This window comes from Comamonas sp. BIGb0152 (genome assembly GCF_024809975.1).
GTDB lineage: Bacteria > Pseudomonadota > Gammaproteobacteria > Burkholderiales > Burkholderiaceae_C > Comamonas.
The window spans coordinates 450,628-565,970 of record NZ_JANUDY010000002.1 but is presented as its reverse complement, the minus strand read 5'-3'; the positions used below and the strand labels follow the sequence as shown (position 1 = coordinate 565,970).

At 60.5% G+C, this 115,343-nt stretch carries 90 protein-coding genes, 3 tRNA genes and 1 riboswitch (2 of these 94 only partly in view); of the genes, 62 read left to right on the top strand and 31 right to left on the bottom strand.

The window, feature by feature from the left end; translation table 11 throughout:
- The 4 genes from M2375_RS06035 to M2375_RS06020 form a co-directional block, all read left to right on the top strand.
- Window positions 1-490 carry the 3' portion of a tripartite tricarboxylate transporter substrate binding protein gene (locus tag M2375_RS06035; protein WP_259164567.1) on the top strand. Its footprint begins 503 nt before the window's first position, so only the last 490 of its 993 coding nucleotides appear in the window; its start codon lies off the left edge, out of view; it ends in the stop codon at window positions 488-490.
- Window positions 491-636: 146 nt separating this feature from the next.
- Window positions 637-1,617 (top strand): tripartite tricarboxylate transporter substrate binding protein, encoded by a 981-nt coding sequence (locus tag M2375_RS06030; RefSeq protein WP_310473163.1) that lies wholly within the window; start codon window positions 637-639, stop codon window positions 1,615-1,617.
- Window positions 1,618-1,879: 262 nt separating this feature from the next.
- A complete protein-coding gene (locus tag M2375_RS06025; RefSeq protein ID WP_259164566.1) occupies window positions 1,880-3,208 on the top strand; it encodes a putative DNA modification/repair radical SAM protein in 1,329 nt (442 codons plus the stop codon).
- A gap of 3 nt (window positions 3,209-3,211) precedes the next feature.
- Entirely contained in the window at window positions 3,212-4,087 is an 876-nt protein-coding gene (locus M2375_RS06020; protein ID WP_259164564.1) for a TIGR03915 family putative DNA repair protein, read from the top strand.
- A 31-nt stretch (window positions 4,088-4,118) separates the two neighbouring features.
- Here M2375_RS06020 and M2375_RS06015 read toward each other — a convergent pair whose 3' ends face one another.
- Window positions 4,119-5,072: a bile acid:sodium symporter family protein gene (locus tag M2375_RS06015; protein ID WP_259164563.1), complete on the bottom strand. Its 954-nt coding sequence runs from the start codon at window positions 5,070-5,072 to the stop codon at window positions 4,119-4,121.
- Between the two features lie 761 nt (window positions 5,073-5,833).
- On the opposite strand from M2375_RS06015, the gene M2375_RS06010 reads away from it, so the two are divergent.
- The 3 genes from M2375_RS06010 (at window position 5,834) to M2375_RS06000 (ending at window position 9,118) form a co-directional block, all read left to right on the top strand.
- Window positions 5,834-7,141: a cation:proton antiporter gene (locus M2375_RS06010; protein WP_259164562.1), complete on the top strand. Its 1,308-nt coding sequence runs from the start codon at window positions 5,834-5,836 to the stop codon at window positions 7,139-7,141.
- Window positions 7,131-8,243 (top strand): YbdK family carboxylate-amine ligase, encoded by a 1,113-nt coding sequence (locus M2375_RS06005; RefSeq protein ID WP_259164561.1) that lies wholly within the window; start codon window positions 7,131-7,133, stop codon window positions 8,241-8,243. Before M2375_RS06010 ends, M2375_RS06005 begins: the two co-directional genes overlap by 11 nt.
- 98 nt (window positions 8,244-8,341) lie before the next feature.
- Window positions 8,342-9,118, top strand: coding sequence for a glutamine amidotransferase (locus M2375_RS06000; protein WP_259164560.1), 777 nt, complete (start codon window positions 8,342-8,344; stop codon window positions 9,116-9,118).
- Here M2375_RS06000 and M2375_RS05995 read toward each other — a convergent pair.
- Both M2375_RS05995 and M2375_RS05990 read right to left on the bottom strand, forming a co-directional pair.
- Window positions 9,091-9,405, bottom strand: coding sequence for a DUF2322 family protein (locus M2375_RS05995; protein ID WP_259164559.1), 315 nt, complete (start codon window positions 9,403-9,405; stop codon window positions 9,091-9,093). The genes M2375_RS06000 and M2375_RS05995 overlap by 28 nt on opposite strands.
- A gap of 135 nt (window positions 9,406-9,540) precedes the next feature.
- Entirely contained in the window at window positions 9,541-10,023 is a 483-nt protein-coding gene (locus M2375_RS05990) for an EVE domain-containing protein (RefSeq protein ID WP_259164557.1), read from the bottom strand.
- Between the two features lie 476 nt (window positions 10,024-10,499).
- Here M2375_RS05990 and infA point away from each other — a divergent pair, with 476 nt between their 5' ends.
- The 10 genes from infA to M2375_RS05940 all read left to right on the top strand — a co-directional run bounded on the left by infA (window position 10,500) and on the right by M2375_RS05940 (window position 22,253).
- Window positions 10,500-10,748: a translation initiation factor IF-1 gene (gene infA, locus M2375_RS05985; RefSeq protein WP_182322929.1), complete on the top strand. Its 249-nt coding sequence runs from the start codon at window positions 10,500-10,502 to the stop codon at window positions 10,746-10,748.
- 109 nt (window positions 10,749-10,857) lie between these two features.
- Window positions 10,858-10,934, top strand: a tRNA-Pro gene (locus M2375_RS05980).
- 233 nt (window positions 10,935-11,167) lie between these two features.
- Window positions 11,168-11,244 (top strand) — tRNA-Pro (locus M2375_RS05975).
- A 553-nt stretch (window positions 11,245-11,797) separates the two neighbouring features.
- Window positions 11,798-14,059, top strand: a complete 2,262-nt coding sequence (gene nrdA / locus M2375_RS05970) for a class 1a ribonucleoside-diphosphate reductase subunit alpha (protein ID WP_404979278.1) — start codon at window positions 11,798-11,800, stop codon at window positions 14,057-14,059.
- A 14-nt stretch (window positions 14,060-14,073) separates the two neighbouring features.
- Entirely contained in the window at window positions 14,074-15,207 is a 1,134-nt protein-coding gene (nrdB, locus tag M2375_RS05965; RefSeq protein WP_259164555.1) for a class Ia ribonucleoside-diphosphate reductase subunit beta, read from the top strand.
- Window positions 15,204-15,506 carry a class I ribonucleotide reductase maintenance protein YfaE gene (gene yfaE / locus M2375_RS05960; protein WP_259164554.1) on the top strand — a complete coding sequence of 101 codons (303 nt, stop codon included), beginning with the start codon at window positions 15,204-15,206 and terminating at the stop codon, window positions 15,504-15,506. Before nrdB ends, yfaE begins: the two co-directional genes overlap by 4 nt.
- 404 nt (window positions 15,507-15,910) lie before the next feature.
- Window positions 15,911-18,013 carry a hydantoinase/oxoprolinase family protein gene (locus tag M2375_RS05955; RefSeq protein ID WP_259164553.1) on the top strand — a complete coding sequence of 701 codons (2,103 nt, stop codon included), beginning with the start codon at window positions 15,911-15,913 and terminating at the stop codon, window positions 18,011-18,013.
- Between the two features lie 2 nt (window positions 18,014-18,015).
- Window positions 18,016-19,692 (top strand): hydantoinase B/oxoprolinase family protein, encoded by a 1,677-nt coding sequence (locus M2375_RS05950; RefSeq protein WP_259164551.1) that lies wholly within the window; start codon window positions 18,016-18,018, stop codon window positions 19,690-19,692.
- A 79-nt stretch (window positions 19,693-19,771) separates the two neighbouring features.
- Window positions 19,772-21,154: an MFS transporter gene (locus tag M2375_RS05945; protein WP_259164550.1), complete on the top strand. Its 1,383-nt coding sequence runs from the start codon at window positions 19,772-19,774 to the stop codon at window positions 21,152-21,154.
- 154 nt (window positions 21,155-21,308) lie between these two features.
- Complete coding sequence (locus M2375_RS05940) at window positions 21,309-22,253, top strand: LysR substrate-binding domain-containing protein (protein ID WP_259164549.1); 945 nt, start codon at window positions 21,309-21,311, stop codon at window positions 22,251-22,253.
- Between the two features lie 191 nt (window positions 22,254-22,444).
- Here M2375_RS05940 and M2375_RS05935 read toward each other — a convergent pair whose 3' ends face one another.
- Window positions 22,445-24,445: an acyltransferase family protein gene (locus tag M2375_RS05935; RefSeq protein WP_259164548.1), complete on the bottom strand. Its 2,001-nt coding sequence runs from the start codon at window positions 24,443-24,445 to the stop codon at window positions 22,445-22,447.
- A 724-nt stretch (window positions 24,446-25,169) separates the two neighbouring features.
- Window positions 25,170-25,446: riboswitch (cobalamin riboswitch) on the top strand.
- 204 nt (window positions 25,447-25,650) lie between these two features.
- On the opposite strand from M2375_RS05935, the gene M2375_RS05930 reads away from it, so the two are divergent.
- Genes M2375_RS05930 through M2375_RS05910 form a run of 5 tightly spaced genes read left to right on the top strand, consistent with a single transcriptional unit; the run spans window position 25,651 to window position 31,521 of the window.
- Window positions 25,651-27,723 (top strand): TonB-dependent siderophore receptor, encoded by a 2,073-nt coding sequence (locus M2375_RS05930; protein WP_259164547.1) that lies wholly within the window; start codon window positions 25,651-25,653, stop codon window positions 27,721-27,723.
- A gap of 13 nt (window positions 27,724-27,736) precedes the next feature.
- Window positions 27,737-28,858 carry an ABC transporter substrate-binding protein gene (locus M2375_RS05925; protein WP_259164546.1) on the top strand — a complete coding sequence of 374 codons (1,122 nt, stop codon included), beginning with the start codon at window positions 27,737-27,739 and terminating at the stop codon, window positions 28,856-28,858.
- On the top strand, window positions 28,855-29,961 hold the full coding sequence (locus M2375_RS05920; protein ID WP_259164545.1) for an iron ABC transporter permease: 1,107 nt from the start codon (window positions 28,855-28,857) through the stop codon (window positions 29,959-29,961). Before M2375_RS05925 ends, M2375_RS05920 begins: the two co-directional genes overlap by 4 nt.
- Window positions 29,961-30,749, top strand: a complete 789-nt coding sequence (locus tag M2375_RS05915; RefSeq protein WP_259164543.1) for an ABC transporter ATP-binding protein — start codon at window positions 29,961-29,963, stop codon at window positions 30,747-30,749. The genes M2375_RS05920 and M2375_RS05915 overlap by 1 nt, the downstream gene beginning before the upstream one ends.
- On the top strand, window positions 30,742-31,521 hold the full coding sequence (locus M2375_RS05910) for a (2Fe-2S) ferredoxin domain-containing protein (RefSeq protein WP_259164542.1): 780 nt from the start codon (window positions 30,742-30,744) through the stop codon (window positions 31,519-31,521). Before M2375_RS05915 ends, M2375_RS05910 begins: the two co-directional genes overlap by 8 nt.
- 13 nt (window positions 31,522-31,534) lie before the next feature.
- Here M2375_RS05910 and M2375_RS05905 read toward each other — a convergent pair whose 3' ends face one another.
- Window positions 31,535-32,449 (bottom strand): LysR family transcriptional regulator, encoded by a 915-nt coding sequence (locus M2375_RS05905; protein ID WP_259164541.1) that lies wholly within the window; start codon window positions 32,447-32,449, stop codon window positions 31,535-31,537.
- 170 nt (window positions 32,450-32,619) lie between these two features.
- Between M2375_RS05905 and M2375_RS05900 the strand changes: the two genes are divergently transcribed.
- From M2375_RS05900 to M2375_RS05885, 4 genes are all read left to right on the top strand, one after another.
- Complete coding sequence (locus M2375_RS05900) at window positions 32,620-33,471, top strand: alpha/beta hydrolase (RefSeq protein WP_259164540.1); 852 nt, start codon at window positions 32,620-32,622, stop codon at window positions 33,469-33,471.
- 212 nt (window positions 33,472-33,683) lie between these two features.
- The gene (locus M2375_RS05895; RefSeq protein ID WP_404979277.1) at window positions 33,684-34,940 is read left to right on the top strand and encodes an efflux RND transporter periplasmic adaptor subunit; all 1,257 of its coding nucleotides are present in this window, start codon (window positions 33,684-33,686) and stop codon (window positions 34,938-34,940) included.
- A gap of 24 nt (window positions 34,941-34,964) precedes the next feature.
- On the top strand, window positions 34,965-38,210 hold the full coding sequence (locus tag M2375_RS05890; protein ID WP_259164538.1) for an efflux RND transporter permease subunit: 3,246 nt from the start codon (window positions 34,965-34,967) through the stop codon (window positions 38,208-38,210).
- A gap of 12 nt (window positions 38,211-38,222) precedes the next feature.
- The gene (locus M2375_RS05885) at window positions 38,223-39,725 is read left to right on the top strand and encodes an efflux transporter outer membrane subunit (RefSeq protein WP_259164537.1); all 1,503 of its coding nucleotides are present in this window, start codon (window positions 38,223-38,225) and stop codon (window positions 39,723-39,725) included.
- A gap of 87 nt (window positions 39,726-39,812) precedes the next feature.
- Here M2375_RS05885 and M2375_RS05880 read toward each other — a convergent pair whose 3' ends face one another.
- The 3 genes from M2375_RS05880 to tssA are packed head-to-tail and all read right to left on the bottom strand — an operon-like array spanning window position 39,813 to window position 43,759.
- Window positions 39,813-40,610, bottom strand: coding sequence for a PP2C family serine/threonine-protein phosphatase (locus M2375_RS05880; RefSeq protein WP_259164534.1), 798 nt, complete (start codon window positions 40,608-40,610; stop codon window positions 39,813-39,815).
- A complete protein-coding gene (gene tagH, locus M2375_RS05875) occupies window positions 40,607-42,709 on the bottom strand; it encodes a type VI secretion system-associated FHA domain protein TagH (RefSeq protein WP_259164533.1) in 2,103 nt (700 codons plus the stop codon). Before tagH ends, M2375_RS05880 begins: the two co-directional genes overlap by 4 nt.
- Window positions 42,710-42,739: 30 nt before the next feature.
- Entirely contained in the window at window positions 42,740-43,759 is a 1,020-nt protein-coding gene (gene tssA / locus M2375_RS05870) for a type VI secretion system protein TssA (RefSeq protein WP_259164532.1), read from the bottom strand.
- Window positions 43,760-43,984: 225 nt separating this feature from the next.
- Between tssA and tssH the strand changes: the two genes are divergently transcribed.
- On the top strand, window positions 43,985-46,747 hold the full coding sequence (gene tssH / locus M2375_RS05865; RefSeq protein ID WP_259164531.1) for a type VI secretion system ATPase TssH: 2,763 nt from the start codon (window positions 43,985-43,987) through the stop codon (window positions 46,745-46,747).
- Window positions 46,748-46,875: 128 nt separating this feature from the next.
- Here tssH and tssG read toward each other — a convergent pair whose 3' ends face one another.
- The 7 genes from tssG to tssB form a co-directional block, all read right to left on the bottom strand.
- Window positions 46,876-47,949, bottom strand: coding sequence for a type VI secretion system baseplate subunit TssG (tssG, locus tag M2375_RS05860; protein ID WP_259164530.1), 1,074 nt, complete (start codon window positions 47,947-47,949; stop codon window positions 46,876-46,878).
- 25 nt (window positions 47,950-47,974) lie between these two features.
- Entirely contained in the window at window positions 47,975-49,843 is a 1,869-nt protein-coding gene (tssF, locus tag M2375_RS05855; RefSeq protein WP_259164529.1) for a type VI secretion system baseplate subunit TssF, read from the bottom strand.
- On the bottom strand, window positions 49,843-50,376 hold the full coding sequence (tssE, locus tag M2375_RS05850; RefSeq protein WP_259164528.1) for a type VI secretion system baseplate subunit TssE: 534 nt from the start codon (window positions 50,374-50,376) through the stop codon (window positions 49,843-49,845). The genes tssF and tssE overlap by 1 nt, the downstream gene beginning before the upstream one ends.
- Before the next feature lie 8 nt (window positions 50,377-50,384).
- Window positions 50,385-51,185 (bottom strand): type VI secretion system accessory protein TagJ, encoded by an 801-nt coding sequence (locus tag M2375_RS05845; protein ID WP_259164527.1) that lies wholly within the window; start codon window positions 51,183-51,185, stop codon window positions 50,385-50,387.
- Between the two features lie 77 nt (window positions 51,186-51,262).
- Entirely contained in the window at window positions 51,263-51,802 is a 540-nt protein-coding gene (locus tag M2375_RS05840; protein ID WP_259164526.1) for a type VI secretion system tube protein Hcp, read from the bottom strand.
- Between the two features lie 40 nt (window positions 51,803-51,842).
- Entirely contained in the window at window positions 51,843-53,342 is a 1,500-nt protein-coding gene (tssC, locus tag M2375_RS05835; RefSeq protein ID WP_259164524.1) for a type VI secretion system contractile sheath large subunit, read from the bottom strand.
- Between the two features lie 41 nt (window positions 53,343-53,383).
- Window positions 53,384-53,938, bottom strand: a complete 555-nt coding sequence (tssB, locus tag M2375_RS05830) for a type VI secretion system contractile sheath small subunit (protein WP_259164523.1) — start codon at window positions 53,936-53,938, stop codon at window positions 53,384-53,386.
- A gap of 222 nt (window positions 53,939-54,160) precedes the next feature.
- On the opposite strand from tssB, the gene M2375_RS05825 reads away from it, so the two are divergent.
- The 20 genes from M2375_RS05825 to M2375_RS05730 all read left to right on the top strand — a co-directional run bounded on the left by M2375_RS05825 (window position 54,161) and on the right by M2375_RS05730 (window position 78,848).
- Window positions 54,161-56,311, top strand: a complete 2,151-nt coding sequence (locus M2375_RS05825; RefSeq protein WP_259164522.1) for a type VI secretion system Vgr family protein — start codon at window positions 54,161-54,163, stop codon at window positions 56,309-56,311.
- Window positions 56,312-56,327: 16 nt separating this feature from the next.
- Window positions 56,328-56,579, top strand: coding sequence for a hypothetical protein (locus M2375_RS05820; protein WP_259164521.1), 252 nt, complete (start codon window positions 56,328-56,330; stop codon window positions 56,577-56,579).
- Window positions 56,580-56,668: 89 nt separating this feature from the next.
- On the top strand, window positions 56,669-61,600 hold the full coding sequence (locus M2375_RS05815; protein WP_259164520.1) for an RHS repeat-associated core domain-containing protein: 4,932 nt from the start codon (window positions 56,669-56,671) through the stop codon (window positions 61,598-61,600).
- The gene (locus M2375_RS05810) at window positions 61,548-62,114 is read left to right on the top strand and encodes a hypothetical protein (RefSeq protein ID WP_259164519.1); all 567 of its coding nucleotides are present in this window, start codon (window positions 61,548-61,550) and stop codon (window positions 62,112-62,114) included. Before M2375_RS05815 ends, M2375_RS05810 begins: the two co-directional genes overlap by 53 nt.
- Before the next feature lie 302 nt (window positions 62,115-62,416).
- Window positions 62,417-63,154 carry an RHS repeat-associated core domain-containing protein gene (locus tag M2375_RS05805; protein WP_259164518.1) on the top strand — a complete coding sequence of 246 codons (738 nt, stop codon included), beginning with the start codon at window positions 62,417-62,419 and terminating at the stop codon, window positions 63,152-63,154.
- Window positions 63,151-63,717: a hypothetical protein gene (locus tag M2375_RS05800; protein ID WP_259164517.1), complete on the top strand. Its 567-nt coding sequence runs from the start codon at window positions 63,151-63,153 to the stop codon at window positions 63,715-63,717. The genes M2375_RS05805 and M2375_RS05800 overlap by 4 nt, the downstream gene beginning before the upstream one ends.
- A gap of 102 nt (window positions 63,718-63,819) precedes the next feature.
- On the top strand, window positions 63,820-64,392 hold the full coding sequence (locus M2375_RS05795; RefSeq protein WP_259164516.1) for a hypothetical protein: 573 nt from the start codon (window positions 63,820-63,822) through the stop codon (window positions 64,390-64,392).
- An 85-nt stretch (window positions 64,393-64,477) separates the two neighbouring features.
- On the top strand, window positions 64,478-64,651 hold the full coding sequence (locus M2375_RS05790) for a hypothetical protein (protein WP_259164514.1): 174 nt from the start codon (window positions 64,478-64,480) through the stop codon (window positions 64,649-64,651).
- Window positions 64,652-65,105: 454 nt separating this feature from the next.
- A complete protein-coding gene (locus M2375_RS05785) occupies window positions 65,106-65,522 on the top strand; it encodes a hypothetical protein (RefSeq protein ID WP_259164513.1) in 417 nt (138 codons plus the stop codon).
- A 95-nt stretch (window positions 65,523-65,617) separates the two neighbouring features.
- A complete protein-coding gene (locus M2375_RS05780; RefSeq protein WP_259164512.1) occupies window positions 65,618-66,037 on the top strand; it encodes a hypothetical protein in 420 nt (139 codons plus the stop codon).
- A 1,197-nt stretch (window positions 66,038-67,234) separates the two neighbouring features.
- Complete coding sequence (gene tssJ, locus M2375_RS05775) at window positions 67,235-67,804, top strand: type VI secretion system lipoprotein TssJ (protein ID WP_259164511.1); 570 nt, start codon at window positions 67,235-67,237, stop codon at window positions 67,802-67,804.
- Between the two features lie 23 nt (window positions 67,805-67,827).
- Window positions 67,828-69,156 carry a type VI secretion system baseplate subunit TssK gene (gene tssK, locus M2375_RS05770; protein ID WP_259164510.1) on the top strand — a complete coding sequence of 443 codons (1,329 nt, stop codon included), beginning with the start codon at window positions 67,828-67,830 and terminating at the stop codon, window positions 69,154-69,156.
- Between the two features lie 197 nt (window positions 69,157-69,353).
- Complete coding sequence (locus tag M2375_RS05765; RefSeq protein ID WP_259164509.1) at window positions 69,354-70,655, top strand: DotU family type VI secretion system protein; 1,302 nt, start codon at window positions 69,354-69,356, stop codon at window positions 70,653-70,655.
- Entirely contained in the window at window positions 70,655-71,026 is a 372-nt protein-coding gene (locus tag M2375_RS05760; protein WP_259164508.1) for a hypothetical protein, read from the top strand. Before M2375_RS05765 ends, M2375_RS05760 begins: the two co-directional genes overlap by 1 nt.
- On the top strand, window positions 70,981-74,280 hold the full coding sequence (tssM, locus tag M2375_RS05755; protein WP_259164506.1) for a type VI secretion system membrane subunit TssM: 3,300 nt from the start codon (window positions 70,981-70,983) through the stop codon (window positions 74,278-74,280). Before M2375_RS05760 ends, tssM begins: the two co-directional genes overlap by 46 nt.
- 2 nt (window positions 74,281-74,282) lie before the next feature.
- Entirely contained in the window at window positions 74,283-75,071 is a 789-nt protein-coding gene (tagF, locus tag M2375_RS05750; RefSeq protein ID WP_259164505.1) for a type VI secretion system-associated protein TagF, read from the top strand.
- Between the two features lie 80 nt (window positions 75,072-75,151).
- Window positions 75,152-77,026, top strand: a complete 1,875-nt coding sequence (locus tag M2375_RS05745) for a serine/threonine protein kinase (RefSeq protein ID WP_259164504.1) — start codon at window positions 75,152-75,154, stop codon at window positions 77,024-77,026.
- 31 nt (window positions 77,027-77,057) lie between these two features.
- A complete protein-coding gene (locus tag M2375_RS05740; protein ID WP_259164503.1) occupies window positions 77,058-77,564 on the top strand; it encodes a TssQ family T6SS-associated lipoprotein in 507 nt (168 codons plus the stop codon).
- A 223-nt stretch (window positions 77,565-77,787) separates the two neighbouring features.
- A tRNA-Pro gene (locus M2375_RS05735) sits at window positions 77,788-77,864 on the top strand.
- A gap of 162 nt (window positions 77,865-78,026) precedes the next feature.
- Window positions 78,027-78,848: a DUF1624 domain-containing protein gene (locus M2375_RS05730; RefSeq protein ID WP_259164502.1), complete on the top strand. Its 822-nt coding sequence runs from the start codon at window positions 78,027-78,029 to the stop codon at window positions 78,846-78,848.
- Window positions 78,849-78,870: 22 nt separating this feature from the next.
- Here the strand turns inward: M2375_RS05730 and M2375_RS05725 are convergent, their stop codons facing one another.
- Window positions 78,871-79,938 (bottom strand): site-specific integrase, encoded by a 1,068-nt coding sequence (locus M2375_RS05725; protein ID WP_259164501.1) that lies wholly within the window; start codon window positions 79,936-79,938, stop codon window positions 78,871-78,873.
- A 157-nt stretch (window positions 79,939-80,095) separates the two neighbouring features.
- Here M2375_RS05725 and M2375_RS05720 point away from each other — a divergent pair, with 157 nt between their 5' ends.
- Window positions 80,096-81,199: a DNA-binding protein gene (locus M2375_RS05720; RefSeq protein ID WP_259164500.1), complete on the top strand. Its 1,104-nt coding sequence runs from the start codon at window positions 80,096-80,098 to the stop codon at window positions 81,197-81,199.
- 34 nt (window positions 81,200-81,233) lie between these two features.
- On the opposite strand, the gene M2375_RS05715 is transcribed toward M2375_RS05720, so the two are convergent.
- On the bottom strand, window positions 81,234-81,680 hold the full coding sequence (locus M2375_RS05715) for a ribonuclease HI family protein (protein ID WP_259164499.1): 447 nt from the start codon (window positions 81,678-81,680) through the stop codon (window positions 81,234-81,236).
- Window positions 81,681-81,934: 254 nt separating this feature from the next.
- Here M2375_RS05715 and M2375_RS05710 point away from each other — a divergent pair, with 254 nt between their 5' ends.
- From M2375_RS05710 to phnX, 5 genes are all read left to right on the top strand, one after another.
- Window positions 81,935-82,969 carry a putative 2-aminoethylphosphonate ABC transporter substrate-binding protein gene (locus M2375_RS05710; RefSeq protein WP_259164498.1) on the top strand — a complete coding sequence of 345 codons (1,035 nt, stop codon included), beginning with the start codon at window positions 81,935-81,937 and terminating at the stop codon, window positions 82,967-82,969.
- A gap of 101 nt (window positions 82,970-83,070) precedes the next feature.
- The gene (locus tag M2375_RS05705; RefSeq protein WP_259164787.1) at window positions 83,071-84,201 is read left to right on the top strand and encodes a putative 2-aminoethylphosphonate ABC transporter ATP-binding protein; all 1,131 of its coding nucleotides are present in this window, start codon (window positions 83,071-83,073) and stop codon (window positions 84,199-84,201) included.
- A gap of 75 nt (window positions 84,202-84,276) precedes the next feature.
- Window positions 84,277-85,998 (top strand): putative 2-aminoethylphosphonate ABC transporter permease subunit, encoded by a 1,722-nt coding sequence (locus M2375_RS05700; RefSeq protein ID WP_259164496.1) that lies wholly within the window; start codon window positions 84,277-84,279, stop codon window positions 85,996-85,998.
- A 44-nt stretch (window positions 85,999-86,042) separates the two neighbouring features.
- Window positions 86,043-87,176 carry a TIGR03364 family FAD-dependent oxidoreductase gene (locus M2375_RS05695; protein ID WP_259164495.1) on the top strand — a complete coding sequence of 378 codons (1,134 nt, stop codon included), beginning with the start codon at window positions 86,043-86,045 and terminating at the stop codon, window positions 87,174-87,176.
- An 85-nt stretch (window positions 87,177-87,261) separates the two neighbouring features.
- Entirely contained in the window at window positions 87,262-88,098 is an 837-nt protein-coding gene (phnX, locus tag M2375_RS05690) for a phosphonoacetaldehyde hydrolase (RefSeq protein ID WP_259164494.1), read from the top strand.
- Window positions 88,099-88,175: 77 nt separating this feature from the next.
- On the opposite strand, the gene ggt is transcribed toward phnX, so the two are convergent.
- The 5 genes from ggt to M2375_RS05665 form a co-directional block, all read right to left on the bottom strand.
- Window positions 88,176-90,176 (bottom strand): gamma-glutamyltransferase, encoded by a 2,001-nt coding sequence (gene ggt, locus M2375_RS05685; RefSeq protein WP_259164493.1) that lies wholly within the window; start codon window positions 90,174-90,176, stop codon window positions 88,176-88,178.
- 267 nt (window positions 90,177-90,443) lie between these two features.
- Complete coding sequence (locus M2375_RS05680; protein ID WP_259164492.1) at window positions 90,444-90,704, bottom strand: hypothetical protein; 261 nt, start codon at window positions 90,702-90,704, stop codon at window positions 90,444-90,446.
- Between the two features lie 79 nt (window positions 90,705-90,783).
- Complete coding sequence (locus M2375_RS05675; RefSeq protein ID WP_259164491.1) at window positions 90,784-91,308, bottom strand: hypothetical protein; 525 nt, start codon at window positions 91,306-91,308, stop codon at window positions 90,784-90,786.
- A 109-nt stretch (window positions 91,309-91,417) separates the two neighbouring features.
- Complete coding sequence (dkgB, locus tag M2375_RS05670; protein ID WP_259164489.1) at window positions 91,418-92,221, bottom strand: 2,5-didehydrogluconate reductase DkgB; 804 nt, start codon at window positions 92,219-92,221, stop codon at window positions 91,418-91,420.
- A gap of 267 nt (window positions 92,222-92,488) precedes the next feature.
- Window positions 92,489-93,667, bottom strand: coding sequence for an MFS transporter (locus tag M2375_RS05665; protein ID WP_259164488.1), 1,179 nt, complete (start codon window positions 93,665-93,667; stop codon window positions 92,489-92,491).
- Between the two features lie 74 nt (window positions 93,668-93,741).
- Between M2375_RS05665 and M2375_RS05660 the strand changes: the two genes are divergently transcribed.
- Entirely contained in the window at window positions 93,742-94,641 is a 900-nt protein-coding gene (locus M2375_RS05660) for a LysR substrate-binding domain-containing protein (protein WP_259164485.1), read from the top strand.
- A 54-nt stretch (window positions 94,642-94,695) separates the two neighbouring features.
- On the opposite strand, the gene M2375_RS05655 is transcribed toward M2375_RS05660, so the two are convergent.
- Entirely contained in the window at window positions 94,696-96,678 is a 1,983-nt protein-coding gene (locus M2375_RS05655; RefSeq protein ID WP_259164484.1) for an AI-2E family transporter, read from the bottom strand.
- A gap of 167 nt (window positions 96,679-96,845) precedes the next feature.
- The gene (locus tag M2375_RS05650; RefSeq protein WP_259164483.1) at window positions 96,846-99,239 is read right to left on the bottom strand and encodes a Tex family protein; all 2,394 of its coding nucleotides are present in this window, start codon (window positions 99,237-99,239) and stop codon (window positions 96,846-96,848) included.
- A gap of 213 nt (window positions 99,240-99,452) precedes the next feature.
- Between M2375_RS05650 and M2375_RS05645 the strand changes: the two genes are divergently transcribed.
- Both M2375_RS05645 and M2375_RS05640 read left to right on the top strand, forming a co-directional pair.
- A complete protein-coding gene (locus M2375_RS05645; protein ID WP_259164482.1) occupies window positions 99,453-100,568 on the top strand; it encodes a DUF72 domain-containing protein in 1,116 nt (371 codons plus the stop codon).
- Between the two features lie 199 nt (window positions 100,569-100,767).
- Entirely contained in the window at window positions 100,768-101,250 is a 483-nt protein-coding gene (locus tag M2375_RS05640) for a hypothetical protein (protein WP_259164481.1), read from the top strand.
- A gap of 55 nt (window positions 101,251-101,305) precedes the next feature.
- Here M2375_RS05640 and M2375_RS05635 read toward each other — a convergent pair whose 3' ends face one another.
- Window positions 101,306-102,313 carry a bile acid:sodium symporter family protein gene (locus M2375_RS05635; RefSeq protein WP_259164479.1) on the bottom strand — a complete coding sequence of 336 codons (1,008 nt, stop codon included), beginning with the start codon at window positions 102,311-102,313 and terminating at the stop codon, window positions 101,306-101,308.
- Window positions 102,314-102,411: 98 nt separating this feature from the next.
- On the opposite strand from M2375_RS05635, the gene M2375_RS05630 reads away from it, so the two are divergent.
- The 4 genes from M2375_RS05630 (at window position 102,412) to M2375_RS05615 (ending at window position 105,261) form a co-directional block, all read left to right on the top strand.
- The gene (locus M2375_RS05630) at window positions 102,412-103,332 is read left to right on the top strand and encodes a LysR family transcriptional regulator (protein ID WP_259164478.1); all 921 of its coding nucleotides are present in this window, start codon (window positions 102,412-102,414) and stop codon (window positions 103,330-103,332) included.
- Window positions 103,333-103,439: 107 nt separating this feature from the next.
- On the top strand, window positions 103,440-103,976 hold the full coding sequence (locus tag M2375_RS05625; RefSeq protein ID WP_259164477.1) for a superoxide dismutase family protein: 537 nt from the start codon (window positions 103,440-103,442) through the stop codon (window positions 103,974-103,976).
- A gap of 92 nt (window positions 103,977-104,068) precedes the next feature.
- Window positions 104,069-104,716 carry a pyridoxamine 5'-phosphate oxidase gene (pdxH, locus tag M2375_RS05620; protein WP_259164476.1) on the top strand — a complete coding sequence of 216 codons (648 nt, stop codon included), beginning with the start codon at window positions 104,069-104,071 and terminating at the stop codon, window positions 104,714-104,716.
- Window positions 104,713-105,261 (top strand): GNAT family N-acetyltransferase, encoded by a 549-nt coding sequence (locus M2375_RS05615; RefSeq protein WP_259164474.1) that lies wholly within the window; start codon window positions 104,713-104,715, stop codon window positions 105,259-105,261. The genes pdxH and M2375_RS05615 overlap by 4 nt, the downstream gene beginning before the upstream one ends.
- A 2-nt stretch (window positions 105,262-105,263) precedes the next feature.
- On the opposite strand, the gene M2375_RS05610 is transcribed toward M2375_RS05615, so the two are convergent.
- The 6 genes from M2375_RS05610 to M2375_RS05585 form a co-directional block, all read right to left on the bottom strand.
- Window positions 105,264-106,208: an AEC family transporter gene (locus M2375_RS05610; protein WP_404979276.1), complete on the bottom strand. Its 945-nt coding sequence runs from the start codon at window positions 106,206-106,208 to the stop codon at window positions 105,264-105,266.
- Between the two features lie 77 nt (window positions 106,209-106,285).
- Window positions 106,286-106,762, bottom strand: a complete 477-nt coding sequence (locus M2375_RS05605; RefSeq protein WP_259164472.1) for a GNAT family N-acetyltransferase — start codon at window positions 106,760-106,762, stop codon at window positions 106,286-106,288.
- A 24-nt stretch (window positions 106,763-106,786) separates the two neighbouring features.
- Window positions 106,787-107,923: an NAD(P)/FAD-dependent oxidoreductase gene (locus tag M2375_RS05600; RefSeq protein WP_259164471.1), complete on the bottom strand. Its 1,137-nt coding sequence runs from the start codon at window positions 107,921-107,923 to the stop codon at window positions 106,787-106,789.
- A 58-nt stretch (window positions 107,924-107,981) separates the two neighbouring features.
- Window positions 107,982-109,502 carry an efflux transporter outer membrane subunit gene (locus tag M2375_RS05595; protein WP_259164786.1) on the bottom strand — a complete coding sequence of 507 codons (1,521 nt, stop codon included), beginning with the start codon at window positions 109,500-109,502 and terminating at the stop codon, window positions 107,982-107,984.
- Between the two features lie 20 nt (window positions 109,503-109,522).
- Complete coding sequence (locus M2375_RS05590) at window positions 109,523-112,693, bottom strand: efflux RND transporter permease subunit (protein WP_259164469.1); 3,171 nt, start codon at window positions 112,691-112,693, stop codon at window positions 109,523-109,525.
- A 27-nt stretch (window positions 112,694-112,720) separates the two neighbouring features.
- Entirely contained in the window at window positions 112,721-113,929 is a 1,209-nt protein-coding gene (locus tag M2375_RS05585) for an efflux RND transporter periplasmic adaptor subunit (RefSeq protein WP_404979275.1), read from the bottom strand.
- Between the two features lie 328 nt (window positions 113,930-114,257).
- On the opposite strand from M2375_RS05585, the gene M2375_RS05580 reads away from it, so the two are divergent.
- Both M2375_RS05580 and M2375_RS05575 read left to right on the top strand, forming a co-directional pair.
- Window positions 114,258-114,668, top strand: coding sequence for a sirohydrochlorin chelatase (locus M2375_RS05580; RefSeq protein ID WP_259164467.1), 411 nt, complete (start codon window positions 114,258-114,260; stop codon window positions 114,666-114,668).
- A 125-nt stretch (window positions 114,669-114,793) separates the two neighbouring features.
- Window positions 114,794-115,343: the 5' portion of a CysB family HTH-type transcriptional regulator gene (locus tag M2375_RS05575; protein WP_259164465.1), read on the top strand. It continues 392 nt past the right edge of the window; the window shows 550 of its 942 coding nt (coding positions 1-550); the start codon lies at window positions 114,794-114,796; the stop codon falls past the right edge of the window.

Genomic DNA, 115,343 nt, shown 5'->3' with positions numbered 1-115,343 from the left:
GCATTTGAGCGCGGAGATGGTCAAGGCCCGCGCGGCGCTGCAGATTGAGCACATCCCCTACAAGGGCAGTGGCCCGGCCCAGGCAGATTTTCTGGGCAATCAGGTGCCCTTGATGGTCGACTCGGTCACTGCGGCGCTGGCCAATATCCAGGCGGGCAAGGCGGTGCCGCTGGGCGTGACCTCGGCCACCCGCTCCAGCCAGCTGCCCCAGGTGCCGACGATTGCCGAATCGGGCCTGGCCGAGTTCAAGGGCTTTGAGGCCGTGGGTTGGCTGGGACTGATGGCCCCGAAGGGCACGCCGCAATCGGTAGTCGACAGGCTCAACCAAGAAACCGTGGCGATCCTGAACAGCGCCGAGATGCAGAAGTTCATCCGCGACCGAGGCTCGGAGCCCGCGCCCACCAGTGCGGCAGAGATGGACCGCTTTGTGGCCAGTGAAATCGTGGAGTGGGGCAAGGCGGTCAAGCAGTCCGGAGCGACGGTCGACTAGGACACTGGCTGCCCAGCCCTCTGCCCCATCCAAGGGTCACCCGCAGAAGCCTTACGCCCTGCCGACCATGTCGCCCATGCGTCGCGGCGACTGGCTGCGCTTTTCTACACTGTTTGTCGCCTACAGACCGATATGGAGACAAAGAGATGGTGTTGACGCGCAGAAGCATGCTGCAAGCAGGGGCCGCCACGGCAGCCGGTGCATGGATGGGGGCTGGTGCCTCGCTGGCCCATGCCAGCAAGACTTTTCCGAGCCGGCCCATCAAGCTGGTGGTGGCTTTTCCGGCAGGGGGGCCCACTGATCTGACCATGCGCCAGTTGGCCGAGAACGCCGCCAAGGTGCTGGGCCAGCCGATTGTGGTGGAGAACCGGCCCGGCGCGGCAGGCTCGCTTCCCAGCGCCCAATTGCAAAACACCGCCGCTGATGGCTACACCATCGCCCAGTTGCCGATGAGTGTGATGCGTCTGCCCTTTACCACCGGCCTCAAATGGAACCCGGTAGAAGACCTGAGCTACATCATCAATGTCACCGGCTATGCGTTTTGCATGGTGGCCAGCACGCAGTCCGGGCTCAAGAGCTGGAAGGATGTGGTGGCCTGGGCCAAAGCCAATCCGGGCAAACTCACCCTGGGCAATACCGGCACCTACACCTCACCCCATGTGACCTCGGCCATCATTGCGCAGCAGCTGGGTCTGGATGTGGTGCATGTGCCCTACAAGGGCTCGTCCGAGCTGATGCGCGCGACGATGGCCGGTGAGGTGATGGTCGCCGCCGACACCAGCGCCGTCATTCCCTATGTGGACCAGGGCCGCATGGTGGCCTTGAATGTCTGGACTGAAAAACGCCTGCCGACCTTGCCCAATACTCCCACCTTGATCGAGTTGGGCCTGCCCACCACGCAGTACTCGCCCTTTGGCCTGGTGGGCCCCAAGGGCTTGCCGGCCGATGTGCAAACCACCTTGCACAAGGCCTTCAAGGAGGCCATGGAGATGGAAAGCTACCAGGCCATGCTGCAGCGCTTTGAGATGCTGCCGATCTATATGAACAGTGCCGACTACAAGAAGTTTGCCGCGGAATCCTCCGTCAAGGAAAAGGCCGTTCTGGCAAAGCTGGGGCCGCAGAGCTGACAGCGCTAGCACCTCCGTAGCGCCCTGGTTGCGCCTAGTTAGTAGATGCAAATGCCAATAGCTGTATTTATATACAGTTATTGGCATTGATGCATTCCTGGCTGAGGTGCTTGGCCAGTTCCCTCTGCACTTGCGGGTGCAGGCGTCTGCTGCAGAGGCTGAATCGGAAGCCTCGGGCTGCTGAGGGCTGCAAAGGGAGCAGCCAGCGCTGTGCAGCACCTTTCCATTTTGCTAGAATACTGTAATTACATACAGTTGTTCTATGCAAACCCTTGCCAAACTTCAGATCCTGGCCGATGCCGCCAAATACGATGCCAGCTGTGCATCGAGCGGTAGCAAGCCGCGCGATTCCTTGGGTGGCAAGGGGATGGGGTCGACAGAGGGCATGGGCATCTGCCACAGCTATACGCCGGACGGCCGCTGCGTCTCCTTGCTCAAGATTCTGCTCACCAACTTCTGCATCTACGATTGCCGCTACTGCATCAACCGCAAAAGCTCCAACGTGCAGCGCGCCCGGTTCAGCGCGGCTGAGGTGGTGGCGCTCACCCTCGATTTTTACCGCCGCAATTGCATCGAAGGCCTGTTTCTATCGAGCGGCATCATCCAGTCGTCTGACTACACGATGGAGCAGCTGGTGGAAGTCGCCCGCTGCCTGCGCGAAGACCATGATTTTCGCGGCTATATCCACCTCAAGACCATTCCCGATGCCTCTCCCGAGCTGCTGGCCCAGGCGGGGCGCTATGCCGATCGGCTCAGCATCAATGTAGAACTGCCCACCGAGCAAGGGCTGGCGCAGTTGGCCCCCGAGAAGAATGCCGCTGGCATTGCGTTGGCGATGCACCAGGTGGCGGAACACATCGAGGTGGCGCGGCAGCAGACGCAAGACCAGCAGAATGGGAAACTGGTGTCCATGCCGCGCCAGCGCCAGGCCGCAAGGGCTGCTGCACCGCGTTATGCGCCGGCAGGCCAAAGCACCCAAATGATTGTGGGCGCCGACAGCGCCAATGACGCGACCATTTTGCGCACCAGCAGCGGGCTCTACACTGGGCAGCGCCTGCGGCGGGTGTATTACTCCGCCTTCAGCCCCATCCCGGATGCCTCGGCTGATCTGCCTTTGCAGGCACCGCCGCTGATCCGCGAACACCGGCTTTACCAGGCTGATTGGCTGATGCGCTTTTACGGCTTCAGCCATGCAGAAATCACCGCGCCGGCGGCCGGCGGCATGCTGGATCTGGAGCTCGATCCCAAGCTGGCCTGGGCGCTGTCGCAGCGCCAGCATTTTCCGGTGGACCTCAACCGTGCCCCCAAACAGTGGCTGCTGCGCGTGCCCGGGCTGGGCGTGGGCAGCGTGCAGCGCCTGTTGGCCGCACGCATGGTGCGCAGGCTGCGCCTGGCTGATTTGCAGCAACTGCGGGTCGCCACCAGCAAGGTCTTGCCCTTTGTGGAGCTGGATGACTACCACCCGCCGCTGGGCATGCTCGATAGCACCTCGCTGCGTCAACAGTTGCTGGGCAAGATGCAACACGGCAGCACCCAGCGGCAGCACAGCGGCATGCAGCTGCCCGTGGTCGCGCAAATGGCGCTGTTCTAAAGCATGCAGGCACACACCGATTCCCTGGTGATTGCGCTGGACGGCCCGGATGATTTTGCCGGCTTTCGCCAGGCCGCCCGCGTGTTGCTGGCCCTCAACGCCGAGCCGCAGGCACTGCACTGGCGGTGGTCGGATGCCTTGAGTGACCAAAGCGTGGGCGACGACCTGTTTGCCGCCGATGCTGCTGGGAGCCTGGCAGGCAAAGCACTGACGCCGGACATGTTGGACCAGTTGCCTTGCCCGCCCGGGCAGCCGCTACGCCTCAAAGCCGCGCAGCTGGGCATGTTGCGCAACGCCTGCTGCCACAGCCACCCAGGGCGCTTTGCGCTGTGTTACCGCTGGCTGTGGCGGGTGCAGCAATGGCCTGGCCTGGCGGGCGATGCGCTGGATGGCGATTGGCGTGAGATTGAGCGCATGGCCAGGGCTGTTGGGCGCGACATCCACAAAATGCATGCCTTTGTACGCTTTCGGCCCAGCCGAGACGCACAAGGCCGGGATCTGCATATCGCCTGGTTCGAGCCCGACCATTTCTGCGTGCGGGAGGCCGCTGGCTTTTTCATGCGGCGCTTTACCAGCATGCGCTGGGCGATTTTGACGCCCCAGTGCAGCGTGCACTGGGATCTGGAACAGATGCAGTTTGCAGCCGGGGGCAGGGCGCAGGATGCACCCGGGCCCGATGCGGGTGAGGCGCTATGGCTGGCGTACTACCAATCCACCTTCAACCCCGCGCGCCTCAAGGAGCAGGCCATGCTGCGCGAGATGCCGCGCCGCTACTGGAAAAACCTGCCCGAGGCGCAACTCATCAGCGGCCTGGTAGCAGGCGCCCGCAGCCGAACCGGCCACATGTTGGGGGCTGATACGCTGGGCGGACACGCCTGAACGGATAGTGTCTGATGCGCAAGCCGCAGAGTCAGTGCAGCGAAACGTCTTCGCGGCGCACATGGTCGTTCGCCGTGCCGGTCGGGCGGCTGGACCAGTAACCGGCCAGCAGCGATCCCGAGATGTTGTGCCACACCGAGAAAATGGCGCCCGGCAGCGCGGCCATGGGGCTGAAAAACTTGGCACCCAGGCTGGCGGCCAGGCCCGAGTTCTGCATGCCCACCTCGATCGCCAAGGTGCGGCAGACCGATTTGTCAAAGCCCAGCAGGCGCCCGCCCCAGTAGCCGCCCAGGTAGCCAATCAGGTTATGCGCAATGACGCCCGCCACCACCACGCCGCCCACCGTGGCAATGCGGTCGCGGCTCAGGGCCACCACCGTGGAGAGCACCAGCAAAATCGCCAGCATCGACACCAGCGGCAGCAGGCCTTCAATGCGTTTGATCTGGGCATGCCAGAAATGGTTGAGCAGCAGGCCCAGGCCAATGGGCAGCAGCACGATCTGCGCAATCTCCATCAAGAGGGCGCTGACCGGCACATCGATGGATGCGGAGATATAGAGCCGCGCCAGCAGGGGCGTGGCCACAATGCCGACGAGGGTGGACAGCGCACTGATGGTGACCGACAGCGCCACATCGCCCTTGGACAAAAAGATCATCACATTCGACGAGGTGCCGCTGGCCACACTGCCCACCAGCACCATGCCTGCTGTCAGCTCGGGCGGCATGTCCAGGCCCTTGGCAATCAACCAGGCTGCCAGGGGCATGATGAGGTAATGCAGAAACAGGCCAGCCGCAATCGGGGCCGGGCGTTGCAGCACGCGGCTGAAATCGCTCAGCCTCAGGGTGACACCCATGGCGAACATGATCAGCATCAGCAACTGGGCGATATGGGGCTTGAAGCCCAGAAACGCCGAAGGCGCGCTGTAGGCAAGCAGGGCCATCACAGCCGCCCACACGGGGAAAAGACGGGTCAACAAGGCAAGCACAGAAGTATCCAGACCAAAACAGCGCCCCCAAGCACGCAATACGGACAAGGCCGATGCAGGGGGCAAAAAACGGTGGGTGGTGATGCGCAGGAGCGAATGTGCTGCCGCGCCAGGCCAGGGGTGGCGGCCTGGGGCGGCAAAGCGGCGATGAACGCGGGGCTACCGGGTGGTAGCGGGCAAGCGCTGGGGGCTTTTGGCTGGCCGCATCAGTGCCGCCATCATAAAGTTACGAATGCAACCTGTTGGGCGGGCGAACAGGAGGCAATGCAAAGTGCTCGGCTATTGGAGAGGCGACGAGGAGGCGACGAGGAGGCGACCGGGACGCGCCGTTTCGGCCAAGCAAGGGTCACTAAGGCAGGCCTGCGCCCATGGGTGTCTGGCATTTTTTGTACCCTAGTGTTGCTACGTTCTACATAGCAATAGCTGATGCCAGCAGCTGCCTTGATCGCCGGATGGCATTGCCCGAAATGGTGCATTGCAGAGCGGCAGGTGTTGTAGGACTGCAGGCTTTTTGTTCCCTGTTGCAGCAGGCCCGCGTTGCAATCTGGCGATCATCCAGTAGAGTCGTTGAGATTGGTTAACGATCTGATGCATTCCTGCTACAAGGTGCCTGGGCACTGATGTGGTGCATCTCATGGCCTGCAGTGGCCGCAGCCGGGCTTTTCAGACAGGGAAAGCGCCGCGCTGCCACGGCCGGTCCATCTCTAGCTTTGTGCCTGCATGCTTGCACGCGGGACACTATTTTTGAGGAGGGCGCCTTTATGCCACCCCATGCCGCATCCAATATGCCGCTGCCGCAAATAGGCGGCTGGCTTGAACACAGTGTCGGTCCGTTGATGAGTTGGTGCGTTCTGGTCGCGGCCGCAGCGCTGGCCGGGCACATGGTCTTCCGGCTCAGCGGTTTTCCGCGCATGCTGGGCTATACGGTCGTCGGCCTGCTGGCCGGCTGGCTCGGTTTTGGCGATCTGCCCTGGCCGCTGCAGGGCAATACCCAGGTGCTGCTGCACACAGCGGTGGGCACCAGCATGCTGATTGCAGCCTCGCAAATCTCGCTCAAATGGCTGCTGCGCCAGCCCTTTTTGCTGCTGCAAAGCCTGGTCGAATCCCTGGCTGCCCTGGTGCTGGTGACCGCCACCTTGCAGCTGCTGGGCATGGGCTGGGCGGTATCGCTGGGCGTGGGGGTGGTGGCCATGGCGGCCTCGCCTTCGGTGCTGCTGCGCATCTCGTCCGATCTGCGCTCCAGTGGCGCGGTCACTGACCGCAGCTTGCTGATGGCCACCCTGAGCTGCGTGTACGCCCTTGTGCTGGGCCTGGTGGTGACCGTGGCCTGGTCGCCCGTCGCCGGCACGGACACGCAATCGGGCCTGGAGCTGACCGCTGCCGGCATGGGCCATCTGCTGTGGAGCCTGGGGCTGACCTTGCTGTGGGCGCTGCTGACCACGGCGGCCCTGTGGCCGGTGCTGCGTTGGCAGTCCTCGCGCAGCGATTCCACCGCGCTGTACATGCTGGCTGTGCTGGTGGCTGCCAGCTTGCTGGCCGAGCGTTTGGGCGGCTCGGCAGCGCTGGGCTTTGTGTTGGCGGGGGTGATGCTGCGCAACCTGAGCCCCAAGCCCATGGTTTGGCCCTCGGCCTTCATGGCGGGCAACACCATGCTCAATTTGCTGATGTTTGTGCTGGTGGCCAGCATGGCCGGCCAGATTGCCCCCAGCGCGGCGCTGGTGAGCGTGGTGGCCGCTGCCAGCCTGGCGCGGCTGCTGGGCAAGATGGGCGGCGTGCTGCTCTTGGGCGCGGGTACCGGCATTGGCTGGCTGCGCCAGTGGCCGGTGGCCTGCGCGCAGTCGCCCAGCTCGGGCCTGGCGCTGCTGCTGGCCTCCGCCCAGGTGGCGCAATGGGCATCCATCAACCCCGAGGTGGCCATCAGCGTGTCTTCCATCGCGCTGCCAATGATTGTTCTGTGCGAGGTGATCGGCGTGCTGCTGGCCTCGTTGGCATTGTGGCGCAGCGGCGAGGCGCACCGCGGTATTGGCCTGTCTGCCCTCACCAGCAAGGAGAAACGCCATGACGCTTGAAGCTTTCCAACAGTCCGAGGCCCTAACCCTGGGGGTCGAGCTGGAGCTGCAGCTGGTCAACACCAACCACTATGACCTGACACCTTATGCGCCCGATATGCTGGCCCTGCTGAAAAACGCGCAGGTGCCGGGCTCCATCGTGCCCGAGGTGACCACCAGCATGATCGAGATATCGACGGGCATTTGCACCGATGCCCAGGATGCCTACCAGCAGCTGAGCGTAACGCGAGATGCACTGGTCAAGGCCGCGGATCGGCTCAATATTGCGCTGGCCGGCGGTGGCACCCATCCGTTCCAGCAGTGGCACCAGCAGCGTATCTACAACAAGCCGCGCTTCAAAGAGATCACCGCGCTGTACGGCTACCTCACCAAGCAGTTCACCATCTTTGGTCAGCATGTGCATGTGGGCTGCCCAGGGGCCGACGCGGCGCTGATGATGCTGCACCGCCTCTCACGCTATATCCCGCACTTTATTGCGCTGTCGGCCTCCAGCCCCTTTGTGCAGGGCCAGGACACGGCCTTCGATTCGGCGCGGCTCAACTCGGTGTTTGCATTTCCACTCTCGGGACGGGCCCCCTTTGCGCTGCACTGGGAGGACTTTGAGCGCTACTACGACAAGATGACCGCCACCGGGGTGATCCACAGCATGAAGGATTTTTACTGGGACATCCGGCCCAAGCCCGAGTTTGGCACGGTGGAGGTGCGGGTGTTTGACACGCCGCTGTCCATCGAGCGTGCCGTCGCGCTGGCCGCCTATGTACAGGCGCTGGGTGCCTGGTTCCTGGCCGAGGAGCCGTTTGAGCCCAGCGAGGACGACTACCTGGTCTACACCTACAACCGTTTCCAGGCCTGCCGCTTTGGTCTGGAAGGCGCCTATGTGGACCCGGCCAGCAGTGAATCCTTTGGTCTGCGTGAGCATATCCTGCTGACCTTGCAGCGCATCCAGTCCTATGTGCCGGAGAACAGCAAGGAGGCTTTGCAGCAGCTGCGCAAGACCGTCAATGAGGGCGTGAATGACGCCAGCCGCTTGCGTGAGGCCTATGCCCAGGCCCAGCAATTGCCAGAAGTGGTGCGCCAGTCGACCTTGCGCTTTCGCTACTGAGGAGCCGGGCATAGGCCGGTAAAAAAAGCGGGCGGAGGTCCTGCTGGGATCCCGCTTCCTTTACAGTGCAGGGGCCCTTCATTCTTATGCATTGCCCCGTGTCTGAAAAAACGCTGCTGCTTATCCAGGTCGGCACCCCGCCCGACGACATCCGTGCCCAGGTCGGCGATCTGCCGCTGTGGTTTTCCGCCGCGCTGGCGGCAGGGCCGGCCCTTCAGGTGGTGCGGGTCTTCGAGGGCGAGCCATTGCCGCCGCATGAGGCCCACAGCGCCGCCATCATCACCGGCTCCTGGGCCATGGTCACGGATTTGCTGCCCTGGAGTGAAGCGACGGCCCAATGGATACGCGAGGCGATGGCGCTGGAGTTTCCGCTGTTTGGCGTCTGCTATGGCCACCAGTTGATGGCCCATGCCTTGGGCGGCCGGGTGGACTACCACCCGCAGGGCCGCGAGATGGGTTGCCTGGATATCAACCTGCTGCCTGGCGCCGAGGACGAGGCCTTGCTCGCAGGCGCCGGCCCGCAGTTCAAGGCCAACCTGACCCATATGCAAACCGTGCTGGAGCTGCCGCCTGGCGCCCGGGTGCTGGCACGCTCGGCGCATGATCCGCACCAGGTCGTGCGCTATGGGCCCAAGGCCGTCTCGACCCAGTTCCACCCGGAGTTCAGCCAGGCGATTGCTGCCGCTTGCATCCAGTTGCGTGCGCAGGTGCTGCATTCAGAAGGGTTTGACCCCGATGCCATGCTGCGCCAATTGGCCCAGACGCCTGTGCCCCAGCAGATGCTGCAGCGCTTTGTCGCAGCCTATGCGCTGGAGAGCGCAGCGACAGCAGCAGAGCCCCGGGCCGTTCAGGCCGACACAAGCTTGACGGTATAGCCCTTGCCGGAGGCGATCACCTCCAGCAAGCGATCGATATTGGGGTGCGCGCCGGGGCGGGCCTTGGCGTCATCCGTGTGCTCGGCAAAGATCTGCAGGCCTTCTTCGGCCGCCGCTGCATTGATACCGCCATGCTTGGCGGCCAGAGCGTTGTACACCCGCACCGAGCCAGCCTTGCCTGGGGCATTGGGAATGCTGGCTGCCAGCTGTCCATCGGCATTGATGAGCTGCAGCTCAGCGATATGGTCGATAGCGGGCAGGGATTGGAGATTGTCAGCAAAAGCCATGGTGGTCTCGGGTGCGCAAGTGGTATCAAAAAAAATAGCAACCCTTGCTTGCTGCATGGGTAGCCGACGTATTTTTTGGAATTATGCAGCATCCCCTCAGCCTTCAACGCAGCGCTAAGCCCTCAAGCGCGCGCCTCAGCCCTGGGCATTGATGAGGTCCATGATGAAGCGCCAATGCGCCTCATCGACCGGCGTGATCGACAAGCGGTTGCCTTTTTGCAGCACCCGCATCTCTTGGAGCTCAGGATACTGGCGCAAGCGGGCCACGCTGATGGGCTGGATCTTGCGCAGTGCCTGCACATCCAGCGTCAGCCAACGGGGTTGTTCCGGCTGGGACTTGGGATCGTAGTACTTGGAATCGGGCTGGAACTGGCTGGCATCAGGCCGCAGCTTGCCGGCAATGCGGGCGATGCCATAAATGCCGGGCTCGGCGCAGCTGGAATGCCAGTACAGCACGCCATCGCCCACTTGCATGTCATCGCGCATGAAATTACGGGCCTGGTAATTGCGCACGCCATCCCAGGCAATGGTGGCATCGGGGGCGCTGAGCGCATGGTCTATCGCGTATTCATCGGGCTCATTTTTCATCAGCCAGTAGCGGGTGGCGGCAGCGTTCATGGTCGGGCGAGGAAGAGGGCGGAGCAGTGGACGGGCGATGCCAAGCAGGAGCGGCAGCGCGCTGCGGGCCATGCTAACCGATGCGCCAGCCAGGTGCCATGCCAGCGGCGGGGATTCCCTCAAGCGCCAGCAGGGCAACAAACGCAGGCACTACGCCGTTTTTGCGCGACAGCACCAAGCGTAAATGCCTCGTACATAGTACAATAGAGAGCTTTGCAAGCTTTTACAGCCAGGGAGCGCATGGTGCTTGGCACTGCGCGGCTTAGAGCGACGGGTACGCGCCGGATAGTTCAGGCCGTATCCGTATCGCAACCGGCCACTGGGTGAAAGCGCGCCATACCCCCGGGTATGACGGGTAAAAGTCCGCAAGGACACCCCCCCAAACCCTGGAAGGCCACCGCTGCTGGTGGCACACAGAACAGCATGGCGAACCTGTTTTCGTTCATGCACCACTAGACAAGGATTCGTCGACTTATATGGCTAAAGAAGAACTGATTGAGATGCAAGGCTCCGTGACCGAAGTGTTGCCTGATTCGCGTTTTCGCGTGAAGCTGGAAAACGGCCACGAGCTGATCGCTTACACGGGCGGCAAGATGCGCAAACACCACATCCGCATTCTGGCCGGTGACAAGGTGTCGCTGGAAATGTCGCCTTACGATCTGAGCAAGGGCCGTATCACTTTCCGTCACCTGCCTGGCCGTGGCCCAGCGCCATCCCAGCGCTAATGGCTAGGGCGCAGCAAGCGCTGCGCCTTGGTGCCAGCAGGGCAGTTGTAAAAAAATCGTCAAATACGAAAAACCACTGCCCAAACCCTGGTTAGAATAACGGCTTAGTCGGAGCGTAGCGCAGCCTGGTAGCGCATCTGCTTTGGGAGCAGAGGGTCGCGAGTTCGAATCCCGCCGCTCCGACCATTCCATTTAAAAACCTGTTGTACGCAAGTACAGCAGGTTTTTTGTTGTGGGCTTGGCGGATGAGGCAGCGCCTAGCGATGCAGTCGGGAGCGGTGGCACCAGCGCGGCACCCCAAGCGTGTGGCCCGACTGGCGGCATGCAGCGCCGCAGCCCAGCCCGGCACCATTTAAAGTTGCCAAAGTAATCATTTTTCCCGAACAGGGCCCTGGCAGGCTATACAATAGCGGCTTAGTCGGAGCGTAGCGCAGCCTGGTAGCGCATCTGCTTTGGGAGCAGAGGGTCGTGAGTTCGAATCCCACCGCTCCGACCATTCCTTTTGAAAACCTGTTGCATGCAAGTGCAGCAGGTTTTTCATTTGTGCAGCGTGCAAACATCGTTGCGCACCCCGTCTGCGATAACGCCGTCTACAAACGGTGTTGCCTAGCTTTAAAGCGCAGGCTGTAACGCGCTGATCAGCCAGTAATGCGGGCAGCCCACAAGGGTGCTGCCGATGGCGATCGCCACCCAGAATGCCAGTCCATTTCCCTCATCGGGGTGCGGTGATAGAAAGCAACTGGAAACATAAAATTATTCAGGCAATGCATGTTGATTTTCTTGCATTTCCTCTCTGGGCATCGCACTTCCTAACAGAAATTGGCGCCACATTTTTGCTACCGAGAACGCTACAGGTAGCGTACACTCAAGCCCATAGACACTATATGTAGTGTCCACCGCTTTCCCCCACTGGTTGTTGTCCCTGGTCTAGCTCCCGTCTTTACGCGCCTGCAATGTCAGGCGCGTTTTGGCGCGGGACAGGTGCGTCAGCCCGTGGCCCTGCGTCTTTTATCCCATTAGAAACATCGCAAATGAACCAGACAACCACTATGAGAGTCACCAAGCGTGACGGTCGCGTTGAACCCATCGACCTGGACAAAATCCACCGAGTGATTGACTGGGCCGCCAAGGACCTGCGCGATGTTTCCGTGTCGCAGATCGAGCTGCAATCGCATATCCAGTTTTATGACGGCATCCGCACCGATGCCATCCATGAAACCATCATCAAGTCCGCAGCGGACCTGATCTCCGAAGACGCGCCGGACTACCAGTACGTGGCTGCACGCCTGGCCATCTTCCATCTGCGCAAGATTGCCTTTGGCCAGTTTGAGCCACCGCATTTGTACGACCATGTGCAAAAGCTGACTGAGCTGAAGAAGTACGACCCGCACCTGCTGGCCGATTACAGCCGCGAAGAGTACGAAGAGATCAATGGTTTCATCGACCACTGGCGCGATATGGATTTCTCCTACGCAGCCGTGAAGCAGCTCGAAGGCAAGTACCTGGTGCAGAACCGGGTGACCAAGCGCATCTATGAGAGCCCGCAGATTCTGTACGTGCTGGTGGCAATGAGCCTGTTTGCCAAGTACCCGGCCGACCGCCGCCTGCAGTACATCAAGCGTTTCTATGATGCCGTCTCGCGCTTCAAGATTTCGCTGCCCACGCCCATCATGTCGGGTGTGCGCACGCCTTTGCGCCAGTTCAGCTCCTGCGTGCTGATCGAGTGCGATGACAGCCTGGACAGCATCAACGCCACCACCAGCGCCATCGTCAAGTACGTCTCGCAGCGCGCCGGCATCGGCATCAACGGCGGCCGCATCCGCGCGCTGGGCAGCGAGATCCGTGGCGGCGAAGCGCAGCACACCGGTTGCCTGCCTTTCTTCAAGATGTTCCAGTCGGCCGTCAAGTCCTGCTCGCAAGGGGGAGTGCGCGGCGGTGCAGCCACCTTGTTCTACCCACTGTGGCACCTGGAAGCCGAGTCGCTGCTGGTGCTGAAGAACAACCGCGGCGTCGAAGAAAACCGTATCCGCCACCTGGACTACGGCATCCAGATCAACCGCATGCTCTACCAGCGCCTGATCAAGGGCCAGAACATCAGCCTGTTCTCGCCCCACGATGTGCCTGGTATGTATGAGGCCTTCTTCGCCGACCAGAACAAGTTCGAAGAGCTGTATGTCAAGTACGAGAACGACGAATCCATCCGCAAGCGCACTTTGCCAGCGGTGGAGCTGTTCTCGCTGATGATGCAAGAGCGCGCCAGCACCGGCCGTATCTACATCCAGAACGTGGACCATTGCAACACCCACAGCCCCTTCAACCCGGCTGTGGCGCCGGTTCGCCAGTCGAACCTGTGCATGGAAATCCTGCTGCCCACCAGCCCGCTGGAAGACATCAAGGACGAGAACGGCGAAATCGCGCTCTGCACCTTGTCCGCTTTCAACCTGGGCGCGCTGGAATCCACCGACGAGCTCGAAGAGCTGGCCGACCTGATCGTGCGCGCGCTCGATGCCCTGCTGGAGTACCAAGACTACCCGGTGGCCGCTGCCCGCGTCGCGACTGAAAAGCGCCGCTCGCTGGGCGTGGGCGTCATCAACTACGCCTACTACCTGGCCAAGAACGGCGTGCGCTATTCCGATGGCTCGGCCAACGGCCTGACCCACCGCACCTTTGAGGCCATCCAGTACTACCTGCTGAAGGCATCGGTGCAGCTGTCGCGTGAATTTGGCCCTTGCACCGCCTTTGCCGAGACCAACTACGCGGCAGGCATCCTGCCCATCGATACCTACAAGAAGGACATCGACGCGCTGACCGACGAGCCCCTGCACCTCGATTGGGAAACCCTGCGCACCGAGATCAAGACCCATGGCCTGCGCAACTCCACCCTGACCGCACTGATGCCGTCCGAGACCTCCAGCCAGATCGCCAATGCGACCAATGGCATCGAGCCTCCACGTGGTTTTGTGTCGGTCAAGCAGTCCAAGGACGGCATCCTGCGCCAGGTGGTGCCAGAGATCGACCGTTTGAAGGGCCAGTACGAACTGCTCTGGCAAATGCCCAACAACGATGGTTACTTGAAGCTCGTGGGCCTGATGCAGAAGTTTGTCGACCAGTCCATCTCGGCCAACACCAACTACGACCCACAGCGCTTTGCCGACGGCAAGGTGCCCATGCAGCAATTGCTCAAGGACTTGCTGCAGGCCTACAAGTTTGGCGTCAAGACGCTGTACTACCACAACACCCGTGATGGTGCGGAAGACATGCAGAGCGCGGCGGCAGAAGACGACTGCGCCAGCGGCGCCTGCAAGATCTAAGCGCGGAGAAGGCCATGGCATACAGCACCTTTTCCAAGGTTGACAATGACCAGCTCAAGGAACCGATGTTCTTTGGCAATCCGGTCAACGTCGCCCGCTACGACCAGCAGAAGTACCCGATTTTCGAGAAGCTGATTGAAAAGCAGCTCTCGTTTTTCTGGCGCCCCGAGGAAGTGGACATCACGCAGGACCGCATCGACTACCAGAAGCTGCCCGACCACGAGAAGCACATCTTCATCAGCAACCTGAAGTACCAGACCTTGCTGGACTCCATCCAGGGGCGCAGCCCGAACATGGCGTTTTTGCCCCTGGTGTCGCTGCCGGAGCTGGAGACCTGGATTGAGACCTGGGCGTTCTCGGAGACCATCCATTCGCGCTCGTACACGCACATCCTGCGCAATATCGTCAATGATCCGTCGGTGATCTTTGACGACATCATGCGCAACGAGAACATCAAGCTGCGCGCCGGCGATATCTCCTCGTACTACGACGAGCTGATCCGCGATGCCATGCTGCACGCCCAATTGGGCGCCGGCAGCCACACCATCAATGGTGTGGTGCATGAGATCAATGTGTACCAGCTCAAGAAGAAGATGTACCTGTGCCTGATGAATGTGAACATTCTGGAGGCCATCCGCTTTTATGTGAGCTTTGCCTGCTCCTTCGCATTTGCTGAGCGCAAGCTGATGGAGGGCAATGCCAAGATCATTCGCCTGATTGCACGCGATGAGGCCTTGCACCTGACCGGCACGCAGCATTTGCTCAACATCATGCGCTCGGGCCAGGATGACCCGGACTTTGCCAAGATTGCCAAAGAGACCGAGCAGGAATGCTTTGAGATGTTCAAGACGGCGGCGATGCAGGAAAAGCAGTGGGCCGAGTACCTGTTCCGCGACGGCTCGATGATTGGCCTGAACAAGGACATCCTGAGCCAGTATGTAGAGTACATCACCAACATCCGCATGTCTGCGATCGGCCTCAAGCCCGCATTCGAGAACGCCAAGAGCAACCCGATCCCCTGGATCAACACCTGGCTATCGTCGGACACCGTGCAGGTGGCCCCGCAAGAGGTGGAGCTGAGCTCTTACCTGGTCGGCCAGATCAACGCCGAAGTCTCGCTGGATGACCTGAGCGGAATCGAGTTGTGACCACCGTTAGCACCACGGACAGGCTTATACGCGTACTGCCAGGGGAGACCCTGCTGGAGGCGTTGGAGCGCACTGGCCACGATGTGGAGTACCAGTGCCGTGGTGGCTATTGCGGCAGCTGCCGCATCACCTTGCTGGAGGGCGAGGTGGTCTACACCCAAGAGCCCCTGGCCTTTGTGGCGCCGAATGAAGTGGTTCCCTGCTGCTGCGTGGTCAAAACCCCCATCAAGGTGGAATGCAGCCTCAGGCCCGTGGAGGCCCGTGCCGAGGACAAGAGCCAGCTGGCTCTGGACCTGTAGGACGCTGCAGTTTTGCGCACAGGCCCCAAGCTTTGCTTGGGGCTTTTTTGTTGCGGCATTCGCTATGTGCGGGCGGCACAGCTTTGTCGCCTCGCGGCGCTTCAGCCTCCAATTTGCGCGCTGTTTTCAAGCTTTACACAAGCATGTTTTAGCGGACCTATAGCGCCTTTTCACCCTGATTGGTGCAGGACCGCGCAGGCCTGGTGCAGGCGCCATAAAAACCTGGCATTTTTGCACTGTCGCCGTGCATGCCCACCGGGTTAGCGCGTAATGGTTACTACCCGCGAAGCACAGCTTGCGCCCGCCCTCGAATTTCTTGTTTGCGCCGACTGGGCGATTACTTGATCATCGCTGCCAGATCAGAGCTTCTGATCCACACAGCTTGCATGATTCGGAGATACCAGATGGCAAAAAGCCAAGTCATACGCGCCGGGGCAGACATCGGCGGCACTTTCACAGATATCGCGCTCGAGGTCGATGGCGTCCTGTTCAGCGAGAAGGTCCTGACGGACTATGAAAAGCCCGAGCGCGCCATCGTCACCGGCCTCAAACAGGCAGCAGCCCAGGCAGGCATTGCGCCAGCGCAGATCGGCACGGTGATCCACGGCACGACCCTGGCCACCAACTCGCTGATCGAGCGGCGTGGCGCCAAGACCGCCTTCATCACCAGCGAAGGTTTTCGCGATGTGATCGAGATGCGCAACGAGGGCCGTTTTGAGCAGTACGACCTGGCCATCCAGCTGCCCGCGCCGCTGATTGCCCGCAACCACCGCTATACCGTGGCAGGCCGGCTCGATGCCAAGGGCCAGGAACTGCAGCCGCTAGACGAAGCACAGCTGCAGCAGGTGATTGCGCAGCTGCGCGAAGGCGGCTACCAAAGCGTGGCCGTGGGCCTCATGCACAGCTACAAGAACCCGGCCCATGAAAAGCGGGTGCGCGCGCTGATCGCCCAGGCGCTGCCCCAGCTGTCGGTGTCCATCTCCAGCGAAGTCTCGCCCCAGATCCGCGAGTTCGAGCGCTTCAACACCGTCTGCGCCAATGCCTATGTGAAGCCGCTGATGTCCTCCTACCTGCAGCGCCTGGCACAGGCTTTGGTAGAAGAGGGCATGCACTGCCCGCTCTACCTGATCCACTCGGGCGGCGGGCTGATGTCGCTGACGAATGCTGCTGAATTCCCGGTGCGCCTTTTGGAATCGGGCCCGGCAGGCGGCGCCATCTACGCCAGCGATTTTGCGGCCAAGTACGGCCAGGACAAGGTGGTGTCTTTTGACATGGGCGGCACCACGGCCAAGATCTGTCTGATTGACCAGCATGTGCCCAAGACCGCACGGGTGTTTGAAGTGGCGCGCAGCTACCGCTTTAAAAAGGGCAGCGGCATGCCCATCTCGATACCGGTCATCGAGATGATCGAAATCGGCGCGGGCGGCGGCTCCATTGCCCATGTGGACGATATGCGCCAGGTGCGGGTGGGCCCGGAGAGCGCAGGCTCGGAACCTGGCCCGGCCAGCTACGGCCGGGGCGGCGCCCGCCCCACGGTGACCGATGCCGATCTGCTGCTGCACAAGCTGGACCCGGCCCGGTTTGCCGGCGGCAGCATGCAGCTGAACATGCCCGCCGCGCAAGATGCGATGGCCACCCATGTCGGCCAGGCCCAAGGCCTGGACGCGGTGCGCGCTGCCTACGCCGTGGCCGAAGTGGTGGACGAGAACATGGCCAATGCCGCGCGCATGCATGCGGTGGAATCCGGCCAGGACCTGGAGGCCTACACGATGATCGCCTATGGCGGCGCTGCCCCGCTGCACGCGGTGCGGCTGTGCGAAAAGCTGGGCATCCAGCGCCTGCTGATCCCGACGGGCGCCGGCGTGGGCTCGGCCATCGGCTTCTTGCGCGCGCCTTTTGCCTATGAGTCGCTGCGCAGCTCGGTCATGCGCATGAGCCAGTTCGATGGCGATGCCGTCAACCAGATGCTGCGCGAGATGGAAGTCGAGGTCAGCGCCTTTTTGCACGACACCGGCTACGACGGCGAGACCGTCAAGGAGCTGCGCGCCTTTATGCGCTACTGCGGCCAGGGCTGGGAGATCCCCGTATCGGTGCCCGTGCAGCACTTTGGGCCGGACAGCGTGCCCGCGCTCAACGCGGCCTTTGTGCAGAACTATGTGGCCTTGTTTGGCCACGCGATCGACGGCCTCGATATCGAGGTGGTGAGTTGGGCACTGTCCTTGCGTTCCAAAACCGAGCCACCGGCCAAAGCCGCGCTGCAGCAAGGCGGTGTGCCCCAAAAGGGTGCCGGCACGGTGCTGGACCGCCGCGAGGTCTTCGACGGCAAGCTGGGGCAGTTTTATGCCTGCGATATCTATGAGCGCCTGGGGCTGCCAAGGGGGCAGGCCGTGCCCGGCCCGGTGGTGATTGTGGAGAAGGAAACCTCGACCTATGTCAGCCCAGGTTTCAAGGTGGTGCTGCAGTCGGACGACTGCATGCTCGTAGAACGCATGGACAGCGGAGTGTGATCATGGCAAACAATACAGACGTTCATTACCAAATCATGTGGAACCGCCTGATCTCGGTGGTCGAAGAGCAGGCGGTCACCTTGATCCGCACCGCTTTTTGCACCAGCGTGCGGGAGGCGGGCGATTTGTCGGCCGGCGTGTTTGACAAACAGGGCCGCATGATGGCCCAGGCCGTCACCGGCACCCCCGGACATGTGAACTCGATGGCCGAGTCAGTCGCGCATTTTGCCAAACGCTTTGAGCGCAGCACGCTGCAAGATGGCGATGTGCTGGTCACCAACGACCCCTGGCTGGGCACCGGCCACCTGCACGACATCACCGTCGTCACCCCGGTGTTCCATGGCCGCGACGGCAAGAGCGAGCACATCGGCTACTTTGCCGCCACCGCCCACGTGGTGGATATTGGCGGGCGCGGCTTTGGCCCGGACGGCAGCGATGTCTACGAGGAGGGCCTGTGCATACCGCCGATGAAGTTCTTCCGCGCCGGCGCGCTCAACGAGGACCTGATCGAGATCTTGCGCAACAACGTGCGCGAGCGCGACCAGGTGATTGGCGACTTCCATTCGCTGGCCGTCTGCAATGCCACCGGCATGCGCCGCCTCAAGGGCATGCTGGCCGAGTTTGAACTGCGTGACCTGGAAGACCTAGCCGGCTTTATCTTTGCCAACAGCCAGCGCGCCACCCGCGAGCGCATCGCCGCCTTGCCCGATGGCACGCAGCGCTACGCGATGACCGTCGATGGCTACGAGAAGCCCATTGAACTGGTAGTAGCCGTGGAGATTGCGGCTGACCAGCTGCGCGCCGACTTTGCCGGCACCTCCGACCCCAGCCGCTATGGCATCAATGTGCCGCTGACCTATACCAAGGCCTATGCTTCCTATGCGCTCAAGTGCGCGATTGCGCCGGAGATCCCCAACAACTGGGGCTCGCTGGAGCCCTTTGAGATCAGCGCGCCGGAGGACTGCATCCTCAATGCCCACCGCCCGCGCCCGGTCTCGGTGCGCCATGTCATCGGCCACCTGATCCCCGATGTGGTTCTGGGTGCGCTGCAGCCCATTTGCCAGGGTGAGATTCCGGCCGAAGGGGCCAGCTCGCTGTGGAACCTGCAGATGCGCTTCAAGGGCATCACCCAGGCCACACGCAACCAGCAGCACGAAATCCTGATGTTCAACACCGGCGGCACCGGCGCACGCCCCTCGAGCGACGGCCTCAGCGCCACCGCCTTCCCCAGCGGCGTGCAGGCCATGTCGGTCGAGGTGACCGAGAGCATCGGCCCCATCATCATCTGGCGCAAGGAGCTGCGCCCCAACTCGGGCGGCGCCGGCCGCTGGCGGGGCGGCCTGGGCCAGCGCATCGAGGTGGGCTCGGCAGAGGGCTTTGAGTTTGACCTGAACGCCATGTTTGACCGCGTGCATTTTGCAGCGCGCGGCCACAACGGCGGCCAAAGCGGGGCACTGGGCAAGGTGTCGCTGGACGACGGCACCGCCTTGCGCGGCAAGGGCAAGCAGCAGATCCCGGCCGGGCGCCGTTTGATTCTGGACTTGCCCGGCGGCGGCGGCAACGGCGATGCGGCCCAGCGCCCGCCAGCCTTGGTGCAGCGCGATGTGGACTACGGTTACATCAGCGCCGAGCAGGCAGAGGCGGACTATGCCCATGCCAAGCGGCTGACGCCGGTCTGATCGCATGACGATGGCCAGCGGCCCAGCCGCTGGCCCGTTCCCCACTTTTTCTCTCACTGCAGGACTTCAAGGTAGCTCGATGCGCACACACAATCCCATGGCAGATGGCTTTGCCGCCCCAAGTGCAAGCCTTTCGGACTGGTCGTCCCCCCAAGCGGCGGTGGCGCCGCGCGCGGTGCAGTCCAAGGAGCTCAACCGCGTGGTGCTGGCCTCGGTGGTGGGCAGCTTTGTCGAGTGGTTCGAGTTCTCGGTCTACGGCTACCTGGCAGCAGTGCTGGGCAAGGTGTTTTTTGCCACCAGCTCGCCGACGATGCAGATCACGGCATCCTGGGCGGCCTTTGCGATCGCCTTTTTTGCCCGGCCCATTGGCGGCATCTTCTTTGGCTCGCTGGGCGACAAGTACGGCAGAAAGCGGGTGCTGACCATCACCATCATCATGATGGCGATCTCCACCTTTTTGATCGGCGTGCTGCCCGGCTATGCGAGCATCGGCATTGCCGCGCCGCTGCTGCTGATCGTGCTGCGCCTGATGCAGGGGCTGTCGGCCGGGGGCGAGGCCAGTGGCGCGGCCATCTTTGTGGCCGAGTACTGCCGCGACCGCAACCGTACCTTGCTCACCAGCTGGGTCGAGGTGGGCTGCATGGCGGGCTTTTTCTTCGGCGCCTCGGTCTCGGCCATCCTGACGGTGTTTTTCAGTGCCGACCAGATCCTGGACTGGGCCTGGCGCATTCCGTTTCTGATTGCGCTGCCGCTGGGCGCCATTGGCCTCTATATCCGCAAGTACCTGGAAGAGACCCCCACCTTCCTGGCCATGAAGCAGCAGCATGACGCACTGGCCCAGGCGAGCTGGAAGGTGCTGTTCGCGACGCACAAGAAAGAGCTGTTCCAGTCGGCCGGCATCATTATCGTGACCAATGTCACCTTGTTCACCGTCGTCACCTATATCCCGACCTACTTTGTCAGCGCGCTGCATGTCGATGTGGCCACCGGCCTCAAACTCTCGCTGGGCCCGCAGCTCTTTTTGGTGGTGATGATCCCCATCATGGGCCTGCTGGCCGACAAGTTCAGCCGCAAGACCATGATGATCGCTGCGAGCCTGGCGATTGCGGTACTGGCCGTGCCTTGCTTTCACCTGCTGCTCGAAGGCAGCACCGCCGCCAAGATCTCGTCCTTGATGGTGCTCAACTTCTGTCTGGCCATGCTGCTGGGCAGCATCTACTCGATCATCCCTTCGATGTTCCACACCAGCGTGCGCTTCAAGGGCATGGCGCTCAGCTACAACGTGGCCGTGGCGATGTTTGCCGGCACCGCGCCGATGATCAACTCCTGGCTGATTGCCCAGACCGGCAATCCGGTCGTGCCCGCCTACTACCTGATTGGGGCGGCCGTCGTCGGGCTGATTGCGCTGCTGAGCAGCAAGGACCGCACCGGCATGCCCATGCGCGGGGATCCGGTGCAGTAACGCGGCCTAAGCACCTGGCAAAGCGCAACGCATCCGCACTGGGATGCGTTTTTCATGGGCTTGCAGGGCAGGGCGCCGACTGCGGTCAGTGCCAGGCTGCCACCTATAATCAGCGGCAGCCCGGGCCCTGCATCTCTTTGCCCGGCGCTCCTCCATGAAATACAAGCTCCCGCCCCTGCAGCCGCTGCGGGTGTTCGAATCCATCTACCGCCATGGCTCCATCCGCAAGGCCGCCGATGAACTGTGCCTGACCCCGCAGGCCGCCAGCCAGCAGCTCAAGCAGCTGGAGAGCGTGTTGGAGGTACAGCTGTTCGAGCGCGGCACCCGGGGTCTGCTGGCCAGTGCCGATGCGCAAACCCTGTACCACTATGTCGAGCAGGGGCTCGATGCACTCAGCCAGGGGCTGGAGGCAGTGCGGGCCAAGCAGCGCGATACCAAGTTCCATATCCAGGTCAGTCCCTACTTTGCCACCCAGTACCTGATCCGCTCGCTGCCCTCGTTCACCAAGGACTACCCCGCGCTCGATCTGCGCATCTCCATCGGCGTGGAATTGCCGTCGTTTGACGCCAGCGATTTGGATGCCGCCATTGTCTGGGGCTACGGCGGCGTCGACCACCTCGATGAAACCCCGCTGCTCGAAGACCTCAAGGTGATCGTGGCCACGCCCCAGCTGCTGGCCCAGCACCCGGTGGAAACCGCCCAGGATCTGCACCAGCACCGGCTGATCTCCCCGCTCAGCCACAACAGCTTGTGGCAGGACATCTATGCCATGCTGGGCTTGCAGCCGGGCGACAAGCATGTCAACCCCATGCTGCTGCACACCCACGATGCCATGCTGCAAGCGGTGCTCAGCGGGCAGGGCGTGGGCCTGCTGTCCTATGTCGATGCGCTCAGCTACCTCCACAGCGGCAAGCTGCTCGCGCCCTTTGGGCCCGAGTTGCTGCGCCAGCTGCCGATGGACAGAACGCCGAAGTTCCACCTCTACACGCGCCGGGGCGGTGGGCAGAGCCCCATCCAGGCCAGCTTCCGGCAATGGTTGCTGGGCCAGCTGCGCGGCGAGGACTTCATCGGCTACGAGTCGCGCCTGGCCCCGGCGTGATCCGCAGCGAGTAGCGGCACAGGAGCGGCTGGATTAATATATAGCCAAAGACGAATAGGTTGTGGTGGAAAGACTGGGCCTTGCCCAACATGCTTGCACTTATCTGGATTGTGACGCGGATGATTACCGTAGATAGGTGAAGAAAACTCTCACCCACGCCCAAGGTGCGCTGCATGTAATAAAGACAGTTGCTATTGGGTGTTTGGTTGAGGATTGCCCCATATCATTAACAAAACCTGTGTGAAAGAGGCTGTAAGGACGCGGTTGCCGTGACCGCTGAGATGATCCGAGTCGAAGAAGAGCGGTTTTTCATTGTCGAAGGCGGAACATATCTGCCCGGGACAAAGAAGCGGAATCGGATCCCAGACCGTAAGTTCAGGGTATTCTCGCTTTAATACATCCAACAGTTTCATTTGTGGATCACGCAGTCGCTCTATTGTTGCGCGATCAATTGTCAGACCGGGAGAGCAAACAGGGTTTTTCTTGTTGAACCAGTCAGAGCAGCGATTGGCAGGCGCCTTGAACAAGGGTTTGGGGGCATCAATGATGACCTGTACTTTTATAGCGCTTAGTCTATCGAGAACGGCCTTGGCAGAGGCTTTGGCTAAAGCATTGCTCTCCAATGTCTGCGCTGAAAAAATATCATCCAATACGGCATTTTCTCCGCGTGACCAATCCTTTCCTTTGAGTTCGGGCATTCTAAGGGATGCAAGAAAGACGATGTCACCCGGTTTTGCTCGCGCCTCAATCTCTTTGAAATTAGCTTCCCGACGTTCCGCGCAATGGGCCGGATCGGGACCGATGAGCGTCACAACTCCACAGCCACCCTGTTCAGATTCCAGTACCTGGATGCCAAGCTTCAGTCGAACAATGTTGAGCATGGTGCGATAAGCAGCAGCATGGGAGTCCCCAACGACAAAGAGTTGGCGCCCCTCTATCAATGGATCTTCAATCTTGCTGATCTCTTCGCGAGGATAGTGTTTATATGCATGCCATTCGTAGGTATCGCGTGTCTGACTCAGTGATAAGTGATAGGGATTATTAGAGACCCACAGTGCAGCCCACCAGAGCATGCCTACAGCCATCAGGCTAAAAGTGACTGTCGCCCAGGCATGATTTTGCTGAAGCGACTTGCCAACGCGAATAGGCGTTTCGATCCAGTGATAAGAGGCTGCAGCAAGTGCAATAACAAGGACAGGATAGGTGAGCTGAACGACCAGAAGCTCCAATCCCGTTGTCCACCTCAGGAAGACCAGCACAGGCCAGTGCCATAGATACAGCGAATAGGACAGGCGCCCGACATAGACCAACCACGGCGACTGCATCGCGCGCAGCAGCAGCGAGGGCGCGCCTTCATTCTGCAGCACCACGGCGGTGATCATCAACAGCGTTCCTACCACCGTTGGCAGAGCCCAAGGGAAGGGAAAGTGTTCACGTCCAGCAAAAAAGAAACCCACCATAACGAGTGCGAGGCCGCCAGGCAGCAGCAAACGCATAAGTGTCGTGTTCCGTGGCAAAAGACGTCTTGTACCAATGGTTTGGAAGAGCATTGCACCTGCTGCCAATTCCCAGAAACGGCTGGGCAAAAGATAAAATGCAGATGGCGGATCGAAATATGTCTGGCATGCACTTATACCTAGTGAAATCAATATGCAAAGAGGCAGTACATACCTGGCGAGTGTGAATCTATCCTTATAACGAAGCCATGCAAAATAAATTGCGGGAAACACCAGGTAAAATTGCTCCTCCACACCTAAAGACCAGGTATGCAGATAAGGGTTGAGGTCAGCACTCGGAGAAAAATAGGTTTCTGTATTCCCGGCCAGCACGAAATTACTTAGGCCAAAAAAGGCCGCAAGCCCAATGTGATTAATCAGTCCACTGAGCCAGAATTGCGGCATAAACATGGCAGATACAAGAAAGCTCACGGAGAGAACCACCAAAAGCGCGGGGAGAATTCGCAGAAAACGTCGACGATAAAACTCCCACAAGTATTTTCCAAACCTCCATTCACTGCGTGTTGAAAGTGATTGGCTAATGACATAGCCGGATATGACGAAAAACATATCAACGCCGGTAAAGCCACCAGGCAAAAGATCCAAAAAATTAGCGTGAAAAACAATGACTGCGAGAACGGCAACTGCACGAAGGCCGTCAACCGCTGGAATATAAGAAGCAGAGGATTTTTGCATGATTCCAATCTTTTATAGATATCTTTTCCGGACTACCAGATAATGGGATCAATCGCACACGGGCCGTTTGTGAACTGCTGTTCACCATAGCCGTGGGTCAGGATGCAGGGCTAAAAGCTCATCGCAGGTAGAAGCATTAAGGGTCTGATATAGGGGGCAGGCTGCAGGTGATGCAGCAAGCGATGTAGGTCAGTAAACAAGCGGTTCTCTTGGTGTGGGTAGACCGTCAGATCAGCCGATGCTGCTCATCGCTGTCTGGGGAAGTGCCAGCGACGAAATTGCACCTGTCCTGTTGTGTCTCGCGAAGTGAAGGGTGAAGGGTGGAGATGGATGCCAGTGAGGAATCTAACAGTTTCCAAGATGGTATTAGTTATAATTTGTTAATATTAAAATAATTATAGTCATCGGCTATTTTTATAAATTCAGTGAAACCGTCTCCCACATCAAATTTAGAAATAGCAGAGGCCCATGGTGATGAGTGGAGCGGTCATCGCATTTATTTACGACCTGCGGCTTCGCGCCTTCTCACAATCACAAACCTTTGGATGGCTGGGCGGTACCAGGGATCCGCTGCAAAACCCTTGCCCAATGAGATGGACGCGGATCCTGCAGCGCTGCAAGGCGTCTTTTAAAGATGCGCCCACGCTGGCGTTCAGACCGAGATAGAGAGTTTCCAGAGGGGGCACTAGGCCCGGGCTGGCTGCTGTTACACTGGCTGCGCTTTGAAAAAAGCCTATCTACAGGTGCTTGCTTAGCGCGAGTGAAACGGGAACAAGGTCGGGAGTACGCTCCCCCAAGCCTTGGCTGCCCCCGCAACGGTAGACAGGAAAAGTAGCCGATGCGGCCCGCTCCCACGCGGGTCCAGTCACTGGGGTTGAGAGTGCGTCCACGCCTGCCAGGCAACAAGACGCCCGCACCCTGGGAAGACCGGGTACTTGGTCAGCGCGTCTGCGCTGTACCGCCTGTGAGCCCGGAGACCGGCCTGTTCCTAGTCGCAGTGCGCCCTGGGTTTGCCCAGCGCGTGCTCTCTCAACTGTCTGCGGGGTGTGGACGGCGGTTCTTCGCGCGGACCCCTCCCTGGGACCCCTTGCGTGCAGTGCAGCCCTCGCATCAGGCAGTTAGCGCCTTTTGTTGAAATGACTGCAGTTCCTTATCCAAAAAACCGGCTCCTGGCAGCCACACGGCTTTCCTCCTCCCTACGCCTAATGGGCGGCTCCTGTGTTTTGTGCCTCCCGGCGCTGGGCCTGTCCGTGGCCCATGCGCAAGAAGCCTCGCTGCCCGAGGTGGTGGTGACCGATAAAAGCGCCGAGCCCAATGCGCTCCAACTCCCTTCCACCTCGGCCAGCAAACTCGCGGTGCCGCTGCAAGACCTGCCCGCCAGCGTCAGCTCGGTCTCGGCCCAGCAGATCCAGGAGCGTGCCGACTACGAGGTGGTGGATGCCGTGGGCCGCAGCGTAGGCCTGAGCGTCAACAGCACGCCCGGTAACGGGGGGTTGTCGTTCTCCAGCCGGGGCTTTACCGGGGTGAACTCGGTGGGCGTAGCCGAGGACGGGCTGAGCCTGGGTGTGGCTGCGGGCACCGTGGCCTATCCCAACTCCAGCTGGGGTTACGAGCGCTTTGATGTGCTGCGCGGGCCCGCTTCGCTGATGTATGGCAGCGGCACCATGGGTGCGACCGTGAACGCGGTGCGCAAGGAGCCCAGCCGTACGGCATCGTCCGAAGTGATGTTTGGCGCAGGTTCCCACGGCACGGCCCGCGCCGGGCTGGGCACCACCGGCGCGCTGAGCGACAGCCTGAGCTACCGCCTGGATGTCTACGGCGAGCGTACCGATGGTGAGCGCCAATTGGGCAACAGCGACAGCAAGAAGATCATGAGCGCCATCCGCTGGCAGGCCAGCAGCGACCTGCGCCTGGACCTGACGGCCGACATCAGCGACCAAAGGCCGGAGCGCTACTTTGGTACCCCGGTGGTCGACGGCAAGCCGGTGGCAGCGCTGCGCGACCGCAATTTCAACTTTCTCGACAGCGATATCCACTACAAGGACCAGCGCTACAAATTGAAGGCCGAATGGAATGTGAGCGACGCGCTGGTGCTGCGCAACGAGACCTACCACATGAAGGCCGACCGCCACTGGAAGAACATCGAGGGCTATGACTACAACGCCAGCGCCGGCCTGGTGCACCGCTACGACTACTTGGAAATTGGCCACGACCTGGAACAAAGCGGCAACCGCCTGGGCGCCGTGTTCAAGCCCGGCCAGCATGAGATTGCGATGGGCTGGGATGTATCCCAGGCCAAGTTCACCGCGCTGAACAGCTCACCCTATACCGGCGAATCCGATGTGCCGCTCGTGGGTGGAAGCAATGGCTACTGGAACAGCCCCGACCCCTACAAACCGCGCATGACCTCGCGCATCCGCCAGAACGCCTTCTACCTGGAAGACGCCTGGAAGCTGGACGAGCAGTGGCTGCTGATGGCCGGCCTGCGCCGCGACCTCTATGACTTTGACCGCATGGATTTGCTCAGCCAGGCACGTTTTGACAAGACCCTGGGCGGCACCTCCTGGCGCCTGGGTCTCACGCACAAGCTGGACCAGAACACCAGCATCTATGCCCAGGTCAGCACCGGCCATGACCCCGTCAACAGCCTGCTGTCGCTGACCCAGTCGCAGACCGGCTTTAGCCTGAGCAAGGGCCGCCAGGTGGAGGTGGGCATCAAGCAGCAGCTGCCCAATGACCAGGGCGAGTGGACGGTGGCGGTCTTCGATATCCGCAAAAAGGACATCATCACCCGCGACCCGGACCGGCCATCGGTGTCCATCCAAGGCGGCAAGCAGTCGTCCAAGGGCATCGAGCTGGCCGGCAGCTGGCGGGCCACCAAGGCCTGGCGCTTCGAGGGCAATCTGGCCTATGTCGATGCGCAGTTTGATGAACTGCTGGAAGGCGCCGCCGCCATTGACCGCGCGGGCAACCAGCCGGCCAATGTGCCCCGCTATACCGCCAATGCCTGGGCGCATTACCAAACCGGGGATTGGCGTGCATCGCTGGGCCTGCGCCATGTGGCCAGCCGCTACACCAGCAATGCCAATACCTCGCAGCTGCCCGCCTACACGGTGGCCGATGCAGTCCTGGGCTGGAACCTGAACCGCAGCACCACCTTGAACCTGGTGGGCCGCAACCTGGCGAACAAGCGCTATGCTGCATCGTCCTATGGCGGCACGCAGTGGCTGCTGGGCAACGGCCGCAGCTTTGAGCTGATGGCGCATCTGCGTTTCTGAGCAAGGTACCCACATGACAGCAAGCGCTACCCGGCAAACCCTGCGCGCTCTGGCGGCAGCAGCCGCCGCCTTGGTGCTTGCCGGCTGTGACCAGCCGGCAGGCCAGCAGCCTCTCAGCCGCCCGACCCAGGCGGCGGCCTTGCCCATGGCCACCGCTGGGGCTGCAGCCTCCGGCCCATCCCCATCAGCAGGCCTGCGGGCCACGCCGCTGCAGATCGATGTCTGCGGCCAGCCCCAGCGCTATGACCGGGTGCCGCAGCGTGCTGTCACGCACGATGTGAACATCACCGAAATGTTCCTGTTTTTGGGCCTGGGGCCCAAGCTGGTGGGCTACTCGGGGATTCCTTCGCAAAAGGAAATCAGCCCGGAGCTGAAGGACCAGTTCGCACAGGTGCCCAAGCTGTCGTCGCAGGACATGAACCTCGAAGCGCTGCTGGAGGTGCGCGCCGACTTTGTGTTTGGCGGCTGGAGCTATGGGTTCCGCCCCGGCGGGGTCACACCCGAGCTGCTGGCCAGCCATGGCATAGGCTCTTATGTGCTGTCGGAGTCCTGCATCCGTATCCAGAAGCGCGCGCGTGTTGCGCTCGGTGATACCTTGGCGGATCTGCGCAATGTGGCGCTTATCTTCGATATCGCGCCCCAGGCGCAAGGGCAGATTGAAAAATTGCAGGCCTCCATCGACCAACTGGCCGTGCAGATGCAGGGCAATACCCAAAAGCCCCGCGTGTTTGTGTTTGACAGTGGCGAGAAGATTCCCACCACCGTCGGCGGCTTTGGCATGCCCCAGGCCATGCTCGATGCCGCAGGTGGCAGCAATATCTTTGCCGATATCCCCAGCAACTGGCCCAAGGGCAACTGGGAAGATGTCATCACCCGCGACCCCGAGTGGATCATCATCATCGACTATGGCCGGCCCAGTGCGCAGGGCAAGATCGATTTTCTGCGCGCCAAGCCCGAGCTGGCAGGGGTGTCTGCGATCCGCGACCAGCGCTTTTTCGTCATCAGCTATGCCGAGGCCACGCCCGGGCCGCGCAATGTGCATGTGGCGCAGCGCCTGGCTGCCGCCTTGCACCCTGAGCGGGGCATCACCGTGGACCCGGTGCCCTGGTTGCCCGCGGCGGAGTCTAAACAGTGAGCCATGCACCCGGCTGTGACGGCCTGCATGCCCGCCAGCGGCGCACGCCCTGGTCCTTGGCACTGTGCCTGCTGTTGCTTTTTGCCCTGCTGCTGGCCAGCGGCCTGGCCGCCATCACCTGGGGCTCGGCATCGCTGCATGCCTCCACCGTGTGGTCGGTCGTCAGCCAGCAGTTGCTGGGCGGCGGGTGGCAGCCGGATGCAGGGCAGGGCGGCATCAGCCAGCAGCATTACCAGATTGTCTGGATGGTACGCATGCCCCGGGTGCTGCTCGCAGCGCTCGTCGGTGCCGGCCTGGCCGTCGTCGGCGTGGTGATGCAGGCGATGGTGCGCAACCCGCTGGCAGACCCCTACATGCTCGGGGTGTCCTCGGGCGCATCGGTGGGGGCCGTGTCGGTGCTGGCCTATGGCAGCTTCGCCGCGGCGGGCATCTATGCGATCACGGCCGGCGCCTTTATTGGCGCACTGCTGGCCACGGCCCTGGTCTATGCGCTGGCCCAGCAGCAAGGCCGCCTGCATGCCACCCGGCTGATCCTGAGCGGTGTGGCGATTGGCTACATGCTGATGGGCGTCACCAGCCTGATCACGTTGACGGCCGGCCAGCGCGAGCTGGCCAATGCCTTGCTGACATGGACCTTGGGCAGCCTGGCCGCCACCCAGTGGAGCGCCCTGGGCCTGCCCGCTGTGGTGCTGGGCCTGGGCTTAGTGTGGCTGTTGCTGTGCGCCCGGCAGCTCAATGCCTTGCTGATTGGTGACGAGGGCGCCGCCACCCTGGGCCTCAACACCGCCAGCCTGCGCCTGCAGTTGTTTGTCGTGGTATCGCTGCTAACCGGCACCATGGTCGCCGTCAGCGGCGCCATCGGCTTTGTCGGCCTGGTCATCCCCCACATCACGCGCATGCTGGTGGGCAGCGACCACCGCCGGGTGCTGCCGGTCAGCGCCTTGATGGGTGCCAGCTTTCTGGTGCTGGTCGATCTGGCCGCGCGCACCTGGTTTGCCCCCAGTGAGCTGCCAGTCGGCGTTATCACCGCGCTGATCGGCGGGCCGTTTTTTATCTGGATGCTGTGGCGCCGCACCAGCGCGATGCCGGGAGGCAGTGTTTGATGCTGACTGCAAGCCATCTTTCCTGGCAGGCCGGCCACGGCAGCGATGCGGTGCAGATCGTGCGCCAGGCCAGCCTCCATGTGCAGCGGGGCGAATGCGTTGGCCTGGTGGGGCCCAACGGCTGCGGAAAATCTACCTTGATGCGCATGCTTTACCGTGTATTGCAGCCTGAGACCGGTGGCAGCGTTGCGCTGCAAGGCCGCGATATCTGGCAGATGAGCGCCCGGCAGTTTGCCCAGCAGGCTGCGGTGCTGGGCCAGGATACGGGCCTGGGTTTTGACTGCACGGTGCAGGAGCTGGTGATGATGGGCCGCTACCCGCACCAGTCGCGCTGGGCGCGCGACAGCGCCGAGGACAAGGCCGTCGTCAGCGCCTGCCTGGCACAGGTGCGGGCCAGCCAGCTGGCAGACCATCCCCTGTCATCCCTCTCGGGCGGCGAGCGCCAACGCGTGCTGCTGGCCCGTGCGCTGGCCCAGCAACCCCAGCTCTTGTTTCTGGACGAGCCCACCAACCACCTGGACATCCAGTTCCAGCTGGAGCTGCTCGGCCTGGTGCGCGCCTCGGGTTGCACCGTGCTGATCGTGGTCCATGATCTGAACCTGGCCGCGCAGTTCTGCGACCGCATCTATGTGATGCAAGCTGGCGCGATCGAGGCAGAAGGCACACCCGCGCAGGTGCTGAGGCCCCAGACCATCGCGCAGGTGTTCCAGGTGGAGTCACTGGTGGACCGCCACCCGCGCCTGGACAAGCCCCGGGTCAGCTACTGGATGGACAAGCCCCATGCTTGAAAAACCTGACGCCTTATTGCTGCTAGGCCGGGGCGGCCTGGGGTCGGCCGCCAAAAACGAGTTGCAGTCTTTGCTGCAGGCCTGCCAGCAGGCAGACCCGGGCATGCCCATGCAACTGGCGTTTGCGGACCGTAACCAACCAGCCTTGCCCGAGGCGCTGGACCGCCTTTGTGCCGCGCTCCCCGCTGCCGATCTGGCACAGAGGACCCTTGTCATCCAGCCGGTCATGGTCCCTGATGAGCCGGCTTTGCGGCGCTGGCTGCAGAAAGTGGCGATGCGCTGGTTGTCCGAGCAGGCCGACCATGCCCGCCCCAAGCTGGTGTTTGCGCAGCCGCTGCTGCAGCTCGATGGCCTTGTGCCTGCGTTGCTCAAGAACCTGGCGCAGGCGGCGACGCTGCCCGATGTGGCAGCCGAGGAGGGTGAAGAGGGCTGGCAGACCGACCCGGTCGCCTGGAGCAGCGTGCCCGCGCACCAGCGCCATGTGCTGTGGTGCATGGGCCCGCGCTGCGTGGCCAAGGGGGCCGCGGCGCTGTGGCCCCGGCTGAGCCAGGCGGTGCAAGCCAGTCCGCCACTCAAGCAGCAGCTGATGCTGCTGCAGACCAGCTGCCAGTACCCCTGCAACCAGGGGCCGCTGATGATCATCTACCCCGAAGGCGTCTGGTACGGCATGCTGGATGCAGACAGCCTGGTGCCGGTGCTCAAAAGCCACATCGAAGGGGGCGAGGCCTGCGCCGCGCACCGGGTGCATCCGCCGCCAGCGGCTTCGGATTGAGGGCGGCGGGGCGCTATTTGCACTGCAGCAAGGGATCGGCCGCAAAAATCTCCACCACCCAGTCGACAAAGGCCCGCACCTTGGCGCTCAGGTGCGAGTTGGGCGGGTAGACCACATAGACCGGCAGCAAGGGCTGGGTCCACTCCGGCAATACCTGCATCAGCTCGCCGCTTTTCAGGTAATCGCGCGCCTGGTAGCTGGTGATCTGGCCCACACCTTGGCCGCTAAGCAAGCTAGTGGTATAGGCATTGGCCTCGTTGACGGCCAAAGTCGAGGGGTTCGCAATCTCGATGCTCTCGCCGTTGTGCTGGAACTCCAGCGGGTAGCGGCGCTGGGTTACGGGCGAGAAGTAAATCACACTGTTGTGGCCGTTTTCCAGATCGCGTGGGTGCTGAGGCGTGCCTTGGCGCTGCAAATAAGCGGGCGAGGCCACTGTCAAAAATTCCACGTTACCCACACGGCGCGCCACCAGCGACTGGTCGCGCAGCTCACCGCCGCGCACCACGCAGTCCACATTGTCGGCAATCAGGTCCACGGTGCGGTCGGTCACGCCCAGGTCGATCTGGATATCGGGGAAGCGCGCCTGGAAGGATGCCAGTTGGGGAATGACCAGAAGCCGGGCGATGGAGGTGCCGACATCAACGCGCAGGCGCCCGCGTGGCGCGGCCCGCGCTTGGCTCATGCTGGCTTCGAGTTCATCAAAATCGGTCAGCAGCCGCACGGCGCGGTCGTAGTAGGCGGCGCCGTCGGTGGTCACGGTCACCCGCCGCGTCGTGCGGTTGAGCAGTTTGACCCGCAGCCGGTCTTCCAGCGCCTGCACATGCTTGGTCACACTGGCCTTGGGCATCTGCAGCGATGTGGCCGCGAGCGTGAATGTGCCCGACTCCACGACCCGAGCGAACACCCGCATTGCCTGTATCTGATCCATCTGCCTCTCCTTGCACTGTCGCGCACGCGCGCGCCAAAGTAGGTGGATTCTCACATGCCAAAGATCCGGCGATTGTTCCTTTTTTGGAAACAACGCGTCCATAATTTGCGGATTGATCGGTTGCAGCAACGCAACTACATTTACTCATGCCTCTACTACCGGGCTAGCTTATGTCTGACACCACCGTAAAAACCAGTTCACCGTCTGCTGACTTTATCGACACCGTCGCTCCGACGGCATCGGGCGAGTCGGTGGCTGTGCGCTTGTACGGTAGCAAAGGCAAGTTGGGCGAGCCTTCGCCCTTGGTGCTGCATTTTCATGGCGGCGCTTTTACCGAAGGTGACCTTGACAGTGGCTGCACCGTGGCGGGTCTGCTGGCCTCAGCAGGTGCCCGTGTGGTGTCGGTGGCTTACCCGCTCTCGCCTGAGCATCCATTTCCGCGTCCATTGGAGATCGGATATGAAATGCTCCAGTGGAGCTACAAACATCGCACTCGCCTTGCCGGCAAAGGTGCACCGATGTATGTGGCTGGTGAGGAGGCGGGCGCCAACCTGGCTGCCGGCGTGTGCTTGATGGCGCGTGATCAACGCCATCCGCCGCTGGCAGGGCAGATCCTGCTCTCACCCATGCTCAATCCCTGCGCCGGCACGGCATCGCTTCGCGCTGCCAATGGCGATGCAACGGAATGCAAATGGGCCGAAGGTTGGAACAAGTTCCTGGGCTGCACCTATGACGGCATCCATCCCTACGCCGTGCCTGCGATGGCACAGCGCCTGGCTGGGCTGCCGGCAACGCTCATCATGGTGGGCGATGAAGACCCGATGCATGACGAGGCACTGGCCTATGCCAGCCGCCTGCAAGCAGCGGGCCATCTGGTGCAGCAGCATGTATTCAAGGTCGCGCAACAGTGGCCCGATGCGTTGCTGGAGCCTCGGGCTCCCGATCCCTGTCCCTGTGCCGGGGCGGTGCTGGAACAACTGGCAGTTTTCTTCGAGACATCCCGATGTCGGGCGCAAGCCTGATCCCCTGAACGAAGCGCAAGGCATGTGCGGCGCCCCTGCCCGGTAAAGCCCGGGGAGCGGCGGCGGGCGGCTGCGCCTTCACCACCCCTCATTAGTTCTTTCTCGCAACGCATTGCCGCTATGGGCAAGGATTTTCTGTCGGCCTTTTTGGGCCGCAGGGGCATGCCGTTGCCGCAAGAAACCTCAACAACGATTCACGCACACACCAGGACATGGCCATGAGCAACAACAAAACTTCTTATTCCCCTCAACGCCGCTGGTGGACAGCCGTCGGCCTGGCTGCAGCCGTGGTGGCTGCGGGCGGCACGGCGCTGGGCCTGCAAAGCTCGCACGCGAGTGCGCCGGCCGAGGCCGCTGCGCCGCCGGCCATGCCCGTCTCCGTCGCCCAGGTGCTGCAAAAGGATGTGCAGCTCTGGGATGAATTCTCTGGCCGGCTCGAAGCCGTGCAGCGTGTGGATGTGCGGCCCCGTGTGGCCGGCGCGCTGCATGCGGTGCACTTCAAGGAAGGCGCGCTGGTCAAGGCCGGCGATCTGCTCTTCACGGTCGACCCCGCGCCCTTTGCGGTCGAGGTGGACCGCGCCGAAGCCCAGGTGGTGGCGGCCAAGGCCCGCATGGGCTATTCGCAAAGCGAAGCTGAGCGCGCTGCCCGCCTGTGGGAAGAGCGCGCCATTGCGCAAAAGGAGCTGGACGAGCGCACCAACGCCCGCCGCGAAGCAGACGCCAACCTGCGCGCTGCCCAGGCCGCGCTGCAGACGGCCAAGCTCAACCTGGGTTACACGCAGGTGCGCGCACCGGTGGCCGGCCGGGTGGGGCGCATCGATGTGACCATCGGCAACCTGGTCAGCGCCGGGGCCGGCGCGCCAGTGCTCACCACCCTGGTCTCCGTCAACCCCATGTATGCCAGCTTTGATGCCGACGAGCAGATCGTCACCAGTGCGCTGCAAGGCCTGCGCCAGGGCAAAAGCGCCCGTGCGCTGATCGAGAGCATTCCCGTGCAGATGGGGGTGGGCACCAGTGGCGCCACGCCGTACAACGGCCACCTGCAGTTGATTGACAACCAGGTGGATGCGCGCAGCGGCACGGTGCGGGTGCGCGCGGTGTTTGACAACGCCGATGGCGCGCTGATGGCCGGCCAGTTTGCCCGCGTGCGCATGGGCCAGCCCCACAGCCAGCAGGCCCTGCTGATCAATGAGCGGGCCGTGGGCACCGACCAGAGCAAGAAGTTTGTGCTGGTGGTGGGCGAGGACAACAAGGCCGAATACCGCGAAGTGCAGCTGGGCGCGCCGTTTGAGGGCCTGCGCCTGGTGACCTCGGGCCTGAAGGCGGGCGAGCGCATTGTGGTCAATGGCCTGCAGCGCGTGCGGCCCGGCGCCGTGGTGGCACCGCAGGACGTGCCCATGTCTAACAAATCTGAGCTCAAGGGCGAAGCGCAGCAGGCAGCTAGCGATGCTTCCAAACCTGCCGCCTGAACCCCATAAGAAAAAGTCAAGCGTATGAATTTATCCCGATTTTTCATCGACCGCCCGATTTTCGCAGGTGTGCTGTCGGTGCTGATCTTTCTGGCAGGGCTGATCGCCATGCGAACCTTGCCGATCTCGGAATACCCCGAGGTCGTGCCGCCGTCCGTCGTAGTGCGCGCCCAGTACCCTGGCGCCAATCCCAAGGTGATCGCCGAGACGGTGGCCACGCCGCTGGAAGAGTCCATCAACGGGGTAGAAGGCATGCTCTATATGGGCAGCCAGGCCACCACCGATGGAGTGATGACCCTGACCGTGACCTTCAAGCTGGGCACCGACCCGGACAAGGCCCAGCAGCTGGTGCAGAACCGCGTCTCGCAAGCCGAGCCGCGCCTGCCCGAAGAAGTGCGCCGCTTGGGGGTGACGACGATCAAAAGCTCGCCGGACATCACCATGGTGGTGCACATGGTCTCGCCCAATGGTCGCTATGACATCGACTACCTGCGCAACTATGCCGTGCTCAACGTCAAGGACCGCCTTGCGCGCATCCAGGGCGTAGGCCAGGTGCAGATCTTTGGCGGCGGCGATTACTCGATGCGCGCCTGGCTGGACCCGCAAAAGGTCGCGCAGCGCGGCCTGTCGGCCAGCGATGTGGTGGCCGCCATCCGTGGCCAGAACGTGCAAGCTGCTGCCGGCGTCGTCGGTGCATCGCCAGGCTTGCCTGGTGTGGATACCCAGCTGTCCATCAATGCCCAGGGCCGCTTGTCCAGCACTGAAGAGTTTGGCGACATCATCGTCAAGACCGGCTCGGACGGCGCAGTGACGCGCTTGCGCGACATTGCCCGCCTGGAGCTGGGCGCGGCCGATTACTCGCTGCGTTCGCTGCTCAACAACGAGCCGGCTGTCGGCATGGGCGTGTTCCAGGCGCCAGGCTCGAATGCGCTGGAGATCTCGGCCAACGTGCGCAGCACCATGGCTGAGCTGCAAAAGAACATGCCCGAGGGCGTGGAGTTCCGCATTGCCTATGACCCGACCCAGTTTGTGCGCGCCTCCATTGACTCGGTGATCCACACCTTGCTCGAAGCCATCGCGCTGGTGGTGGTCGTGGTGATTCTGTTCCTGCAGACCTGGCGCGCCTCCATCATTCCGCTGCTGGCCGTGCCGGTGTCGGTGGTGGGAACGTTCGCCGTGCTGCACCTGTTGGGCTTTTCCATCAATGCGCTCAGCCTCTTTGGGCTGGTGCTGGCCATCGGTATCGTGGTCGATGACGCCATCGTCGTGGTCGAGAACGTGGAGCGGAACATTGAAGCCGGGCTGAGCCCGCGCGAGGCCACCTACCAGGCCATGCGCGAAGTTTCGGGCCCCATCATTGCGATTGCCCTGGTGCTGGTGGCGGTGTTTGTACCGCTGGCCTTTATCAGCGGCCTGACGGGCCAGTTCTACAAGCAGTTTGCGGTGACGATTGCCATCTCCACGGTGATCTCGGCCATCAACTCGCTGACGCTGTCGCCCGCGCTGGCTGCGCTGCTGCTCAAGGGCCACCACGAGCCCAAGGATGCGCTGACCCGTGGCATGGACCGGGTGCTGGGCGGCTTCTTCCGCCGTTTCAACTCCGTGTTCCACCGGGGCTCCGAAGCCTATAGCGGCGGTGTGCGCCGTGTCATCAGCCACAAGACGGGCATGTTTGTGGTCTACCTGGCACTGGTGGGTGCCACCTGGGGCCTGTTCCACATGGTGCCCGGCGGCTTTGTGCCGGCCCAAGACAAGCAGTACCTGGTCGGTTTTGCCCAGCTGCCCGATGGCGCCACCTTGGACCGCACCGAAGACGTGATCAAGCGCATGGGCGATATCGTCAAAGAGAACCCCAATGTGGCCGATGCCATCGCCTTCCCTGGTCTGTCGATCAATGGCTTCACCAACAGCTCGAACTCCGGCATCGTGTTTGTATCGCTCAAGCCCTTTGCCGAGCGCACCCGCGCCGACCAAAGTGGTGGCGCTGTGGCGGGCCAGCTGAACCAAGCCTTTGGCCAGATCCAGGACGCCTTTATCGCCATGTTCCCGCCGCCACCGGTGTCGGGCCTGGGCACTACGGGCGGCTTCAAGCTGCAGATCGAAGACCGGGCCTCGCTCGGCTACGAAGCGATGGACGGCGCGGTCAAGGCCTTCATGGCCAAGGCCTACCAGACGCCTGAGCTGGCCGGCATCTTCTCGAGCTGGCAGGTCAATGTGCCGCAGCTCTTTGCCGATATCGACCGCACCAAGGCGCGCCAGCTGGGTGTGCCGGTGACGGATATCTTCGAGACCCTGCAGATCTACCTGGGCAGCCTGTATGCCAACGACTTCAACAAGTTTGGCCGCACCTACAGTGTGCGGGTGCAAGCGGATGCGGGCTTCAGGGCGCGTGCGGAAGACGTGGGCGCGCTCAAAGTGCGATCGACCACCGGCGAGATGGTGCCCCTGTCGGCGTTGATGAAGCTCGAACCCAGCTTTGGGCCCGAGCGTGCCATGCGCTACAACGGTTTCCTGTCGGCCGACGTCAATGGTGGCCCAGCCCCCGGTTTCTCGTCGGGCCAGGCCCGCGAAGCGGTGGAGCGCATCGCCGCCGAGACCTTGCCCCAAGGCATCAGCTTTGAGTGGACCGAGCTGACCTACCAGGAAATTCTGGCCGGTAACTCTGCTGCGCTGGTCTTCCCCTTGGCCATCTTGCTGGTATTCCTGGTGCTGGCCGCGCAGTATGAAAGCCTGACCTTGCCTCTGGCCATTGTGCTGATCGTGCCCATGGGCTTGCTGGCGGCGATGACGGGTGTCTGGCTGTCCAACGGTGACAACAATGTCTTCACCCAGATCGGTCTGGTGGTGCTAGTGGGGCTATCGGCGAAGAACGCCATCTTGATTGTGGAGTTTGCCCGCGAGCTGGAGTTTGCCGGCCGCACCCCCGTGCAAGCCGCGATCGAGGCGAGCCGCCTGCGTCTGCGCCCCATCCTGATGACCTCGATGGCCTTCATCATGGGCGTACTGCCCCTGGTGCTCTCCAAGGGCGCGGGCGCCGAAATGCGCAGCGCCATGGGTATGGCCGTGTTTGCCGGGATGATTGGCGTTACCGCGTTTGGCCTGTTCCTGACCCCGGTGTTCTATGTGCTGCTGCGCAAGCTCGCTGGCAACCGCCCGCTCAAGCAGCATGGCGCACATGTGGCCCCGATCACGGCTCCCGTACCTGCTCCTGCGCATGGCGGAGGCTCGGGCCAACCCATCTTGGCCGCTGCGCGCGGACATGACGAATAAGAGAAGAACAACATGCAAGAAACGACGCTTTCTTTAAACGCTAACGCCGGGCAGGCCCCTCTGGGCCGGGGCCTGCGCCGCTCACTGGCACCGCTGCGCTTGAAACTGCTGACGCCGTTGGCAGCCGCCTTGCTGCTGGCCGGTTGCGCCACGGCGCTGCCCCCTGCGGCGCCCAACGCCGGTGTGCCGGTGCCCGCCGCTTTCAGCACGCCGCAGGACCAGGCCTCCTGGACCACAGCGGCCCCGGCCGAGGCGCAAGCCCGTGGCGCCTGGTGGCTGGCCTTTGGCGATGCCGAAATGACCACCCTGGTGGAGCGCGCAGCCGATGCCAACACCGATGTGCAGACCGCTGCGGCCCGCTTGGCGGAGGCCCGCGCGCTGCTGCGCTCGGCCGATGCCCAGCGCCTGCCCCAAGTCGGCGTCTCCGGCGGGGCCGCACGCCAGGCCGGCGCCAACACCAGCAGCGGCGTGCAGCCTGCCACTTTGTTGACGGCCGGGCTCAACCTGTCCTACGAGGTCGACCTGTTTGGCCGCCTCTCGCAGGCCAGCCAGGCTGCCCAGCTCGATGCCGAGGCCCGTGCCGCTTTGCTGCAAAGCACGCGCTTGATGGTGCAGTCCGATGTGGCGCAGACCTATCTGCAGCTGCGCGCGCTGCAAACCGAGCAGCAGCTGGTGCAGCAAAGCCTGGCCGCTTACCGCGACACCTTGCGCCTGATTGAGCGCCGCTTTAACGCCGGCGATGCCGCCGAGCTGGAGGTGGTGCGCATGCAAAGCGAGGTCTCGGCGACCGAGTCTGAGGCCTTGGCGCTGGAACGCCAGCAGGCAACCCTGAACAACGCGCTGGCGGTGTTGGTGGGCGAGGTGGCGACCGGCTTTGTGCTGCCCGCCGCCCAGGGCGAGGTGCGCCTGCCGGTGATTCCTGCGGGCGTGCCCGGCACCGTGCTGGCCCGCCGGCCCGATGTATCGGCCGCGCAAGCCAGCGTGCTGGCAGCGCAAGCCCGCGTGGGGGTAGCGCAGGCGGCCTGGTTCCCGGCCATTACCTTGACCGGCAATGGCGGCTTTGCCTCGCCCGACCTGGGCGACCTGTTCAAATGGTCAGCCCGCTCCTGGGGACTGGGCGCGCTGCTGTCGCTGCCGCTGTTTGATGGCGGCCAGCGCGAGGCGCAGGAAGAGGGCGCCAAGGCCCGGCTGGAGGCCGCACTGGCGGCACAGCGTGGCCAGGTGCTGGGCGCCTTCCGCGAGGTGGAAGACCAGCTGAGCAGTCTGCGCCTGCTGCAAGGCCAGGCCACGGTTCTGGGCCAGGCAGTGAAGTCTGCCGAGCGCGCCACGCACCTGTCGGATGTACGCTACCGCAACGGCCTGGTGAGCCAGCTGGAGCTGCTCGATGCCCGCCGCAACGAGCTGCGCAACCGCCGCCAGGCGCTGCAGGTACGCACCGCCCAGTACACAGCCACGATTGCACTCATTCGCGCGTTGGGCGGCAGCTGGGACAGCACGGCTTCTGCAGCCGGCTGAGCAAGGGCCTCGTGAAAAGCAGGCCTCCGTTGGGAGGCCTGCTTTTTTCATGGGCTGACTCAGCGTCTTCGGTGTCTTCAGCGTCTTTTAGGGGCTCTGCAGCAACAAGGTGCTTTGACCGTCATCGCTGATCCAGACGCCGGTCGCCGTGAAATTGTCATTGTCCCCGCGACCACGCTTTCGGACCTCGGCCATCAAGTCACTGATCCAGTCTTGCACACAGCTCGATCGCTGCAGTGAGGCCTCGATATCCGCCGTACTCAGGCCGTTCCAGATCCCATCGGTGCACAGCAAAAAGGCATCGCCCGTAGAGATGTCGATGGCCTGCTCCAGCACCTCGGGCCCTACCTCGCTTTGGGTCCCGACGGCGCCGAGCAAGACGTTTTTCTTGGGGTAGGTCTGGGCATCGGTTTGCGAGAGCAGGCCGGCGTTCACCAGGCATTGCACCACGCTGTGGTCGCTGGTCACGGCCACCAGCTCCTTGGCACGGAACCAGTAAAGGCGGGAGTCGCCCCAGTGCGCCCATATGGCGCGTTGTCGGTAGGTGTCTATGCGCAGCTCTACCACCGTGGTGCTCATACGGCTGTATTCAGGATGGGCCTGCTGCTGCGCTTGTATCTGGCCCGACATGGCCAGTAATTGCTCCTGAAACACGGCTGGCTGCATGGACAAGGAGGCATTGCGGACGGCCTGCATGGCCAAGTTTGATGCGCGCAGCCCGCCTGCAGCCCCTCCCATTCCATCAGCGACGGCAAACGAGACCACGTGGTGGTCTCGCACATGGCAAAAGGCATCTTCGTTGTAGCTTCGGTCGCCTGCGTCCGTCTGGGAATGGTGCACCAAGGCCAGTGCAGGCTCGGCGGAATGTGCGTCTGGCTCTCTCACGTGCGCTTGCTTTCGCTGTTGTGTTGGACTTCATCCTGGTAGGCATCGAGAAACTCTGCGCCCCAGGATGTTGGGCTCTGGTTCTTGATCTCTTCTTTGAGCCATTCATAGCGGCTGCGGTACATCGTCCACAGACGGGCATCACGCTGGCTCTTGAAAAATGCGTTTGCACGCCCTTGGCTTTGCAACTGCGCTTGCAGAAATCGCGGATCAAAACGGTCGAACAAGCCGCGCACCGCGGCTTGCGTGCCCGCCATCATGGCCAGCTCATGGCTGCGCAGATCTTGAAAGGCGTCGGCGATCGCCTCAGGACCATTCTGGAAGCCAGGCATATGGGGGCCAAAGATTTGTGCCAGCACCGAGGATCCCGTGGGCAGAAATTTCAAGGGGTTGTTGGCCTCGGCGTTGATCAGGGTGACCGAGACCCGCACTTCTTGCTTGGCTGCAGCCCTGGAGCCCAGCAGATCCATGCAGCCTTGCACAGACTCCGCCAGCATTTTTCCCAGCATGAACATCAACTCGGGCGTCAGCTGCTCGGGGTAGCGGCAATCCATGAGCCCGGCCCCGCGCTTGAAGCTGTCCAGCAACGCCTGAGCACTGGTTTCGTCGGCCTCGGTCGCATGGGCTTCTTCCACCCCCGCTTCGTGCGTGCCAGCGGGATTTTCGCTCGCTGCGACCTGCCCTTGCCGGCTGTCGGTGGGCGGGGCTGGCTCCGCAGCGCCATCTGCCAAGCCAGCAGGGTCAGCGTGGCCTGCATCGGGCGTGGGCACTGAAAGGGGAGTAGCTGACAGCGTTGCGGCAACGTCCTGCGGCTGCCGAGCGCCGCCAGGGCTGGCCGTGGCATCCATTGCTGCAGAAAGCGCAGCGCAAGCCTCCATGCTGACAGGCTGCTGGGCTTCACCGTGCAGCGCCTCAGCAATGCCTGGGGCCGCAGGCGTGGGAGCGGAGCCTTGTGCGCTGCTGGGCGCATCTGGCACCACCGCCCTGGGCGCCCTGAAATAAGCACCCACCTCGACCCGCCGGTCTGCCAACGCCTGGTCCGGTTCCACGGAAAGGCCATGCGCAGCAATGGCCGGCTCCAAGAGGGCGTTCTGCGGCGACGCGCTGAATATCTGTAGTGGATCTACGGGGGTAGAGGCATCCATCAGCCGCTGGTGCTGCTTGGCCTCCAGCGGATCTTGCACCATCGTGCCGATGTCGGCATCGCCGGGCTGGTAGATGGCATCCACGGAGCGTGAGGGGAACATCTGACCCAGGCCTTGCTTGCCTTGCATTTGCGCCAATGGGTCATCTGTGTTGCGCTCCAAGGCGCCGTTCGGCGCCAGAACATTGAAGTCTTCAGGGATGAGCGCAGCGTTTGGAAAGGAGCTGCCCTGGGCAAGAGCAGCTTCTTGCGCACTGACCGGGGTGGCGAGCAGGTCTGCGAAAGGATCGGAGCCCAAAAATACAGCCCGCTCAGGGGCTGGCGTATGCGTTGCAGGTGGCATAGCGCGGGGGGCCGCATCCGCCTGTGGGGCAGAGACCACTGGCGCGGAAGGCGGCATGGCGGCCGCCGCAGACGGTGGGGGTGGTGGCGGCACCGGGCTTGCCAACAGATCCCCAAATGGCCCTGCAGTGTCTACAGTGTCTGGCACATCATCGCGTTGCTCGCTCAGGACAGCGCGTGAAAAGGCCAGCGGTGTTGGAGGCGCCTGAGAACCATCCTCCTTGTGCGTGACCTCAGGCCGCGCGGGGGATGCTGGCACAGGCGCGGCACCAGGCTTGGTGGCATCCACCTCGTCCGACAAGTCTTCCACCACAATGGTGTAGTTGCCCGTCACCCAGCAAGCCCCCTTCTCGATAGGGCAAGCCTCACCGGGCTTCAACTCCTTGGCGTCGACATAGATGGCATTGGAGGTGCTGGCATTGATCAAGACAAAGCGGCCATTGTCGACAATGACCTGGGCCTGGATGCGAGAGATCCTGCGGAAAGGGTCCAGCAAAACCATCTGACAATGCGGATCGCGGCCCAGCGTTCCACCTAGCCTGTCAAAAACGTGTTGCACCACGTGGGTGACGCCATTGGCATACGCCAAACTGGCGCTGAGTTGCAAAAACATGTCGAATCCTCGCGTCCTGCACAAAGGGGGTTACTGGTCAGAGGGCTCGGCGTCCGTGATGAACATCGCTTGGTTGAGGCCATCCGGCGCCATATGGCGCACGATGTCCATAAAGCCCATGTCCATGACTTTGATCGCACGCCGAATCAGCAGGGGTGCGGGATTGCTGGGCTCATGCTGTTCCAGATAGCGGCATACCAGCTCCAACTGCCGAATCGCATCCTTGCGGGAGTGCAGGTCTCCAACCATCGCTGCCATGGCGCCGAGCGCATGCGCCTCCGAAGGCTGAGTTGCAGCATTCCCGCTGGCCGCGACGTCGTCGGAGCGCATCAATTTGCAGATCTTCTCCAAGGGCCGGCGCAAGGCTTGCAGATCCGGTTCATAGTCGCTGCCCAGCTGTTCACGGCAGCGGCTCTGCAGCTGGGCGACCAAGTCCAGAATGCCCTCCAGCTGGTCCAATATGGGCGCACCCGCAGCCTGCCGCTGTTCTTCCAGAATCTGGGCGACCTGGTTGGTCGTGACAAAGATGCCATTGAGCTCGATGGATCCGCTGTCGTGCAAGCGCTCAAGGTCTTTGACGGTCAGTGCCCCGATGTGGCTTGGCAGCACTTCGCTTTGTCTCATGTCTGCCACGAGGGCGTTGATATCACCAAAATCGCAGAACACGCTGTAGCGCATATGGGGGTCGGCATCGCCATCCACATCCAGCTGCGGATGTACCTGCTCCCAAAACAATTGGCACACGGTGTGGACGCTTTGCAAGCCATAGTGCAGGCCTGCCAGACCATGCATGCGCGTGAGCGCCCGGGTGAGCCAGAGCAGCACACGCAAATCCTTGGTCTGGGCGGATAAGGCCGTTGCCAGTGCCAGCACCTGAGGCCAATCCGGCTCCTTGGCCGCAATCAAGGTGTCTCCGTATTGTTGCTCCGGACTGTGGATGGCCGCCGTCTCCAGCTCTGCATACTGGGTGTCGAACTCCGTGTTCTTGCCCGCAGGTTGCGCCTCTGATACAGGCGCGGCCCAGTCCAGGTCTATGTTGAAATCTTCCACTTTTTGCTCCCACAACATGCCATTGCATGGGCCGTCTCCATGACCCATACCCTGTGTCCGTCACTCCGATCAATGATAGCTTAATGCTGCTTATGGCATTAAACTCAATAGCTGTTATTTATTGAAAGTGCTGTGCTGCCAGCAAGTGCAGGGCGGGCCCCAGCCCTTCCCAGGCCATGTCGCAATGCAGTACTGCTTCTTGTCATCACATTTCTTGGAGCCCCCATGTCGGAGATCAGTCGCAGCCATCTGTTTGGCAAGTTGAACCCACAAGTCTTTCGTGCAGCAGAGGCCGCGACGGTCGCCTGCAAGCTTCGGGGCAATCCCTATGTGGAGCTGGTGCACTGGATTCATCAGATCCAGCAAGACCAGGATTCCGACTTTCGACGCATCACCAAGCATTTCAAGCTTGATGCGGCAGCGTTGGAAAAGGGCATGACCAGCGAGCTCGACCGGCTGACCCGTGGCGCTACCGCCATCGTGGATTTCTCTGAACATATCGACCTGGCCATTGAGCGCTCGTGGATCTACAGCAGTTTGCTGTTTGGGGATGATGTGATTCGCAGCGGATATCTGCTGGTCGGCATTCTCAAGACAGACAGCTTGCGTTCCGTGCTGCACCGCATGTCTCCGGAGTTTCGCAAGCTGCAACCTGACCTGGTGGTGGATTGCCTGCTTGCGGTGATCAAGGGATCTCCAGAAGATGGCCAGGTGGCCAATGATGGCTCCAGCACAAGCGCTGCGTCGCCTGGCGAGGCGAGTCAGGCCATGGCTTCCGACAAGCCCAAAGGCAGTGCGCTGCAAAAATACGCGCTCGACTTAACGGCCAAGGCCCGGGAGGGGCATCTGGACCCCGTTACAGGAAGAGACAATGAGATTCGCCAGATCATCGATGTGCTGCTGCGCAGGCGCCAAAACAACCCCCTGTTGACTGGCGAAGCGGGCGTGGGCAAGACGGCCGTCGTCGAAGGCTTTGCTGCCCGGGTGGCCACAGGTGATGTGCCACCGGCGCTGCGCGAGGTGTCGGTCTACACGCTGGATGTCGGGCTTTTACAGGCCGGAGCCAGCATGAAGGGCGAGTTTGAGCAGCGCCTGCGCCAGGTGGTGGATGAAGTCCAGAACAGCGCTAACAAGATCATCCTGTTCATCGATGAAGTGCACACGCTGGTGGGCGCGGGCGGTGCCCAGGGCACGGGCGATGCGGCCAATTTGCTCAAGCCTGCGCTGGCACGCGGCAACCTGCGCACCATAGGCGCCACCACTTGGGCTGAATACAAGAAGTACATCGAAAAAGATCCTGCCTTGACCCGCCGCTTTCAAGTCGTGCAGATCGATGAGCCGAGCGAAGACAAGGCCATTACCATGCTGCGCGGTATGACGGCGCAGATGGAATCCCACCACCAAGTGCTGATCCTGGACAAAGCCCTTGAGGCCGCGGTCCGGCTGTCACACCGCTACATCCCCGCCCGCCAATTGCCCGACAAAGCCGTCAGCCTGCTGGATACGGCTTGCGCCCGCGTCTCCTTGACCCAACATGCAACGCCTGTCCATCTTGAGGCTATCGACAGGGAAACCAGCCTGCTGCACACCGAGCGCGATTTGCTGGCGCGTGAGTCTTCCATCGGTATCGGCCACCGCGAACGCAGTCAGGCCATAGCAAGCCGTTTGGAGGAGCTCGATGTTGCCTCGAAGCTGCACCACGCGCGCTGGGAAAAGGAACATGCCTTGGTCAGCAGAATATTCACGCTGCGCCAACAGCTCAATCCCGATATGGCATTGGGCGTGCTGTCACCGCTTGCGTCGCAGCAAGCGCAGGGCATTGAAGACGGCGCAGGACAAAGCGCCCTCGCTAGCCCCTACGAGCGCGCTGCCCCAGAAGAGGCGCTTTCACAGCAGGCGCGTGATGCAGCCATGGCCCAGCTTGAACAATGCTTGGCGGAGCTCAGCCAGGTGCAGGGGGAAACACCGCTGGTGCTGCCCTCCGTCGATGAACAAGCCGTTGCCACAGTGGTGTCGGAGTGGACCGGGATTCCGGTCGGGCGCATGGTCAAAAATGAAATTGCGGCGGTACTTGCGCTGGCCGAAACCCTGGGAAAGAGGGTGGTTGGGCAAAGCCATAGCTTGGCAAAAATCGCGCAGCGCATACAGATCTCACGCGCCAGGGTGGAAGATGCATCCAAGCCCATTGGCGTTTTTATGCTGGTTGGACCCAGCGGCGTTGGCAAGACCGAGAGCGCATTGGCCTTGGCCGAGTCTCTGTATGGCGGGGAACACAATCTCATCACCATCAATATGAGCGAGTTTCAGGAGGCCCATACAGTCTCAACGCTCAAAGGTGCACCGCCGGGCTATGTGGGGTATGGCGAGGGTGGCGTTTTGACCGAGGCCGTTCGCCGCAAACCCTATAGCGTGGTGTTGCTCGATGAAATAGAAAAAGCCCACCCGGATGTGCATGAAATTTTCTTCCAGGTCTTTGACAAGGGCATCATGGAAGATGGGGAAGGGCGGCTCATCAACTTCAAAAACACCGTCATCATCCTGACCTCCAATGTGGGCTCAGACCTGATCATGAACATGTGCAGCGATCCGGACCTGATCCCTGATGCGGATGCGCTGGCTGTCAGCATGCGCGAGCCACTGCTCAAGGTTTTTCCTGCAGCGTTTCTGGGCCGTATGACCGTCGTTCCTTATTTCCCTCTGGCCCCTGACGTCATTTCAAAAATAGTTGCGCTCAAACTCACACGCATCCAACGCCGAATGGCAGAAAATCACGGCTGCGTTTTTGTATGGGATGATTCAGCAGTCGCTGCAATCATTGCAAGAGCGACCGACATCGAATCCGGTGGGCGCATGGTTGATGCCATTTTGTCCAACCATGTGCTGGCAGGCATCAGCCAAGAAATACTAAGCCGCACGATGGATGGCAGCGCACTCCACAGCGTGCAATTGTCCGCCGCAGACAGGGATTTTTCGCTGCAGTTTTCCTGAGCCATGACCCAAGGCGCTTGGCCAGCGCGGCCATGCGCCTTTGCGCTCGCCGGGAGCATCCTTACAAGCGCCGGCGCGGCGTATCAGCAGCCGACCGTACCCCGTTTCATGCGGGGCGAAAGCGATGGCTAAGGCTGGGCTTGGCGGGATGCCATCCGGTAGGCGTCGCGTTCTGGGTTCAGCCGCAGATCAGCGGCAGGCGTATTCTGGGGGCGCTTGCCCAACCATGTTGTCCAGCCCAGGCGGGTGCCGCCACCCAGCGCACTGCGGGGTACTTCGTCGGCCATGAGCTGCAGCTCCACCTCCCAGTCCATTTCGACCCCCAGGTAGTTGCGCACCCAGTCACGCAGCCGAAGGTTGTTGCATTCGGTAGGAAGAAAGCGCTCATAGAGCGACAAGGGCATGGCCCCCAAAGTCAGCCGAAAGCGGCTTTGAACATCCTCAATGCGGGCGCCGGCAATGGCATTGACACCGAGTTGGTTGTGGGCGCCGGCGCTCGATAGACGGGTTTGCTCCGATGGGTCAATCACGATCCAGCTGCTGACAAACTCTGTCAATCTGGCAGGCGTGGAAAAGTAATGCGTGACCAGTTGCTCCAGGCCCTCTGCATTGCGCGTCAAGCGCACCAAGTGGCTGCTGGCATACAGTTTGGCACTGTCTTGGACAGAATCGCGGCCCCAACTGCCATCAAAACCCATGCCGACCAGCGCACCGGCATACAGGCTGAACTTGTCCCTGCCCGGACTGTCGAGCTGAACGATAGGCTGCGCATCTGCCCAGGCGCGGTAAAAAAGGCTGATCAAGCGATGGTGAAACAGGTCGACAAAGTCGGCAGGGGAGCTATCGCCGTGGTTGTGCAGGCGCTCACGCACGTACTCTGTCAAATGCAGGGGCAAGCCGCCATTGGGGCCAAAAACCCCGAAGCTGAGAATCTTTACCGCTGCAGCTGACTGCTGCTGCAGCCCCTCGATGCTGTAGATGGTGGAAGAGGCAAACAAGGTCGATGGGTTTTGTCCCAACCGTACCGCGTCTTCTCGGGGCGTTCTCGAATACCCCAGCCGAGCGCCTGGGCTGCGGGCATCGATATGGCGTAGCAGCGCGAATAGATCGATGGACTCCACAGGCAAGGCCTGGTTATCGAGCCAAGACGCGAGCGTATTCTTCGCGCTATCTGCAGTCGCCTCGTTATTGTGGATCTCCATTGCCTCTATTCCCTCGGCCTTGGGGTCAAACATTGGGGCGCATGCCCATGCGGGCTGGCCAACGGGCGAATTCTCCCTTTTGAAGGGTGCTTATCTTCAATTTGGTGGCTGAGTTGATACCCACATGCCGCGCTATAAAGCGCTCCATGACGGCAGCAAACAGCCAGGGACTGCCGACACCAAATTTGGCCTGGTCCAGCGTGAGATGCACATCGACACCTCGGCAGAACAAAATAGGCCCCGCACGCGGCACCCGTGCGTGCATGGGCGTGACCTGCATACCTACCACAGCCTCCGTTTGCTGGGCCGAGTCGTGTTCGCTCAACAGTCCGTAAAGACTGAGCAGCTCACGCATCACTTTGGCACCTTCATGCGGTGTGGAGTCCGTCAACGTCTGGTAGTTGAGCTGCAAATGGCTGATCAGCAGCCAGGCGGTTCGCATTTCCGCGATGGCCGGGCTGGGGCGGGTCAGATGGCTGATCAACTCCACCTGGCGGATCGGCGCCGATATCATCAATTGCATATCGCGTTCGCCAGAACCTGTGATCAGCAATGACAGGTCTCGATTGGTGCACCACATCTCGGGCGCAATGCGGCTGAGGGCTCCATTGAAAGGCGCGTCCTGCCTGTCCACCAGCTGCACAAACACCTCGCTGCCGATATAACCCGTGCGCGGGCCATTTCTCTTGGCCACCTCCGAGAGTTTTCGGGGCTCGCGGCGCATTGAAAAATACGCCTGCGACGCAGTGCTAGCCAGTGACCCGAGCGTCTCATAAAGCGGGAAAAACTTCTGAACCTCGGTGTTGCTGGCATTGAATCCCTGTATCGAGGACACCGAATAAACCTCGTAGTCCAGCGGCCGTGTTTTATCTCCCATCAGGTGATGCTCGTAGTGGGCCATGGAGACATCAACCCGGTCGCCTCTTTTTGGGAATAGGTTGATGATGGGTGTGCAGAACAGGTGGAAGCTGTCCGCGTTTACCACTTTTTCCAAATCCGTGACGGGACGGTCAAAGTACACAACCAGCTCAAACCGCTGACCGGCGATTTTCTGCAGGATGGGACGCAAGCCGGCAATTTTAAAAAATCGAAATCGGTCAGGACAGGCGAAATACTCTTGAAGCAAGCGGTATCCGCCAAAGCTCTTCATTCCATAGGGAATGAGGCTCTCGTCCTCTTCAAACCCCATTCCTTGCACTTGCTCAGGCGCCAGCCAGACTCGGCGAGCACCACCTTCGTCCTGCCAATCGATGGCCGCTGCCACGCGCCGCCCGCAGACCAACTCCAGTAACAGCAATGCGCGCTCTAAAGAACCGGCGATATAGATTGGCAACTGGTCAAAATCCAGCGTCTGGATAGGACAGTCTCCAATAGAAGAGAAACCGATGGTCAGGCTACTGGCCACTTTTTGCGAACCCGTCGGGATGCGGACATCGCTGATCTGCCCTGCCATCAACGCATGTGTGATGCGCAGTGGCAGCAGTTCGACATCGTGGGCCGTCGAGAACTGGCAAGGCGTGACCTGTCCTGCAGAGAGCGGAGCCCGCACAGCCGAATGGCGAGGAACCAGGAAAGGCCCCGTCAGGCCTTTCTCACTTTCGCCAGGGTGCATGCGCACGATGCCCATGGCAGGCGTGGGTGCCAGGTAATGGGGGTAAATCAGCTCCAGCAGCCGCTGTGAGAATTTTGGAAACTCCGCATCCATCTTTAGCTGAATACGACCGGTGAGCAAGGCAAAGCTCTCGATCAGACGCTCGACAAACGGATCGGCAATTTCCGTGCCTTTCATCCCCAGTCTTCCCGCAATTTTTGGATGGGTCTGAGAAAATTCCTGGCCGAGCTCCCGAATAAACGACAGCTCGCGGTTGTAGTAATCGAGCAGGCGCGGATCCATCAGCTATCCCCTAACTGGTCCAGCAAAGACACCGATCCCGTCTCGAGATCGATACTCGATTTAAGCAGCATCTCAATAGGGTAGGGATGGGCCCATATCTGTCCCCTGATCTCGAAAACCACCATGTTGTGCGCAGCCTCGTTGTCGTTGGAGACATGGCTGCGCACGCTCAGCGTCTGCGCAATCACCCGGGGCTCATACAGCGCAATGGACTGGCGCATTTCTTGCTCTAAATCGGCCAGCTTGACATCCGAGGCCCGCTTACCGGAAAACGCGGGCAGGCCGAAATTCAACGTGGACTTGCGCACCTCGGCAAACGCCTGCATGTCCGCGTCCGTGTCGCAATTGGTGGCGTTGAGCAGCCAGGACAGGTCTCTCAAAATAATCTGGCGCAATTGCTTGCGCGTGATGGCAACCTCTGCCACCGTATCCTGCGCACGCTGGGGCGCATGGTCGGTGAGTCGATCCAACAGCGTAGGCAACAAGCTGTCAGCGGTTCCATGGGAGGGGAGGGTATTGCTAGTTCGCGGCATGGCAGGTCTCAGTCCTGGCGGGTTTCGCCATGGGAGTGGTCCAGCTGCAGATGCCGGATATCGAGGATCGACCTCTCTGCGGTGTCGGTTACCAGCAGCTTCACGCCCATGCCCACATGCGTCTGTCCGCGCGCCTCCCAGCCGGTGATGCGCGACTGCCGGTGCGCATCTTCTACCCCGTCGCCAAGCAACGGGTAGCGGGCTGGCAGCAGCATGGCATGTTTGCCCTCGTTGACGAGCGTGATATGCGCTGGCATCCACACCAGGTCACGCAGATCGGCGGGAGCGTCCAGGTGCAGCTCCCGGATGGCATCAAAGGGCAACCAGTAATAGCCCCCGTTCACGAATACCTCCAACACCGGCCCCAGTCGCGCATCTGCATCCGCTATCCACGCAAAATCATCCTGGTCCATGCGGCCCGGTGCGCCGATGGCCTCGTCCAGCGCACGCATACGCAAGTCCTGGGCCTTGGTTTCATGGCCACTGGCATCGGCGAGCAAGGCCTCCTTCAGGTAACTGATCCACTGGCCGGGCTGGCCCAATATGGAAGGCGAACGGAGGCCAAGAAAAATATCCTCACGCAATATCTCCGCTCTGATGGCCAAACGGTAGGCTTGCGCCAAGATCTGGTAGTCGCTGTCAAGCTGTGCCGCGATCTGCAATTGCGCCAAAGCCTTTTGCCAACGGCCATCCTGCACATACAGCTGGAACAGGTGAACGCGCAGCTTGCCATCCGCAGGCCTGTGCCGGATGGCGTCTTGTACCTCTGTAATTTTTGCGGCAAGGGTCGTCGGTGCCAGTTCGGTCATATCGGCGTTTTCCAGAGAGCTTGACAAGAAAAAGAGGGGCCCAATGCCCCTCCATAACAGCCGGGTGCTGAATCGATTTAGATTTTTTGGTTGAGCTTGATGTTGTAGCCGGCAGTGACGGCTCCACCCATATTGCCCTTGCTGTCCTGTCCCTTGCCGGTGACCGTGACTTTGGCAAAATTAAAGCCGCAATCAAACATCGGCTCGGTGGATTCAGCACCAGACAGATTGAGCGACGAGATAATCACGTCCTCCATCTTGATGTTCAGAAACTCTTGCTGGTCACCACCGGCCTTGCATGCCGAGATTTCCACCTTGCCGATGTGTTCGCCAGTGGCACACTTTTGCATCATCGTGGCAAAGCACTTGTCAAATTTGCCGCGAATGGTGATGTCTTGCCACTGTGCCTTGCCCGAGCCACCACCGCCGCCATAAGCAAAGGCACCTGCATTGGCGACGCCGCCAGCAATGGCTTCCACATGGATCCATCCCTGGTGCTTGGAATCCAAGGCCTCGCCTTCAACACCGTCGATCTTGCAATAGATATCGACCACGCCGCCCAAGCGCTGTTCGGGGGCCACATTAGCGACAGGACTGTTCAAACGATTGATTGCCATTTTTTCCTCCTTAAAAAATCAACTGAAAACAAAGAGACGGTTATGAGGTCATGGCCTGCTTTACCGACGGAAGCTTGGAGACCAAACGCAAAGAAACCGTAAGACCTTCAAGCTGGTAATGGGGCCGCAAGAAAAACTTGGCGGCGTAGTAGCCCGGGTTTTCCTCGATCTCTTCCACCACTACTTCTGCAGCTGCCAGCGGCTTCATCGCCTTGATGCCCTCGGATGAATTGGCTGGATCCCCATCGACATAGTTCATGATCCAGTTGTTCAACCAGCGCTCGACATCGTCACGCTCTTTGAAGGAGCCAATCTTGTCGCGCACGATGCATTTGAGGTAATGCGCAAAACGGCAGCAGGCGAAGAGATAAGGCAAGCGTGCCGACAGATTGGCATTTGCGGTGGCATCTGCGTCGTAATACTCAGCAGGCTTTTGCAATGACTGGGCGCCAATGAATGCTGCGACATCACTGTTTTTGCGATAAATCAATGGCATCAGGCCATTTTTTGCAAGCTCGGCCTCACGCCGGTCACTGATGGCAATTTCCGTAGGGCACTTGATATCGACTCCCCCGTCGTCACTGGGGAAAATATGCACGGGCAGATCCTCGACAATCCCTCCGGACTCCACACCCCGTATCGACGTGCACCAGCCGTAATGTTTGAACGAGCGGTTGATATTGGTCGCCATCGCATAAGCCGAGTTGGACCAGCAGAAATTGTTGTGCTTCTCGCCAGCGGTATCTTCTTCAAAATCGAAACCGTCAACTGGGTTGTCGCGGGTGCTGTAGGGGAGGCGGGCCAGGTACCGTGGCATGGTCAAGCCCAGATAGCGGGCATCGTCCGAGTCACGCAAGGCCCGCCATTTGATGTACTCGGTGTTGCCAAAGATCTTGGTGAGATCGCGTGGATTGGCCAGCTCTTGCCAGGACTCCATTTGCATCAAGCTCGAATCCGCTCCGGCGATAAACGGGCAGTGCGCCGATGCGGAAATCTTGGATATCTCGGTCAGGAGTGCCACATCCTGCGGGTTATGGTCAAAGAAATAGTCTCCGACCAAACAGCCAAACGGCTCGCCGCCGAACTGGCCATACTCCGCTTCGTACACTTTCTTGAAAATGGGGCTCTGGTCCCAAAGAATGCCTTTGTGGCGTTGAAGCGTGCGCCCGAGTTCCTTTTTGCTGATATTGAAGACCTGGATCTTCAGCATTTCATCGGTTTCGGTGTTGTTGACCAGGTAATGCAGGCCCCGCCAACTGCCTTCCAGGCGCTGAAAATCCTCGTGGTGGATGATCTTGTTGATCTGCTCGGATAACTTGCGGTCAATCTCAGCAATCATGCCTTCCACCGTGCGATAGGCATCGCTGGAGATGATATTGGTATGCGCCAAGGCGTGCTCAGCCAAGGTGCGCACCGCCGAAATCACGGCTTCCTGGGCCTGGTCGGTTTTAGGCTTGAACTCTTTGGTAAGTAGCGTGGCAAAAGCATCATGCTCAAGAACTGCCGTCTGGCCTGATTCCAGTTTTTCAGTATTCGCCATGCTTTGTTCCTTGGGTGGGGGTTGTTCGCCGTGCGTAGGTATTACTCTTGTTCACCAGGTTTTCCCTCTGGCTGTGCTTGGGTTGACGGGGTAGATGACAAGGCTTTCATCAGTGCTGGATCGTTGAGCACCCTGGCAATCAGGTCTTCAGCACCTGATTTACCGTCCATATAAGACAAAAGATTTGCCAACTGGGTACGCGCTTCCAGCAGGGTATTGAGCGAGTCCACTTTTCTGGCCACAGCGTCTGGGGAAAAGTCATCCATGCTGTCAAACGTGATGTCGATAGCCATGTTGCCGTCACCCGTCAAGGTATTCGGAACCTGGAACGAGACCCGGGGTTTGATCGCCTTCATCCGGTTATCGAAGTTATCGACATCGATTTCCAAGAATTTGCGATCTCCCACTTCAGGCAATGGATCAGCAGGTTTGCCCGATAAATCTGCCATCACACCCATCACAAAAGGCAGCTGGATCTTTTTTTCTGATCCGTACACCTCCACGTCGTATTCGATCTGCACCCGTGGCGCACGATTGCGAGCGATGAATTTCTGCCCGCTTTTACCTCTAGCAGCCAAGCGCTGCTTGATGTTCATGCTCGTTGTCATATCTCCGCTCCCGAATGGTTTGACAAATCAAAATAAGAAATACATATCAACCACTTGCGTTGCAATTCGCATCAATTTCCATGACCGCTAAATGCTATCGATAGTCGTTTTCATGAATTTTTAGCTATCATACTTGCTAAAATTTATCGAAACAATACTTTTGATAGCATTGATGTATCAGGACAACTTTTTGAATAGGAGTCTGGGACTATGAGCCGCACCTTCACCGCCCACTGCAGCTTGGGCGATCAGCTTGAGTTCCGCTCGCTCAGAGGCAACGAGCAGATCTCGCGCTTGTTTGAGTACCGGGTTCGCTTGCTCAGCCAGAACCCAGCGATTGACGCCAAGAGCCTGCTGGGTCAGGACATGACGATTGAAGTTGACCTCACCACCGAGATCGGTGGCTCTGGCAAACGCTACATGTCCGGCCAGGTGGTGCAGTGGAGCAGCATCGGCCGAGATGGGAACTACATTGCCTATGAAGCGGTGCTCAGGCCCTGGCTCTGGCATGCGAGCAAACGTTCGGACTACAAGATATTCCAGTTCAAAACCGTTCCTCAGATCGTCGAGGAAGTGCTGGGGCCCTATGGCTTCACGATAGAAAACAAGCTGATCGGCAACTATCGCAGCTGGGACTACATCGTCCAGTATGGTGAGAGTGACTTTAACTTCGTCTCACGCCTGCTAGAGATGGAAGGTGCGTACTTTTTCTTCGCGCACAGCATGGGAAGCCACCGCCTGGTGCTGGGCGATGATGTCGGCTCGCACAGCCCACTGCCCAATGGCGCGACGTCTATTCCCTACTACAGCGGTGACAGAGCCGCCCATGTGAAGGATGAAGACTTCATCGACACCTGGAATTTTGCGGAAGATATTGCGTCCGGCTACTTCATCGCAGACGACTACGATTTCACCAAGCCCAGAGCAGTCTTGGACACCCGCCAAGCCCAGCCGGCTGGTCACACCGAAGACAGCCGCGAGGTCTACAACTGGCCTGGCGGCTATAAGGACCTTGAGGATGGTGAGAACTATGCACGGGTGCGTATCGAGCAACAAAAAGCGCAGCGCGAAGTGGCCCACGGTGAGGGTAATGCCAGAAACATCGCACCAGGCTATCTGTGCAGCTTGCAAAAATACCCTCGCGCGGACCAGAACAAAGAGTATCTGATCGAGTCAGCGCTCTACCGGTTTGAAGAGAACGTGCGCAGAAGTGACGGTTCGGGCAGCGGCAGCCGTGGCGGCACTGACAGTCCCACCACTTATCGCATCAGCTTTGGCGTAGTGCCAAAAACCACCGCTTATCGCAGCCAGCGCATCACCCCCAAGCCCAACACCACAGGGCCCCAAACTGCCGTCGTCACCGGGCCGGCGGGTGAGGAAATCTACACCGACACCTTCGGCTGCATCAAGGTGCAGTTCCACTGGGACCGCTATGGCACCCAAGACGAAAACTCCAGCTGCTGGATTCGTGTCTCGCAAACCTGGGCCGGCAGCAACTACGGCAGCATGCACATCCCACGCATCGGCCAAGAGGTGATCGTCGACTTTCTCAACGGTGATCCCGACCACCCCATCGTTACCGGCCGGGTCTACAACGCCATGCAGATGCCGCCCTGGGATTTGCCAGCCAATAAAACCCAGTCCGGCATCAAGACCAACTCCAGCAAGGATGGCGCCCCCGGAGCCGGGGAGAAAGACGGTGCAGGCGATGCCAACGCCATCCGCTTTGAAGACAAAAAAGGCCAGGAACAGCTGTGGCTGCATGCGCAAAAAGACCAGCTCACCGAGGTAGAGAACGACGAAGACAAGTGGGTGGGAAATGACCGGCGCAAAACCGTTGACGGCAATGAGACCAATGCCATCCACAAAAACCGCACGGAGACGGTCGACGGCAACGAAACCATCACCGTGCACCAAAACCGCACCCGCACTGTTGACCGCAACGAGGACGTGACGATCAAACAGAACCGTACCAAGACAGTCCTCAAAAACGAGACCGACGAGATCAAGAAAAAGTGGGATATCACCGTGGGTCAAATTCGGTCGGAGAAGGTTGGCCTGCTGTCCAACTTTAACGTCGGCATGGTTCATTCGGAGAACGTTGGCCTGGCCCATAGCTCCATTGTGGGAGGTAAACGCATTGAAATCAGTGCCTTGGACAAGACTGAGGTAGTCACCGGCCCGCGTACCACCACCGTCAAAAGCGACACATTGACCGTGGAGGAGACGCAAAAAATCACAGCCAAGAAGATTGAAATCAGTGCCAGTGAAGAAATTCTGCTCTCCTGCGGCTCCAGCAGCGTTCGCTTGAACAAAGAGCTCATTCAGATCCTCTCTGATCTGGTGCGTATCAATTGCTGAACCGGGGAGCCACCCCATGAAAGCCATTGTCGAGTTAGTACACACGGATCGCGGCATGTATGCCGCCAGGCTGGAAGACACCGACCAATACGCCGTCTTCGAGCTGTTTGACCGGCATGCCCCCCAACGCGGGGACTGGATCACACACGCCAGCTTCCCCAGCACCGGCAACCAGGTCTATCGCAACCTCAGCCAGGGCCAAAGCATAGAGGTAGTCGCCAAAGGGGTGTACAGCCGTTCCGCAGCCCAGCGGGCTTGCCTGCTGTAAGGCGCCGACCCACTACGGCCCCCCATCCCTATGTGTCTGTAAGCGTCTCTGTACGTATCTAAAAAATTTCAAATGAATTGGATTCAACCATGAGTGGAAAAGCAGCAGCCCGCATCGATGACAAAGTCAAATACGCGCGGATCGTGACAGGCTCGCGCACCGTGCTGATAGGTACCCAGGGCGGGGTGGCGTGTTCCGTCTGCCCGGGCGGCAAGGCGGTCGGTAACCCCGTCAACCCGCAGCTGGGTGCCAAGGTCCTGTCCGGTTCTTCTGATCTAGATTTCGCATTGCCCGGCGCGATGCCTGTGGTCTGGCAGCGCCAGTACAGCAGCTACGTCAACGCGCAGCATGGCGGCCACTGCGGAGTGCTGGGCTATGGCTGGGGCCTTCCAACGGACTTGCGGATAAAGGTGGAGGCAAGCGCAACCTTGCTGCATGACAGCCAGGGCCGAACCATTACTTTCGATGCGCTTTCCGCTGGGGAGTCTATTTACAGCCCCAGCGAAGATATCTGGCTGCTGCGCTCGGGCACGCATCCGGGCAATCTCGCACAAGATCTGGCCTCCATGACGGGAGCTGCCAAGTTCACCGAGCCCGGTGCAGCAGATAGTTTTGAAGCCCCGCCACCGCGCAGCCAGCAGGCGCCTTTGTGGTGGCGCGGGCGCTTCTCTTGGATTCGGCGCGATATGGCCTGCGGCGATTTGCTGATCTTGGCGGCCAATGGCAGCGGCGACACGATTTGGGTGTTTGCTCCCGCCAACTGGCAGGCGATTGAAGCGGCGCGCAAGGCGATAAAGGCGCAACTTGCCGCTGGCAAGTCGGTCACGGTGACCGAGCCGGAGGTCGATCCCAACTGGATCCTGCTGGGCAAGGTAGACCGCCTGGGCCGTTCCCAGCGCTACCACTGGTCCAAAGTTTTGGGTCAGGAGCGCATCACCGCGATCGACGATGGCGTGAGCCGTGGCTACCAGCTGCACTACACGCAGGCGATTGCCGCGCAGGATGCCCAGCACTTTCACCATAAAGACGCTGATGAAGAACAGCACTTCTTCTGGCAAGCCGACAGCGGCGTGCGCCTGGCGCGGGTGGATCTCAGCCGCGACCCTTCCACCCCCATGTTGCAGACCGAGTCCATCACCTTGGTGCAGTACAGCTACAGCGCCGAAGGCGACCTGATCTCCGTCACCAACCGCCACGGCCAAGTGGTGCGCCGCTTTGCCTGGCGCAACCATTTGATGATTGGCCACCAAGAGCGCAGCGGGCCGGAGCACCACTATGCGTATGACCGCTATGAGCCCGGTGGCCAGGCGATCGAGCAGCGCAACCAAGAAGGCTTGGACTACCGGTTTGACTACCAGGTATTGCCGGAGGTAGATGGCCAGCCAAGGCGAGCTTGCGTGGTGACTGACAGTCTGGGCCGGGTAGACAAGTACATCTTTCAAGGCGAAGCCGGCCTGGCGCGACTGGTAGAACACACCCGGCCTGATGGCAGCACCATCAAACGCAAGTACAACCAATACGGCCATCTCACCGAAGTGACAGACCCGCTGGGCCGCAGCGTATACATGGCCGTCAGCCCCATGGGCCAGCTGCTAGCAACGCAGAGCCCAGACGGATCGCGCAGCAGCCAACGCTTTGACGACACCACCAACCTGCTGCAAAGCAGTACGGATGCCGCAGGCCGCACAACCCATTACGAGTACGACTTCCACGGCCGCATGACCCGGGTGACCTTGCCGGGTGGCAGCAGCGAGCAGTACCACTACCCCGACATCACCGGAACCCCCACCGACCTGGCGATCCGCGCCAACGCCGACAAGCCCATCCGCATCACCGATGCCAATGGCCGCGACAAACATATCGCCTACACCCCCACCGGCCAGACCGCCAGCTACACCGACTGCTCGGGCCACAGCACCCACTACGAATACAACCGCTGGGGCCAGACAGAAGCGCTCACCAACGCGCTGGGCGAGCGGGTGCGCTATCGCTATGACGAGCAAGACCAGCTCCAGGCCGTGCACTATCCTGATGGGAGCACGGAGCATTACCAGCACGACGCGCAGGGCCAGGTGGTAGAAGTCAAAGCGGGACGTAGCAATGACAGAGACGGCAAAACTCCCGTCAGCACCACCGCCGCCAGTGTGCGAATGGCCTACGACCTGTGGGGCCGCTTGGTGCAGCGCAGCCACGCAGGCCAGCATCTGGGCTTTGCCTACGACACAGCAGGGCGCCTGACCCAGCTCACCAATGAGAACGGCGAGCACACCCGTTTTAGCTGGGATGTGATGGACCGCTTGACGCAAGAAACAGGCTTTGACGCCCGGGTGCAAAGCTACGAGTACGACGCCGCCGGCCAGCTCACGCAATCCTCAGACGGCTGGGCTGCAGAGCAAAGCTTGGCTACGCACATCAGCCACTACGAATGGACAGTGACTGGTCAACTCGCCGCCCGCCATCTGCCAGCAACTGAGCTGCTGCCCGCTACCACCCAACGCTATGAATGGGGCAAGGTGGGGGAGCTGCTGCAGGCGAGCGTGTGGCACCAAAGAGAAAACGACGGCGAAGGCCCAAGCCGCCATCCAGCCCAAGAAGGCATCTTGCAAAGCCAGGCAGTCATCGAGCGCGATGCTGCAGGCCGGGTCATCGGAGAAGTCCAGCGTCTCTACAAAACCCCCACCTCGGGTGATTTGCAAGACCCGTTCTTTGTCCCCGAGGTTGAGTTCGAACACCGCATTAGCCACCAGCTGGATGCCCTGGGCAACCGCCAAGGCAGCCAGCTCCAAGGCCTGGGCGAAGTGGGCTATTTACTCTACGGCGCGGGCCACGTGCACGACATCACCTGGCAAGGCGAGAGCCTCGTCAACTTCGAACGCGACGCGCTGCACCGAGAAGTCCACCGCCAAGTCCTCACCGACATCAATAGCGCAACACCCGGCGAGAACACCGCCAAACCCCTCTACCGCAAGCTCAGCTGGGATGCAGCTGGGCGTATGGAAACCATGCAGTGGCTGGGCCTGGAGCAAGGCAGCGCGCTGGATGACATGCTCTCCATCCCAGGGGCATCCCAGGGCGCAGGCAATACCAGCCGCGTCCCGCAAACCCTGCTAGGCGCCATGAGCGCCCGCCAGTACTACTACGACAGCCTGGGCCAAATGGTCGGCATGCGCAGCCACGCCGGCATCAGCCGCTTTGCCTACGACGGGGCAGGGCGCCTAACAGGCGCGCACACGCCGCACGCCGGATCCCAGCGCTGGCAGTTTGACCCGGCAGGCAATCGGCTACCCATCGCAGGCCCCGAGACAAAGACCGTCACCCCAGACCACATCACCGGCCACCTCAACGAAACCGACCGCCTGCGCGCCCAGCAACGTGCCGCTGCACAAGCCAACCCCATCAGCAAAGAGCAACTGCTGCGCAGCGACTTCAATCCGCTCCAAGCTGACCCTGACCCGACTCAAAATCAGCCGCTGCACACCAGCAAACGCTGGGCCGGCAACCGCGTGGCCTATTACGAGAACCAGGAAGACGCTAGCAGCGCAGGCGCGAAGATCCACTACCAATACGACAGCCGGGGCAACCGGGTGCAGAGTTTGGACGAGGCCACGGGCCGCAAGCTAGAGCTGACGTATGACAGAGGAAACCAGCTGGTGCAAGTAATCGTCACAGAAAACGAAAAACAAACCGCCCAGCAGTATCGCTACGACGCCTTTGGACGGCGACTAGCCAAATACAACATGCCGGCCAACTCAGAAGCAGGTGACCTGAGCGAAACAGATTACTTCGGCTGGGATGGCGACCGCTTGATCCATACCGAGCGGTTCAACAGCGCGAACGTGAAGGACAACGAAGGCACTGCCCAACCAGAAGTCATCCACACCATCTACGAGCCTGGATCCTTCACCCCACTCATCCAACTGCGCAGAGCCACCAAAGCTGAACCAGACCTGGGCGATGCACTGCTGGCCAACACCTCACCAGGCGTGGTGCAAGACGCCTTGCGCAGCGCTCTTGCTGATATCAAGGCGCTGAACGCCTCCTTGCCCCAGAACATCGCTTATCTCTCCATGTCTAAGGATGTGCAGGCTTTTATGCGCGAGCAGCTGCAGGACTACGAGCAAACGGTGAGCGACCAACGCAAAGAAGCCGCAGAAAAGGTAGAGATCCGCCACTACCTGTGCGACCACCTGGGCACGCCCAATGCCTTGATCCGGGAGGACAGTAGGCTGGACTGGGCGGTGCAATTAGATGCCTGGGGCAATGTGCGGGAGGAGCATAACCCAGATGACTTGTACCAGCCGATTCGCCTGCCGGGGCAGCATGCGGATAGGGGCACGGGGCTTTATTACAACAGGCATCGATATTATGAGTCGAATCTAGGGGTTTACATAAATGAAGACCCTATAGGCTTGAACGGTGGTTCAAACAAATCAAATTATTCGTGGAGTAAACCCCTCGATACATATGACCCTACTGGACTAATTCCGCCCTTAATAGCTATAGCACTGTTCACTGCAATAGGAGGCGTAACCGGTGGAGCTGCAAATTATGTAAAACAAAAATTCATTGATAAAAAATGTAGAGTTAACAGAAGAGATATTGCTAACGGATTTTTTTGGGGAGCAGCTGGAGGCGCGGCAATGCCATTTGTGGGGACCAGTGCGATAGGCGCAATGGGGGTCGGGGGAGTGGCTGGAGTTGCTCAGTATGTCAGCGGCGGAGTTATTAATAATGAATCAATAAACGTGCAAAGCGCAGTCATTAATGGAGCCATGGGTGCTGCAGGCGGAGGCATTGGAGGGGCATTCATAAATAAAATGCCTTGGATCCCACCAAAAGGTTGGATGGGTGTAAGGCCGTATGATGGCCAGCCAATGCCTCAGTTAGTTTATGATAATGCTCTTAAAGACACCTTGCAATCAAATTTGTCTATCAAATCGATTGGTCAAGGCGCTGCTGGAGCTCAGCTTGGCAATCAAACTGAACTTCCGTGTCTTACATGCGAGCCTAAATGTGAATAAATATAAATATCAACTTGATCTTGCAACGGAAATCGTTTGGCCAAGAGGTATTGCCGGAATAACTGTTATTTTTATTGGCACGCTTTCAACATTTATTCTTCTGAAGATTTCATTTACTGACTTGAATGATTATCGAAAGATTTATCACTGGCACCAAACTAACGCATCCATTCAGGAATTTTCAGTTGAGAAGAATCTTGTGCAGATAAAGTACAGTTATAAAGTGGACGGAGTTTATTACACCAATTCGAAAATAGGCACCACAGCGGTTGAAAAAGTTGACATCAGCAATAATCAAATATATGAATTAACTGCACGTCAAAAGGACAATAAGCCAATCCAAATAAAGTTTAATCCAAAAAATGTAGCAGAATCAGTTTATTTATCAGACCCCAATGAAATCTATTACAGTATTTTCATTGCTGTATTCTCTATTTTTTCTGCGATGCTTCATGCATTACTAGCGGCAAATAGATTAAAAAACTATATCAGTGGGCGTGAATTAAAGTTATAGAGGCTTTTGAAGGTGCAAAACTTCAACTGAATAAATTAAGTGCAGCTGAACCCCTCAGGACTCACTCACTCAAATTAATATTTTATATTGCCAAGCAATCTATCCATTATCACGAGGCAAAGTGTCCTTGGCGACACCAAAGCACTTAATTTATCCTTTCCACAGGATTTCGCCTTTATGTCCATGTCCAAAGATGTGCAAGCCTTTACGCGCGAGCAACTGCAGGACTACGAGCCAAAGGTGAGGGCCCCAAAAAAGAAGCCGCGTAAAAATTAGAGATTCACAAAGACTCGTGCGACCACTTGGCAACGCCAAATGCCTTGATTCGGGAAGACAGCCGGCTGGATTGGGCGGTGCAATTAGATGCCTGGGGGAATGTGCGGGCGGAGCATAACCCCGCTGACTTGTACCAGCCGATTCGGCTGCCGGGGCAGCATGCGGATGGAGAGACGGGGCTTTATTACAACCGGCATCGGTATTATGAGTCGCTGCTTGGAAATTATCTTAATCAAGATCCCATTCGTCTGGCTGGGGGATTTAATATCTATGCATATCCTATAAATCCAATTTCATTTTACGACTCGATAGGACTGCAGAAAGTTTCGATGGGAACAAGGAACGGCGGCTCGCAAAAGGCAGCCCTAGTATTCGATAAAACCTACCCGCAGGCTGATCTGGACATCCAGACGGCCAACACAATATCCTTGCCGCAATATGATATTGGAGGGGCAGCAAGCGGTAAAAAGCCGTGGCAGGAATTAAGCCCTTACGAATATTCTCAGTATTGCCAAAAGTGGAGTAAAAATAAGCTCAGTTGCATGCCTAATGATAGAGAGCCAGGAAAAGATGTGAAATACCCGAAAGACTATATACCTAATGGCGTATGGAAGTCATCTGAACTACCCCAAGGATATTCCTGTGAGACGCCCTATTACTTTCCAGAAATTCAAGGTGCGGGCTCCGCTTCAACAGCTGATTTTTCGGATTTGGCAGACATAGGTGCCAAAATTCTAAGGAACAGATCTGGAGCAAGAAAATGAACATCAAAAGATTCGTGTTATTTATGATTCCTTTAATCACGCTTAATGCATCAGCAATGACAGATGATAAATGTGGAGCATTTTATATTAAAGATAGCATCATCGCTGCATTTCCGTTGATAAAATATAAAGATAAATGGATATGGTATAAAAAAGAAAGGCCCGAATATGCATGGGTAGCAGAAACAGGATTTTATGAAAATGGAAAATTTAGAGGGAATGGGTTTGGATTCATGGCGTCAATAGGTTCCGCAAATTTGGAAAATACACCTAGGAGAGAAGGTACTCTCAACGAGCTCATAGATTTCGCTGGAAAGAATGCATTTTTAACAAAGGAATCGCCATTCTACAAAATGAAATCAGTAAACAATTCAATTATGTACTCATCTCAAATCTCAGCCAAAGTAATCACTGGAGAGCTCATAATGCTGGGAACACAAAATATAGAGGCCGTTAAAATTTCGAAATTTCAGAATCCTACTCACATGAGGTTGCAAGCGATTCTTCCGGAAGGCGATGAGTCATATGTATGTTATCCAAAACTTGAGAAAGTTTCCCCATAGATCCCGTTTACTTTACCCAGAGTTGGACGGTGCTAGGGACGCTGCAATAGCAGACGTCACAAATTATACTGACGCAATAGTAAAAATATCAAAAAATTAAAAATGACAATAAAGAGAAATCTGATTTTTATAGCTGCATTATTATGCACCAATGCTATTGCTAATGATGAGGCCATTTCAAGCAAATGCGATGCAATTTATTATGAAAATAGCTTTGCTGCAGGGTTTCCAATTGTTAAGAAGAAAGAATATTGGGAATGGTATAAAAAATCTCATCCAGAATATATTTGGAGCATGGAGTTGGGATTTTATAAAGATAATAATTTCACCAGCGTTGGCTTAGGTATTTCCATATCAATTGGCACCATGAACTTAAAATCGACACCCAAACAAAATGGCAGCTTGGAAAAGCTCATTAATTTTTCAACAAAAAATGCCTTTTTGACGCAGGATTCAAAACTTTATTCAAATAAAATACTTCGCGATCAAATCTTATACCGCAGCCAAGTTTTTGCTAGGAATATTGACGATGACATGATTATGATTGGAACGGCGGATGCCGGGCTATTCAAGTTATTCAAAGAATATAACCCCACCCACATGCGGCTCAAAGCGATTCTTCCTGAGAGCAAGGAATCTTATACATGCTATCCCAAAATAGAAGTTGCTCCATAGGCGTCTTACAAATGCAATATGCGTACATTTGTTATATGAAAGTTATATAGTGAGAATTCTCTATGTTCTTATTGTTTTATTTTTTATGAACCCCGCTTCTGCTTACGTCATCAGTGAAAGAGAGATAAGATTAAGTAAAATAGCTGCAAGAGACTTCCAAGACAAAATCTCCTCAGGAGAAATAGCAGATTTATACAACAACAATTTCAATGCAGAAATTAAAAAATCTGTAACCATAAAGAATTCAATAAATTCATAACTAAAATAAAGACCGCTTTAGGCTCACGCAAAAATAGCATATTGTTCAATTACAAGAAAATAAATAACCATCTCATTAGTGTTTCGTTCATGAGCGAATTTGACAAAGGTGTATCTGTGGAGAGTTTCTATATATCGTTTGCTGTAGATGGTGGTTGCTTTTTATTTCGCTATGAAATAACCGATCCATCTAAATTTATTTTCTGACATGCCTTAATCCACTTGTGTATTAAAGCGGAAACGCAAAATTAGCAATGTTAAAAGTTTAGAGCCAATGCTCAAGTAGCAAGTCTTAGCTGTGCTTCACAACGATTAATACATACGAACAGGGGGTGCTAGTACACATCTAAAACAACGATTTTTATCTTTATTTTAGATTGTGACGCAAACTGCATTGTAAATAGCTGCTGAATATTCTCTAAGAAAACCGGCGAATACTAAAATTTCATTGCGCAATGTACTCAACGCAAGGTAGAAAACATGAAAAATCCTGGGGAGATACCAATTTGAATGAATTAAATAAAAAAATCCAAGATCTCAATAGAAATATTGTTCAGCTCAGATATATTAACCTTGTCATGTCAGTTACATTGTTTCTGTATCTGCACTTTCTTGGGGAATTTTTACTCTTGAATTTTGCGATAGCTGGATTGATATTTCTAGTTGCATTAGTGTTGAATGTTTGTCTGAATGATGATAACCAAGGCATTGTTGTGATCGTTCAAATGGTATTGTTTATTTTAATGATTGGCGTATATGATTATTTATCAAAAGAGAATAATAGATTAAATAACTACTTAAATATAATGCTGCCTATATTTGCAGATACTGCAATCTATGGATTTTATTTAAGATATGTCAAGCAGAAATAGAATTACAGAAGCAAGTTTGAATCCATTTTTACTATATTCAATGCTGTGGTGGACTGACTTCTAATGCTAGATAGTCTGAGCGCTAAAAAATATTAATGAACATATTGAAATCAGTTCTTTTAATTATTATCGCAGCATTTTTAGCGGCCTGCACCAAGAACATGACAGAGGATGACTATATTGAAAAAACCAAGCTTTTTCATGCAAACTACAATAGCGGTAAGCATTATATAAATATCCGGATATTACAGAAAAATACCGGCATGGATGCATCAGAATCCGACTATCAAGAGACTTTTGAGTTCGTTAAATCGAGATTGGGTGCCATGAGAAGTACTACACTATTGAATGCGAATTTCACACAAACTACTTCTTCTGGTGAAAAGCTGGTCAGATTATCCCTGGATAGCCATTTTGAGCTGGGTGTCGCGAAAGAGTTTTTTTATTTCTCAGAATCGGGTACTTTATACAGGCACGAGATTTACTCTGAAAAGCTACTTAACAGAGATACCTAACATTCTCTTGGATTAAACTGTGTAAATTTAATGTTTAAATACATCTTACTCATCATCGCAAGCCTTTCCGCTGGATGCGCCCAAAAAGACTGTGTCGAAATCTACAGCAATTACGCCAATCAATTTCACTTAAATTTCAATGCTGAAGATTATAAATCTAATTACAATTGGATAAAAAAATACAGCGGTATGAACACCTCTTTAAATCAATATCTCCATGATTTTAATATATAAAACAAAAAATGGGAAATTTTAAAGAGCCCAAGATTAAAAATATCAATTTTGACCAAGTGACGTCGTCCGGCGAAAAACTAATTCAAGTAAGTTATGACAGTAAGTTTGAAAAAGGAGATGCCAAAGAGTTCTTTTACTTTGGCGAGAAGAATCAATTCTATAGATATGAGCTACATTCAAAAAATCTTCTGCAATAACTCATTTGAGATGGACATAGGCTCAATGAGCAAATTTTCTAATTCAGCATTGCATCTCTGGTGAACTCAAGACCACAAGCAGCTAATCACTGGAGAAACAATTGCCAGATCTGATTTCTGCTGCTCCAGGCGAGAACCTTGCCGCAGCCACGAGCGCGCCTGATTTTGGGAAAGATGGATGTAGCGCATGGCCCGGTTCGTCTCTGTGAGGGCTGCAAGCCAATGGCATGCGGAGCGCAGGGATCACCGCATCGCTGAAGCCCGCACAGCACATCCGTTAGCAGCAGCGGCACACCGTAGGCCGCACCCCAGCTACAAGCAACTGCAGGGTGTTAGAGCCGCTAACACGCGCCTTGGTACGTCTTTTTAAAGCGAGTCGACGTAGGCCTCTGCTGTTTGTAGCTTGATGCCTCCAAGTGGGCGATCAGTCTCCGCCACAAATCTGTGGCTTGTTGAGCGCCTCAGCGGCCCTCAGCACAAGCATTGTTCAACCGCTTTTCGCAACGCTATGCAGGCCTGTAGCCAAAGCCCAAGACTGCAAGTGCTTTGCGCACTTTGTAGCCGGGCGCACCCGGCCGCTCGCAGCCCCTGCACACGATGCCAGCAACGGCCAGCCCGGCAGTAACACCTTCCCGACCCCTGCGAAATCTGACCAATTTAGCAAAATTAGGCTGTATTGAGACAGTCTGCGCCACAGACGGGCATTGCTCTGGCAAAATAACTATCATCTATCAATAACTATCAATTAATAGAAGATGTTATAGACATGAGAAATTCCTTTTTGATGCTTGCCACCGCGCTGTGGATCGCTGGTTGCGCTGCGCCAGCACCCACGGTGTCCGCACCCTATACCGTCGTCATCACGGCGGACGACAAGCTCAATCCTGATCGCAATGGACTGCCAACGCCCGTAGAGGTCAGGATCTACCGTCTCAAAGGCATCACTGCATTCAATAACAGTGATTTTTTTGGTCTGTACGAGAAAGATGCCCAACTCCTGGCATCAGAGCTGGTTTCCAAGGAGGTGTTCATGTTGCAACCTGGTGAAGCCAAAGTGCTAGTGGGCAAAGCATCCAACGACGAGCGGGCTTTGGGTGTCTTTGTAGGGTACCGGGACTTGGACAAGGCCGTATGGCGGGGGATTGCACCGCTGCCGGCGCCCAAAGAAATAGGGCGCTTCTCCGTATTCAGCCCTTCATTTGAATCCTCCTACATCAAGGTCTATGTGGGCCCCAACAAGCTCTCCGTCAGCTCTAACGTAGCGCAGGTGCCAGTTCCTGTAGGCAACGCACCCAGCCTGCCCAGCGCGCCTGGTGGCATACGTTTGTCTTTTTAAGGCATGGCGAGGTAATCAACACTATGTTCAATCGCAAGGTCGTGTGGTCAGAGGGCATGTTTCTGCGTCCTCAGCACTTTCAACAGCAAGAGCGTTACTTGGAATTTTTCTCCCATGCCAGAGCTTTGGCTGCGGAGCCTTATTTTTGGGGCTTCCGAGAGTTGGTACTGGATGTCGAGGCCCTCGCGCTGGGCAAGATTGCTTTGCTCAGTGCTGTGGGGGTTTTTCCAGATGGCACCCCGTTTAGCTTTCCTGGGCAGGATGTGGGTGTCGAGCCTTTCGAAGTCGACAAGGCCTGCAAGGATGAGCTTATCTATTTGGCGCTGCCCATGCGGCGGGCATCCGCCACCGAGCTGGGTTTTACCAATGCCCAGGCACTGGCCCGCTATACCGCTGAGGACGCTGAATTAGTCGATTCCAACGAGGGAGCAGGGGAGCCAGCGCTCGCACAAGTGGCGCACATGCGAGCGCAACTCATTGCGGCCGCTGATCTCAGCGACAGCTGGCTGCGCTTGGGTGCGGTGCATGTGGCGGAGCGGCGCAATGACGGTACGGTGGTGTTGGATGCGCGTTTTATTCCACCCTCGATCGCCTATGGACAAAGCCGCTTGCTGCATGCCATGGTGGACGATATTGCAGGCTTGCTGCTGCAACGGGCTGAGGCCCTGGCCATGCGTGTGCAGCAGCCTGGGCGGGGTGGGATCGCCGAGGTTGGTGATTTCATGATGCTCAATATCATCAATCGCTGGCAGCCCAAAATCACGCATCTGCGCGATCACCAGATCCTGCATCCTGAACGCATATACGGCCATTTGCTGGAGCTCGCTGGCGAGCTTTCCACGTTCACGCGCGAGCAGCGCCGCCCCATCGTCTACCCGGTGTACGACCATGATGCGCCCAGCCAGCCTTTTGAGGTGGTGGTGAATGACATCCGGCGTTCTCTGTCGATGGTTCTGGAGCAGAACGCCATTCCGATCGAGTTGCATGAGCGCCAATACGGAGTGCGCGTAGGGATGATCCCTGATCCTAGCTTGGTGAAACAGGCCAGCTTTGTGTTGGCGGTGTTTGCCGATCTGCCCACCGATGTGGTGCGTACGCGGTTTCCGACGCAGGTCAAGATCGGCCCGGTTGAGAAGATACGCGATTTGGTCAATCTGCACCTGCCGGGCGTGCGGCTGCAGCCCATGCCCATTGCGCCGCGCGAGCTTCCCTACCACGCCAACTACAACTATTTCCAGCTCGATACCACCCATGAGCTCTGGGGCCAACTGGAGCGCTCTGGCGGTGTTGCCATGCATGTGGCGGGGGATTTTCCAGGCCTGCGTATGGAGTTTTGGGCCATCAAGCCCTAGGCAGTGATGCATGCCGCAGCTCGCAAGCGTCTGCTTGCAGTTGGCCACCCGTGGCGAACGCAAGACCGGCAGGGCGTTTGATGGCTGAAGACGCCGATTCGAGGACGCCCGGTTAATGGCGTCCGTCCTGATCGCCAACTTTCTGTCTGCTGGTCGGTCTAAGGCCACTCAGCAGACAGGCATTGAAGAAGATAACTGTGTCCAATCCTTCTGACTCGTCCCTCTCGGGAATGTTTTCTGCAGAAGCTGCTGCAGAGACCGAAGCCCACCCGGCAGCCCCCAATCCGTTGGATGGCAACGCGCCGACCTTTCTGGATTTGCCGGATGTGGTCAGTGGCTCTAACCCGCTGGTCATGGCTGCCAACCCGGTATTGAACTTGGTGCCCCAGATTCGCACGACTGCGGAGATTAGCGGCACCGCTGAACTGCGTGAGTATTTGATCAGCAAGATTCAGGACTTTGAGCGCAAGGCACGAGAGCTGGGCGTTGCATCAGAAACCATCGTGGGCGCGCGCTACTGCCTGTGCACCTTGCTGGACGAGTCTGCGGCCCAGACGCCCTGGGGCGGATCGGGCATCTGGTCGCGCCACAGCCTGCTGGTCACCTTCCACAGCGAGACCTGGGGCGGTGAGAAGTTCTTTCAGTTGCTCTCCAAATTGGCGCAGAACCCCCAGCAACACCGCGACTTGCTGGAGCTCATGTATTACTGCATCTGCTTGGGCCTGGAGGGACGATTTCGGGTCGTGGACAACGGCCGGGCGCAGCTGGAAACCCTGCGCCAACGGCTGTGGACCATACTGCGCGACCTGGGCGCAGGCAGTGACGAGCACCTGTCTCCTCACTGGGAAGGTGCCAGCGGCCGTAAAAAACGTGGCTGGAGCATGCTACCTGCCTGGGTCGTGACCTGCCTGGCTGCACTGATCGCCTTTGCTTGTTATCTGTGGTTTTCTTTTTCTCTGGCAGGCCGCTCCGACGCGCTGTTCAACAAGATCAGCGGACTGCACCTGAACCGCCCGGTGGCTGCCGTCGCTAAACCTGCACCCTTGCGATTCAAGCGATTTCTGGAGCCCGAGATTCTGGAGGGCTTAGTGAGCGTGCAGGATGAAGCCGATCGCAGCACGATCGTGCTGCGCGGCGACGGCCTGTTTGCCTCCGGATCCAGCAATGTTCTGCCGGCCTATTTGCCCGTGCTGCAGCGCGTTGCCGATGCATTGGCTGCCGAGCCCGGCTCGGTCATGGTCAGTGGATATACCGATAACCAGCCCATTCGCACTGCGCGCTATCCCTCGAATTACGAGCTTTCCAAGGATCGGGCAGAGCAGGTTGCCCATTTTCTGCGCCAGCGTGGCGTGCAGGTCCAGCGCATTCGCGCACAAGGCCTTGGGGAGGCACAGCCGGTGGCTGACAACAAGACGGCAGAAGGCCGAGCCCGCAATCGTCGGGTGGAAGTGGTGTTATTTGCAGCGCCCGCTGCAGTGTCCGCCGGGGGAGCGCAATGATGTACTGGATTCGACGTTTCCTCCAATTTTTTGTCAGCCGCACATTCTGGGTCTTGGTCGGACTGGTTGCGCTGTCGCTGTTCATCTGGTTTGCAGGGCCCTTGTTCGCCTTTGCGGACTACCGCCCACTGGCCCCGGAGCGGGTACGCTGGTGGTGTATTTCCGGCTTGGTCGCTTTTTACCTCTTCTGGCTGCTGGTGTCTTTCTGGCGTCGTCGCCGCATCAACAGCTTTTTGTTTGAGCGCATTGGCCAGTTCCGCGATGCGGTGGACGCCCAGCGCGGCCCTGACGAGGTCAGCGCGGCCCTGACGAGGTCAGCGCAGAAGTGCGGGAGCTGCAAGGCCGTTTCTCCGAGGCCGCCAAAACGCTGAAGTCGCTACGGATAAAAGGCGATGGAGGCAGCAGCCTGGGCAGCAAGTTCATGTACGAGTTGCCCTGGTACGTGATCGTGGGAGCCCCCGGATCGGGCAAGACCACGGCACTGGTGAATTCGGGGCTGGATTTCCCGCTGGCCGGCCAGTACGGCAAGGCTGCATTGCCAGGCGTGGGCGGTACGCGCAACTGTGACTGGTGGTTTTCAGATCAGGCCGTGATCATCGACACCGCTGGGCGCTACGCCACACAAGACAGCAATGAAACCGCGGACAAGAATGAATGGGAAGGATTCTTGGGCTTGCTGAAAAAGTACCGGCCACGCCAACCCATCAACGGTGTGATGCTGACCTTGAGTGCATCGGATTTATTGACCTCTACCGATGCGGATTTGGTGCTGCACCTCACTGCATTGCGTGAGCGCTTGGGCGAGTTGCAGAAGGTACTTGCCATTGAGCTGCCCGTCTACCTGTGGGTGACCAAGATTGATTTGCTTGCAGGCTTTCACGAGTTTTTTGGTGGCTTCGGCAAGGACCAGCGCAGCCAGGTATGGGGCTTCACTTTCCCCTATGCGGAAGTCGCAAATGGCAACCGGCCCAGCGCAGCCATGTTCGAGGAGGAATGGCTTGCGTTGGAGAAGTCGCTCTACAGCGTGCAGAACGCCCACTTGGCGCAAGAGATGGACCAACGCCGGCGCAACTATGTCTACGCTTTTCCGCAGCAATTCGCTGGCCTGCATGCGCGCGTGGCAAAGGCCGCCGAGTTTGTGTTTGCGCCGTCTCGCATCACCCACCAGCCCTTGCTGCGCGGTGTGTACTTTTGCAGTGGCACGCAAGAGGGCACCGTGTTCGATCGGGTGCTGGGCAGCATGCGCAAAAAGTTCTTGAAGGCGGGCACGGTACTTACTGCGCGCGCCCCCGATGGCGGCAAAAGCTACTTTCTGCATGCCCTGTTGGTCAAAGTCATTTTTCCCGAGTCGCACTTGGCGGGGCGTAACCTGGGCTGGGAAAGACGCACCCGCTTTTTGACTGTGCTGGGCTACTCGCTTTCGGTGCTGCTGCTGGTCGTTTGCATTGCGGCATGGCTGATCAGCTGGGGCAACAACAACAGCTATCTCGACCACGTCAGCGCCAATGCCGACGCCGTCTCGGAATCGGTTGACCGCCATAACAGCCATGCGGGGGACTTGGCAAGCCTGGTGACCTTGCTCAGCCAAATCGAGGAGGTAGGGGATCTGCCGGAGTTTCCCATCTCTGCGCCACCGCTGGACTACCGCTATGGCCTGTTTCAAGGTGCCAAAGTCCAGACCGCTGCCGATCTGACCTACGAGCGAATGCTGGACAACGGGCTGCTGCCCTTTGTCGCCAAACGGCTGGAGGCGCAATTGCAGCAGCCGCCGGTCGACAACCTAGAGTACTTGTACGAGGCGCTCAAAGCCTATTTGATGCTGCAGCAAAACGGGCGCTACGCGCCAGACTTCTTGCGCCAATGGGTGAGCGCTGATTTCAAACGCTTTGTGCTGCCCGATGCCGATCCCCATGTCGCCGAACGCATAGACCGCCATGTGGGCGCCTTGTTCAGCAACCGCAAATTGGCAGTATCGCCGTTTCCCATCAACGAGGCCTTGGTAGGCCAGGTTCGCGCCAAGCTCTCTACGCTGTCGACCGCGCAACGCGCCTACTACCGCCTGCGCAGCCGCCTGCAGAACAATGATCTGCGAGAGTTCAGTTTGCTCGATGTGTCTGGCCCGCAGGCCGCGAATGTGTTCGTCCGCAAAAGTGGCCAGCCCCTCAACCGGGGGGTCCCCGGGCTTTTCACCTACCAAGGCTACTGGGATCTGCTGGACAAATCGGTGGGCAGCGTGGTCACCGAGGTCTCGGACGACGAAGGATGGGTGTTGGGGCTGCCGGCCCAGAACATCAAGACGCAGTTGGCCGCCGTGGCCCAAGGCAAGCTGGTGCGTGAAGTGAGGTTGCTGTATCTGCGCGAGTACCAGCAGACCTGGGCGCAATATATCCAGGACATACAGCTCATCCCCAGCAATTCCCTCCAAAGCTCGATCCAGCGCTTGAGTGTCCTGTCGGCGCCGGATTCGCCTTTGCCGCTTTTCTTGCGCGGCGTGGTGCGAGAAACCACCTTGCTGCGCGAGGCAGAAAAGGGTTCGTCCACCGTGGTGGACCGGGTCAGCCGAGGCATCAAGAACACCCGCAATGACATCGAAAGGGTGATTGGCCCGGTCGCTGCTGCCCATACCCGCAAGGAAGACAAGGACGAGCAGATTGTTGACCACTACTTTGAGCCATTGCGGCGCTTGGTAGGGCCACCGGGCGCACAAACCCAGGGCAGCATGCCACTGGATGCATTGCTTAAAACCCTGGATGAGTACTACGGCACCCTGGTGGCCACCGACGCCGCCGTGCGCTCGGGCAACGCCCCGCCACCGCCGGACGCGGCGGTTCGCCTACGGACGGAGGCTTCACGGCTGCCAGCGCCTTTGGGCGCAATGATTGGCAGCATTGCCACCACCAGCAGCCAGCAGACCACAAGTCTGGTGCGCAGCCAGATCGGAGCCAATCTCAATGCCATCGTCGGTGATTTCTGTCGCAGGGCAGTCAGTGGCCGCTATCCGCTCAATCCCAGAGCTGCGGATGATGTCACGCCGCAAGATTTTGCGCGGCTGTTTGGTCCCGCAGGCTTGATGGACGATTTTTTCAATCGCCATCTCGCCTCCATCGTCGACACCACCACCTGGACCTTCAAAAGAAACATTGACGGCAGCCAGACCGGAGGCCATGGATCGCTCAGCGCATTTCAGCGGGCCAGCGTCATTCGCCAGGTTTTTTTCAGCCAGGGCGATGCCTTGCCCAAGCTGCGCATGGAGGTGAGGGTGGTGGAGATGGACCCCAACATCTCCAGCATGGCGCTGGATGTAGACGGCACGGTGATCCGCTACGCCCACGGTCCCCAAATCAGCCAAACCATCGTGTGGCCCGGGCCAGGCGGCAGGCAACAGGTGTCCTTGCAGGTCTCCGATAAGTTTGGCGGGCAAAGCGCGGTCAATGCCCATGGCAGCTGGGCGCTGCACCGCTTTTTCGACAAATTGACCGTGTCGAGCAGCGCCAGACCGGAATCCTTCACTGCGGCAGCGGTCGTGGGTGGCAAAAGGGTGGTGCTGGATGTGCGAATCAGCAGTGTGCACAACCCTTTCAGACTGACGCAGATGCAAAGTTTCAGCTGCCCCAGCCAGTTTTGAGCATGGAGGCCGACATGTATTTTATGGAGACAGTCCCCATCGATGTCGTATGGGGCGGAAAGCTATCCAGCCATGGGGATTTCCTCTGGAGCCACCAGCGTGGTCCCCATCGCACCCTGCTGGAAGAATGGCTTCAAACCGGCATGCTTCAGGGTCGTTCCCAGTACGGTGAAGTCTGGAGCGAACAACTCAAGCAAGGCCCGATTTGGAACATGCTGTGGCCCAGCAAGGTGTCTGGGTCAGAGACCTTGGTGGTGGGCTGCCTCGCCCCTAGCGTTGATCGCGTGGGCAGAAGGTACCCCTTTGTGGTGGCCTACGTGCTTCCAGCTGCATCCGTCATGGCGTCTACAGCGGTGCTGATGGAGCTGCCGAGCTTGGTGCATGCCACAGGCCACCAGCTGCACGCGGCATTGCAGCGAGGCGCGCCAAAAGCCATGATGGACGGCCTGTGGCAAGCAGTTTTCAGCCAGTGGAGTGCAAGCTTTGACCACCCGGGACTGCGTGAGCGCAGCGTCTCGGTCGAGGCCTGCGCACCGGACGATGGCAGTGCCGACATATGGTCTGTTCTGGGGATGAACCCCAAGCCAGCAGCCGATGAGCAGGCCACGCGTCCGGTCGTGCGCGGAGCATCCTATCCCTGGCCAGACATCGGCAAGGCATTGCAGGCCCAAACATGCGCCTCTTACTGGTGGACACACCCCGCCGGAGGCGCCAGGCTCAAAGCGTTTTGCTATGAAGCCGGGTTGGATGCGTCCTTGATGACGTGGTTGTTTGGCCGCAGCGTCCGCTGACGCGGCAGCACCCACCCCCATTGGATCGAAGCAATATGGAACAACAAATCCAAAATGATGGCCCATCCTCGGGCACAGCCATGAGTCTTGCGATCGGTACGCGACTGCACGAATTTGAGTTACTCAATGTGATAGGTGAGGGCGGTTTCTCGATTGTCTATTTGGCTTACGACCATTCGCTGCAGCGGACTGTCGCGATCAAAGAATACCTGCCAGGCGCCATCGCTTTACGTGATGCGCAAGGACTGATTCGTCCCCGGTATGAAAAGTACGACGCGACCTTCCATACCGGGTTGCAGAGTTTTTTGAACGAGGCGCGCATTCTGGCGCAGTTCGAACATCCCGCCTTGATCCGCATCCACCGGTTTTGGGAGCAGAACGGCACCGCCTACATGGTGATGCAATACTGCGCCGGCAAAACGCTGAGAAAGCTCTTGCTCGCGGAGCCCGAGCGCCATCGCGACGAGCACTGGCTCAAGATACAGGTCATGGAGCCGGTACTGGATGCCTTGCAACTCTTGCATTCCAGGCATTACTACCACCGTGATTTGTCACCGGACAACATCATCGTGCTCGATGCAGGCATGCCTATGCTGCTGGATTTCGGCGCTGCCCGCCAAGTGATTGGCGATATGACCCAAGCGCTGACGGTGATCTTGAAACCTGGTTTTGCGCCCATCGAGCAATATGCCGACGACGAATCCATGCGCCAAGGGCCCTGGACTGATATCTACGGCGTAGGGGCTGTGATGTATTTCGCGGTGACCGGCAAAGCCCCGGTGGCATCCGTGGCCCGCCTCGTTAAAGACCCCCTTAAAAAGCTCGCTCAACTGGACCCTGCGCCAATATCAGCAGCCTTTGCACAAACCATTGACCATGCACTGGCCGTCTTCCCCAATGACAGGCCCCAATCCATCGAGCAGTTAAGACACGCACTGCGCCAACCCGGCGGTGCTGCTGCAGTGCCTGGGGCGGTGGTGCCATCTGCGCCCCCGGTCGAGGCTGCGCGCCATGGCACAAATCCAGAAGTCGCCGAGCCCTTGGCACGGCAGGCCGCACCGCTAGCGCCCGCATCACCGCAAGCACAAGCCCCCGCCGGCACGCTGCAAACAACGCCGACAGCGCCAACAGCCCCGACAGCGCCAGGCCCCAGCCAGCCGCAAACCCAGGCAGCACAAGCCCGGCAAGAAACCGTGCCCAGCCCGACTAGCGAGGCATTGCATCCCACCGCAGCGCGCAAACTCCGCCATCGGCGCTGGGCCCTGGCCCTTGGTCTGATGGCCCTTCTGCTGGTGCTTGGCACCACGCTGTCCTGGTGGTTGGACCGCAGCCCCACCGCACCGGCGCAAGTGGCGGCTGCCTCTGACATAGGAACCACGCCCATGGAGCCGGCCGACAGTGCGAGCCCTGGTTGGCATGCCATTTCTGCGCAAGAAGACACCTTGTACACAGACGCACCCACCGGGGAAGCAGCCGCAACTATGGAGTGGGCAGAGGGTTCTTGGAGCGGCGGCAAGCCGGCCACAAGCCTTTCCCCTGCCGTTGTAGCGGCCGAAGCCAACCACGGCATCGCGGACGACACGCACCAACTGATGCATACACCGCCTTCCATGGCGGGCCAGGGCCAGGGCAACACCCAGGAGACGCTATCCCCCGCCACCCTGCCAACGCCCGCAGTGGCCCATGTTGCGCCGCCTTTGGCAGCGCCAGCGCCCTCAGAGCCACATGCCACCGCCGCAGAGGCAAGGCCCGGTGCCTACCTGCGGCTCAGCATTCAGCCTTGGGGGCGGGTGGTGATCGATGGGGAGGAAAAAGGCATTTCGCCACCGATGACACGCATCTGGTTGGCAGAGGGCCGGCACCAGGTGGTCATCGTGAACGGAGACCTTCAAAAGCACACCGAGTCCGTACACATCACGAACAAACAGGACCTGGTGCTGGCCCATAAATTTTGATTTTGAAAACCTTCATGAGAAAGCAGTGTTGATGACGATGAATGCATTTTTTTTGAAAAAATCCCTGATGGTCTCTATGGCCATCGCGCTAGCTGCTTGCGCGAGCAGTGAGAACAACAACGATCCCGAACCAAGCGCTATCCCCGCATCCGCCGAGCTGGAGGTGGTGGCCCCACCGCCACCAGAATCCCGCGCCGCGCAGGTGTCCGACCAGGTCAATACGACCGGCCTCACGGCTGTGGAACGGCGTTTCAGCGAAGGCCTGGCCTTGTACAACGATGGCCGCTATGCCAATGCCATCAGGATCTTCAGAGAGCCGGTGTTCACAAGGGCCTGGCCAGAATTGCGGATGCGGTCGCTCAAATATCTGGCGTTCAGCTATTGCGTCACGGGCAAAGCTGCGCAATGCCAAAAGAGTTTTGAGGAGATCCTCAAGCTCGATGCTGCGTTCGAGCTGTCCAGTGCTGAACAGGGGCATCCGCTGTGGGATCCAGTTTTTCAGCAAGCCAAAGCGAAAGTGGACGCTACGGTGCGGTAGCGAGATACGCCAGCAAAACGGATGCCCGGCATGGCTTCCCAAAACGGGGCGGCACGGACTAGGCATTTTTGCCCCCGCACTTGGCAGGGCTGGCAGCAGTGCAACGCAATGACTGCGCCCTGCGAGGAAGTCTGCCAAGGCTTCCGCCTGCCAGCCATGAAACATACAATTTGCACTTCTGTTGCCTCTGACCCAAAAAAACAGGTTAGAATAGCGGCTTAGTCGGAGCGTAGCGCAGCCTGGTAGCGCATCTGCTTTGGGAGCAGAGGGTCGTGAGTTCGAATCCCACCGCTCCGACCATTATTTAAAAGCCTGTCGCATGCAAGTGCGACAGGCTTTTTCATGTTCGCCGCTATCCACCTGGCCAAGCGCGCTTTGTTTGATCAATACCAAGACGGCGGCACTGGCAGCCCGCCGCCCCCGCAGATGTGGCACGATATCGCAGCCCCTCGTTTTTGATCTATGCCCACCCAGTTCCACCGCGTCACCCCTTTAGCCGCTGCGCCCCGCGCCCAGCGTGATCGACTGGACCGCCTGGATGTGCTGCGCGGCTTGGCCATGGTCTGGATGACGGCTTTCCACTTCTGTTTTGACCTCAGCCATCTGCAGCTGTGGCGCCAGGATTTCTACCACGACCCTGTCTGGATCTGGCAGCGCGCCGCAATCGTTAGCCTGTTCTTGCTCTGCGCTGGCTTGGGCCAGGCCGCAGCGCAGACCCGCCCAAGCAGCGCGCGCCGCTTCTACCAGCGCTGGTTGCTGGTGGCAGGCTGCGCTGCGCTGGTTAGCGCCGGCTCCTACCTGGTGTTTCCCAACAGCTATATCTATTTTGGCGTGTTGCACGGCATGGCCGCCATGCTGCTGCTGCTGCGCCTGGTGCAAGGCTGCAGTGACCGCGTGCTGTTTGGCTTGGCGATGCTCTGCATGCTTGCGCCAGGCCTCTACAGCTATGCGGCCAGCGGATTGCCCGTCTCCCTGGTCGAGCTGCTCAACACCAAGCCGCTCAGCCCTTTGGGCTTGGTGACGCGCAAGCCAGTGACGGAAGATTTTGTGCCGATCCTGCCTTGGCTGGGCATCATGCTGGCGGCTTTCAGCATTGGTCGCCAGCAAATGGCCAAGCCCGGCGCATGGCTGCCAGGCTATCTTGCCCAACCCGCACAAAGCTGGCCCAGCCGCGGCTTAGCATGGCTGGGGCGCAACAGCCTGCCGTATTACATGCTGCACCAGCTGGTGCTGATGGGCAGTTTGATGCTGCTGGTGTTGCTGCTGCCAACCGCGCTGGACTGATCCGAAGCGCTGCCCTGTTTTCTCAGGGATCCGTTGGCGCATCCAGCAGGCGTGCAGCCTTGTTGGCCAGCGGCGCTTCGGCGCGAAAATAGCCCAGCACCGTCGCCGCACTTTGGTGGCCGGTCATGGCCATGGTGTCCGCCAGGGCCATGTTCTGCCTCCCCGCCTCAGTCACAAAGCCCGAGCGCAGCGAATGGGCCGAAAAATCCCCCGCAATCCCCGCCAGCGCGCAGCGCTCCTTGACGATGTTGTTGACCGACAGCGCACTCAAGCCGGTATCGCCAACCTTCCCATTTTTGAAAATCCGCCTGAATATCGCGCTCTCGGTGATGTTTGCGGCTTCCAGCCATAGGGCAAGTGCAGCGCCGGCCACCCCCACCACAGGCTTGAAGTTTTCAGGACGCGCCGCGCCTGACTGGTTGGTCTTGGACAGGCGCAGGTCGTACAAGTACTGGCCGGGGCCCATTTGCTGCAGCCATTCCATGCGGGCTTCTGCCACCTCAGAGCGTCGGCGCCCACCGCTGGCCCAGGCAAACAGCAGCAAGGCACGGTCGCGCCGGCCTTTGAGGCTGTCATCGCAGGTGGCCAGCAGCTGCTCCAGCAAGGGGCGGGTGAGGGCGGCTTTTTTCTGCTCCAGCATGCCCCGGCGCGCATAAGCCTTGCGCAGGTGCGACAGCGCCTCGCGCACCTCGGCGCTGTGGCAGGGATTGGCCATGGCCTGGTGGCTGTGCGCTTTGGAGAGCACGGCAATCCGGTGCACCAAGGTGGAATGCGCCAGCGCCCCGGGCTTGCCCTTGAACCCCTGCTGCACCAGCTGTGCATCCAACTCGGCCGGCAGGCCTGATTGCGCGCCTTGCTCGGAGAGGTGCTCGCCATGGTCAGCCACAAATTGCAGCACCACATTGGCAGCCAAGGGCAGGGCGATGGCTTTGCCGTAGCGCAGCCAGTACCAGGCCGCCCAGTAGCGCAAGGCACTTTGGTAGCTGCTGGTGGTGTTCGCAGACGCAGCTTCCAACCGCAAGGCGCGCAAGGCGTCCTGGGCAGCCGCTGACAGCAACTCCGGCTGCAGTAGCGCAGTGCCCAGCGGCACCACAGGCAGAAGATCCGTGTGAAATGGATCAGAACGGGGAATGTACGACTTCATATTTTTTAAATATTACATAACATGTATGATATATTACATAGTATATGCAGATTACTTGCGATAAATACCTCTTATCGATAGTAATGGGAAAAGGACTACCAAAATGGAAATTTCGCGTGCCACGCGCAGCGTGCAAAAAGAAGATGTCTGGCAGGCCGCCGATGCGCTGCTGCTAGAGGGAAAACGGCCGACCATCGAGCGGGTACGCCAAAAAATTGGCAGGGGCTCACCCAATACAGTGAGCCCGATGCTGGAAGCCTGGTTCGCCACCCTGGGGCCACGCCTGGGTGGCGCAGGGGAGGGTACACAGGCCGCCGCGGCAGATCCTGCTAGTGGTAAGGGTCTGCCATCAGCCTTGGTCCAGGCGATGCAGCAACTATGGGAACAGGTACAGACGCTGGCGGCGCAGGCAGCCGATGCGCAGCTGGAGCCTGTGCGCCTAGGCTTGCAAGCGCAGCAGCAGGCGCTGGACGACGCCCAGCACAGCTTGGAGCAAGAACGCAGCCAACTGGCCCAGCAGCGCGCCACCACCGAGCAAGCGCTGGCGGTGGCGCATGCCCAGATAAAGATGCAAGGCACGCGTTTGACCGATCTGGAGCAGGCCGGCCGGCAAAAAGACCAGTTTGCCGCCGCGCAGCAGCAGCGCCTGCAGGCCCTGGAGCAAGAGCTGTTTGCCAACCGCAAGGCCCGGGATGACGCCGACATGGCCCATGCCGAGCAGCTGCGCGAGCTGCAGCACAATGCCCAGCTGCAGCAGCACAGGGTACTGCAGGACCTGGACCGCGCGCGCCAGGAAACCAAGCAGGCTATGGCCGCCCAGCGCGCCGAGCAAGAAAAGCTGGCCAGGCTGGAAGCGCAATGGCAGCAAGATCGGCAAGCGCTTGAGGAACAACGCGCGCAACAGACGGAACAACTGCAGCAGTCCCAAGCCCAGGTGCAGCAGCTGCAGCACCGCCTGCAGACCGCAGAAGCGGCCCATACGCAAACGCTTGCGCTGCAAGCCCACCAGCATGAGAGCGCACTGGCCCAGTTCAGGCTGGAGCTGGCACACAGCGCTGCCGCCCAAAGCGCGGGCAGGGCAGGGGATTTGACCCAGGCTGGAGAAGGGGTGGCAGGTACCAGCCGCCGGCCCATGCGCAGCGCTGTGGCGGTGCCACGGCCCATGCGTATGCTGCCCGGCTCACGCCGCCGCAGCCATAAAAACTAAGCGGCGCCTGGCCCTTTTTTGAGTTGAGGCAGCATCAGGCCACGCTGCCTGCGGGCGCCGCCTCCAACCCCGGCACCTGGGGCAGAGCGTCCCCGCGTGCCAAGGCATCGGCCACGGTGTTTTTGTGCCGGGGAACCCAGCGCACCTCCAGCTGCGCAAAGCCCGAACGCAGTGCGCGCGCCTGTGCGTAAAGCGCGGCCAGGCGGGCAATGGGTTTGGCGGCAGGCTCTGCCATTTGCGCGGCCAAAATGCTGCTGTCGGTGTGCAGCAGTACCTCGCGTGCGCCCCGGCTTTGCAGCCAGCTCAGGGCATGGATGGCTGCAAGCGCTTCAGCCTCGTTGTTGCAGCCGGTGTGGTCCATTGCCTGGCTAAAGCAATGGCTGACCCCATCGGGGGCGTAGGCGATGCCGCCAATGCGCATGCGCCCCGGGTTGGGCAGGGCGCTGCCGTCGATGTAGGCGATCCAGGTGGCTGATGACATGCGGACAGCATAAAGCGGCCGCCAATACACCGGCACCGCAACTGGAATGCTAGCGCTGAGCGCCGCAGTGGCGCACCCGCCACTGGCTTGAAATAGTTGGTGAGCCCACCGCTGTAGTGCCTGCGATACAGCCTGCATGGCTGTGCAGCATGGCGCCAGTCTGTGTCATCCAAGATTCGCCAATCCGCCATGCCGTTGTCACAAAGGCTTCGGATACTCCATCGATCCTATTAACCCAGGCGAGAGAGTACGCAATGAAGAACTGGAAAAAGCTGGTAGCCGCTGCTGCCGCAATGGCAGCAACGGGCCTGGTGTATGCCCAAAAGACCGAGCTGACGGTCTACACCGCCCTTGAGATGGACCAGCTCAAAGCCTACGAGACGGCATTCAACAAGAACCACCCCAATATCGCGCTCAAGTGGGTGCGTGACTCCACCGGCGTCATCACCGCCAAGCTGCTGGCAGAAAAAGCCAACCCCAAGGCCGATGTGATCATGGGTGTGGCAGCCTCCAGCCTGGCGATTTTTGACAAGAACGACATGCTCCAGGCCTATGCGCCTAAGGGCCTGGAAGCCATCACCGCCAAGTACCGTGACAGCAAGAACCCACCGAGCTGGGTGGGTATGGATGTGTTTGGTGCCACCGTCTGCTTCAACACGGTGGAAGCCAAGAAGCGCAACATCCCCATGCCCACCAGCTGGCAAGACCTGACCAAGCCCGAGTTCAAGGGCCAGGTGGTCATGCCCAACCCCGCCTCCAGCGGCACCGGTTACTTTGATGTGGCTGCCTGGCTGCAGCTGTTTGGCGATGACAACGGCAACGGTGGCGGCTGGAAGTACATGGATGCGCTGCACGAGAACATTGCGCAGTACACCCACTCGGGCTCCAAGCCTTGCAATATGGCAGCGCAGGGCGAGTATGTGGCTGGTATCTCTTTTGAGTACCGCGCGCATGCCAACAAGGCCAAGGGCGCTCCGATCGAGCTGGTGTTCCCCAAGGAAGGCCTGGGCTGGGACCTGGAAGGCGTGAGCATCTACAAGGGCACCAAGCACGCAGACGCTGCGCAAAAGCTGGTGGACTGGGCCGTGAGCAAGGAAGCCATGGAGCTGTACGGCAAGAACTTTGCCGTGACCGCCATGCCCGGCGTCGCGCCCAAGCTGGCCAACATCCCGGCCGACTACGAGTCGCGCTTGATTCCGCTGGACTTCTCCAAGATGGCCGACAGCCGCGAGCGCGTGCTGGGTGAATGGACCAAGCGTTACGACGCCAAGAGCGAGGCCAAGAAGTGAGTGACAGGGAGACAGCGCGTTTGCCAGTAGCGCAGGGCCCGGCGGCGCAGGCCGCATCCGTGCGCGATACCTCGTATGCCTTCGAGTCCAGCAGCCAGGGCCTGCGCCATGGCCAAGAAGAGGGCGGCCCGCCCTTTTTGGAGATTCGCCATCTGCACAAGTCCTTCGGCAGCTTTACCGCCTTGCAGTCGATCAACCTGCAAATCCGCCGGGGCGAGCTGGTGTGTTTTCTGGGGCCATCGGGCTGCGGCAAAACCACCTTGCTGCGTGCGATTGCGGGTCTGGAAGCCCAGACCGCTGGCGAGATCTGGCAGGACGGCAAGAACATCTCCAGCCTGCCCGCATCCCAGCGGGACTATGGGATTGTTTTTCAGTCCTATGCGCTGTTTCCCAATCTGACGGTGGCTGACAACGTGGCCTATGGCCTGGTCAGCCAGCGCCAACCCAAGGCCCTGGTGGCCCAGAAGGTGCAAAGCCTGCTGGATACCGTAGGCCTGTCGGTCAGTGGCGGCAAATACCCCGCCCAGCTGTCGGGCGGACAGCAGCAGCGTGTGGCACTGGCCCGCGCGCTGGCCATGTCGCCCGGGCTGCTGCTGCTCGATGAGCCGCTGTCGGCCCTGGATGCCACCGTGCGCGTGCACCTGCGCAATGAGATCCGTGCGCTACAGCAGCGCTTGTACGTGACCACCATCATGGTCACGCATGACCAGGAAGAGGCGATGGCCATGGCCGACCGCGTGGTGGTGATGAACCACGGCGTGGTCGAGCAGGTTGGCACCCCCCGCGATATTTACCAGCGCCCCGCAACCCCTTTTGTGGCCAACTTTATCGGCAAGGCCAATAAGCTGCAGGCGCTGGCCACCGGCAACGGCGGCATCACCTTGGCCGGCCACAAGCTGTACTGCCCGCAGGCCCCGCGCCTGTTGCCAGGCCAAGGCCTGGACGTGTACATGCGGCCAGAGGACTGCAGCGTGCACGATTGCACCGCCTTGCCGCCCATCGGCAGCGCGCCAGCGCCCAATGGCTCCCCGGTACTGACCGGGGTGGTGGAGCAGCTGGAGTTTTTGGGCGCGCTGTGCATCGTCCATGTGGATGTGCAGCGCCTGCCCGAGCGCCATGTGCAGCTGCAGCTGAGCCCGGCGCAATGCGTGCAGCTGGATATACAACCGGGCCGTTGGCTGCAGTTCTCCATCCAAGCGCAACAGCTGAAGATTTTTGCCCAGGCAGCCTGAGCCCGAGCACGGCGCAATGGCACCCCAGAGCCGAAGGCCGCAACGCTGTCGGCGATGGGGCCTCAAGACGACACTATGACCTCATCCATTTCAGCGCCCATAGCGCCCACCCGCAGTGCCGGCCTGCGCCCAGCGCCCAGCGACCGCCTTGCGCAACTGGCGCTGGTCGCCATCACCTTGCTGCTCTTGGTGGGCTTGTTGGCCCCCTTGGCCGCCTTGCTGGGCCAGGCTTTTGCGCCGGCTTCGGGCGACAGCGGCTCGGCCTTTATGCGCTTTATCCGCTATTTCCAATCGCCAGCGCTGCTGGGCAGCCTCTGGAACAGCCTGTGGGTGTCGCTGCTGGTCACCGTCGTGGTCATCCCCCTGGCATTTGGCTTTGCCTATGCCATCACCCGCTCAGGCATGCGCGCCAAGGGCTTGCTGCGCAGCATCAGCCTGCTGCCGCTGCTGGCACCGTCGCTGCTGTCTGCCATCTCCTTGATCTACTGGTTTGGCAACCAGGGGGTGCTCAAGTCATTGCTCGATACCCTGGGGTTCGCCAGCATCTACGGTGCGCCCGGCATTGTGCTGGCCCAGTGCTTTGCCACCTTTCCGCATGCGCTGATGATTCTGATCACCGCACTGGCCCTGGGCGACCAGCGCCTGTACGAGGCCGCCACAGCGCTGGGGGCCAGCCGCACGCGCCAGTTTCTGACCGTTACCTTGCCGTCTTCACGCTATGGCGTGGTCTCGGCCGCGCTGGTGGTGTTTACCTTGGTGATCACCGATTTCGGCATCCCCAAGGTGATTGGCGGCAATTTCAACATGCTCGCCACCGATGTATTCAAACTGGTCATCGGCCAGCAGGATTTCCAGCGCGGCGCCGTGGTGGCCTTGCTGCTGCTGCTGCCCGCCGTCATCACCTACGCGATTGACCGCCAGGTGCAGAAAAAACAGACCGCCGTGCTGACCGCACGTTCTGTGGTGCTGCAGCCCAGCCGCCATGCCGCCACCGACCGCTTTTGCAGCTTGCTGTGCTGGGTGCTGGCCGCGATGATGCTGGCCATGTTCGGCATGGCCATCTTTGCGTCGCTGGTGCAGTTCTGGCCATACCAGCTGGGTTTGACCCTGGCGCACTACACCAGTGGCCTGGTCGATGCGGGTGTTGATACCGCTGTGTTCAACAGCCTGACCATGGCCGCTTGCGCCGCTGTAGTGGGGCCGGTGGTGGTCTTCATGGGTGCCTACCTGTTGGAAAAAACCAAGGGCCTGCCTGCCTTGCGCCCGGTGCTGCGCATGCTGGCCATGCTGCCCATGGCCGTGCCCGGCCTGGTGCTGGGCCTGGGTTATATCTTCTTTTTCAACGCCCCCGGCAACCCGCTGAACTTTCTCTACCAAACCATGCCCTTGATGGTGCTGTGCACCGTCATGCACTACTACACCACCGGTCACATGACCTTGGTCACCGCCTTGAAGGCGATTGATGGCGAGTTTGAGGCGGTGAGCGCCTCGCTCAAGGTGCCGTTCTACCGCACCTTGTGGACTGTGACCCTGCCGATGTGCCTGCCGGCCTTGCTGGAGGTGTCGCGCTACTTCTTTGTGGCCGCGATGACCACGATCTCGGCGGTGGTCTTTCTCTACTCACCCGAGACGCGCCTGGGCGCCGTGGCCATCTTGAATCTGGATGAGGCCGGCGACATGGCTGCCGCTGCCGCCATGGCGGTGATGATTGCCGCCATCAGCTGCGTGGTGACCGTGCTCTACCAGGCGCTGGGCTGGTGGCTGAACAAGCGCACCCAGGCCTGGCGGCAGCGTTAAGAGCGGTGACGGATCTGGCAGCAATAGGACAAGGAAAGACTGGAATGACTGTGGGACCTGCAAATTTTGATGTGATCGTGGTGGGCGCTGGCATTGTGGGCCTGGCCCACGCTTATGAGGCCGCCCGCCGGGGCCTGAAGGTCTGCGTGATCGACCGGGATGCGGCCTGTGTGAGCGCATCGATCCGCAACTTTGGCTTTGTGACAGTCACCGGCCAAGGGGCAGGGGACACCTGGCGCCGCGCCCGCCATGCGCGCGACGTTTGGGCCGAGGTGGCGCCCAAGGCGGGTATCGCAGTAGTGCACCAGGGCCTGAACCTGGTGGCGACGCGCGACAAGGCGCTGGATGTGCTGCAGGCCTTTATGCAAACCGAGATGGCCCAGAGCGTGGACTGCGAACTGTGGACCGCCGAGCAAGCCGCTCGCCATGCGCCCGAGCTGCGGCTGGACAAGGCCCAAGCCGTCCTCCACAGCCCCATTGACCTGCGGGTGGAATCGCGCGACGCCATTGCCCAGTTGACTCGCTGGCTGGCCGAGCAGCTGCAGGTGACTTTCCGCTTTGGCGAGGCGGTGCTGGAGGTGGCCACGCCCAAGGTCGTGACCGCCAAGGGCCAGCTGCATGCCGAGCGTGTGGTGGTCTGCACCAATGCCGACATCCACGGGCTCTACCGCGCGCTGTTTGCCAAACACCAGGTGCAGCTGTGCCAGCTGCAGATGCTGCGCGTGCAACCTGCATCGGCTTTTCGGCTCAATGCATCGGTGATGGGGGATCTGAGCCTGGTGCGTTACCACGGCTACAGCAAGCTGCCCCAGGCGCAGGCCTTGTTGGAGCAGCTGCAGCAGGAAGAGGGCGAGAGCCTCGCCCAGGGCATCCACCTGATAGCAGTGCAAAGCGCCGATGGCAGCCTGGTGGTGGGCGATTCCCACCACTACGGCGCGGCCGTCCAGCCTTTTGCGCAGGACCACGTCGATGCACTGATGCTGCGCCATATGCAGGAGGCGCTGCACATCGAGGACTACCGCGTGACGGAACGCTGGGTGGGCATTTACCCATCAGCCCCCCACACCGATTGCTTTATCGAGGCGCCGGATGCCGCCACCCGCGTGGCGATCGTCACCAGCGGCACGGGAGCCAGCACGGGCTTTGGCGTGGCGCACGACACCTTTGCCCACTGGTAAATCTTGCCCCTCCAAGCCTTTTGAAATTTTGACGCTCCCGATATGCACCCTGGCCAGCGGCCGGCGCATGGGGGCAGAGGACACCATGACGAATTTTCACAACCCGCAGCGCGTACAAGCCGTTGTTTTTGACTGGGCCGGCACCATTCTCGACTTTGGCTCGCGCGCCCCCATGGGCGCCTTTGTGCAGCTGTTCAAGGATTTCGGTATCGACATCAGCATCCCCCAGGCCCGAGGCCCCATGGGATCGGCCAAATGGGACCATATTGCAGCACTCTGCAAGCTGCCCGAGGTGGCAGCCCAGTGGGAAAACCGCTACGGCAAGCCGGTGGCCAACAGCGATATCGACCACCTCTACGAAGTGTTCACCCCCATGAACGCCCGCGTGGTGGGTGACTTTGCCGACTTCATCCCCGGCGCGCTCGAAGTCGTCAACCGGCTGCGGCTCGATGGCATCAAGATCGGCAGCACCACGGGCTATAACCGCCCAATCATGGATGTGCTCGAACCCATCGCTGCCAAGGCAGGCTATGCGCCAGACAATATCGTCTGCGCAGGTGACCTGGCCGCAGGCCGCCCCAGCCCCTTGATGATGTACCGCTGCTTTGCCGACCTGGGCATCTGGCCAGCCTCCACGGTGGTGAAGGTGGACGACACCGGCGTGGGCATTGCCGAAGGCCTGAACGCCGGCTGCTGGACCGTGGGTGTAGCGATCAGCGGCAACGCCAATGGCCTGTCCCTACAGCAATGGCAGGCGCTGGGCTCGGACGAGCAAGCGGACATTCGCAGCACCGCTAGCGAGCAACTGCGGGGTGCTGGCGCGCATTTTGTGATCGACAGCGTGGCCGATCTGCTGCCAGTCATCGAGCAGATCAACCAGCACCTGCAACGCCAGGAGCTGCCGGCACAAGTGGCCGCGTAATTTCGGCCCCCAGAAACGACAAAGCCGCTGCGGGCAACAACCCGCAGCGGCTTTTGACGTTGGCGAAAGACCGAAGCTTACTTGGCTTTGTAGGTATCGCCGAGCACCACACCTTCACGGCGTGGATCAGCGCCACCGCTCAGGCGTGCTTCACCGGCCGCGTTGGCGGTGCGGATAACGGTACCCACGCCGCTGGACTGTGCATTGACCGACACGGTATGGCCCATGCCGCGCAGTGCCAGCACCAGGGGATCGTTGTCACCGCTGTTGGTGGCAATGATGTTGGGGTGCTCGCCACCCAGGTTGGTGGTGCGGCTGTTGGAGGCGCCAAAGTTCACCATATTGGTGGCTTGCTGGGCATCCAGGCCCCAGTCCAGCGCGCCGACCAAGGTCTTGGTCACGAACTGGATGATGGTGGCACCACCGGGCGAGCCCGTGGCCATCTTGAACGCACCTGGCTTGCCATCTGCCGTGGCTTCAAACACCAAGGTCGGCGCCATCGAGCTGCGTGGGCGCTTGCCGGCTTCGAGCTTGTTGGCAATGGGCAGACCATCGGCCGTCGTAGGCGCTGCCGAGAAGTCGGTCAGCTGGTTGTTCAAGATAAAGCCCTGGGTCATGTGGTAGGAGCCCATGCCCGCTTCCACCGTGGTTGTCATGCTCACCACGTTGCCCTTGGCATCGACGATGGTCATGTGCGTGGTGCCAGCTTCCGTCACCTTGCCCACGCCCATACGGGTGTTGCCAAACTGGCCGGCCGTGGCGGTACCCATGCTTTGGGTAGGCGAGATCAGCGCTGCGCGCGACTTCAGGTAGCTCTTGTCCAGCAAGGTGCTGTTCAGCGGGCCGGGCAGGGGGGTGAAGTCGGTGTCGGCCACATACATGTCGCGGTCGGCATAGGCCATGCGCTCGGCTTCGCTCACCAGGTGCACGCCCATGGCGGTAGGCTTGCCGCCTTCCAGATCCAGCGCGGTGGGCTTGTGTGGTGCCAGGTCAAAGTTTTCCAGCACACCCATGGCCTGGGCCACGGCAATACCGCCCGACGATGGCGGTGGCATGCCGCAGATCACGTACTTGGCGCGGTAGGTGGTGCAGACGGCTTCGCGCTTCTTGGCCTGGTAACCGGCCAAATCGGCCAAGGTGGTCACGCCAGGGGTGATGGGGGCACCGGTGGTCACGTTCTGGCTCACGGCGATCTTGTCGACAATGCCCTGGGCCACGGATCCGGTGTAGAACGCATCCGCTCCACTGGTCGCCATCTTGGTCAACGTGGCTGCGTAGGCAGGGTTCTTGAAAGTCTCTCCCAGGCCCTTGGTCGTGCCATCGGCATTGAAGTACAAGGCGAGGGCGTCCGCATCGGCCTGCAGGGCGGTCTTGGCGCCGGCCAGCGCATCGGACATGCGGCCGCTGATCTTGAAGCCATTGGTGGCCAGGTCAATACCGGGCTGGATCAGGTCCTTCCAGGGCTTGGCGCCGTGGTCTTTGTGGGCCAGGTCCAGCATACGCACGGCACCGGGCGTGCCGATCGAGCGGCCGCTGGCGCGCGTGCTGGGCAGCGGCGTGGTCTGCGTGCTGCTGTCGATATGGCGCAGGTAGTCGGGCGTGGCAGCAGCAGGCGCTGTTTCGCGGCCATCATAGGCGGTCACTTTTTTGGTCGCTGCATCGTAGTACAGCATGAAAGCGCCACCGCCAATACCGCTGGACTGGGGTTCAACCAGGCCCAGCACCATCTGCACCGCAACGGCGGCATCGACGGCAGAGCCACCCGACTTGAGCACCTCACAGCCAGCCTTGGAGGCCAGCGGGTTGGCCGTTACCACCATGTACTTATTACCTTCGACAACCTTCTTGCCCGTGCGGTAGCCCGAAGCCAGCTCAGGGAACGAAGGATCGCCAGGGAGACCGGAGCCCACCACCACCGAACCATCCGACGTACCAGCCTCGCAGGCCGTGCTGACCAGATCTTCTTTGTCGTTGTGGCTGGAGCCGCCGCAGGCGGTCATCGTCAGCGCAACAATGGCCGCCAGTGCAGCCATGCTGTAGCGCGCGGGGACGGCACTCAGCGATCGTTCGTTTTTCATATTACTTTTCCTCGTATCAATTGACACGAAATTGTCTTAGTAAAACGAATGATCCAGACTCTGTATAAGCCGTGGTTAACCCTCGGTTTGGCAACAAAGTGGCTGCAGTTCCCAACGGCGGTGCAGATTTTAAGTTCTTGCAGAAGTGAGGGTGCAGTGGTTAAGCGGAAATACGACTTAACATAATATACATCGTATCAATTTCAAAGACAGCGACGGGAAGCACTGAAACGCCTGCGCTCTTGAGAACGAACTGGCATCGTTCACTTAGCGCTCAGGCCGCATGTCCGTGCCAGGCCTGTCATCCTTAACCAGCACCCAACGGAAGCCAGCGGGAGCGACCGGTGTCTGCGCCGCTTGCACCGAGCGCCTGCGGTCACCCAGGTTGGACGCGTTGATTCCGTTTTTGATGGCGGCTTTCAGGACTTCATAGCCGACCCAAAACCAGACCACGGTTGCGATCACTGACCAGAACAGCATCCAGGCCATGTGCCGGTCCATCTCCATCTGCCATCTTGCCCAGTCCATAGAAGTTCCTCCTGCTGCGCAGTGTAGCCCTGTGCTGGCCGGAAACTATGCCAGCTGCGCGAGGCCTACAGCAGGCGCCTCAGCATCCCGCCGTGAATTGCCGATCTCGCGCGTCTTGCCGTTGCGCCCGAATCCATTCCATGGTGCGCACCGACCCGCCTGCTCTGGCCATGCGATCCAGCTCGTCCACCCGTTGGCTGAGCTGCTCACAGACTCCTTCATTGGCACGATCGCTGCTTTGCGCCGCGGAGTAATAGCGATTTCGGGCATGGCTGGCTTGCGACCCGCTCTGCGCCCGCTTTCTTTGAGCGATCGCTAACTGGGTGTCCCAGTCCACATTGCTGGGCACCCTGACGCTCTCCACCAAGGTCCATCGCTCTTGCGCGCATGGCCGGTCGATCCACCACAGCTCTGATTTATCGGGTCGCTTGCAGAGGTAGATCAGCTGGGTCAGCGGCCCATCCGGGTTGCGGACTGCCGGCGTGACATCGACGGTTTTTGCATTTTTGCAAGGCTCGGAGCTGTAGCTATTGCCGCAGGGGTACACCTCTTGGGCATGTGCTGCGCTGGCCAGCAGCAGACCTAGCACAATCAGGATATGCATACATTTCCTTACGTGTTATTTGCGCGCATCCTAGCGGCTCGCCCGGCTCCTGTGCATAAAAAAAGGCCTGCGCAACGGCAGGCCTTGGATAGCTAAGGCTGTTACTGGCTCAATCCCAAATCGGAGCCAGCCCCTCAGGATTCACTTCGCGCCCATTGCGCTCCAGTTGGGCGATGCGGGCCATGTCCTCGGCATCCAGCACCAGTTGCTGGGCCAGCAGGTTGCTGGCCAGGTTCTCGCGCTTGGTTGAAGACGGGATGACGGCGTAACCCAGTTGCAAGGCCCAGGCCAAGGCCACCTGGGCAACGGTGGCCTGGTGCTTTTTCGCGATCTCGGCCAGCGCCGGGTCCTGCAACACCTTGCCGTAGGCCAGGGTCATGTACGAGGTCACGGCAATGCCCTGCTCTTGCAGGAAAGCTGTCAATTGTTGGCTTTGCAGATAAGGGCTCAGCTCGATCTGGTTGGTGGCGATCTGCCCTGCTCCCACGGCGGCGATGGCCTGGCGGGTCAGGTCGATATTGAAGTTGGAGATGCCAATCTCACGGGTCAGGCCCTGGGCCTTGGCTTCGGCCAGCGCAGTCATGAACTCTGACAACTCCACGCCGTTACCGGGTGCGGGCCAGTGGATCAGGGTCAGGTCCACATAGTCGCTGCGCAGCTTTTTAAGGCTGTCTTTCAGGCTGGGGATCAGCTTGGCCTGGCTGTAGTTGTCGGTCCAGATCTTGGTGGTGACATACAGTGCGTCGCGTGCCACGCCACTGTCGGCAATAGCTTGGCCCACTTCAGCTTCATTGCCGTAAATTTGCGCTGTATCGACTGCGCGGTAGCCCAGCTCCAGCGCGTTGCGCACCGAATCGACGACCACCTGGCCTTGCAGACGAAAAGTACCAACACCAAATCGAGGAATAGACATGAAAGACTCCTTGGGGAAAACACAGACAAAGGGGTGCGGCAGGCCTGCATCGGTATCAAATTGACAGCGCCCTCACCGCATTGGCACCCAGTTTGCGCTTTTCATACTTGCAGATAAAGCCCTGTATTAGCAATATTCTTTTGAAGAAATATCAACTATCGCCGCCTGCTCTGCACACAGCGGCTGGGGATCTGAATGCCTTGAAAAGCAAAAAAGCGCCTCCGTGCAGCCAATAGCGTGCACGAGGCGCCTTCCAACCAACGCTGTTTAGATATTGCCAGGCACTGCCGATGAGGCCTGACCACGGCGCATGCGCGCCTGAACCAACACGAGCCCCAAGCCAGCAGCAGCCAATGCCGCGCCCGCCCAAGCTACCGCCCCATAGCCTAGGCCCTGGCCAATAACGGCACCTCCCAGAGCGGCGCCCACGGCATTGCCCAGGTTGAAGGCGCCCACATTGACGGATGACGCCAATCCCGGCGCCTCGGCGGCCGCTTGCATCACCCGCATTTGCACCGGGGGCACCATGCCAAAGGCCGCAGCGCCCCAGACCACCAGCCCAATGCCCGCGCCTACATGGGTGGTCAGCGCCCAAGGCAGCACCAGCATGATGAGGGCCAAGGCCAGCAGGATCAGGCGGGTGGCACCATCCAGCGACCAATCGGCCAGGCGCCCGCCCAGGCTGTTGCCGATGGTGAAGCCCACGCCAATCAGCACCAGCGCAAAGGCGATGAAGCCGGGGCTGGCGTGGGTGAGCTCAGTCAGCACCGGGGCCACATAGGTGTAAAGGGTGAACATGGCGCCTGCACCCATCACCGTGGTGCCCATGGCCAGCAGCACCTCGGGGCGGGTCAGCACCTTCAGTTCGCGGCGTACATCCGGCCGGGTGCCAGGCTCGCCCTTGGGCAGCACCAGCCACAGCGCGGCAATGGTGACCAGGCCCAGCGCGGCGGTGCCGGCAAAGGCCAGCCGCCAGCCTACTTGCTGGCCAATCCAGGTGGCAGCGGGCACGCCGCCGATATTGGCCACCGTCAAGCCCATGAACATGGCCGCAATGGCGCTGGCCTGCTTGTCCTTGGGTACCACGCTGGCGGCCACCACGGCGCCGATGCCAAAGAAAGCGCCGTGGTTGAGGCTGGTCACCAGCCGCGACAGCAGCAAGCTGGTGTAGCCCGGTGCCAGCGCAGACAGCAGGTTGCCGACGGTGAAGATCAGCATCAGGGTGACCAGCGCGGCCCGCCGGCCAAAGCGGCTGAACAGCAAGGTCATCACCGGTGCGCCCAACATGACGCCTACGGCATAGGCCGATACCAGCATGCCCGCCGTGGGAATGCTGACATCAACGCCCTGGGCGATCACAGGCAAAAGCCCCATCGGGGCAAACTCGGTCGTGCCAATGGCGAATGCACCAATGGCTAAAGCAAACAAAACAGCGGAAGACTTCATGCCTCTAGTGTGCCCTGCTAACATTTGCAGATTAAGCACGATAGCCGCCAAAATCTTTTGACGCCAGATCAACAATGAAGACCACGCTCGATGAACTGCAGGCCTTTGTGGCCGTGGTCGATACCGGCACGATCACGGCCGCCTCCGAGTTGCTGGACCTGACCGTCTCTGCCACCAGCCGCACCTTGGCCCGGCTGGAGGAAAAGCTGCAAACCACGCTGCTGCGCCGCACCACACGCCGGCTGGAGCTGACTGAGGAAGGCGCTGCATTCTTGACGCGAGCCCGGGCGATTCTCACATCGGTCGATGAGGCCGAAGAGCTGATGGCCGCCCGGCGCGTGCGCCCTGCCGGGCGTCTGCGGGTCGATGCCGCCACGCCCTTTATGCTGCATGTGCTGGTGCCGCTGGTGGACAGTTTTCGAGCGGCATTCCCGGAGGTGGAACTCGAGCTGCACTCCCACGAAGGCATTGTCGATTTGATCGAAAAGCGCAGCGATGTGGCCTTTCGGATTGGCGCGCTCAAGGATTCGAGCATGCATGCGCGGCCGGTGGGCAGCAGCCGCATCCGGGTGCTGGCCAGCCCCGCCTATCTGCAGCGCCATGGCACACCCCGCGACCCCCAGGCATTGGCCCAGCATGTACTGCTGGGTTTTACCCAGCCTGAATCATTGAACGAATGGCCGCTGCGCGATGGCGCCGGCGAGATGCTGCGCATACAGCCGGCCATCGCCTCATCAAGCGGCGAAACCTTGCGCCACATGGCCTTGGCCGGTTTTGGGATAGTCTGCCTGTCGGACTTCATGACCCGGGCAGATCGCGAAAGCGGCCAATTGCTGCCCTTGTTCGAAGACCAATTGCTCGATGTGCGCCAGTCCATCCATGCGGTGTACTACCGCAATACGGCCCTGGCCTCACGCATCACCTGCTTTGTGGACCATGTGGTCGGCGCGCTGGGCGAGCGGCCTTTCGATTGAAAACACCGGGCCGGCGTGAGACCGCCCTCCTCGCGCTGACACAAAGCTGCGCTGTCAGCGTGGTAGCAGGTTTTCTGGATCCATCGCTGCAGCGGGCTCGCCGACCACCAAGCTCGTGAGCTCTCTGATCTGGTACACGGCATGGTGCGCGCGCATACTGTTCAAGGTCTCTGCCCGCATGGGCCCCCTGCCCTGCGCGCCCAGCAGCATGACGGTGATGCTGAGCTGCGGACAGCGCTGGCGCAGGCTCTCGCACATTTGGCCGAGTCTGCCCATTGGATTCGGGTGAAAGCTGCAAATGCAGAGATGGCGCACGCCGTCATAGAGGGAGAGATCGCCTTGGCGCAGAACCGTCTCGATCGACACCGCACGCGTGCTGCTGTCCACACCATGCAGGCGCAGCGCATGGGCGGCCATGGTGGCGGCATGCCGGTCAATATCCCACTGCATGCCGACACACACCATGGTGGGTGTCGGCGGCTGGCCTTCGGCCACCGGCGTCAGCGCCGCGGGGCGGTAGTGGCGCTGCAGGCCGCTGAGCAGCATGGCCACCGCCTCCGACAGGCGCTGGCGTTGCGGCGGGCTGGCGGCGTTGCGGTACTGCTGCGCGGCAATGGTCAGCGCCGGTACGGCAACCTCGTCATAGAAATGGGTAACGGCCACCGCCTGCTCTTGCTGGCTGGGCTTGGGCGGCAGCGCTTGGTCAATATTCTCCGAGGCCACGTCGATGGCCTGGTCCACATCACCGCGCCACAGGCGCTGCAGCAGTTTCTCCGGCGGGTCAAACACCGCCTGGCTGCCCAGCAATATTTCCAAAAATCCCATTCCCGGGATATAGCGCCCCAGCACCAGCAGGCACACCGTCAGCGGCGTCGACAAAATCAGGCCAATGGGGCCCCACAGCGCCGTCCAAAAGGTCGCTGCCAAAATGATGGACAAGGTGGACAGGCCCGTGCTCGCGCCATACAGCCAGGGCTCGACGATGTTGTTGCTCAGCAGCTCCAGCAGCACAATCAGCGCCAAGGTCCACAGCAGCAGGCTCCAGCCCGGGTCCACCGCAAATGCCAAGGTCAGCGGGAAAACCGCAGACGCCATGGGCCCGATATAGGGCACAAAGCGCAGCACCGCCGCCAGAATGCCCCACAGAATCGCGCCGGGCACCCCAATCCACCACAGGCCCAGCGCCATAGGCACGCCATAGCTGAGGTTGACGAAAAGCTGCATGCGCAAGTACTGGCCGATGCGGGTGGCAGCATCATCGAGCGCATCGGAGGCCATATGGGTGTTGGGCCCCATCAGCCGCAGCAAACGGTCCTGCAGGCCGCTGCGGTCCAGCAAGATCAACACCACAAACAAAAACACAATGCCGGTGGTGGCCAGCGGCTCTGCCACCTTGGCCAGCAGCTCCAGCGCCTTTTGAATCGGCTTGACGGCTGGCTCCTGCACTTCCACCTTTTGCACCCGGCGCGCGCGTGCATCGCCTTGCGCAATCTCCGTCTCCACCGTATTGAGCACCTTGACGGCGCCATCCCACACGCCGGGGCCATTGAAGTAGGGTTTGATGTTGCGCAGCTTCTGGCGAATCGTGTTTTGGTAGGTTGGCAACTCGGCACTCAAGCCGGTGACTTGGCCACCCACGTAAATCGCACCCGCGCCCAGCGCGCCCAAGGCCAGCACCATCACCAAGGCGACCGACACTACGCGGGGCAGGCCCCAACGCTTGAGCCGGCTCACCGCCGGATCCAGGAAAAATCCCAGCAAGGCCGCCAAGGCCACCGGCAGCAGCACATCCCTGCCCACATACAGGCCCAGGATCACCACGGCGGCAATCACCATGCCCACCATCAAACGCAGACCGGGGACGATCGCCAGCAGCGGAGCCAGCGTGTCTTGCGTCGTGCTGCCTACACGGCGGCGCCCAGCAGAGCGCCTGCCAGCACGGCCCCCTTCATGCGGCTCTGCACGCAGCGGCCGCTTGGGCCCGGGAACGGGCTGGGCCGGGGGCACATCGTCAGGCAGGGGTTGGTCGGGTGGCATGGGGTGGGAGAGCTCAGAAGATGGGGAAAGCGCAAGCTGCTATTACATCCAATATTCGGTGCACCGGCTGTCATCTTTGGCTGATTTTTTGGAGGTTTGCGATGCGTGCATAAAAAAACCGCAAGGCCGGGGGCACTTGCGGTCTGGGCAGGCGATCAGCCCGGCGCTTACTTCTTAAGGCCTTGCAGCTTGGCAAAGGCCGACGCCATCGCGTTTTGCTGCGCGGGTTGGTTTGCGCGGGCGGGCTGCGTGTAGCCACCCCGGGCGCCACCGCCTTGGTTGCCCCGGCCGGCCGATTCAAAGCGATTATCACGCGGGCCATCGCGGCGCGGGGCCACGGCATCGAGCTTCATCGTCAGGCTGATGCGCTTGCGCTCCGGGTCCACCTCCAGCACCTTGACCTTGACGATCTGGCCGGTCTTGACGACTTCGCGGGCATCCTCGATGAACTTGTAGCTCATCTGGCTGACGTGGACCAGGCCATCCTGGTGCACGCCCAGATCGACAAAGGCGCCAAACTGGGCCACGTTGCTGACGGTGCCTTCCAAAGTCATGCCTTCGCGCAGGTCCTTGATGTCCTCCACGCCTTCATTGAAGCGGGCAACCACAAAATCAGGACGCGGATCACGGCCGGGCTTTTCCAGCTCGCCGAGGATGTCCGAGATGGTGACGGCACCAAACTTCTCGCTCACAAAGCGCTCGGCCTTGAGGCCCTTGAGCACCTCGCCACGGCCCATCAGCTGGTCCACAGGCTTGCCGGTCGTCGCAATGATCTGCTCGACCACGGCATAGGTTTCCGGGTGCACGCCGGTCATGTCCAGCGGGTTGTCGCCGCCGCGAATGCGCAAAAAGCCTGCTGCCTGCTCAAAGGTCTTGGCCCCCAGGCCGGCCACGTCCATCAGCTGCTTGCGGTTTTTGAAGGAGCCATTGGCATCCCGCCAGCGCACCACCGATTTGGCAACGGTGCCCGACAGGCCCGACACGCGGCTGAGCAGCGGGGCCGATGCCGTGTTCAAGTCCACCCCCACCGAGTTCACGCAGTCTTCCACCACCGCATCCAGCTGGCGGGCCAGCTCGCTTTGGTTGACGTCGTGCTGGTACTGGCCCACGCCAATGCTTTTCGGGTCGATCTTGACCAGCTCGGCCAACGGGTCCTGCAGGCGGCGGGCAATCGACGCGGCACCGCGCAGGCTCACATCCACATCGGGCATCTCTTGCGATGCAAATTCGCTGGCCGAATACACCGAGGCGCCCGCCTCGCTGACGACCACTTTTTCGATCTTTTTGTCGACCTTCTCGGCAATGCGGATCAGGTCGGCGGCCAGCTTATCGGTCTCGCGGCTGGCGGTGCCGTTGCCAATGGCAATCAGGTTGATCTGGTGCTTTTCCACCAGGCGGGCCAACACCGCCAGGGAGCCGTCCCAGTCGCGGCGCGGCTCATGCGGGTAGACGGTGGTGGTGTCCACCAGCTTGCCGGTATGGTCCACCACGGCCACCTTCACGCCGGTGCGGATGCCCGGATCGAGGCCCAGCACCACGCGCTGGCCGGCAGGGGCGGCCAGCAGCAAATCGCGCAGGTTGTCGCCAAACACCTTGATCGCCACTTTTTCTGCATCCTCGCGCAGGCGCGAGAACAAATCGCGCTCCGTGGACAGGCTCAGCTTGACGCGCCAGGTCCAGGCCACGCACTTGCGGATCAAGTCATCGCTGGGCCGCTTGCCATGGCTCCAGCCCAGGTGCAGGGCAATCTTGCCTTCGGCCAGGCTGGGCTGTCCGGGCTCGGGCGCCACGCCGGGCTGCAGCTCCGGCTGCACCAGCTTGGCCTCCAGCACTTCAAGCGCGCGGCCACGGAACACCGCCAGCGCACGGTGCGATGGCACCCGGCCAATGGGCTCGTCGTAGTCGAAATAGTCGCGGAACTTGGTGACCTCGGGGTCGGCTTCGTTCTTGGCTTCGACCTTCTTGGAGCGCAGCAGGCCTTCGGCCCAAAGCCATTCGCGCAGCTTTTGCACCAGCGCCGGGTCTTCGGCCCAGCGCTCGGACAAGATGTCGCGCACGCCATCGAGCACCGCCAGCGGGGTCGAGAAATCCGGGCCCGGCTTGCCGTCGTCCAGCACGGTGGCGGGCTTGCAAAAGGCCTGGGCCTCTTGCTGAGGGTCCAGACTGGGGTCGGCAAACAGCTTGTCGGCCAGCGGTTCAATGCCAAATTCCTTGGCAATCTGGCCCTTGGTGCGGCGCTTTTGCTTGAAGGGCAGGTAGATGTCTTCCAGCTCCTGCTTGGTGGGCGCGCGGGCAATCGCCAGGCGCAAGGCATCGGTCAGCTTGCCTTGCTCGTCAATGGCTTTGAGCACCGTCTCGCGCCGATCCTGCAACTCCCGCAAATAGATCAGGCGCTCGGCCAAGTCCCGCAACTGGGTGTCATCCAGACCACCGGTGGCTTCCTTGCGGTAGCGCGCAATGAAAGGCACGGTCGCACCGCTGTCCAGCAATTCCACCGCTGACGTCACCTGGGATTCGGCAACCTTCAGCTCGGCCGCAATCTGCGCAATGATTTTTTGCATGCTCTGTGCTCGCTCCAATGCTTCTCTGGCAAAAGAGCCAGTGTGCCATAGCTGCCGGCGGCCACTGAGTATTTGAACAGTTGCCAGATTTGAAATATGTAATTTTCGTAGCAGCGATGCCGCTGGCTGCGCTGCGTTGGGGGGCTTGCCGGGCCAATCGTCAAACAATGCGAATCCCGCTGCAGCCTTGGCTTGGTGGCATACTGGCCTGCGATGTCCCCTGACCCCGACCAGAACCTGGACCTGTTTGGCGCAGCGCCTGCGCCTGCCGCGTCGGCGTTGGCAGCGCCGCAAAACAGCGCGCCCCCCGCATCGCCGCCCCCTGCCCCACTTCCCCGCAGCCGTGCGCAAGCAGTGGCTGCCGCCCATCCCTTGCTTGGCGAGGACTTGGCGCCCGCCATGCCTGCGCTGCTGCGCATGGGCACCTCCTCTTGGTCCTACCCCGGTTGGGAAGGCATGGTCTGGGCCAAAGGCTATAGCGAACGCATCCTCGCCCAGCGTGGGCTCAATGCCTATACCAAGCATCCATTGCTGCGCACCGTCAGCATTGACCGCAGCTTCTACCGCCCGCTGGCCCCGTCTGAATATGCGCTGTATGCGGCCCAGGTGCCGGCAGACTTTCGCTTTATCGTCAAAGCACCGGCACTGGTCTGCGATGCCCAGGTGCGCAGCGAAGACGGGAGGGGCAAAGAACCCAACCCGGCGTTTTTGAATGTGGAACTGGCCCTCAGCAGCTATGTGCGCCCCGCCTGCGAAGGCCTGCTCGACAAGCTTGGCGTGCTGCTGTTCCAGCTCAGCCCCCTGCCCTTGAACCGGGTGCTGAACCTGGCGCAGACCTTGGCAGAGTTGGAGCAACTGGCCTTGGCCGTGCAGACCGAACTGGCCAGCTTGCCGCCAGAGCAGCGGCCGATTGTGGCCTTTGAGGTGCGCGACGCCGACTGGCTGCGCCCTGACGTAGCGCCGCATCTGACCCAGATTCTGCGCCATGCCGGTGCCACTTACTGCCTGGGCCTGCACGCCAAAATGCCGCGCATGCCCGAGCAATTGCCACTGCTGCGTGCGCTGTGGCCCGGCCCACTGGTCTGCCGCTGGAATGTGAACCCCATCTTTGGCCCCTACGGTTACGCCGATGCCGAAAAGCAGTTGGCGCCGTTTGACCGCATCCAGCAGCCGGACCCGCCGACCTTGGCACTGCTGGCCAGCACCCTGGCCGGCATCTGCGGCAAAGGGCAGCCCGCCTATGTGACCATCAGCAACGAGGCCGAAGGCTGCGGGCCGCTCAGCATCGTGCGGCTGGCGCAAGCCATTGCGGATCTGACCAACGCCTGAAACGCCCAGCCAGCCCAATTGCAATCACTTGCGATGTTTTGCGCAAATTTGCAGGCGCTGCTCCCACGCTGGCCTGGATGCTGCCTGGCGCAGGCCTATGATGGAGCGCTTGCCGATGCACCGCAGCCAACCCTCAGCAGACAGCAGGTAGCAGGCAGCAGCGGCATCACCCCCCTTTTTTAGCGATCCGATTCCATCCATGCGTTACCGCACAGCGAGCCATCTGGCCAGCCTGGCCCTTTTCAGCGCCATCCTGGCCGCGTCTTTTTCCAGCCAAGCGGCGGAAACCCGCGCCAACCGCTTTAGCGTGAGCGACAGCGTCACCAGCGTGCAGCTCTGCGGCAACCGCAACCAGGGCAGCAAAAAGGCGGCCCAGCCCTACCGCGTGGTGCAGGGGGAGCAAAACGGCCAGTCTTATTTGTTTGTGCAGTGGATGAACCAGCCAGACGACACGCCCCACTGGCGCGGCGTGGCCGCCCACACGCAGGGGTTTGCAGAGATCAACGACGACAGCGCCGGCCTTAGCCTCAGCAACCTGCGCTGCCGCGCCCAAGGCAAGGCCATCCAGATCAGCGCAAATGTCAGTGGCGGCAACCCGGCGGTCAAGCGCCGCCAGCTGCAGCTGGAGGTGGGCCCGGCGCTGGAGAAATACAGCATCAGCTTTACACCGGCGCTGAAGTAAGCCAGCACCGGCGGCCTGCACCGCACAACTGCGCTGCCCCATCCCACCACCCAGGCTATTTGCCTGCGGCTGCAGCGGCCAACTGCTCCTTCTCCGCCAGCTGCGCGCGCTTGGCGTACTTGGCGGCCAACACGCCGCAGACCATCAGCTGCATCTGGTGGAACAGCATCAGCGGCAGCACCATCATGCCCACCGTGCTGCTGGCAAACAGCACCTTGGCCATGGGCACGCCGCTCACCAGGCTCTTTTTGCTGCCGCAGAAAACAGCGGTGATCTCGTCTTCCTTGTCAAAACCCAGACGCCGGGACAGAAAGGTGGTCAGCAGCAAGGCCAGTGCCAGGATGATGGCGCTGATCACCAGCAGCCCCCCCAGGGTGGAGACCGACACCTGGCGCCAGATGCCCTGCACCACGGCGGCGCTGAAGGCGGTGTAGACCACCAGCAGGATGGAGCCTTGGTCCACCACCTTGGTGAGCTTGCCATGCGCCTTGATGAACGGGCCCACCCAGCGCTGGAGCAGATGGCCCAGCGCAAAGGGCAGCATCAGCTGCAGCAGAATCTTGCCGACCGCATCCACAAAGGAACCGCTGGCCCCGTGCGCCGTGACAAACACGCTCACCAGCAGCGGGGTGATGAACACGCCCAGCAAGGTCGAGGCCGATGCGCTGCAAATGGCAGCCGGGATATTGCCCCGCGCCATTGACACAAAAGCGATCGACGACTGCACCGTGGACGGCAGCACGCACAGGAACATGACCCCCACGTACAGCTCGGGCGAAACCAGCGGGGTCAGCAGCGGCTTGAGCGCCCAACCCAGAAAGGGAAACACGACAAAGGTGCTGCCCACAATAAAAAGGTGCAGCCGCCAGTGCATGATGCCGGCCAAAATGGCCTGGCGCGAGAGCTTGGCACCGTGCAGAAAGAACAGCAGCGCCACAGCGGCGGTGGTCAAGGCCTCAAAGCTGCTGGCCACCTGGCCGGTGGCAGGCAGAAAACTGGCCAGCAGCACGGTGGCCACCAGCATCAGGGTGAAGTTGTCGGGACGGAATTTCATGAGCGCCATTGGACGCCGTTCGCGGTCGAAAGTAAAATTAATTTATAAGATTGATTAATGATTTAAAGTCATAAATAACCGCCATCCGCTTTTTGTCAGACCCCGCCATGCATGTCAGCCTTCGCCAACTCCAGGTGTTTCTCTGCGTTGCCCAGTGCCGCAGCTTTAGCCAGACCGGTCAGACCCTGGGGCTGACGCAGTCCGCCGTAAGCCGCGCCATGGTGGAGCTGGAAGGCCAGCTCCATGTGCGGCTGCTGGACCGCACCACCCGCGAGGTGCTGCTGACCGATGCCGGACAGCTGCTGGCCCAGAAAGGCGCGCCCTTGCTGCAGGAGCTGGCCGACGCGCTGGCAGAAGTGGCCGATGTGGGCCATGCCGCGCGCGGCCAGGTGCGCATCGCCAGCAGCCCTACCCTGTCCGCCGCGCTGATGCCCGCTTGCATTGCAGCCTGCAACCAGGCGCTGCCGCAGATCCAGCTCAAGCTGGTAGACCGCCTGCAGCAGGAGGTACTGGCCCAGGTGCGCAGTGGCGATGTGCATTTTGGCCTGGTGGTCGAGCCGCCCGAGTTGGGTGACCTGGACTACATCAGCTTGCAGCACGACCCCTTTGTGGCGGTACTGCCCGCAAGCCATCGCCTGGCCAGCGCCCGCAAGCCGGGCGCTGCACTGCGCTGGGACCAGCTGCGCGGCGAGCCACTGGTGCTACTCGACCATGCATCGGGCAGCCGCCGGCTGATGGATGCCGCATTGCTGGCCAGCGGCTGCGGGCCCGAGCACAGCCCGGTCGTGCAGGAGGTGGGCCATGTAACCACCGCGTTTCGCATGGTGGAGGCGGGCATTGGCATCAGCATCATGCCGGGGCTGGCCCTCCCCGCCCAGGGGCTGAGCAGCCTGCAGGTCTGCGATCTGACACCCCAGGTGCAAAGGGCCATCATGCTGGTGCGGCGCCGCCAGCGCAGCCTGCCGGCCGCCGCGCAGGCGGTCTGGGATCTGGTTGCCACCCGGCTTACCACAGCCCCAGCGCCCTGAGCCCGCTGCGCTATTGCTGGCAATCAGACTACATAAAACGGCCGCGCCGCGTGCTAAAAACAGGGGCTTGTCATCACCCTTATTTTTCAGGGACCAGGAGAGTTCGCATGATCCAACGCATTCCATCTATCGCCAAAATCGCCGCCGCTGCCGCCGTGGCCGCCATGCTGAGCGCCTGCGCCACTACCGAGCGCGCCACCCCGGTGGCCGAGGCGACGATCAACCCGACCGAAGGCAACAACATCAGCGGCTATTTCCGCGTCTACCAGGTCAACCGCGATACCGTCCGCGTGATGGCCCAGGTCAAGGGCCTGGCGCCCGGCAGCGAGCATGGCTTCCATGTGCATGAAAACGGCAACTGCTCGTCGCCCGATGCCATGAGCGCGGGCGGCCACTACAATCCGGGCGGCCACCAGCACGGCAAGGCCGGCCCGCAGGCCCACGTGGGCGATTTGCCCAGCCTGATGGCCGATGCCGCAGGCACGGCCTTTCTGGTCTGGGAGACCAAGGACCTGTCGATCGGCACCGGCCAGCCCAGCGATATCAAGGGCCGCGCCGTGGTGGTCCACAAGGACAAGGATGACTACACCACCCAGCCCACCGGTAACTCCGGCGCGCGCCTGGGCTGCGGTGTGATCCAGTAAGCGTCCCTCCCCGCTCTGCCCAGCCTGTGGCGCCTGGCGGCCCACAGGCTTTTTTGTGCCTGCCTGGGCCCAAAGCGATGCACAATCGGGCCATGAGCGAACTCTCCCACTCCATTGCCGATTTGCGCAAAAGCTATGAGCGCGCAGAGCTGAACGATGCGGCCTCCTGCGCCGCCCCCATCGACCAGTTTGACCGCTGGATGAACGAGGCGGTGGCATCGCAGCTGCCCGAGCCCAACGCGATGACCGTGGCCACGGTGGGGGCCGATGCCCGGCCCAGCACCCGCATTGTGCTGATCAAGGGATACGACGCGCGTGGCATTGTCTGGTACACCAACTACGACAGCCGCAAGGGCCGCGAGATCTTTGGCAACCCCTTTGCTGCGCTGATGTTCCACTGGGTCGAGCTCGAACGCGTGGTGCGCATCGAGGGGCGCGTGGAGAAAGTCTCAGACGCGGAAAGCGATGCCTATTTCAACAGCCGCCCACTCGATTCGCGCATCGGCGCCTGGGCCAGCCCGCAAAGCCAGGTCATCGACAGCCGCACGGTGCTGGTGACCAATGCCGCCAAGTATGGCGCGCAGTTCTTGCTCAAGCCCCCCCGCCCGCCGCACTGGGGTGGTTTTCGCCTGGTGCCCGACACCTGGGAGTTCTGGCAAGGCCGCAAGAGCCGGCTGCACGACCGCCTGCGCTACCGGCAAGACGGGGCCGATTGGATTCGTGAACGTCTGGCACCATGACCAGTCTGGCTGCACGCGCCTACGACATCCGCTGGCTGACACCCGATGATGCCGCCGCCTTTCAGGCGCTGCGCCTGGCAGGTTTGCGTGCATCGCCCAGCGCCTTTGGCTCCAGCTACGAAGAAGAAAAAGACCGCCCCTTGGCGGTAATCGAAGCACGCCTGGCCCCTGCTGCTGACCAAGGCGTGCTCGGTGCATTTGCACACAGCCAGCTGGTCGGCATGCTGGGCATTCGCCGCCAGGACGCCCTCAAAACCCGGCATCGCATGGCCATGTGGGGCGTTTATGTGGCGCCCAGCCACCGCAACCAAGGGATAGCGCAAGCGCTTTTGGCACGGGCCGTGGCCTTTGCCCGCCAGGTGCCCGGTGCCGTGCAGGTCCATCTGAGTGTCAACGCGGCCAGTGGCAGTGCAATTCGCTTGTATGAACAAGCGGGCTTCAAAACCTATGGCACCGAGCCTGCAGCCTTGCTGGTCGATGGCGAGCTGCACGATGAGCTGCTGATGCAGCTCCGGCTACAGCCCACAGCCGAGCCAGCGACCTAGCCCTAGGCCAGCAACTGCGCCAGACCGAGCAGCAGCAGCGGTATGGTCACCAAGGCCAGGCTGGTCGATACCGCAATGCTCGCGGTGACCTCCTCGCGCCCCACCTCATAGCGCTGGGTGAACAGGAACACATTCGCCCCCACTGGCAGCGATGCCGCCGTGGCGAGCACCACCAAGGGCAGGCCACGCAAGCCCCATAGCCAGCCAATGGCCAGCAGCAGTGCCGGGTGCACGATCAGCTTGGCAAAGGCAATGCGGCTGGCGGGCAGCACATAGCGGCCAACGGCACTGTAGAACAAGGTGATGCCTACCAGCATCAGCGCTATCGGCCCCAGCGCCTGGGCCAGCAACTGCAGGGATTTGTCGATCACCTCCGGCATCTGCAAGCAGGTCTGGGCAAACAGCAGGCCGCAAATGATGGGCAGCGGAATTGGGTGGATGATGCCGTTCTTGAGCGCCCGGCCCACGGTGATGGCCATGGCCCGGTAGCTGCGCGCGCCCCCTTGCGCCACCTGCTGCTGGTGCATGACGGCCAGCTCAAACACGATGGTGGCCGACGTCATCAGGATCAGCGCATGCACTGAGACGATGGTGAACAGGGTCACCAGGCCCTCTTCACCAAACACCATGCCCACCAGCGGCACACCGATCATGATGTTGTTGCTGAAACAGTTGGCCAGCGCCCGGGCCGCCCCCAAGGTGGTGAAGCCCTGCCACAGCAAGGTGGAGACAAACAGCAGGCCCGCCGCACTGAAATAGACCGCAATGGTCTGCAGGTTCAGCTCTTGCACGCGCACCGTGCTCATGGTGCGAAACAGCAAGGCAGGCGTGAGAATCAGAAAAACGATATTCGACAGATCGCGCACCGACGTGGCCTTGACCCAGCCCATGCGCCCTGCGCAATAGCCGAGTGCAATGAACAGCACCACCGGTACCAAAGACACCATCACCGCCATTGCCGCTACGCCTTCTGTTGTTCGTTTCGGGGGGGATTATCGCCGCAGTGCGGCCGCTATCCCGTCAACTACAGCGTTCGGGCCAGAAAGGCGGTTCCAGGCACCGGGTTGACGCTGACCGGCTGCGCATCGACAAAGCCCAATTGGCGGTACAGCGCTTGCGCGGTTTGGAATTCGGGCAAGACATCCAACGCCATGCGCTGGTAACCGGCGGCACGGGCCTCTTGCAGCATCTGCTCAACCAAACGCCTGCCCAGCTGCAGGCCCCGGGCTGCGGGCCGCACATACACACGCTTGAGCTCGCAGCATTCGCTATCCACCGCCCGCAACGCGGCGCAGCCAACCACCGCATCGCCTTGCCAGGCCAGCAGCAGCCGGCCTTGGGGCGCCGCATATTTGCCGGGCAGTGCCGCCAGTTCTACTTCGGAGTTCTGGAAGCCCAAATCCGCCTTGGGGCTGGCAATGTATTCACGAAAGATGGCGACCACCTGGTCCAGGTCATCAGGGAATCGGGCGTGGCGGATAGATAGCGCAGTAGTCGGCATGGAGAGTTTTCAGCAAGGGAGTAATCAATCAGGATGGCTGACGCCCAGACGCGCATGCAGGCGTTTGCTGGTGGTCGTGTATTCAAGCAGCAGTTTTTCGCCGCGCAGGTATTCTATGGCGGCCATTGCGGCCATGGTGGCTTCGTAAAAACCGCTCAGGATCAGCTTGCGCTTGCCCGGGTAACTGACGATATCCCCGGCCGCATAGATGCCCGCGGCACTGGTCTGGAAAGTGTCGGTCGCCACCTGCAGCTGCTTTTTCTCCAGCGCCAGGTTCCAATCCAGCAAAGGCCCCAGCTTGGGTGACAGACCCTGGTACACCCAGAGCTGGTCGCAGGCAATGCGCTGGTCCTGGCCATCGGCATCCACATAGCCTAGGCCCTGCAAACAGCTGCCCGCCTCGACGGTCTGGGGCATGCCAATAACGACCTGCACCCGCCCCGTACTGCGCAGCTGCGCCAAGCTTTCCAGCATCGCCTCTGGGGCATTGAACTGCTCGCGCCGGTGCATCAAGACGAGGCTGGCCGTTTGCAATGCAGGATGGGCAGCGGCAGCCAATACGGCCTCCAGCGCAGACTCATCGCCGCCGTTGACCACAATGCGCGGCGCCGGATGGGCGGCCAGCAACGGGGCCAGCCATTCATCGTCCAGCGTCGGGTGGTAGAACACCTGGCTGCCCAGCCAGGCATCCAGCCCCTCCAGGCGCAGCTGTTTGGGCACAAAGGCACCGACACCAGCGGTGACCACGACGCTACGGGCCAGCAACCAGGTGGTAGGCGGGCCATCCATGGCCTGCAACTGCACACGCCAGCGGCCGTCGCCATGGGGCAGCAATTGCGCGACCTGGGTATGGCCATGAAAAACGGGGTGAAAGGGCTGGATCTGGTGCTGCAGTTGCGCGGCCAGCTCACGCCCGGTGCACAGCGCAATGCCAGGGATGTCGTAGATGGGCTTGTCGGCATAGAGGGCAATGCACTGCCCCCCCATCTGCGGCAAGCTGTCGCAGATATGGGCTTGCACGCCCTGCAAGCCCAGCTGGAATGCGGCAAACATGCCCACGGGCCCGGCGCCCACAATCAGCGCATCAACCGCCTGTGCCTGGGATTCGTCAAACTCGGGAGAGGCAATGCTGTCAGCAGGCGTGGGCAAGGTATCAGTCATGCCGCCATGGTAGTGCAGCGCGCATTGCCCTGGCAGCGATGCGCATATGCCGATCGCATCAGGGCGTGGCGTCCACCCCTCCGCCCAGCGCCTTGTACAGGCTGATGCGGTTGACCTGCTCGGCCTGCATCAAGGTGATCTGGGTTTGCTGGGCGGCATACAGGCTGCGCTGGGCATCGAGCACCGTCAGAAAATCATCAGCCCCTGCCTTGAAGCGCGCCTGCGATAGCTGCAGCACCCGGCTGGCCGCCTGCACCAGGGCCGCTTGCGAGTTCAGGCGCCGCTGCATGGTGGCACGGTCTGCCAATGCATCATTGACTTCGCGGAAGGCGACCTGGATGGACTTGTCGTACTGGGCCAGCGCCACGTCGCGGTTGGCTTGCGCGATATCGAGGTTGGCCTGGTTGCGGCCCCCGTCAAAAATCGGCAAACGCAGCTGCGGCACAAAGCTCCAGGCGCGGTTGCCGCCATCGAACAGGCCCGAGAGCGCATCGCTGGCTGTGCCGGCATTGGCCGTCAGGCTGATGGTGGGGAAAAAAGCCGCGCGTGCTGCGCCAATGCTGGCGTACTGGGCCTGCAGGCTGTGCTCTGCCGCAGCCACATCTGGCCGGGCCAGCAGCACCTGGGAGGACAGACCGGTGGGCACCACGGTCATCGCCGTGGCCACACCGGGCGTTTTCACCTGGGGCGTTGCGCCATCGAGCAGCTGGCCAGAGCCAGCGCTTTTGACCTCGTTGGCGCTGAGCGATGCCGACGGCGCGGGCGGGAGCATATCGCCCGCCAAGGGCCCGCCCACCAAGAGCTGCAGGGCATTGCGGTCACGGGCCACCTGGGACTCGTAGGCCGCCACATCGTTGCGGGCAGTCTCGACCGCTGTCTGGTTCTGGGCCAGCACCAGGCCATTGGTGGCGCCCAGCTGGTGCATGCGCTGCACCAGGCCATAGCCTTGCTCGCGCGTGGCCAAGGTGTCGCGCGCCAGTTGTAGGCGCTGCTGGTCGCTGGCCAAGGCCACCCAGGCATTGGCGATATCGGTGATCAAACCCAGCTGCACGCTGCGGCGGTTTTCTTCCACCAGCAGGTACTGCTGCAAGGCCGCTTCGCCCAGATTGCGCACCCGGCCCCAAAAATCAAGCTCATAGCTGGCCAGACCTAGCTGCACGCTGACCTGGTTGGCGACCGACGATGGCGCCGTGGAGGAGCGCAGATCGTCCGCCGTTCGGGTGCGGCTGCCCTGGGCATTGGCGTTCAGGCTGGGCAGTTGGTCGGCGCGCTGCACGCCGTATTGCGCACGCGCCTTCTCGATATTGGCAATGGCGACGCGCAGATCGCGGTTGTTCTGCAGGCCCAGCTCGATGAGCTGGCGCAGGCCAGCGCTCTCCACCCACTGCTGCCAGGGCAGCAATTGCAAGGCATCGGCCCCAGCGGGCTCGACCACAAAATCGGCAGGCAAGGTCTGCGCCACGCCATCCAGGGTGGCGGGCACGGCCGCCTCGGGGCGCTGGTATTGCGGGGCCAGGTTACAGGCAGACAGCAGGCCCGCTGCCAACAGGGACAGCGGCAAACGGTAGGCTCGGGTCATGGAAAAAGTGTCAAAACGGCTCATGGCGCGGTCTCCTGCGCGGGGCTGGGCTGCGCAGGCGCCTCATCATGGCGGCTATGGGAGCGGAACCAGCTGCGAATCAGCAGGAAGAAGACCGGCACCAAGAAAATACCCAGCACGGTGGAGGCCACCATACCGCCCAGCACCGCCGTGCCAATGGCGTTGCGCCCGCCCGCGCCGGCGCCGGTACCAATGGCCAGCGGAATCACGCCAAAGCCAAAGGCCAGCGATGTCATCAAGATGGGGCGCAGGCGCAGGCGCACGGCTTCCACCGTGGCGTCAAACAGCTGCTTGCCCTGCTCCTGCAATTGCACCGCGAACTCAACAATCAAGATGGCATTCTTGGCCGCCAAGCCCACGGTAGTGAGCAAGCCCACCTGGAAGTACACGTCATTGGTCAAGCCGCGTGTATAAGTGGCCAGCAACGCCCCGATCACGCCCAGTGGCACGGCCAGCATCACCGACAGCGGCACGGTCCAGCTCTCGTACAAAGCGGCCAGACACAGGAACACGAAGAGAATCGAGATGGCGTAGAGCATGGGCGCTTGCGCACCGGACTGGCGCTCTTGCAGCGAGGCCCCCGTCCACTCATAGCCCAAGCCTGCGGGCAGCTTGGCCAAGATGGCCTCGACCTCCTGCATCGCAGCGCCCGAACTCACGCCAGGCGCGGCGCGGCCTTCAAACTCATAGGCTGGGCTGCCGTTGTAGCGCAGCAGCTGCGGCGAGCCATAGGCCCAGTGGCTGTCCGAGAAGGCGCCAAAAGGCACCATCTCGCCGTTCTTGTTGCGCACCGTCCATTTGGCGATGTCCTGGGGCAGCATGCGGTGGGGGGCATCACCCATGATGTAGACGCGTTTGACGCGGCCGTTGTTCAGGAAGTCGTTCACATAGGTGCCGCCCATCGCGCTGGACAAGACACTGTTGATGTCCGCATAGGACAGGCCCAGTGCTGCGGCCTTGCGGTCATCCACATCCACGCGCAACTCGGCCGCATCATCGAGGTTGGTGGTGCGCACCGCTGTCAAGTTGGGATTGCTGCGCATGGCGCTGAGCACCTGGTTGCTGGCAGCCAGCAGGCCGTCATGGCCAATGCTGTTGATGTCCTTGACCATGAAGTTGAAGCCCGAGCTGGCACCCAGGCCGCGCACCGCTGGCGGCAAAATCACCAGCACCCGCGCATCGCGTATGCGGGCCAGATCCTTGGTGGCCTTGTTGGCAATGGCCGCTGCAGACTGCGAGGCCAGCGTACGATCCGCCCAGGGCTTGAGGCGAATAAAGCCACGCGCCGAGCTCTGGTCGCCATTGAGGCCCGAGACCTGGTTGAAGCTGATGATGTCCGGCTGGTCCAGCAGGTACTCGCGCACTTCGTCGAGCACATCCTGCAGGCGCGCGTCGGCTGCACCGGATGGCAGGTTGACGTTCACATACAAAAAGCCCTGGTCCTCATCGGGCAGGAACGAGGTGGGCAGCTTGTGCATCAGCAGCCACACGCCCAGCAGCACCGCGATAAAGATCAGCATCATGCGCTTGGCACGGCGCAGGCTGCGCGCCACGATGCCCTGGTAGCGGTTGGCGGTGCGGTCGAAATTGCGGTTGAACCAGCGGAAGAACCGGTCACTGATCCCAAACAGCCCCTTGCGAATGGCCCTTTCGTGGCCGCCCCCATGCTCGGGCGCTTTCAACAGCGTGGCACACAGTGCAGGCGTCAAGGTCAGCGCAACAAACACCGACAGCGCCATGGCCGCGACGATGGTGATCGAAAACTGGCGGTAGATCACACCGGTGGAGCCGCCAAAAAAGGCCATGGGCACAAACACCGCCGACAGCGTCACCCCGATACCCACCAGCGCCGGCGTGATCTCGCGCATCGACACCTTGGTGGCCTCCTTGGGGGACATGCCCGTCTCATGCATGACCCGCTCGACGTTTTCGACCACCACAATGGCATCGTCCACCAGCAGGCCAATGGCCAGCACCATCGCAAACATGGTCAGGGTATTGATGGAGTAGCCGGCAATCGACAGCACGCCGAAGGTGCCCAGCAGCACCACCGGCACGGCAATGGCCGGGATCAAGGTGGCGCGCAGGTTTTGCAGAAAGACGAACATGACGATCACCACCAGCACCATGGCTTCGCCCAGCGCCGCCACCACTTCATGGATCGAAGCGCGCACAAAGGGTGTGGAGTCCGAGCTGACGAAGTAGTCGATCTGGTTGGGGAAATACGGCTTCATCTCGGCCAGCTTGGCCGCCACCGCATCGGACACTGCCATGGCGTTGGCGCCATCGGCCAGGATGATGCCCATGCCCGCGCCGCGCATGCCATTGAGCTTGGCCTGGACGTTCAGGTTCTCGGCGCCCAGCTCCACCCGGGCAACGTCCTTGATGGTGACCACCGAGCCATCCGTGGCCGCCTTGAGCACGATGTCCTCGAACTGGTCCACGGTCTTGAGCTTGGTGCGTGCCGTGATGGTGGCATTGAGCTGCTGGTTGTTCACCGCCGGCAGCGCGCCCAGCTGGCCGGCCGAGACCTGGGCGTTCTGCGCGTTGAGCGCATTGGTCAGGTCCGAGGGCATCAGGCCAAATTTCTCCATCTTGGCCGGGTCCATCCAGATACGCATGGCATACGAGGTGCCAAACACATTGATGTCGCCCACGCCCTCCAGGCGCCCGATCACATCGACCAAGCTGGCATTGATGTAGTCACCAATGTCCACCTCGGTCATGGTTGGGTCTTGGGAGTAGAAGCTGTAGGTGACCAGAAAATCCTGGCCGCCCTTGTTGATGAAGACGCCCCGGCTCTTGACCGACTCGGGCAGGCGGTTGAGCGCGCCCTGGATCTTGTTTTGCACCTGCACCTGGGCCACATCGACATTGGTGCCGGGCGCAAAGGTCAAGGTAATTCGGGCTTGACCGGAGGCATTGCTGGTCGCGCTCATGTAGAGCATGTTGTCAATGCCCTTGAGCTGCTGCTCGATGATCTGGGTGACGGAGTTCTCCACCGTCTCGGCCGATGCGCCGGTGTACTGGGTGCCGATGGTGACGCGCGGCGGAGCAATCTCAGGGTATTGCTCCAGCGGCAGCTTGGAGATGGACAGGGCCCCGCCAAGCATGATGATGATGGCGATCACCCACGCAAAAATGGGGCGCTGGATAAAAAACTGTGCCATGGATGCAGTCTCGGGTTCTAGGGTGTCTTACTGGGCAGCAGCCGGGGCCGGGGCTTGGCCGGGCACCCTGCCAGGGCTGCGCGCACGCTCCGCCTGGGCCTTGAGATCCACATCGGTCACCCGCACCTTGTCACCCTCTTTGACCCGCTGGAAGCCATCGACCACCACGCGCTCACCCGACTGGAGGCCACTGCCCACCAGCCACTGGCTGCCAACCGCACGGTCCAGCTGCAGCGCCCGCTTTTGCACCTTGCCCTCGGCGTTGACCACCAGCACCGTAGGCTTGCCCGTCAGGTCCCGCACCACCGATTGCTGGGGCACCAGCAGCGCATCAGGCGCCACGGCGGTGGGCAGCAAGGCCTGCACATACATATTGGGCATCAGCACGCCATCGGGGTTGGGCACCTGGGCACGCAAGGTGACCGTGCCCGTGGTGGCGCTGACGATCACGCCGGAGAACTTGAGCTTGGCTTGGTGGTTGTATTCGGTGCCGTCATCCAGGCGGATACGCACCGGAATCTGGTCGCCATCCAGGCGCTGAAAGCGCCCGGCCTTCAAATCGCGCTGCAGCTGCAGCATCTCGGTGCTGGACTGGGTGAAGTCCACATACATCGGGTCGAGCTGCACCACGGTGGTGAGCGCGGTCGCCTGGTTGGCGGTGACCAACGCGCCCGGCGTGACAGCCGATGTGCTGACCTTGCCGGCAATGGGCGAGCTGATGCGGGTGTACTGCAGGTTGATGCGGGCATTGTCCAGGGCGGCCTGGGCAACGGCGACATCGGAAGCGGTCTGGGCCACCAGCGCCTGGCTGTCGTCAAACACCTGGCGGCTGATGGCATCGATCTTGACCAGCTCGCTGTTGCGCGCGGCATTGCTGCGTGCCGTCTGCGCCGATGCCTTGGCCTTGGCCACGGCCGCTTCGGCGCTGTTGACTGCGGCCCGCGCGGGGCGGTCGTCCAGTTGGTACAGGGCCTGGCCGGCCTTGACGGCTGCGCCTTCGGTGAACAAGCGCTTTTCCACAATGCCATTGGCCTGGGGCCGGATCTCGGCCATCATGAAAGCGCTGGTGCGGCCTGGGAGCTCGGCCGTCAGCTGCTGCGCTGAAGACTGTACGGTGATGACGCCGACCTCAGGCTCCTGCGGTGCAGCGGCGGGGGGCGCAGCCTTGTCGGAGCACGCAGCCAGCAAGCTGATGGCCAGCACCACAGCGGCTACGCGGGCAGTGTGCCCCAGCACACGCGATGAATGAAGCTTTTCGACGGTTGCCAAAGATTGAAACAGTGCCAGGGGCTGGCGCGAAAAATTGGAAACATCCGGCATCATCGGTTTTGGCTTCAGGTAGAGCAAACTACTATTTTTACAGCTAAATATGTAGGCTGTGTAAAGCGTTGCACGGGATAGGCAGGTTTTCTGCATCCTGCCGGGCAAGCTGTACATTTTGCTACACGCGGTATCTGCGCGGGCGCCCAGTCGCGCCCCGCTATGGGAAAGCGATAATGTTCAAAGGTTCCAAGCTTTACAGCCGCAAACACCTTTCACCCCCTTGCCAACCACCCATCGCACCATGCCATCTCCCGCCCCTGTCACCGGTTTGATCTTGCTGTCCCACGGCTCCAAAGACCCCGTCTGGCGCCGCAATGCCGAGCACCTGTTGGCGCAGGTCCAGCAGGCACAGCCCGAGGCTGCCGTCGCTTGCGCCTACCTGGACTGGTGCGATCCAGCGCTGGGCCCGGCCGTCGCGCAATTGCTGGAGACCCATCCGCAGCTGCAGCAGATCACGATTTGGCCGCTGCTGTTTGGCGTGGGCAAACATGCCAGCGAAGATATTCCGGCCTTGGTACAAGCGCTTGCGCCGCTGTACCCGCAACTGCAACTGTCTATTGCACCGGCGATGGGCGAGGACGCGCGGGTGATCCAACTGCTGGCAACCATGGCAGGTGAATACTTGCAAGCTGCAGGCCGACGAGCTGAGTGACTCGACGGGCGCGTGGCAGCCGGGATGCATACAAATTCCGTCTCGCGCGCCAGGTCTCTGCCAGTGGGCTGCTTTTTATATTCCATTCAAGCATAATGATGTAAATTCATATTCCGAATCATTGTATGAACCTGCATCAGTTCCGCTTTGTGCAAGAGGCTGCCCGCCGCAATCTCAATCTGACCGAGGCCGCCAAAGCGCTGCACACCTCGCAACCGGGCGTGTCCAAAGCCATCATTGAGCTGGAAGAAGAGCTGGGCATCGATATCTTTGCGCGCCACGGCAAACGCCTCAAGCGCATCACCGAGCCGGGCCAGCAGGTTCTCAAAAGCATTGAGATCATCATGCGCGAGGTCGGCAACCTCAAGCGCATCGGCGACCAGTACAGCGCCCAGGACAGCGGCACCCTCTCCATCGCCACCACCCACACACAGGCGCGCTATGTGCTGCCCACCCCTGTGGCGCGGCTGCGCGAGCACTACCCCAAAGTGACGGTCAGCCTGCACCAGGCCACACCCGCCGAAGTGGCGCGCATGGTGATCGACGAGCAGGCCGACATAGGCATGGCCACCGAGTCGCTGGCCGACTACCCCGAGCTGGTGACCCTGCCCTGCTACGAATGGCAGCATGTGCTGGTGATGCCGCACCAACACCCTTTGGCCCAAAAAGAGCGCA

Excerpts from the sequence above, each read along its gene's own strand:
- M2375_RS06030 (WP_310473163.1), top strand. The coding sequence starts at position 637 with ATGGTGTTGACGCGCAGAAGCATGCTGCAAGCAGGGGCCGCCACGGCA.
- M2375_RS06025 (WP_259164566.1), top strand. The coding sequence starts at position 1,880 with ATGCAAACCCTTGCCAAACTTCAGATCCTGGCCGATGCCGCCAAATAC.
- M2375_RS06020 (WP_259164564.1), top strand. The coding sequence starts at position 3,212 with ATGCAGGCACACACCGATTCCCTGGTGATTGCGCTGGACGGCCCGGAT.
- M2375_RS06010 (WP_259164562.1), top strand. The coding sequence starts at position 5,834 with ATGCCACCCCATGCCGCATCCAATATGCCGCTGCCGCAAATAGGCGGC.
- M2375_RS06005 (WP_259164561.1), top strand. The coding sequence starts at position 7,131 with ATGACGCTTGAAGCTTTCCAACAGTCCGAGGCCCTAACCCTGGGGGTC.
- M2375_RS05995 (WP_259164559.1), bottom strand. The coding sequence starts at position 9,405 with ATGGCTTTTGCTGACAATCTCCAATCCCTGCCCGCTATCGACCATATC.
- M2375_RS05990 (WP_259164557.1), bottom strand. The coding sequence starts at position 10,023 with ATGAACGCTGCCGCCACCCGCTACTGGCTGATGAAAAATGAGCCCGAT.
- infA (WP_182322929.1), top strand. The coding sequence starts at position 10,500 with ATGGCTAAAGAAGAACTGATTGAGATGCAAGGCTCCGTGACCGAAGTG.
- nrdA (WP_404979278.1), top strand. The coding sequence starts at position 11,798 with ATGAGAGTCACCAAGCGTGACGGTCGCGTTGAACCCATCGACCTGGAC.
- nrdB (WP_259164555.1), top strand. The coding sequence starts at position 14,074 with ATGGCATACAGCACCTTTTCCAAGGTTGACAATGACCAGCTCAAGGAA.
- M2375_RS05955 (WP_259164553.1), top strand. The coding sequence starts at position 15,911 with ATGGCAAAAAGCCAAGTCATACGCGCCGGGGCAGACATCGGCGGCACT.
- M2375_RS05950 (WP_259164551.1), top strand. The coding sequence starts at position 18,016 with ATGGCAAACAATACAGACGTTCATTACCAAATCATGTGGAACCGCCTG.
- M2375_RS05945 (WP_259164550.1), top strand. The coding sequence starts at position 19,772 with ATGCGCACACACAATCCCATGGCAGATGGCTTTGCCGCCCCAAGTGCA.
- M2375_RS05940 (WP_259164549.1), top strand. The coding sequence starts at position 21,309 with ATGAAATACAAGCTCCCGCCCCTGCAGCCGCTGCGGGTGTTCGAATCC.
- M2375_RS05935 (WP_259164548.1), bottom strand. The coding sequence starts at position 24,445 with ATGCAAAAATCCTCTGCTTCTTATATTCCAGCGGTTGACGGCCTTCGT.
- M2375_RS05930 (WP_259164547.1), top strand. The coding sequence starts at position 25,651 with ATGGGCGGCTCCTGTGTTTTGTGCCTCCCGGCGCTGGGCCTGTCCGTG.
- M2375_RS05925 (WP_259164546.1), top strand. The coding sequence starts at position 27,737 with ATGACAGCAAGCGCTACCCGGCAAACCCTGCGCGCTCTGGCGGCAGCA.
- M2375_RS05915 (WP_259164543.1), top strand. The coding sequence starts at position 29,961 with ATGCTGACTGCAAGCCATCTTTCCTGGCAGGCCGGCCACGGCAGCGAT.
- M2375_RS05910 (WP_259164542.1), top strand. The coding sequence starts at position 30,742 with ATGCTTGAAAAACCTGACGCCTTATTGCTGCTAGGCCGGGGCGGCCTG.
- M2375_RS05905 (WP_259164541.1), bottom strand. The coding sequence starts at position 32,449 with ATGGATCAGATACAGGCAATGCGGGTGTTCGCTCGGGTCGTGGAGTCG.
- M2375_RS05900 (WP_259164540.1), top strand. The coding sequence starts at position 32,620 with ATGTCTGACACCACCGTAAAAACCAGTTCACCGTCTGCTGACTTTATC.
- M2375_RS05895 (WP_404979277.1), top strand. The coding sequence starts at position 33,684 with ATGGCCATGAGCAACAACAAAACTTCTTATTCCCCTCAACGCCGCTGG.
- M2375_RS05890 (WP_259164538.1), top strand. The coding sequence starts at position 34,965 with ATGAATTTATCCCGATTTTTCATCGACCGCCCGATTTTCGCAGGTGTG.
- M2375_RS05885 (WP_259164537.1), top strand. The coding sequence starts at position 38,223 with ATGCAAGAAACGACGCTTTCTTTAAACGCTAACGCCGGGCAGGCCCCT.
- tagH (WP_259164533.1), bottom strand. The coding sequence starts at position 42,709 with ATGTTTTTGCAACTCAGCGCCAGTTTGGCGTATGCCAATGGCGTCACC.
- tssH (WP_259164531.1), top strand. The coding sequence starts at position 43,985 with ATGTCGGAGATCAGTCGCAGCCATCTGTTTGGCAAGTTGAACCCACAA.
- tssG (WP_259164530.1), bottom strand. The coding sequence starts at position 47,949 with ATGGAGATCCACAATAACGAGGCGACTGCAGATAGCGCGAAGAATACG.
- tssF (WP_259164529.1), bottom strand. The coding sequence starts at position 49,843 with ATGGATCCGCGCCTGCTCGATTACTACAACCGCGAGCTGTCGTTTATT.
- tssE (WP_259164528.1), bottom strand. The coding sequence starts at position 50,376 with ATGCCGCGAACTAGCAATACCCTCCCCTCCCATGGAACCGCTGACAGC.
- M2375_RS05845 (WP_259164527.1), bottom strand. The coding sequence starts at position 51,185 with ATGACCGAACTGGCACCGACGACCCTTGCCGCAAAAATTACAGAGGTA.
- M2375_RS05840 (WP_259164526.1), bottom strand. The coding sequence starts at position 51,802 with ATGGCAATCAATCGTTTGAACAGTCCTGTCGCTAATGTGGCCCCCGAA.
- tssC (WP_259164524.1), bottom strand. The coding sequence starts at position 53,342 with ATGGCGAATACTGAAAAACTGGAATCAGGCCAGACGGCAGTTCTTGAG.
- tssB (WP_259164523.1), bottom strand. The coding sequence starts at position 53,938 with ATGAACATCAAGCAGCGCTTGGCTGCTAGAGGTAAAAGCGGGCAGAAA.
- M2375_RS05825 (WP_259164522.1), top strand. The coding sequence starts at position 54,161 with ATGAGCCGCACCTTCACCGCCCACTGCAGCTTGGGCGATCAGCTTGAG.
- M2375_RS05820 (WP_259164521.1), top strand. The coding sequence starts at position 56,328 with ATGAAAGCCATTGTCGAGTTAGTACACACGGATCGCGGCATGTATGCC.
- M2375_RS05815 (WP_259164520.1), top strand. The coding sequence starts at position 56,669 with ATGAGTGGAAAAGCAGCAGCCCGCATCGATGACAAAGTCAAATACGCG.
- M2375_RS05800 (WP_259164517.1), top strand. The coding sequence starts at position 63,151 with ATGAACATCAAAAGATTCGTGTTATTTATGATTCCTTTAATCACGCTT.
- M2375_RS05795 (WP_259164516.1), top strand. The coding sequence starts at position 63,820 with ATGACAATAAAGAGAAATCTGATTTTTATAGCTGCATTATTATGCACC.
- M2375_RS05790 (WP_259164514.1), top strand. The coding sequence starts at position 64,478 with ATGAACCCCGCTTCTGCTTACGTCATCAGTGAAAGAGAGATAAGATTA.
- M2375_RS05785 (WP_259164513.1), top strand. The coding sequence starts at position 65,106 with ATGTACTCAACGCAAGGTAGAAAACATGAAAAATCCTGGGGAGATACC.
- M2375_RS05780 (WP_259164512.1), top strand. The coding sequence starts at position 65,618 with ATGAACATATTGAAATCAGTTCTTTTAATTATTATCGCAGCATTTTTA.
- tssJ (WP_259164511.1), top strand. The coding sequence starts at position 67,235 with ATGAGAAATTCCTTTTTGATGCTTGCCACCGCGCTGTGGATCGCTGGT.
- tssK (WP_259164510.1), top strand. The coding sequence starts at position 67,828 with ATGTTCAATCGCAAGGTCGTGTGGTCAGAGGGCATGTTTCTGCGTCCT.
- M2375_RS05760 (WP_259164508.1), top strand. The coding sequence starts at position 70,655 with ATGTACTGGATTCGACGTTTCCTCCAATTTTTTGTCAGCCGCACATTC.
- tagF (WP_259164505.1), top strand. The coding sequence starts at position 74,283 with ATGGAGGCCGACATGTATTTTATGGAGACAGTCCCCATCGATGTCGTA.
- M2375_RS05745 (WP_259164504.1), top strand. The coding sequence starts at position 75,152 with ATGAGTCTTGCGATCGGTACGCGACTGCACGAATTTGAGTTACTCAAT.
- M2375_RS05740 (WP_259164503.1), top strand. The coding sequence starts at position 77,058 with ATGACGATGAATGCATTTTTTTTGAAAAAATCCCTGATGGTCTCTATG.
- M2375_RS05730 (WP_259164502.1), top strand. The coding sequence starts at position 78,027 with ATGCCCACCCAGTTCCACCGCGTCACCCCTTTAGCCGCTGCGCCCCGC.
- M2375_RS05720 (WP_259164500.1), top strand. The coding sequence starts at position 80,096 with ATGGAAATTTCGCGTGCCACGCGCAGCGTGCAAAAAGAAGATGTCTGG.
- M2375_RS05715 (WP_259164499.1), bottom strand. The coding sequence starts at position 81,680 with ATGTCATCAGCCACCTGGATCGCCTACATCGACGGCAGCGCCCTGCCC.
- M2375_RS05710 (WP_259164498.1), top strand. The coding sequence starts at position 81,935 with ATGAAGAACTGGAAAAAGCTGGTAGCCGCTGCTGCCGCAATGGCAGCA.
- M2375_RS05700 (WP_259164496.1), top strand. The coding sequence starts at position 84,277 with ATGACCTCATCCATTTCAGCGCCCATAGCGCCCACCCGCAGTGCCGGC.
- M2375_RS05695 (WP_259164495.1), top strand. The coding sequence starts at position 86,043 with ATGACTGTGGGACCTGCAAATTTTGATGTGATCGTGGTGGGCGCTGGC.
- phnX (WP_259164494.1), top strand. The coding sequence starts at position 87,262 with ATGACGAATTTTCACAACCCGCAGCGCGTACAAGCCGTTGTTTTTGAC.
- ggt (WP_259164493.1), bottom strand. The coding sequence starts at position 90,176 with ATGAAAAACGAACGATCGCTGAGTGCCGTCCCCGCGCGCTACAGCATG.
- M2375_RS05680 (WP_259164492.1), bottom strand. The coding sequence starts at position 90,704 with ATGGACTGGGCAAGATGGCAGATGGAGATGGACCGGCACATGGCCTGG.
- M2375_RS05675 (WP_259164491.1), bottom strand. The coding sequence starts at position 91,308 with ATGCATATCCTGATTGTGCTAGGTCTGCTGCTGGCCAGCGCAGCACAT.
- dkgB (WP_259164489.1), bottom strand. The coding sequence starts at position 92,221 with ATGTCTATTCCTCGATTTGGTGTTGGTACTTTTCGTCTGCAAGGCCAG.
- M2375_RS05665 (WP_259164488.1), bottom strand. The coding sequence starts at position 93,667 with ATGAAGTCTTCCGCTGTTTTGTTTGCTTTAGCCATTGGTGCATTCGCC.
- M2375_RS05660 (WP_259164485.1), top strand. The coding sequence starts at position 93,742 with ATGAAGACCACGCTCGATGAACTGCAGGCCTTTGTGGCCGTGGTCGAT.
- M2375_RS05655 (WP_259164484.1), bottom strand. The coding sequence starts at position 96,678 with ATGCCACCCGACCAACCCCTGCCTGACGATGTGCCCCCGGCCCAGCCC.
- M2375_RS05650 (WP_259164483.1), bottom strand. The coding sequence starts at position 99,239 with ATGCAAAAAATCATTGCGCAGATTGCGGCCGAGCTGAAGGTTGCCGAA.
- M2375_RS05645 (WP_259164482.1), top strand. The coding sequence starts at position 99,453 with ATGTCCCCTGACCCCGACCAGAACCTGGACCTGTTTGGCGCAGCGCCT.
- M2375_RS05640 (WP_259164481.1), top strand. The coding sequence starts at position 100,768 with ATGCGTTACCGCACAGCGAGCCATCTGGCCAGCCTGGCCCTTTTCAGC.
- M2375_RS05635 (WP_259164479.1), bottom strand. The coding sequence starts at position 102,313 with ATGGCGCTCATGAAATTCCGTCCCGACAACTTCACCCTGATGCTGGTG.
- M2375_RS05630 (WP_259164478.1), top strand. The coding sequence starts at position 102,412 with ATGCATGTCAGCCTTCGCCAACTCCAGGTGTTTCTCTGCGTTGCCCAG.
- M2375_RS05625 (WP_259164477.1), top strand. The coding sequence starts at position 103,440 with ATGATCCAACGCATTCCATCTATCGCCAAAATCGCCGCCGCTGCCGCC.
- pdxH (WP_259164476.1), top strand. The coding sequence starts at position 104,069 with ATGAGCGAACTCTCCCACTCCATTGCCGATTTGCGCAAAAGCTATGAG.
- M2375_RS05615 (WP_259164474.1), top strand. The coding sequence starts at position 104,713 with ATGACCAGTCTGGCTGCACGCGCCTACGACATCCGCTGGCTGACACCC.
- M2375_RS05610 (WP_404979276.1), bottom strand. The coding sequence starts at position 106,208 with ATGGTGTCTTTGGTACCGGTGGTGCTGTTCATTGCACTCGGCTATTGC.
- M2375_RS05605 (WP_259164472.1), bottom strand. The coding sequence starts at position 106,762 with ATGCCGACTACTGCGCTATCTATCCGCCACGCCCGATTCCCTGATGAC.
- M2375_RS05600 (WP_259164471.1), bottom strand. The coding sequence starts at position 107,923 with ATGACTGATACCTTGCCCACGCCTGCTGACAGCATTGCCTCTCCCGAG.
- M2375_RS05595 (WP_259164786.1), bottom strand. The coding sequence starts at position 109,502 with ATGACCCGAGCCTACCGTTTGCCGCTGTCCCTGTTGGCAGCGGGCCTG.
- M2375_RS05590 (WP_259164469.1), bottom strand. The coding sequence starts at position 112,693 with ATGGCACAGTTTTTTATCCAGCGCCCCATTTTTGCGTGGGTGATCGCC.
- M2375_RS05580 (WP_259164467.1), top strand. The coding sequence starts at position 114,258 with ATGCCATCTCCCGCCCCTGTCACCGGTTTGATCTTGCTGTCCCACGGC.